Origin of the sequence: Stenotrophomonas sp. NA06056 (assembly GCF_013364355.1) — a bacterium.
GTDB lineage: Bacteria > Pseudomonadota > Gammaproteobacteria > Xanthomonadales > Xanthomonadaceae > Stenotrophomonas.
In genome coordinates, this window is record NZ_CP054931.1 from 2680048 (window position 1) to 2790916 (window position 110869).

The 110869-nt window shown below is 65.9% G+C and carries 111 protein-coding genes, 9 tRNA genes and 1 riboswitch (2 of these 121 running past the window's edge); of the genes, 47 read left to right on the forward strand and 73 right to left on the reverse strand.

The annotated features are described in order from the left end of the window. The 3 genes from HUT07_RS11950 to HUT07_RS11960 form a co-directional block, all read right to left on the reverse strand. Positions 1–468, reverse strand: partial view of a nucleotide sugar dehydrogenase gene (locus HUT07_RS11950; protein ID WP_176021118.1) — the 5' portion only. It extends 819 nt beyond the left edge of the window; the window shows 468 of its 1287 coding nt (coding positions 1–468); it begins with the start codon at positions 466–468; its stop codon lies off the left edge, out of view. A 111-nt stretch (positions 469–579) separates the two neighbouring features. Beyond that, positions 580–1032 (reverse strand): BLUF domain-containing protein, encoded by a 453-nt coding sequence (locus HUT07_RS11955; protein ID WP_254898851.1) that lies wholly within the window; start codon positions 1030–1032, stop codon positions 580–582. Between the two features lie 58 nt (positions 1033–1090). Continuing rightward, the gene (locus tag HUT07_RS11960) at positions 1091–2074 is read right to left on the reverse strand and encodes a TraB/GumN family protein (RefSeq protein ID WP_176021119.1); all 984 of its coding nucleotides are present in this window, start codon (positions 2072–2074) and stop codon (positions 1091–1093) included. Between the two features lie 152 nt (positions 2075–2226). Between HUT07_RS11960 and HUT07_RS11965 the strand changes: the two genes are divergently transcribed. Beyond that, positions 2227–2313: transfer RNA gene (locus HUT07_RS11965), tRNA-Leu, on the forward strand. A 52-nt stretch (positions 2314–2365) separates the two neighbouring features. Continuing rightward, the gene (locus HUT07_RS11970) at positions 2366–2857 is read left to right on the forward strand and encodes a hypothetical protein (protein WP_176021120.1); all 492 of its coding nucleotides are present in this window, start codon (positions 2366–2368) and stop codon (positions 2855–2857) included. 9 nt (positions 2858–2866) lie between these two features. Here the strand turns inward: HUT07_RS11970 and hemN are convergent, their stop codons facing one another. Then, positions 2867–4276, reverse strand: coding sequence for an oxygen-independent coproporphyrinogen III oxidase (gene hemN / locus HUT07_RS11975; RefSeq protein ID WP_176022541.1), 1410 nt, complete (start codon positions 4274–4276; stop codon positions 2867–2869). A gap of 44 nt (positions 4277–4320) precedes the next feature. Further along, positions 4321–4761 (reverse strand): group III truncated hemoglobin, encoded by a 441-nt coding sequence (locus HUT07_RS11980; protein ID WP_176021121.1) that lies wholly within the window; start codon positions 4759–4761, stop codon positions 4321–4323. 181 nt (positions 4762–4942) lie between these two features. On the opposite strand from HUT07_RS11980, the gene HUT07_RS11985 reads away from it, so the two are divergent. Both HUT07_RS11985 and HUT07_RS11990 read left to right on the forward strand, forming a co-directional pair. Beyond that, positions 4943–5227, forward strand: a complete 285-nt coding sequence (locus tag HUT07_RS11985) for a hypothetical protein (protein ID WP_176021122.1) — start codon at positions 4943–4945, stop codon at positions 5225–5227. After that, complete coding sequence (locus HUT07_RS11990; RefSeq protein WP_176021123.1) at positions 5224–6273, forward strand: 4Fe-4S dicluster domain-containing protein; 1050 nt, start codon at positions 5224–5226, stop codon at positions 6271–6273. The genes HUT07_RS11985 and HUT07_RS11990 overlap by 4 nt, the downstream gene beginning before the upstream one ends. Before the next feature lies 1 nt (position 6274). On the opposite strand, the gene HUT07_RS11995 is transcribed toward HUT07_RS11990, so the two are convergent. Together HUT07_RS11995 and HUT07_RS20460 are read right to left on the reverse strand one after the other, a co-directional pair. Further along, positions 6275–6511 (reverse strand): hypothetical protein, encoded by a 237-nt coding sequence (locus tag HUT07_RS11995; protein ID WP_025875165.1) that lies wholly within the window; start codon positions 6509–6511, stop codon positions 6275–6277. A gap of 351 nt (positions 6512–6862) precedes the next feature. Continuing rightward, positions 6863–7072, reverse strand: coding sequence for a Cro/CI family transcriptional regulator (locus HUT07_RS20460; RefSeq protein WP_254898852.1), 210 nt, complete (start codon positions 7070–7072; stop codon positions 6863–6865). A 78-nt stretch (positions 7073–7150) separates the two neighbouring features. Here HUT07_RS20460 and HUT07_RS12000 point away from each other — a divergent pair, with 78 nt between their 5' ends. Together HUT07_RS12000 and crcB are read left to right on the forward strand one after the other, a co-directional pair. After that, positions 7151–7591, forward strand: coding sequence for a helix-turn-helix domain-containing protein (locus HUT07_RS12000; protein WP_223880016.1), 441 nt, complete (start codon positions 7151–7153; stop codon positions 7589–7591). 22 nt (positions 7592–7613) lie between these two features. Continuing rightward, a riboswitch (Fluoride riboswitch) is annotated at positions 7614–7677 on the forward strand. A gap of 81 nt (positions 7678–7758) precedes the next feature. Further along, positions 7759–8151, forward strand: a complete 393-nt coding sequence (gene crcB / locus HUT07_RS12005) for a fluoride efflux transporter CrcB (RefSeq protein WP_176021124.1) — start codon at positions 7759–7761, stop codon at positions 8149–8151. 3 nt (positions 8152–8154) lie between these two features. Here the strand turns inward: crcB and HUT07_RS12010 are convergent, their stop codons facing one another. Beyond that, entirely contained in the window at positions 8155–8988 is an 834-nt protein-coding gene (locus tag HUT07_RS12010) for an AraC family transcriptional regulator (protein ID WP_176021125.1), read from the reverse strand. On the opposite strand from HUT07_RS12010, the gene HUT07_RS12015 reads away from it, so the two are divergent. Beyond that, entirely contained in the window at positions 8945–9616 is a 672-nt protein-coding gene (locus HUT07_RS12015; protein ID WP_254898853.1) for a DUF6265 family protein, read from the forward strand. The genes HUT07_RS12010 and HUT07_RS12015 overlap by 44 nt on opposite strands. Positions 9617–9651: 35 nt before the next feature. Next, positions 9652–10737 carry a hypothetical protein gene (locus HUT07_RS12020; protein WP_176021126.1) on the forward strand — a complete coding sequence of 362 codons (1086 nt, stop codon included), beginning with the start codon at positions 9652–9654 and terminating at the stop codon, positions 10735–10737. A gap of 13 nt (positions 10738–10750) precedes the next feature. Here the strand turns inward: HUT07_RS12020 and HUT07_RS12025 are convergent, their stop codons facing one another. Both HUT07_RS12025 and HUT07_RS12030 read right to left on the reverse strand, forming a co-directional pair. Then, the gene (locus HUT07_RS12025; RefSeq protein WP_176021127.1) at positions 10751–11020 is read right to left on the reverse strand and encodes a hypothetical protein; all 270 of its coding nucleotides are present in this window, start codon (positions 11018–11020) and stop codon (positions 10751–10753) included. Positions 11021–11154: 134 nt separating this feature from the next. Continuing rightward, on the reverse strand, positions 11155–11793 hold the full coding sequence (locus tag HUT07_RS12030; RefSeq protein ID WP_254898854.1) for a helix-turn-helix domain-containing protein: 639 nt from the start codon (positions 11791–11793) through the stop codon (positions 11155–11157). 243 nt (positions 11794–12036) lie between these two features. On the opposite strand from HUT07_RS12030, the gene HUT07_RS12035 reads away from it, so the two are divergent. Then, positions 12037–12606, forward strand: a complete 570-nt coding sequence (locus HUT07_RS12035) for a flavin reductase (protein ID WP_176021129.1) — start codon at positions 12037–12039, stop codon at positions 12604–12606. Between the two features lie 9 nt (positions 12607–12615). Here HUT07_RS12035 and HUT07_RS12040 read toward each other — a convergent pair whose 3' ends face one another. The 5 genes from HUT07_RS12040 to HUT07_RS12060 all read right to left on the reverse strand — a co-directional run bounded on the left by HUT07_RS12040 (position 12616) and on the right by HUT07_RS12060 (position 15233). Further along, complete coding sequence (locus HUT07_RS12040) at positions 12616–13161, reverse strand: DUF4124 domain-containing protein (RefSeq protein WP_254898855.1); 546 nt, start codon at positions 13159–13161, stop codon at positions 12616–12618. Between the two features lie 90 nt (positions 13162–13251). Continuing rightward, complete coding sequence (locus HUT07_RS12045) at positions 13252–13812, reverse strand: DUF998 domain-containing protein (protein ID WP_176021130.1); 561 nt, start codon at positions 13810–13812, stop codon at positions 13252–13254. Positions 13813–14787: 975 nt separating this feature from the next. Beyond that, positions 14788–14861 (reverse strand) — tRNA-Cys (locus HUT07_RS12050). A gap of 66 nt (positions 14862–14927) precedes the next feature. Further along, positions 14928–15003: transfer RNA gene (locus tag HUT07_RS12055), tRNA-Gly, on the reverse strand. 154 nt (positions 15004–15157) lie between these two features. Continuing rightward, positions 15158–15233 (reverse strand) — tRNA-Gly (locus HUT07_RS12060). 143 nt (positions 15234–15376) lie between these two features. Between HUT07_RS12060 and HUT07_RS12065 the strand changes: the two genes are divergently transcribed. Then, positions 15377–15763, forward strand: a complete 387-nt coding sequence (locus HUT07_RS12065; protein WP_176021131.1) for a hypothetical protein — start codon at positions 15377–15379, stop codon at positions 15761–15763. A 14-nt stretch (positions 15764–15777) separates the two neighbouring features. On the opposite strand, the gene HUT07_RS12070 is transcribed toward HUT07_RS12065, so the two are convergent. From HUT07_RS12070 to HUT07_RS12085, 4 genes are read right to left on the reverse strand one after another with little or no spacing between them, the layout of a single operon-like run. Further along, a complete protein-coding gene (locus HUT07_RS12070; RefSeq protein WP_176021132.1) occupies positions 15778–16689 on the reverse strand; it encodes an HlyD family efflux transporter periplasmic adaptor subunit in 912 nt (303 codons plus the stop codon). Further along, complete coding sequence (locus tag HUT07_RS12075; RefSeq protein WP_176021133.1) at positions 16686–17414, reverse strand: ABC transporter ATP-binding protein; 729 nt, start codon at positions 17412–17414, stop codon at positions 16686–16688. The genes HUT07_RS12070 and HUT07_RS12075 overlap by 4 nt, the downstream gene beginning before the upstream one ends. A gap of 10 nt (positions 17415–17424) precedes the next feature. Further along, entirely contained in the window at positions 17425–18564 is a 1140-nt protein-coding gene (locus tag HUT07_RS12080) for an ABC transporter permease (protein ID WP_176021134.1), read from the reverse strand. Beyond that, the gene (locus HUT07_RS12085) at positions 18561–19970 is read right to left on the reverse strand and encodes a TolC family protein (protein ID WP_254898856.1); all 1410 of its coding nucleotides are present in this window, start codon (positions 19968–19970) and stop codon (positions 18561–18563) included. Before HUT07_RS12085 ends, HUT07_RS12080 begins: the two co-directional genes overlap by 4 nt. Before the next feature lie 85 nt (positions 19971–20055). Here HUT07_RS12085 and HUT07_RS20465 point away from each other — a divergent pair, with 85 nt between their 5' ends. Then, complete coding sequence (locus HUT07_RS20465) at positions 20056–20565, forward strand: hypothetical protein (protein WP_254898857.1); 510 nt, start codon at positions 20056–20058, stop codon at positions 20563–20565. Positions 20566–20632: 67 nt separating this feature from the next. Here the strand turns inward: HUT07_RS20465 and HUT07_RS12095 are convergent. From HUT07_RS12095 to HUT07_RS12165, 15 genes are all read right to left on the reverse strand, one after another. After that, positions 20633–20708 (reverse strand) — tRNA-Gly (locus HUT07_RS12095). Positions 20709–20813: 105 nt separating this feature from the next. Next, on the reverse strand, positions 20814–21920 hold the full coding sequence (locus tag HUT07_RS12100) for an NAD(P)/FAD-dependent oxidoreductase (protein WP_176021135.1): 1107 nt from the start codon (positions 21918–21920) through the stop codon (positions 20814–20816). Positions 21921–22057: 137 nt separating this feature from the next. Next, positions 22058–22133: transfer RNA gene (locus HUT07_RS12105), tRNA-Gly, on the reverse strand. 229 nt (positions 22134–22362) lie between these two features. Continuing rightward, complete coding sequence (pgsA, locus tag HUT07_RS12110) at positions 22363–22992, reverse strand: CDP-diacylglycerol--glycerol-3-phosphate 3-phosphatidyltransferase (protein ID WP_176021136.1); 630 nt, start codon at positions 22990–22992, stop codon at positions 22363–22365. A gap of 15 nt (positions 22993–23007) precedes the next feature. Then, the gene (uvrC, locus tag HUT07_RS12115) at positions 23008–24852 is read right to left on the reverse strand and encodes an excinuclease ABC subunit UvrC (protein WP_176021137.1); all 1845 of its coding nucleotides are present in this window, start codon (positions 24850–24852) and stop codon (positions 23008–23010) included. Beyond that, positions 24849–26261, reverse strand: coding sequence for a hypothetical protein (locus HUT07_RS12120; RefSeq protein WP_176021138.1), 1413 nt, complete (start codon positions 26259–26261; stop codon positions 24849–24851). Before HUT07_RS12120 ends, uvrC begins: the two co-directional genes overlap by 4 nt. Next, entirely contained in the window at positions 26258–26746 is a 489-nt protein-coding gene (locus tag HUT07_RS12125; RefSeq protein ID WP_176021139.1) for a low molecular weight protein-tyrosine-phosphatase, read from the reverse strand. The genes HUT07_RS12120 and HUT07_RS12125 overlap by 4 nt, the downstream gene beginning before the upstream one ends. Continuing rightward, the gene (gene kdsB / locus HUT07_RS12130; RefSeq protein WP_176021140.1) at positions 26743–27516 is read right to left on the reverse strand and encodes a 3-deoxy-manno-octulosonate cytidylyltransferase; all 774 of its coding nucleotides are present in this window, start codon (positions 27514–27516) and stop codon (positions 26743–26745) included. Before kdsB ends, HUT07_RS12125 begins: the two co-directional genes overlap by 4 nt. A gap of 75 nt (positions 27517–27591) precedes the next feature. Further along, a complete protein-coding gene (gene lpxK, locus HUT07_RS12135; RefSeq protein ID WP_176021141.1) occupies positions 27592–28611 on the reverse strand; it encodes a tetraacyldisaccharide 4'-kinase in 1020 nt (339 codons plus the stop codon). Beyond that, positions 28611–30359 (reverse strand): lipid A export permease/ATP-binding protein MsbA, encoded by a 1749-nt coding sequence (gene msbA / locus HUT07_RS12140; RefSeq protein WP_176021142.1) that lies wholly within the window; start codon positions 30357–30359, stop codon positions 28611–28613. The genes lpxK and msbA overlap by 1 nt, the downstream gene beginning before the upstream one ends. Next, entirely contained in the window at positions 30356–30778 is a 423-nt protein-coding gene (locus HUT07_RS12145; RefSeq protein WP_025875217.1) for a biopolymer transporter ExbD, read from the reverse strand. Before HUT07_RS12145 ends, msbA begins: the two co-directional genes overlap by 4 nt. Before the next feature lie 2 nt (positions 30779–30780). Next, on the reverse strand, positions 30781–31443 hold the full coding sequence (locus HUT07_RS12150) for a MotA/TolQ/ExbB proton channel family protein (RefSeq protein ID WP_176021143.1): 663 nt from the start codon (positions 31441–31443) through the stop codon (positions 30781–30783). A gap of 3 nt (positions 31444–31446) precedes the next feature. Further along, complete coding sequence (locus HUT07_RS12155) at positions 31447–33855, reverse strand: DNA internalization-related competence protein ComEC/Rec2 (RefSeq protein WP_176021144.1); 2409 nt, start codon at positions 33853–33855, stop codon at positions 31447–31449. A 70-nt stretch (positions 33856–33925) separates the two neighbouring features. Beyond that, positions 33926–35269, reverse strand: coding sequence for a HAMP domain-containing sensor histidine kinase (locus HUT07_RS12160; protein ID WP_089240065.1), 1344 nt, complete (start codon positions 35267–35269; stop codon positions 33926–33928). A gap of 1 nt (position 35270) precedes the next feature. Continuing rightward, positions 35271–35942: a response regulator transcription factor gene (locus HUT07_RS12165; protein WP_176021145.1), complete on the reverse strand. Its 672-nt coding sequence runs from the start codon at positions 35940–35942 to the stop codon at positions 35271–35273. 143 nt (positions 35943–36085) lie between these two features. Here HUT07_RS12165 and HUT07_RS12170 point away from each other — a divergent pair, with 143 nt between their 5' ends. Both HUT07_RS12170 and HUT07_RS12175 read left to right on the forward strand, forming a co-directional pair. After that, positions 36086–36853, forward strand: coding sequence for a MipA/OmpV family protein (locus HUT07_RS12170; RefSeq protein WP_176021146.1), 768 nt, complete (start codon positions 36086–36088; stop codon positions 36851–36853). Positions 36854–36892: 39 nt separating this feature from the next. Further along, positions 36893–37180, forward strand: coding sequence for a hypothetical protein (locus HUT07_RS12175; RefSeq protein WP_176021147.1), 288 nt, complete (start codon positions 36893–36895; stop codon positions 37178–37180). Between the two features lie 8 nt (positions 37181–37188). Here HUT07_RS12175 and HUT07_RS12180 read toward each other — a convergent pair whose 3' ends face one another. Then, positions 37189–37329, reverse strand: a complete 141-nt coding sequence (locus HUT07_RS12180; protein ID WP_165780968.1) for a hypothetical protein — start codon at positions 37327–37329, stop codon at positions 37189–37191. A 107-nt stretch (positions 37330–37436) separates the two neighbouring features. Between HUT07_RS12180 and HUT07_RS12185 the strand changes: the two genes are divergently transcribed. The 5 genes from HUT07_RS12185 (at position 37437) to HUT07_RS12205 (ending at position 39290) form a co-directional block, all read left to right on the forward strand. Next, entirely contained in the window at positions 37437–38006 is a 570-nt protein-coding gene (locus HUT07_RS12185) for a TlpA disulfide reductase family protein (RefSeq protein ID WP_176021148.1), read from the forward strand. Between the two features lie 11 nt (positions 38007–38017). Continuing rightward, the gene (locus HUT07_RS12190) at positions 38018–38212 is read left to right on the forward strand and encodes a hypothetical protein (protein WP_025875233.1); all 195 of its coding nucleotides are present in this window, start codon (positions 38018–38020) and stop codon (positions 38210–38212) included. Between the two features lie 65 nt (positions 38213–38277). Next, positions 38278–38469, forward strand: coding sequence for a hypothetical protein (locus HUT07_RS12195; protein ID WP_032975717.1), 192 nt, complete (start codon positions 38278–38280; stop codon positions 38467–38469). Between the two features lie 31 nt (positions 38470–38500). After that, positions 38501–38695, forward strand: coding sequence for a hypothetical protein (locus tag HUT07_RS12200; RefSeq protein WP_176021149.1), 195 nt, complete (start codon positions 38501–38503; stop codon positions 38693–38695). Positions 38696–38957: 262 nt separating this feature from the next. Continuing rightward, positions 38958–39290, forward strand: coding sequence for a hypothetical protein (locus tag HUT07_RS12205; RefSeq protein WP_176021150.1), 333 nt, complete (start codon positions 38958–38960; stop codon positions 39288–39290). A 112-nt stretch (positions 39291–39402) separates the two neighbouring features. On the opposite strand, the gene HUT07_RS12210 is transcribed toward HUT07_RS12205, so the two are convergent. From HUT07_RS12210 to uvrB, 3 genes are all read right to left on the reverse strand, one after another. Further along, positions 39403–39477, reverse strand: a tRNA-Val gene (locus tag HUT07_RS12210). Between the two features lie 97 nt (positions 39478–39574). Further along, positions 39575–39649 (reverse strand) — tRNA-Val (locus tag HUT07_RS12215). Between the two features lie 107 nt (positions 39650–39756). After that, positions 39757–41781 carry an excinuclease ABC subunit UvrB gene (gene uvrB, locus HUT07_RS12220; RefSeq protein WP_176021151.1) on the reverse strand — a complete coding sequence of 675 codons (2025 nt, stop codon included), beginning with the start codon at positions 41779–41781 and terminating at the stop codon, positions 39757–39759. 150 nt (positions 41782–41931) lie between these two features. Here uvrB and HUT07_RS12225 point away from each other — a divergent pair, with 150 nt between their 5' ends. Beyond that, a complete protein-coding gene (locus HUT07_RS12225; protein WP_176021152.1) occupies positions 41932–42465 on the forward strand; it encodes a GspH/FimT family protein in 534 nt (177 codons plus the stop codon). A 64-nt stretch (positions 42466–42529) separates the two neighbouring features. Here HUT07_RS12225 and HUT07_RS12230 read toward each other — a convergent pair. From HUT07_RS12230 to grxD, 11 genes are all read right to left on the reverse strand, one after another. Then, a tRNA-Asn gene (locus tag HUT07_RS12230) sits at positions 42530–42603 on the reverse strand. A gap of 56 nt (positions 42604–42659) precedes the next feature. Next, complete coding sequence (locus HUT07_RS12235) at positions 42660–43100, reverse strand: type IV pilin protein (RefSeq protein WP_303246012.1); 441 nt, start codon at positions 43098–43100, stop codon at positions 42660–42662. Then, on the reverse strand, positions 43097–46822 hold the full coding sequence (locus HUT07_RS12240; RefSeq protein ID WP_176021154.1) for a PilC/PilY family type IV pilus protein: 3726 nt from the start codon (positions 46820–46822) through the stop codon (positions 43097–43099). The genes HUT07_RS12235 and HUT07_RS12240 overlap by 4 nt, the downstream gene beginning before the upstream one ends. Before the next feature lie 10 nt (positions 46823–46832). Continuing rightward, positions 46833–47366, reverse strand: coding sequence for a PilX N-terminal domain-containing pilus assembly protein (locus tag HUT07_RS12245; protein ID WP_176021155.1), 534 nt, complete (start codon positions 47364–47366; stop codon positions 46833–46835). A gap of 2 nt (positions 47367–47368) precedes the next feature. Continuing rightward, positions 47369–48520, reverse strand: a complete 1152-nt coding sequence (locus tag HUT07_RS12250; RefSeq protein WP_176021156.1) for a PilW family protein — start codon at positions 48518–48520, stop codon at positions 47369–47371. Next, positions 48517–48996, reverse strand: a complete 480-nt coding sequence (pilV, locus tag HUT07_RS12255) for a type IV pilus modification protein PilV (RefSeq protein WP_176021157.1) — start codon at positions 48994–48996, stop codon at positions 48517–48519. Before pilV ends, HUT07_RS12250 begins: the two co-directional genes overlap by 4 nt. After that, positions 48993–49523, reverse strand: a complete 531-nt coding sequence (locus HUT07_RS12260) for a GspH/FimT family pseudopilin (protein ID WP_176021158.1) — start codon at positions 49521–49523, stop codon at positions 48993–48995. The genes pilV and HUT07_RS12260 overlap by 4 nt, the downstream gene beginning before the upstream one ends. A gap of 173 nt (positions 49524–49696) precedes the next feature. Continuing rightward, positions 49697–51085 (reverse strand): nucleotide 5'-monophosphate nucleosidase PpnN, encoded by a 1389-nt coding sequence (gene ppnN, locus HUT07_RS12265; protein WP_176021159.1) that lies wholly within the window; start codon positions 51083–51085, stop codon positions 49697–49699. A 255-nt stretch (positions 51086–51340) separates the two neighbouring features. After that, positions 51341–54535: a carboxypeptidase regulatory-like domain-containing protein gene (locus tag HUT07_RS12270; protein WP_176021160.1), complete on the reverse strand. Its 3195-nt coding sequence runs from the start codon at positions 54533–54535 to the stop codon at positions 51341–51343. 225 nt (positions 54536–54760) lie between these two features. After that, positions 54761–55558: an SDR family NAD(P)-dependent oxidoreductase gene (locus HUT07_RS12275; protein WP_176021161.1), complete on the reverse strand. Its 798-nt coding sequence runs from the start codon at positions 55556–55558 to the stop codon at positions 54761–54763. Next, positions 55555–55875 (reverse strand): Grx4 family monothiol glutaredoxin, encoded by a 321-nt coding sequence (gene grxD / locus HUT07_RS12280; RefSeq protein WP_176021162.1) that lies wholly within the window; start codon positions 55873–55875, stop codon positions 55555–55557. The genes HUT07_RS12275 and grxD overlap by 4 nt, the downstream gene beginning before the upstream one ends. 119 nt (positions 55876–55994) lie before the next feature. On the opposite strand from grxD, the gene HUT07_RS12285 reads away from it, so the two are divergent. Then, the gene (locus tag HUT07_RS12285; protein WP_176021163.1) at positions 55995–56573 is read left to right on the forward strand and encodes a Fe-Mn family superoxide dismutase; all 579 of its coding nucleotides are present in this window, start codon (positions 55995–55997) and stop codon (positions 56571–56573) included. A 176-nt stretch (positions 56574–56749) separates the two neighbouring features. Here HUT07_RS12285 and HUT07_RS12290 read toward each other — a convergent pair whose 3' ends face one another. After that, complete coding sequence (locus HUT07_RS12290; protein ID WP_176021164.1) at positions 56750–57898, reverse strand: 5-(carboxyamino)imidazole ribonucleotide synthase; 1149 nt, start codon at positions 57896–57898, stop codon at positions 56750–56752. Continuing rightward, complete coding sequence (gene purE / locus HUT07_RS12295; protein ID WP_176021165.1) at positions 57895–58398, reverse strand: 5-(carboxyamino)imidazole ribonucleotide mutase; 504 nt, start codon at positions 58396–58398, stop codon at positions 57895–57897. The genes HUT07_RS12290 and purE overlap by 4 nt, the downstream gene beginning before the upstream one ends. A gap of 58 nt (positions 58399–58456) precedes the next feature. On the opposite strand from purE, the gene HUT07_RS12300 reads away from it, so the two are divergent. From HUT07_RS12300 to HUT07_RS12315, 4 genes are all read left to right on the forward strand, one after another. Beyond that, positions 58457–58726 carry a Trm112 family protein gene (locus tag HUT07_RS12300; protein WP_176021166.1) on the forward strand — a complete coding sequence of 90 codons (270 nt, stop codon included), beginning with the start codon at positions 58457–58459 and terminating at the stop codon, positions 58724–58726. Beyond that, positions 58723–59574 carry a carboxylating nicotinate-nucleotide diphosphorylase gene (nadC, locus tag HUT07_RS12305; RefSeq protein WP_176021167.1) on the forward strand — a complete coding sequence of 284 codons (852 nt, stop codon included), beginning with the start codon at positions 58723–58725 and terminating at the stop codon, positions 59572–59574. The genes HUT07_RS12300 and nadC overlap by 4 nt, the downstream gene beginning before the upstream one ends. 225 nt (positions 59575–59799) lie before the next feature. Further along, complete coding sequence (locus HUT07_RS12310) at positions 59800–60759, forward strand: DUF2272 domain-containing protein (protein WP_176021168.1); 960 nt, start codon at positions 59800–59802, stop codon at positions 60757–60759. Between the two features lie 69 nt (positions 60760–60828). Continuing rightward, positions 60829–61179 carry a DUF3301 domain-containing protein gene (locus HUT07_RS12315; protein WP_176021169.1) on the forward strand — a complete coding sequence of 117 codons (351 nt, stop codon included), beginning with the start codon at positions 60829–60831 and terminating at the stop codon, positions 61177–61179. 83 nt (positions 61180–61262) lie between these two features. On the opposite strand, the gene HUT07_RS12320 is transcribed toward HUT07_RS12315, so the two are convergent. The 7 genes from HUT07_RS12320 to HUT07_RS12350 all read right to left on the reverse strand — a co-directional run bounded on the left by HUT07_RS12320 (position 61263) and on the right by HUT07_RS12350 (position 67334). Further along, positions 61263–61718, reverse strand: coding sequence for a ClpXP protease specificity-enhancing factor (locus HUT07_RS12320; protein ID WP_176021170.1), 456 nt, complete (start codon positions 61716–61718; stop codon positions 61263–61265). An 84-nt stretch (positions 61719–61802) separates the two neighbouring features. Continuing rightward, positions 61803–62438 carry a glutathione S-transferase N-terminal domain-containing protein gene (locus HUT07_RS12325; protein ID WP_176021171.1) on the reverse strand — a complete coding sequence of 212 codons (636 nt, stop codon included), beginning with the start codon at positions 62436–62438 and terminating at the stop codon, positions 61803–61805. A 134-nt stretch (positions 62439–62572) separates the two neighbouring features. Beyond that, the gene (locus HUT07_RS12330; protein WP_176021172.1) at positions 62573–63322 is read right to left on the reverse strand and encodes a cytochrome c1; all 750 of its coding nucleotides are present in this window, start codon (positions 63320–63322) and stop codon (positions 62573–62575) included. Then, positions 63315–64574, reverse strand: coding sequence for a cytochrome bc complex cytochrome b subunit (locus HUT07_RS12335; RefSeq protein WP_176021173.1), 1260 nt, complete (start codon positions 64572–64574; stop codon positions 63315–63317). The genes HUT07_RS12330 and HUT07_RS12335 overlap by 8 nt, the downstream gene beginning before the upstream one ends. Beyond that, complete coding sequence (petA, locus tag HUT07_RS12340) at positions 64574–65194, reverse strand: ubiquinol-cytochrome c reductase iron-sulfur subunit (RefSeq protein WP_100464517.1); 621 nt, start codon at positions 65192–65194, stop codon at positions 64574–64576. The genes HUT07_RS12335 and petA overlap by 1 nt, the downstream gene beginning before the upstream one ends. Positions 65195–65389: 195 nt before the next feature. Further along, a complete protein-coding gene (locus HUT07_RS12345; RefSeq protein WP_176021174.1) occupies positions 65390–66319 on the reverse strand; it encodes a lytic transglycosylase domain-containing protein in 930 nt (309 codons plus the stop codon). A 46-nt stretch (positions 66320–66365) separates the two neighbouring features. Continuing rightward, a complete protein-coding gene (locus HUT07_RS12350; RefSeq protein ID WP_176021175.1) occupies positions 66366–67334 on the reverse strand; it encodes a WYL domain-containing protein in 969 nt (322 codons plus the stop codon). Positions 67335–67414: 80 nt separating this feature from the next. Here HUT07_RS12350 and HUT07_RS12355 point away from each other — a divergent pair, with 80 nt between their 5' ends. Beyond that, positions 67415–68035, forward strand: coding sequence for a glutathione S-transferase (locus HUT07_RS12355; protein ID WP_176021176.1), 621 nt, complete (start codon positions 67415–67417; stop codon positions 68033–68035). 169 nt (positions 68036–68204) lie between these two features. Continuing rightward, positions 68205–69623 carry a tRNA (N6-isopentenyl adenosine(37)-C2)-methylthiotransferase MiaB gene (gene miaB, locus HUT07_RS12360; protein ID WP_176021177.1) on the forward strand — a complete coding sequence of 473 codons (1419 nt, stop codon included), beginning with the start codon at positions 68205–68207 and terminating at the stop codon, positions 69621–69623. Between the two features lie 92 nt (positions 69624–69715). Here the strand turns inward: miaB and HUT07_RS12365 are convergent, their stop codons facing one another. Genes HUT07_RS12365 through HUT07_RS12375 form a run of 3 tightly spaced genes read right to left on the reverse strand, consistent with a single transcriptional unit; the run spans position 69716 to position 72725 of the window. Beyond that, positions 69716–70828, reverse strand: coding sequence for an ABC transporter permease (locus HUT07_RS12365; RefSeq protein ID WP_176021178.1), 1113 nt, complete (start codon positions 70826–70828; stop codon positions 69716–69718). Next, a complete protein-coding gene (locus HUT07_RS12370) occupies positions 70825–71748 on the reverse strand; it encodes an ABC transporter ATP-binding protein (RefSeq protein ID WP_176021179.1) in 924 nt (307 codons plus the stop codon). Before HUT07_RS12370 ends, HUT07_RS12365 begins: the two co-directional genes overlap by 4 nt. A gap of 20 nt (positions 71749–71768) precedes the next feature. Beyond that, positions 71769–72725 carry an HlyD family efflux transporter periplasmic adaptor subunit gene (locus HUT07_RS12375; protein WP_176021180.1) on the reverse strand — a complete coding sequence of 319 codons (957 nt, stop codon included), beginning with the start codon at positions 72723–72725 and terminating at the stop codon, positions 71769–71771. A gap of 364 nt (positions 72726–73089) precedes the next feature. Here HUT07_RS12375 and HUT07_RS12380 point away from each other — a divergent pair, with 364 nt between their 5' ends. From HUT07_RS12380 to HUT07_RS12415, 8 genes are all read left to right on the forward strand, one after another. After that, entirely contained in the window at positions 73090–74073 is a 984-nt protein-coding gene (locus tag HUT07_RS12380) for a PhoH family protein (RefSeq protein WP_176021181.1), read from the forward strand. 38 nt (positions 74074–74111) lie between these two features. Then, on the forward strand, positions 74112–74978 hold the full coding sequence (locus HUT07_RS12385; RefSeq protein ID WP_254898858.1) for a hypothetical protein: 867 nt from the start codon (positions 74112–74114) through the stop codon (positions 74976–74978). Positions 74979–75034: 56 nt separating this feature from the next. Next, entirely contained in the window at positions 75035–75520 is a 486-nt protein-coding gene (ybeY, locus tag HUT07_RS12390) for an rRNA maturation RNase YbeY (protein WP_176021182.1), read from the forward strand. Positions 75521–75561: 41 nt separating this feature from the next. Further along, the gene (locus HUT07_RS12395; protein WP_176021183.1) at positions 75562–76170 is read left to right on the forward strand and encodes a hypothetical protein; all 609 of its coding nucleotides are present in this window, start codon (positions 75562–75564) and stop codon (positions 76168–76170) included. A gap of 79 nt (positions 76171–76249) precedes the next feature. Further along, entirely contained in the window at positions 76250–76804 is a 555-nt protein-coding gene (locus tag HUT07_RS12400; protein ID WP_176021184.1) for a hypothetical protein, read from the forward strand. 64 nt (positions 76805–76868) lie between these two features. After that, entirely contained in the window at positions 76869–77750 is an 882-nt protein-coding gene (locus tag HUT07_RS12405; protein ID WP_176021185.1) for a transporter associated domain-containing protein, read from the forward strand. Further along, complete coding sequence (locus tag HUT07_RS12410) at positions 77747–78988, forward strand: DUF4105 domain-containing protein (protein WP_176021186.1); 1242 nt, start codon at positions 77747–77749, stop codon at positions 78986–78988. The genes HUT07_RS12405 and HUT07_RS12410 overlap by 4 nt, the downstream gene beginning before the upstream one ends. A gap of 6 nt (positions 78989–78994) precedes the next feature. Beyond that, positions 78995–80029, forward strand: coding sequence for a magnesium and cobalt transport protein CorA (locus HUT07_RS12415; RefSeq protein WP_176021187.1), 1035 nt, complete (start codon positions 78995–78997; stop codon positions 80027–80029). 145 nt (positions 80030–80174) lie between these two features. Here the strand turns inward: HUT07_RS12415 and HUT07_RS12420 are convergent, their stop codons facing one another. From HUT07_RS12420 to potA, 4 genes are all read right to left on the reverse strand, one after another. After that, positions 80175–81539, reverse strand: coding sequence for an NAD-dependent succinate-semialdehyde dehydrogenase (locus HUT07_RS12420; protein ID WP_176021188.1), 1365 nt, complete (start codon positions 81537–81539; stop codon positions 80175–80177). Positions 81540–81603: 64 nt separating this feature from the next. Beyond that, complete coding sequence (locus tag HUT07_RS12425) at positions 81604–82446, reverse strand: ABC transporter permease subunit (RefSeq protein WP_176021189.1); 843 nt, start codon at positions 82444–82446, stop codon at positions 81604–81606. Then, on the reverse strand, positions 82443–83375 hold the full coding sequence (locus HUT07_RS12430) for an ABC transporter permease subunit (RefSeq protein ID WP_176021190.1): 933 nt from the start codon (positions 83373–83375) through the stop codon (positions 82443–82445). Before HUT07_RS12430 ends, HUT07_RS12425 begins: the two co-directional genes overlap by 4 nt. Then, a complete protein-coding gene (potA, locus tag HUT07_RS12435; RefSeq protein WP_089239975.1) occupies positions 83372–84508 on the reverse strand; it encodes a polyamine ABC transporter ATP-binding protein in 1137 nt (378 codons plus the stop codon). Before potA ends, HUT07_RS12430 begins: the two co-directional genes overlap by 4 nt. A gap of 271 nt (positions 84509–84779) precedes the next feature. On the opposite strand from potA, the gene HUT07_RS12440 reads away from it, so the two are divergent. Beyond that, entirely contained in the window at positions 84780–86183 is a 1404-nt protein-coding gene (locus tag HUT07_RS12440; RefSeq protein WP_176022547.1) for an NAD(P)/FAD-dependent oxidoreductase, read from the forward strand. Between the two features lie 38 nt (positions 86184–86221). Here HUT07_RS12440 and HUT07_RS12445 read toward each other — a convergent pair whose 3' ends face one another. From HUT07_RS12445 to HUT07_RS12455, 3 genes are all read right to left on the reverse strand, one after another. Next, positions 86222–87331: a polyamine ABC transporter substrate-binding protein gene (locus HUT07_RS12445; RefSeq protein ID WP_176021191.1), complete on the reverse strand. Its 1110-nt coding sequence runs from the start codon at positions 87329–87331 to the stop codon at positions 86222–86224. 100 nt (positions 87332–87431) lie between these two features. After that, the gene (locus HUT07_RS12450) at positions 87432–88826 is read right to left on the reverse strand and encodes a glutamine synthetase family protein (protein ID WP_025875326.1); all 1395 of its coding nucleotides are present in this window, start codon (positions 88824–88826) and stop codon (positions 87432–87434) included. After that, positions 88823–89584: a gamma-glutamyl-gamma-aminobutyrate hydrolase family protein gene (locus HUT07_RS12455; RefSeq protein WP_176021192.1), complete on the reverse strand. Its 762-nt coding sequence runs from the start codon at positions 89582–89584 to the stop codon at positions 88823–88825. Before HUT07_RS12455 ends, HUT07_RS12450 begins: the two co-directional genes overlap by 4 nt. A gap of 218 nt (positions 89585–89802) precedes the next feature. Here HUT07_RS12455 and HUT07_RS12460 point away from each other — a divergent pair, with 218 nt between their 5' ends. Both HUT07_RS12460 and HUT07_RS12465 read left to right on the forward strand, forming a co-directional pair. Continuing rightward, positions 89803–91023, forward strand: coding sequence for an FAD-binding oxidoreductase (locus tag HUT07_RS12460; RefSeq protein WP_254898934.1), 1221 nt, complete (start codon positions 89803–89805; stop codon positions 91021–91023). 213 nt (positions 91024–91236) lie between these two features. Then, the gene (locus HUT07_RS12465) at positions 91237–92847 is read left to right on the forward strand and encodes an MASE1 domain-containing protein (RefSeq protein ID WP_254898859.1); all 1611 of its coding nucleotides are present in this window, start codon (positions 91237–91239) and stop codon (positions 92845–92847) included. 114 nt (positions 92848–92961) lie between these two features. Here the strand turns inward: HUT07_RS12465 and HUT07_RS12470 are convergent, their stop codons facing one another. After that, positions 92962–93348, reverse strand: a complete 387-nt coding sequence (locus HUT07_RS12470) for a hypothetical protein (protein ID WP_254898860.1) — start codon at positions 93346–93348, stop codon at positions 92962–92964. Positions 93349–93550: 202 nt separating this feature from the next. Between HUT07_RS12470 and HUT07_RS12475 the strand changes: the two genes are divergently transcribed. Both HUT07_RS12475 and HUT07_RS12480 read left to right on the forward strand, forming a co-directional pair. Next, a complete protein-coding gene (locus tag HUT07_RS12475; RefSeq protein ID WP_176022548.1) occupies positions 93551–94894 on the forward strand; it encodes a diguanylate cyclase in 1344 nt (447 codons plus the stop codon). Positions 94895–94979: 85 nt separating this feature from the next. Continuing rightward, positions 94980–95441: a bacteriohemerythrin gene (locus HUT07_RS12480; RefSeq protein ID WP_176021196.1), complete on the forward strand. Its 462-nt coding sequence runs from the start codon at positions 94980–94982 to the stop codon at positions 95439–95441. Here HUT07_RS12480 and HUT07_RS12485 read toward each other — a convergent pair whose 3' ends face one another. Continuing rightward, entirely contained in the window at positions 95442–96722 is a 1281-nt protein-coding gene (locus tag HUT07_RS12485) for an MFS transporter (RefSeq protein ID WP_140226534.1), read from the reverse strand. Between the two features lie 147 nt (positions 96723–96869). Here HUT07_RS12485 and HUT07_RS12490 point away from each other — a divergent pair, with 147 nt between their 5' ends. After that, positions 96870–97511, forward strand: coding sequence for a hypothetical protein (locus HUT07_RS12490; RefSeq protein ID WP_176021197.1), 642 nt, complete (start codon positions 96870–96872; stop codon positions 97509–97511). A gap of 91 nt (positions 97512–97602) precedes the next feature. Here HUT07_RS12490 and HUT07_RS12495 read toward each other — a convergent pair whose 3' ends face one another. Continuing rightward, entirely contained in the window at positions 97603–99099 is a 1497-nt protein-coding gene (locus tag HUT07_RS12495) for an aldehyde dehydrogenase (protein WP_176021198.1), read from the reverse strand. A gap of 202 nt (positions 99100–99301) precedes the next feature. On the opposite strand from HUT07_RS12495, the gene HUT07_RS12500 reads away from it, so the two are divergent. The 7 genes from HUT07_RS12500 (at position 99302) to HUT07_RS12530 (ending at position 108100) form a co-directional block, all read left to right on the forward strand. Continuing rightward, complete coding sequence (locus tag HUT07_RS12500; protein ID WP_176021199.1) at positions 99302–100654, forward strand: aspartate aminotransferase family protein; 1353 nt, start codon at positions 99302–99304, stop codon at positions 100652–100654. 63 nt (positions 100655–100717) lie between these two features. Beyond that, positions 100718–101602: a plasmid replication/partition related protein gene (locus HUT07_RS12505; protein WP_176021200.1), complete on the forward strand. Its 885-nt coding sequence runs from the start codon at positions 100718–100720 to the stop codon at positions 101600–101602. A gap of 118 nt (positions 101603–101720) precedes the next feature. Next, a complete protein-coding gene (locus HUT07_RS12510; protein WP_176021201.1) occupies positions 101721–103007 on the forward strand; it encodes a DUF445 family protein in 1287 nt (428 codons plus the stop codon). Between the two features lie 488 nt (positions 103008–103495). Continuing rightward, a complete protein-coding gene (locus HUT07_RS12515; RefSeq protein WP_176021202.1) occupies positions 103496–105724 on the forward strand; it encodes a TonB-dependent siderophore receptor in 2229 nt (742 codons plus the stop codon). A gap of 107 nt (positions 105725–105831) precedes the next feature. Further along, on the forward strand, positions 105832–106152 hold the full coding sequence (locus HUT07_RS12520) for a DUF3649 domain-containing protein (protein ID WP_176021203.1): 321 nt from the start codon (positions 105832–105834) through the stop codon (positions 106150–106152). Continuing rightward, positions 106149–107774 (forward strand): PepSY-associated TM helix domain-containing protein, encoded by a 1626-nt coding sequence (locus HUT07_RS12525; protein WP_176021204.1) that lies wholly within the window; start codon positions 106149–106151, stop codon positions 107772–107774. Before HUT07_RS12520 ends, HUT07_RS12525 begins: the two co-directional genes overlap by 4 nt. Next, the gene (locus tag HUT07_RS12530; protein ID WP_176021205.1) at positions 107771–108100 is read left to right on the forward strand and encodes a DUF3325 domain-containing protein; all 330 of its coding nucleotides are present in this window, start codon (positions 107771–107773) and stop codon (positions 108098–108100) included. Before HUT07_RS12525 ends, HUT07_RS12530 begins: the two co-directional genes overlap by 4 nt. 164 nt (positions 108101–108264) lie before the next feature. On the opposite strand, the gene rlmKL is transcribed toward HUT07_RS12530, so the two are convergent. After that, the gene (gene rlmKL / locus HUT07_RS12535; RefSeq protein ID WP_176021206.1) at positions 108265–110403 is read right to left on the reverse strand and encodes a bifunctional 23S rRNA (guanine(2069)-N(7))-methyltransferase RlmK/23S rRNA (guanine(2445)-N(2))-methyltransferase RlmL; all 2139 of its coding nucleotides are present in this window, start codon (positions 110401–110403) and stop codon (positions 108265–108267) included. Between the two features lie 144 nt (positions 110404–110547). Continuing rightward, positions 110548–110869: the 3' portion of a hypothetical protein gene (locus tag HUT07_RS12540; protein WP_176021207.1), read on the reverse strand. Its footprint extends 206 nt past the window's final position; only the last 322 of its 528 coding nucleotides appear in the window; its start codon lies beyond the right edge, outside the window; the stop codon is at positions 110548–110550.

The window sequence follows — 110869 nt, forward strand, 5'->3', positions numbered from 1 at the left end:
ACTGTAGCCGCAGTAGAAATCCTCGTTGAAGCGCAGCCCCGAGCCCTGCTCCAGCAGCGGCACGCAGACTTCTTCGGTGGTGCCCGGGTAGACGGTGGATTCATAGATCACCAGGTCGCCGGCGCGAAGATGGCTGGCGATCAGTCGCGTCGCCGAGCGCAATGGCTCCAGATCGGGTTGCTCGTAGGCATCGATCGGCGTGGGCACAGTGACGATGTAGACGTTGCAGGCGTCGAGCTGCGCAGGGTCACTGCTGTAGTGCAGCAGCGAAGCGCGGGCCAGTTCGTCCGGTTCCATCTCCAGCGTGTGGTCCTGCCCACTGGCCAGTTCGGCGATGCGTGCGGCATCGATGTCGTACCCCAGGGTGGGCAGCTGCCGGCCGAAGGCCACCGCCAACGGCAGCCCGACGTACCCCAGGCCGATGATGGCCGGAGACGGCGTCCGGGCTGCGCCGATCGGCGCACTCATGCGCGGCGTCCGGCAGCTGGCGACGGTGTCCACTGGGTCATGCGAGGGTCCGGGTGCAGGCAAACATGCCGACAAGGTTAACCGCGGTGGCGGCGCCAGACCACGCCCGGATCAGGATCCCAGGCTGACGGCGGCGGGCTCGAGCTCGCCGTGCCCCCCTGTCCAGGCCCGCAGCAACAGGCAGAAGCCGTGGTCCAGATGATTCTGCTCCAGGCTGAAACCGTGCCACGGGGCCGCCACGATGCTGGCCAGCGTCGCCGCATCCACATGACGGTTGGCCATTGTCCAGCGCGGGAACCAGCGGGCCGGTATCGGGCCGGCGGCAAGCTGGGTGACGCTGCCGTGGCGCCGCGCGTTGCTGATGCGTGCCTGCACCGAGGCCAGTCCATCGCGCGGACCTTCGATGTACTGCAGGAAGCGGCTGCCATCGAACATCAGCACCCCGGTCACTCCGGCCATCCGGTTGAACGCGGTCGCATCGGCCAGCAATGCATCGAGCTCGGGCACGTCCAGTCCCGCCCTGGCCGTGCTGACATAGGCGTACGCATGCAACGGCATGTCCATCACTCCCCTCCTGAGTGCAGAGGAATATGACAGGAAGCACGAGGACTTCAAGCGTTGGCTATTCCGGCGGCGCCTCGACCTGGTAGCCGCGCTGCACCAACGCATCAAGATAGCCTTCGCCCAGCAGCAGGCTGACCGGCACCGTCGCAAAGGTGCCGGCGTGACGGGCCAACGCCGCATCGACGCCCTGCAGCCAACGCATGCGCACCTGCTGCGGCATGTTGCTCCAGCCACGTCGGCGCACGAAATCCGAGTCCTGCAGCAGTTCGCGGCAGGTCTGCGTCATCGCCGAACCCGACAACCGCCGCAGTGCAGCGATGTCGCCCAGCGCCCAGGCATTGGCCCGCTCACGCAACACCGGCGCCTGGAATTCCACGGTGTCGAGCGTGCGTTCGAAGCATGCACGGTCATCGACTTCGGTCGCCTGCAGCTCCTTCAACGTGCCACGGATGTCGTCGACCTTCAGCTTCACCTGCACATCCTCAGGCTTCAGGTCGCGGGCCTTGTAGGCGCGCCCGAGCGCTTCCGTCACCTGCTTGCCATCGCGCAGGCCGTTGCGCTTGAGGAACGCCTGGTACAAGCGACCGGACGCCACCAGCGGACGGTCCCTTTCTACGCCACGATCATTGCCCAGGTAGGTCTGCTTCAGCCCCAGCCAACGCGTGTATGTTGCAGCCGGCAGGATCTGATCCAGCGTGCGCCCCTGCGGATCGCGCGCCGTCTTCAATGCCAGCGGCAGCAGGGTCAGCCCCTTGAACACACCGATCCTGGCATCGAGGCTGAAGCCCGGATCGCCCAGCACATGGTCGACACCGGCAATGGTCCGTTCGACGTCGTCGGAGCGCCATTGCACGCCGCTCGGCAGCGGCGAGACCGTTCCGAGAATCCACAGCACATGCCCCTGCGGAGCGGTCACCTTCCAGAGCCCCGGACCGGGCTGTTCCCCGGTCACCTGCACCGTGGCCATGTCGACCACCGGGCCAGTGGCCGCGGGTGTCTGCTGCGCGGTAGCCGTGCCGATCGCCAGCATCAGCCCCAGCACGGCACTGCATCCGATCCATCGCCTGCCACGTGCACGCATATCGCCATTTCCGGAAACGTTGGCGGACTGTACCCAGCCCCGCGCCCGACTGCGTAAAAGCAGCGTTAGCCGGCGGCAGCGGCAGCGATTCCGTTACAATCGGCGCGCTGCAGGCCCGGATGGCGAAACTGGTAGACGCATCGGACTTAAAATCCGCCGGGGGCAACCCCATGCCGGTTCGATTCCGGCTCCGGGCACCAAGCAGAGCGGGCACTTCGCCCCGGCCGACAACGATGCACAAGGAGATTGCGGATGAAGTCGACTGTTCTGAACCGCGCCATTCTGGCCGCAATACTGGGACTGGCCTGCGCATCCGCCTTCGCGCAGTCGTCCTCCAAGCGCAATGGGCCCTCCAGCAGCAGTAGCCGCCCTGATGCCATCGGTGAGACCCACACCACCTACAGTGATGGCAGCTCCTCGACCTCGCACACGAACGCTCTCGGCCGCACCCGCACCACCTACAGCGATGGCAGGTACTCGACCTCGCGTACCAACGCCATCGGGGAAACCGAGACCACCTACAGCGACGGCAGCTCCTCCATCTCGCACACGAATGCCTTCGGCCGCAACCGTACTACCTACAGCGACGGCAGCTATTCGACCTCGCGCACGGACGCCCTCGGCGAAACCCGGACTACCTACAGCGACGGCAGCTACTCGACCTCGCGCAAGGACGGCCTCGGCCGAACCCACACCACAACCAGCGGCGGCATGGCTGCTCGTCGCAACGCCGGCAAGCGCTGAAGCCTGCGCTCAGATCGCCCGCGAGTAGCGAGGCTGCTCCTGGGCGGTACGCAGATAGGGATCGAAACACATCGCCAGCAGGCGCAGCAACGGCCGCCCCGGCTCGCTGGTGCGCACCACCCCATCACGGTACTCGGCCAGGCCATCCTGCTGCAGGCGCTGCACGGCCTGCAGGTCTTCGGCGAAGTAGGCCTCGAAGTCGATGCCATGGCGCTGCCCAAGTGACGCTCCATCCACTTCACCCTGGCACATCAACTGCTGGATCAGCTCGGCGCGCAGCTCGTCATCGGCACTGAGCGCGACGCCACGCCAGACCGGCAGCTGTCCCTGGTCCACCGCGTTTTCCCACGACGGCAGGTCACGCGGGTTCTGGCTGTAGGTGGCACCGATGTGGCTGATCGCACTGACGCCGAGACCAAGCAGATCGGTGTCGGCATGGGTGGTATAGCCCATGAAATTGCGATGCAGCTGACCGGCGCGCTGGGCACGCGACAGATCCTCTTCCGGCAATGCGAAGTGATCCATGCCGATGTACTGGTAGCCGGCTGCGGACAGGCGCTCCACCGCCAGGCCCAGCAGCGCCAGCTTGTCCTCCGGCGAAGGCATCCGGCTTTCGTCGATCTGCCGCTGCGCACGGAACAGGTGTGGCAGGTGCGCATAGCCGTACACCGCCAGTCGATCCGGGCGCAGCGCCAGCACCAGTTCCAGGGTGCGGCCGAAGCCCTCCAGGCTCTGCCCGGGCAGGCCGTAGATCAGGTCGACGTTGACCGAACGCATGCCGCTGTCGCGGCACGCGCGCAGGATATCCAGCGTCTGCCGGACACCCTGTACGCGGTTGATGGACTCCTGCACCTGCGGGTCGAAATCCTGCACGCCCAGGCTGGCGCGGTTGAAGCCAAGCCGGGCCAGCATCGCTACGTCGCTGGTGTCGATGAAACGCGGGTCCAGTTCGATGGAAAAATCACGCTGCGACGAATCGCTGAAATCGAAGCGGCGGCGCAGCCCCTCGACCAGCGCGGTCATCGCATCGGCATCCAGGAAGTTCGGCGTACCACCGCCAAGATGCAGCTGGATCACTTCACGGCCGTCGGCGAACTGCGGCGCCAGCAGATCCGCCTCGGCCAGCACGCGTGACACATAGCTGTGGCCACGCCCGCGGTCGCGGGTGATCACCCGGTTGCAGCCACAGTAGAAGCAGGGGCTGGAGCAGAACGGCACATGGACGTACAGCGACAACGCACGCGCCAGCGGGTTGCTGTCGGCGATCGCCTGGCGCAGCGCCGGTGCATCGAAGCCGTCATGGAAGTGCGGCGCGGTGGGATAGGAGGTGTAACGCGGGCCGGGCCGGTCATGCCGGCGCAGCAGATCGGGATCGAAGGTCCAGGCCAGGCCACCGGCGGCGGGAGAGAACGTGTCCATGGCGCCAGCATCGCGCCAGTCCAGGCGCTGCGCCTTGACCCAGATCAATCCTTGGTGCGGACACCCAGCACCGGCAGCATGACCTGCGGCCAGCGCAGCATCTGGTAGCGCCGCCAGAAGGTTTCGGCGATGCGGGCGGCCACATCGTCGGCCAGCGCCTGCATCGGCGGGTTGTTGCATTCGGCCGTGGTGATGTGGAACAGCACCAGCCAGCGGTCGAACAGATCCTTTTCCAGGTCGATCGCCATGTGCTTGGACATCGGCGACCCCTTGAAGCGGCGGGTACCGCGCAGCATCGCCGACCAGAAATCGACGAGCTGGGCCAGGTGTTCCGGCCAATCGTGCACATGGCGTTCGAACACCGGTCCCAGACGTTCCTCGTCACGCACGCGCGCGTAGAAATCGTGAACCAGCCGGGTCACTTCCTCCTCGCTGCACAGCTCGGGCGACGCAATGGGAGGGACAGTCGTGGGCGTTGCGTTCATCAAGCCACCAAATGCGGATCGGCAGTGTGCCGCATGCCACCACGACCGCTGTTGATCCAGATCAATGTCAGCGCACGGGGGCGCACCTAGGCTGGCACGCTTGCAGGAAGCATGCCCTGCGGATGCTGCGCCAACCACGGCGAAGTATACGCGCCGCCCTCTTCTTACGACCCGAACCCGCATGAACACTCCGTTTTCCAGCCGCCAGCGGCGAATCCAACAGTGGGGCGCAGTGCTGTGGCCCAGCTTCATCGCCGCCGGCCTGGCCTGCGTGGTGTTCTTCGCCTTCGTCGATCCCGTGCGGCTGCAGGCGATCAGTTTCCCGGGCACAGCCATCAGCCGTGAACTGGGCTACACCGCAGGCTTTTTCATGTTCTGGGCGGTCACCGCACTTTCCAGCGCGGTGACCGGTTATCTGCTGCGGCCGATGCCCGACGATGAGGACGAGGAGCTGCCGCTGGGATGAGTATCTCCGCCTCCCCGCCGCCCCGCCCATGGCGGTGGCGCCGCGCCCTGGGCGTTGCGCTGCTGGTCCTGTTCCATGCGTTGCCGTGGCTGCAATGGAATGGCCGACAGGCCCTGCTGCTGGACCTCAACGCGCGTCGCTTCGACCTGTTCGCGTGGACCCTGTGGCCGGATGACATCGGCGTGCTGCTGGGACTGCTGGCGGTGATGGCGGTGAGCCTGGCCCTGCTCACCCATCTGGCCGGCCGCGTATGGTGTGGACATGCCTGCCCGCAGACACTGTGGACACGGGCCTTCGATGGAATCGCGCAGGCACTGGCCCGCGTTCTGCCCGCCAAGGTGGCACGGCCGGTCACCCACGTGGTCTGGTTGCTGTTGTCGCTGTGGACCGGAATCACGTTCGTAGGACTGTTCAGCCCGATCCGCGATCTGGTCGCCGGAGCGTTCGATGGGCGCTGGAGCGGCTGGGAAACGTTCTGGGTGCTGTTCTATGCCGGCGCCACCTGGGGCAATGCCGGGTTCCTGCGCGAGCAGGTGTGCCGATCGCTCTGTCCATTCGCGCGCATGCAGCCGTTGCTGACCGACCCGCACACCCCGCGCATGTTGTATGACCCCCGCCGCGGCGAACCGCGTGGCGTCCGCCCACCCTCGTTGGGCGGTGTGCTTGGACGCGGCCGCGGCCTGCTCGACCCCACCACTGCGCAGGACTACGTTTTCCGTGCCGCGCATCCGCTGCTGGCCGGACCGATGCCCACCTTCAGTGCGGATCGGCTGGGCGACTGCATCGATTGCATGGCCTGCGTGCGCGCCTGCCCGATGCAGCTGGACATCCGCCATGGCCCACAGGCCGACTGCCTGGCCTGCGGTGCCTGTCTGGAAGCGTGCACCCAACAGCAGCATCGGGCCGGCTTCGGGCCCGGCCTGGTGCGCTATAGCAGCCCGCAGGTGATGGCAGGCCAACCGCGCCGGTGGTGGCGCCCCCGCACCACGGCCCTGGCATCAATGCTGCTGGCACTGTTGGTCTGTGGCGCCTGGCGCCTGTTCTGAGTCAGCCCGGGTCGCCCGGGCGCGGCGGTACCAGCTGGGCGCGACGAACGATGCCCAGTTGTTCGATGATCAGCGCCATTTCATTGGTGACATCGGTGCGCCCGGTTCCCTGCGGAACCAGACGATCAAGCACCTGCTGATAGGTATCCCAGAACGCCGGACCGCATCCGTGTTTGTGGTAACTGGCTTCCAGTTCGCGGCGTACCCGTTCAGCCAAGCCATGCATGCCGTATTCCATACGACCTCCGTTGGACTTGTTCTGCATCGTTGACGGTCGACCGATTCACTTGCGAGCTACTGAAAGACTCCCGGCCTTCACAACCGGTTGATGCCAATTAGTCATAGATTTCACGACACGTCAATTACAGCGCGCGACTTTTGCGATTGAAATTATTAATCGTTCATGAAAGGCCGCAACGACAGGGGTCGGGAATCCCCGTGCCGATACCGACACTGCTCGTCCACGAACCAGGGTACCCATCACAGATCCGGCTATTGCGGCTGGCACGTTCATCGATTCTGCCCATTTTGCTAAGCATACTTAGCAAACTGATCGGAGCGCTCTGTCTGCGACAATCCGCGACGCATCTCACGTTGTTTCATCGTTCGCGTCCTGATCCATCGGGAACAAGGCGGGGTACCGCTGCTGCAGGATGTAACGCCTCAGCGGCGGGATGGGGAAGCCTCTGGGCCATTGCGAGACAGCGGATCTGCTGATTCCAAACAATCTGGCGAGCTCTGCGTCGGTGGAAAAGCCCAACCGCGTACGGACCTGACGCTTGCTCCAGAATTCGTCCATTTTCGATCCCGTTCATCATCAAACTTATTCTTGCGCCAAGGCCTCTTTCGATTCCACGCGTTAAGCTGGCTTGCATAGATGAATACTCTTGGACAACGACTCGCGGTCGCCATGAAGGACGCCGGGCATGCACGCCCGGCCGACCTGGCGCGTGCCGCCGAAACGACGACGGCAACGGTCAGCAACTGGCTCAACGACCACGTCAAAGCCAACCACGTGAAAGCCGAACAGCTGTTCCGCATCGCCGATGCGGTGAAGCTGGACCCTCGGGAGTTGCTGTTCGGCCCCCTGGGACGGGGTGTTGGCGAGCGCGGCACGGCCTACATGCACATGCCCAGCGAAGCCCATCTGGATGTCTGGCAAGCGGCCTATGAGCTGGTCGCCCACATCCTGGCCGAGCGTGGCCTGGAGGTCGGCTACCGGCGCGAGGCCACGCTGGGGCTGATGGCCCATGACCTGCTGATGGAAGGCGTCAGCCGCGGCAAGGTCGCACGCGTGGTGATGACGGCGCTGCCCTGACCCATCGTAGGCTGGTAGCATGGCAGTCGATGGGGATGGGGCTCCCCCGATAACCGCCTGAGATGGCTGATGGCTCCTGCTGCGACGAACCCGGCGTTCGTCGATGGCAGGTCCTGCCCGCCATTGCGTACGCCGTCGAACCTGCGAACACGCACTCGAGGCAAGCAATGCAGACGTTGAACAACTATGTACTGGTATTCCTGGGTGGCGGTGTCGGCGCCTGCCTGCGCCATGCCTGCAACCTGATCGGCACCCGCCTCGCCGCTGGCAGCTCCTGGCCCTGGTCGACGTTCCTGGTCAACATCAGCGGCGCCTTGCTGATGGGCGTGGTGGTGGAGGCATTTGCCCTGCGCAACGGCGCGTCGCCGCAACTGCGCCTGCTGCTGGCCACCGGCATTCTTGGCGGCTACACCACATTCTCCACCTTCTCGCTGGAAACCGGCCTGTTGCTGCAGCGGGGCCAGCACGGCCTGGCCGCACTGTACGCAGGCGGCTCTGTCGCCCTTGGCCTGGCCGGTCTGTTCGCCGGCATGAAGCTGACCCGGCTCGCGCTGGGGTGACACTCAGGCGGCAGCAACGCGGGCCTGTTCCCGCCACTGCCGTGGCGACTGCCCGGTGTGCGCCTTGAACGCCCGCGACAACGCCGCCTCGCTGCCATAACCAACCTCGTCGGCGATGCGTTTCAACGGTCGGCCCTGGCGCAGTGCCTGCTGCGCCAGACCTACTCGCCACCCCTGCAGATAATGTCCGGGCGTGGTGCCCATGGCCTCACGGAAACTGGCGGCGAACACGCTGCGCGACATGCCTGCGACATCAGCCAGATCTTCCAGCGTCCAGGCCTGGGCAGGCGCTTCATGCATCGCCACCAGCGCCAACCGCAGGCGTGGATGGCCCAGCCCGGCGAACAGGCCGCCGCGCATCTCGCCGCCCTCCATCAACTGTCGCAACACCTGGATCATCACCACCTCGAATAGACGGTTGACCATCACCGTGCGCCCGCAGCGTTGCTCGAATGCTTCCTCGAACAGCAGCTCCAAGGCGGCATCGCCGCCGTACAGATCAGCCAATGGCAGGCAGATGAAGTCGGGCAGCGCTGCACTGATCGGGTTGAGCCTGCCCCCCTCGAAATGGAGATTGGCACAGGCCATGTCCGCACCATGCTGCGGATCGGTGTGGAAGCGGTGCGGCAGCGGGCGCGGGTACAGCAGCAGGCTGGGAACCTCGACCTGCACCGTCTGCGCCCCATGACTGACCTGCAACGGGCCGCTCCGCACCAGATGCAGCTGGCCGGCCTCGCCCTCTCCTTCGAGGCTGTTGATGCCACACAGCGCACCGGCATGGAACACCGAGGCGGTGACCGCGAAGCGTTCAAGCAGGATGGCGAGACGATCGGCCATGACGGGACTCCAGATCAAGCGGACAGGTGCAGATGCGCCAGATCGTATCGAATTCAGTGCTGCCGCGCACGGCACTGGCCGCAGTGCCGGGGCGGCGCTATACAAGCGGCACATCCTGCGCATGGAGGCTGCAATGTCGATCCGTCCCGCCCTGAGTCTGCTGCCGCTGCTATGCGTCGCGGCCAGCACACACGCTGCCGGGCCGCCTCAACCGATCGAGCACCTGGCCTGGCTGACCGGTTGCTGGCAGCTCGACGGGCAACCTGCTGGCGCCGGCGAACAGTGGTCGAGTCTGGCCGGTGGAACGATGCTGGGCAGCAGCCGCAGCCTGCGTGACGGACGTACCGTCGGATTTGAGTTCATGCAGTTGCGGCAGCACGACGATGGTCGCCTGGTGTTCACGGCCCTGCCCTCTGGCCGTGACGCTACCGACTTCACCACCACGCACATCGATGGCAACGAAGCCGTGTTTGAAAATCCCCGCAATGATTTTCCACAGCGGATCAGCTACCGCCGCATTGACGACCAGCACCTCCATGCACGCATTTCGATCGCGCGCGACAACCCTTCCCAGGCGACGGATTTTCCGATGCATCGCATTCCCTGTGGTGTGACGACGGCCAAGTGATGAAGCCAATGCCAACCACAACGACCGCCACGTCAATGCTGCGAGCATTCCAGGGGCTGGCACTGGCGGCCGCGCTGCTGCTACCGCATGTTGCGCTGCCTGCTGTGCCCCGTCCCACACCGTACACAACCAGCGGTGAACTGCAGGGTGCACGCTGGCGCTTGGACGTACCCGTCAGCTGGAACGGTGAACTGGTGATGCTTGCCCACGGCTATGAACCGGTAGGCGTTCCGCGGCCTTCACCGATGCCGGCCAACGACAGCACCGCCGGCCTGCTTGCAGCAGGCTACGCCGTCGCGCAGAGCGCCTATGCCAGCCAAGGCTGGGCGGTGGCGGATGCGATCGACGACATGGAACGCCTGCGCGTGCACGCCCTGTCCGAGCTGAAGGACGTGCGTCGCACCTGGATCCTTGGCTTTTCGATGGGCGGCGCGGTGGCCATCGCCACCCTCGAACGCCTGCCGCAGCATTACAACGGTGGCGTATCGCTGTGCGGCGCCAACCTGCCCGGCGAACAGTTGGCCAACGATCTGCTGACCACACTGGTGGCGTTCGACTATTTCTTCCCCGCAGCCGAGGGATTGCCCCAGCAGGGCCTGGCCTCGGCAGAAGCTGCAGCACTACCGCAGATGACGCTCTATCAAGGCGTCGCTGCTGCGCTCCAGGCCCAGCCGGCGGTCGCCGCGCAACTGGCCACTCGGCTGCAGGTAAGCACCGATGCACTGCCGGGCACGATCAGCCTGCACGCGATGATCCTGCACGAACTGGCCACGCGCGCCGGCGGCATGCCCGTCGGCAACCTTGCGACGGTCTATCGTGGATTCGGCGATGACGATGCATTCAACGCGGGTGTGCGACGGCACGCAGCGGTTCCACTGGCACAGCGATATGTGCGCGGGAAGCTGGCGTTGACCGGCGTGGTCAATCGACCGCTGGTGATCCAGTTCAACAACGATGACCCAAGCATCGTGCCGCGCATGCAGTCGGTGTACCCACAACTGGCAGAGCACGCAGGCGCGACGCCATCGCCGCACGTATTGCCGAGGGTCGGCGAAGGCCACTGCAGCTTTACGGATTCACAGGTGGTCGAGGCGTTGAAGGCAGCAGCGGCTGCCCGCTGAGTACTCGGCCGCATCAGTGGCCGAGCGTACCCATGGTGAAGGTATAGCCGGAGCGCATGAGGAACTCGCGCATGCGCAGCTCGGCGCGGCGGGGAGACGGAAGATCCGGCGGGCCATACAGCGCATAGACCACGCCAGCGCCCTCGATGCGTTCCCGGCGCACATCACATTGACGGCTCTCCGAGGCGAGGACCCAGCCGTCCTTCAGTTGATCGGGGCCGATGGACTGCCCGTTCTTCAGCCGGAATGTAAGCCAGCGCACATCTGCGGTGGATCTGCTCATTGCCCGCCAGCTGCATCGTGCATGCAGCCCCTCATGTCCTTGCCTGCCATTGCTGCTCCCGAAGACCAGGACTCCGACCATACCCCGTCGCCATGTCGTGGCCGGCTGAGACTGACAGGAGCGCATGGCGGGTCTCAGGCGCCTACATCGAACAACCTGCGGAAGGCCGCCTGCCCGGCCGGCGTGATCCCAAGGTCGCGCCGGCCTTCAAGGCGACGCAGCCAGCGGTTCTGCAGGAAACTCTCCAGCAGCGCTTCGCCGACCATGCCGGCCATATGCGGACGGCGCTCGGTACAGTCCAGGCACCCTCGGCAGTAGCGCTCTGGCGTCACCCGCGGCGATCGCTCGATCAGCGCTGCCAGCGGCTCGCCCACGGCGCGCAGGACGTCGGCGCCATGAGCCGTCATCTGCCAATGGTCTGCGGCCGCGACTATCGCTCCGATGGCAAGCAGATGATCGGAGATGGCAACGGCGTATTCACCAGCCAGATGCCGATAGCACGTGCGCGCCCGACGGAAGCCGGCATCGACCCGAACGGTGCGTGGCGAGAGCGGTGGCCGTTGATCGCTGAAACGCAGGATGCCTTCCAGCATGTCAGCGACCTCGCTCGAAGCGAGCCGGTGATAACGGTGCCGTCCCTGTACCGCCACGGCCAGGATGCCGCCGTCCAGCAACCTCCGCAGATGAGTGCTTGCGGTCTGCGGCGAGATGCCAGCAACGCCAGCCAGTTCGGATGCCGTGTGGGCGCAGCCGTCCATCAACGCCACCAGCATGGCCGCGCGTGCGTGGTCACCGACCAATGTGCCGACAGTGATGAAAGCGCGGGAGGTCTGGACCATGACCGCATTGTGGCATGCCACCCGCCATGCATTGTTCGACCTGGATCGAAGCTTCCGCGCTCTTGCACAGAGCACAGTGACCGCCCGCAACCCATGAGTTCAGGCATGCCATCGAACGACACTCAACGCCGCTGCATCACCCCTTCCGTCCTCTACCCGGGAACGCCTGTGGTGCTGATGACCACGCTGAATGAAGACGGCAGTGCGAACATCAGTCCGCTTTCTTCGTTCTGGGCGCTGGCCGACCGCGTGGTGCTCGGCATCGGCGAACAGGGCCAGGGCTGCAGCAATCTTCTGGCACGTGGCGAATGCGTGCTGAACTTCGCCGATGCCACGCAGGCGGCACAGGTTGAAGCCATCGCCCGTGCCACCGCGCGCAGCCCCGTGCCCGATTCGAAACGTGATATGGGTTACGTGCATGTGCGTGACAAATTCGCACTGGGCGGCTTCAGCCGCGTCGACTCGGTGCGGGTTGCACCGCCGGCGATCGCCGAATGCCCGCTGCAGGTGGAGGTCGCGCTGCTTGCCTCGCATCGACCCAGCGGAACACCGGATCAGGGTTTCATGATCATAGAGGGACAGATCTGCCGGGTGCATGCACACGAGGCGATCACCGTTGCAGGTACCCAGCACATCGACGTGCAGCGCTGGGCACCGCTGATCTACTTGTTCCGTCACTATGTGGGCATCACCACGCCGGTGGCACGCAACTTCCGTGCTGACACCCCTTCGCAGCTACCTGCATGACACCTGCGATCAGGAAGAAGACGCTGGCGCGTTCGAGTACTTCTCGTGCACCTCTTTTTCGCGTTCACGGCGCGCGCTCGAACAGCGCTCGCGGGCCGTCGACATCTGGCTATCGGCCGAGGTGCGCTCCAAGCTCAACGACTGTTGCAGGCTGGAGATCTGCGCACGGATGCCGGATTCGCTGGTGGCGCCGGCCAGATTGCTGCCGGCAGCAGCCAGTTGCCGGTTCAGATCGGCCACTTGTTGATTGACCGCCTGGCTGCGCGATTCGAATGGGCCATAGATGCGCGACTGTTCGCTCTGCAGGCAGTTGCGCTCGGCAATGCCGGCGTCATTCATTTCGGCAGTGCGGTAGACCGCGGTGCGGTTGGTAAGCTCGCCAACCGATTGCGATGCCGCGCGATTGGAACGCAGCTTCATCGGCTCCGCGCCCGCGGTACAGGCGTTCTGCGAGTAGACGGTCTCACCGGACGCACCCTTGCACTTGTAGACCTGCGCCGACGCCAGCGGCGCGACCAGCAGCAGCGCCAGCGCGATGCCAGGTTTCATGTTCATGCCAGACCTCCTGTCCGGGGCCCTTCGGCCCGTTTGGCCATACGCTACGACTGATCGTGCGTCCGGGCAAATGCCCTCACGCCCGGCAAATCAGCGCCGGAATGAACGCAGCTCCAGCGCCGCCAGGGTGTACCAGCCGAACGCGGGTAGCAGCGCAAGGCGCTGGGTGAGGCCGCGATAGGGCTCCGGATCGAAGCCGGACATCATCAGCCACAGATAAGCCATGCCCAGCAGCGAGCTGGCGCGCGCAAACCATGCCACGCGCGTTGACGCCTGTGGGCCCAGCTCTGCGAGGAACGGCAGCGGGGTCAGGATCGAGAAGATGCCGATGCCATAGAGGCCATGCAGCGGGCTGCCCGTGGTGAAGACGCCATTGCTGACCATGGACACCCCGAACAGGCTGGAGGTGAGCACAGTGAGCGCGAAACGGCGGCCGTGGGCGAGCAACGCGAGGCTGAAGAGGATGATGGCCAAGCCACTGACCATCGGGCCGACCTGCACCGCCTTGGCCGGCAGCCCCGGCATCAGGCCCAGCTCGCTGAGGTGCTGCGAGAGCGGGTGGTAACCGGGCACGCTGAATGCAAAGGCGATCAGGGCCAGCATGGCACCGAGGGGGAGGTACACGGCCTGCTGGATCGCCAGGTTTCGCACTGCGGCCACCACTGCTGAAGAGAAGTGCGGCGAAGTTAGCAGCCGCCCTCGCCGGGTCGCATGTGCATTTTGGTACAGCCTGCCGGTGCCGGATTTCGCGCAAAGAAAAAGCCCTGCCGCAGCCGGCGACGTCGATGACGCCGAAGTCCCGAAGGACGGCGTTGAGCGTCAAGCGAAGATCAGGAGACACCAATGCCTTGATTAAGTTGGAGCGACTAGTCTTCTTCGCTGTGCTGGCCTCAACAAGCGGGGGCAGTGATCGAACCCAGACCTGCAGTTGCTCGGCGATAGGTCGCTGCCGATTCCCCGTACTGCGTGCTAATGTCCAACGCCACTAAACAGGGACGGGTCATGAAGAAGCGTGTTGCTTGCTTGGCGCTGTTGGGAACGTTGATGGGCTGTTCGACTACTGCGGTCGAGTCGGGTCGGGAACATCCAATCCCCGCGGAGCGCGTTTTCCTTCCGAATCTCCTGGAGCCGAGTGCTGAGCGATCCGCGCAGATCGTCGTAACAAGGGATCAGGGTGTGAAAGGATCCGCCTGCGCGTACCTGCTTTTCTTGGACAACGCGAAGGTGATATCAATCAGGTCCAGCGAGAGCGCAACGTTGCACGTCACTCCGGGCGGCCACTTCTTGCGATTGGAGACGACTGGCGGGTTTTGCGGGTCCAGCGCTACTTCTCAGAACGTAGTCATTGGGGCGGGTGAGCGGCAGGCGTATCGAGCGATTCAGCCGGCCTCTGGTGAGGCACACCTTTCTCGATCCGAGTGATGGCCGTCACTTCCCCAGGAAGGACGCCGCAAACACGGCGTTCTTCTCGCAGAAATCTTCAAGTCACACGTATTTTTCAACGCGGGTTCGCCACCCGACAACCGCTGGCAGACCAATGATTTCAGGCCCGAATCAGGGATTCGACACAAGGTTGCCGAACGCCAGGCAAAGAAAAAGCCCTGACCGAGGTCAGGGCTTTTCAATTGGAGGCCTCAAGCGGAATCGAACCGCTGTAAACGGATTTGCAATCCGGTGCATAGCCACTCTGCCATGAGGCCAACGTACTGCGATCAGGAACGACGCCCCTGATATGACAAAACCCCGCGATGGGGCCTGTCCGAACATGGAGCGGGAAACGAGACTCGAACTCGCGACCTCAACCTTGGCAAGGTTGCGCTCTACCAACTGAGCTATTCCCGCATAAGCCGTCATGATACCGGAAGCCCGGGACACACACCAGCCATTTCACAACAGTTTTCACTTTTCTGACTGCGCGCAAAGCCTTGTGGCTCAACGTGCCCCGCCTTGCCGCGGCGGGAGAAAAACAAGGCCCCAACCGGGGCCCTGTGCAATCTGGAGCGGGAAACGAGACTCGAACTCGCGACCTCAACCTTGGCAAGGTTGCGCTCTACCAACTGAGCTATTCCCGCAGATTCTCCGACCTGCGTCGAAGGAGCGCTATTGTGTCCAAATTCCTTCACGCCGTCAACAGCCCACTTATCCGATGAACCCGCCTACGAGACCACACTACGTCCACCTGTTCTGGATCCTTGTCGCCCTCACCTGGCTGGCGGTGATCGCCGCCTTGGTCAATGCGGGCTTCACGCCGGACTACTGGATGTTGCGGCACTTCGATGGCGGAACACTGCCCTACCCAACCCACAGCGTTGTCGTATTCGCGCTGTTGAGCACGGTCGAGCTGGTGATCGCTGCGCTGATAGTGCGCCCCTGGAGGTTTGATCGCTTGTGGCTGCGACTGTTGCTCGCCTTCGCGCTGCTGCTGGCGTGGACCTTCCCGTGGCTGGCCTCAGCCATGCACCAGCCGCCCGTGCAGGGAATGCACCTGCTATGGTTGCTGCTCCTGGATGTGGGACTGCTGTTGGCGTTGTGCGTGGTGTCACTGGTCACTGCGTGGCGGGCATTGGCCAGAAGGAAACAAACAGGCCGCGCGCTCCCATAGAGAGAGCCGCGCGGTTACTTCCGGAACTCCACCCGCACGTGCTGGCCGACGCGCGCCTTTGCCGCACTCTCGAACTCCAGCACGCACTCCACCACCCTGGCCACGCCACGCCCTGCGTCTTCGGGCAATCGCGCCGCCGCGAACACCGGGCTGATGCGGACCACACGTGCCGCCGGCAGCGCCTTGCCCTCGGCACCATCGCTGTCGATCACCACCGTCGCACGCATGCCAACCTGCACGGCATCGACATAGGCCGCGCCCAGTTCGGCGCGCACCTGCAACGGTCGAGCCGGAAGCAATGACATCGCTGGCTTTCCAGCCTGCACGAACGCCCCCACGCCGGGCACCTGGCCAACCACGGTGCCGGCATCCGGCGCGGTCAGCGACATCTGCCGCAGCTTGAGTCTGGCGTGCTCCAACTTGTGCTGGGCCATCTCGACCTGCGCTCCGGCCACATCGACATCGGCGCGAACCCCAGCCAATTGCTGCCTGGCTGCGTCGGCCTGCTGATTGGAAGAGACGCCTTCACTGGCGCCGGCAGCCAGCCGGGCGGCATTGCGCTCCAACTCCCGCAGTTGCACCTGGCTGCCCTTCAGCCGGTCGGTGGCGAGCGCGAGATCGGCGTTGGCCATGCCCACTTCCTGTTCAAGCAGTGCGCCATCCAGGGTGAGCAGGACATCGCCCTTGCGGACCACCGCCCCTTCCTTCACCGGCGCGGTGCTGACCGGGCCATCCATCGATGGCACCAGTGCGATCAGCCCGCCCTCCACATCGATGATGCCGCGGGCGACGGCCACCTTGTCTGCACTGGTGGACGTGGACGCGGCCGGCTGTGCGGGTACGGGTGCATCCCTGCTGCAGGCACCCAGCAGCAATGCCGCGCCCAAGGAGATGCTGAGGGAAAACAACGGCGGCATTCTGGTCATCGGCTGGGCTCTACGGTTTCGTTCTGGCGGCGGTCATCGCGGACCGTGCCGTCTTCCATGGCGATCACCCGATCCGCATGGCGGATCAGGCGTGGATCGTGGCTTACACACAGCACGGTGGCCTGATGCGCGCGTGCATAGCGGTGCAGGATGTCGATCACTCGCTGGCCGTTCTCGGCGTCAAGTGCGCTGGTGGGCTCATCGGCAAAGATCAGCGTGGGTGACTTGGCGAACGCACGGGCAACTGCCACGCGCTGCTTCTCACCGCCGGACAACTGCGCCGGCCGCATGTGGCTGCGATGCGAGAGGCCGACCTCTTCCAGCGCTTGTCGTGCCAACGGTTCGCTGTCGCGGTTGCGCATGCCGCGATAGCCCAACGGCAGCTGCACCTGCTCCAGCGCGGTCAGCGCCGGGAACAGATTGAAGCCCTGGAACACGAAGCCGACGTGATGCAGGCGGAAGCGCTCCACCTCGCTGCGGGTCATGTGGCTGACGTCCTGGCCAAGCGCATGCACGCGACCGCCGTCGGGCGTGGAGAGCCCGGACATCAGCGACAGCAGCGTGCTCTTGCCGCAGCCGGAGGGGCCCGACACCAGGGTCAGTTCGCCAGGGTAGATGTCCAGCGAAAGGCCACGCAGCACGGGAACGTGCACATCGCCGGACAGGAAGCCTTTGTGCAGCGCGTCGGCACGCAGGGTCGGGGCCATGAGGGAGGTGTTCGTCATCGGTCGTCCCTCAACGCAACAGCAACGATGGATCGGAGCGGACAACGCTGCGCACTGCCATGATGCTCGACAGCATGGCCATCACCGCGACCAGCGCCACGCAGCCAAGGACCACTATCGGCGTCAGCTGCACCGGCACGCGCTGGGTCTGTGCGGCCAGCAGCACCACCGTGCTGAAGGCTGCGGCCAGCAGCATGCCGACGCCGCCGATCAGCACGGCCTGTTCGAACACCACCCGTGCCAGCGCATAGCGGCCTGCACCGAGCGCATTGAGGGTGGCGTACTCGCGCACGGAACCGGCCACCACCGCCGCGAACGACTGGTTGGTGATCACCGCGCCGACGAAGCAGACGATGACCGCCATGAACAGCACCGCGATGCCGGCACCGGTGTCGAACAGCCAGTACTGCTGCGAGCGGCTGGCGAACTCCGGTGCTGTCCAGAATTCAACGGACGCGGGGTGGCCTGTGGATGCGCTGAGCCGATCACGCACACGACCGGCCAGCTCCGGTGATCGCGTGCCCGCGACGAAATAGGTACTGCCTTCATGCGGGTCGGTTCCGGCAATGGCACGCGCAGTGTCCAGTGACGCCAGAACATTTACACCGCCGAGACCGCGCAGGCCGGGTTGCGCGGCAACCACGCGCACAGCCTTGCCGTTGATCCAGGCAAGGTTGCTGCGCAGATCGACGCCCAGCGTATCCAGGTCCGCGCTGTCGACGATCACCACACCGGGTTCGCGCAACTGCGCACGCAGCCCAGGCGGCAGGATGCGCGAGAACATCATCGCGTCGTCCGCGGTGGAGATACCGGACAGATACACCGACACATTGCCGGTACCCGGGCCGTTGGAGCGCCACTCGCCGTCGACCCATTCGTAGGGCTCGACGCGGGTGACATCCGGGTCCATGCGCAGCCGGCTTTCGACATCCGCGCTGACCGCATGGCCGTAGTTCACGCTCTGCGTTCCAGCAAAACCAGCCCATACATCGGCGCTGGACGCCTTCACGTAAATCGCAGCGGTGCCGAAGATGCCCAGCACCAGTGCTGCCTGCACGATCAGCAGCACACCGGCAAAACACATTGCCAGCACCACCGGCAGGAACCGGCGCCACTCGTAAACAAGGGTTTTGCGGGCAAGCGCGATCATTGCGCCTCGCCTTCCGGTTCGACCGGCAAGGGTGCGCCACCCACTGCGCGGTACAGGGATGCGAAGGCGAGCACGCGCGCGCCCTGCGCGCCAATCAGATCGGCGTGCGCGGACAGCGCCGCACGCTGGCTATCCAGCCCGTCGAACTCACTGGAGAGGCCAAGCTGCACCTGCCGTGCCTGTCGTGCGACCTGCTGCCGGGTCGCTTCGTCTGCCACCTGCAGCGAGCGGATGCTGCTGTCCTGGCGAGCCAGGCTGCCCAGTGCGCCTTCCACTTCAGCCACGCCCTGCAGTACGGCCTGGCGGTAGCCCAGCAACGCCGCATCCAGTTGCTTGTTGTCGGACTGGTAGCGCGCGCGCCGCTGGCCCCAATCCCACAGGGGAATGTCGATGTAGGGACCGATCGACGGGCTGGAATCGGAATTGGAGCGAGCGTTCTGGGTGAGGTTGTAGGCGTACAGGATGGAACCGCCCAGACTCAGTCTCGGGAACATCGCCGCGCGAGCACTGCCCTTCTCGGCGGTGGCCTGCAGTACATCGGCCTCGGCCAGCAGGATCTGCGGGCGATGGCGCAGCAGATCGGCGGGCACCTCCCGCAGGGTGAAGGCGCTCAACTGCGGCGGCGTGCGGTAGGCATTCCAGGCCGGATCCGGACCCTCGCGCCCCAGCAGCAGCGCCAGCGCACGCGCGGCGTTGCCTGCGCTTTCATCCGCCTGTGCAATGGCAGCGCGTGTGGCCGCCTGCCGAGCACGCAGGCGATCCAGTTCGCCAGGCTCGTCTAGATGCAGGCGCTGCCGCACCAGGGCCAACTGTTCGCCGCGCGCATCAACGGCCAGTTGTTTTCCCAGCAGATCTGCCTGTGCCTGCGCGACGGAGAGATCCAGGTAGCTGCGCACCACATCAGCGATGACCGCCACCTGCGCCGCACCGCGCAGCGCTTCGGCATTTCCGTTGGCCGCCTGCGCGCCCAGACGGGCACTTTCCGCTGCGCCAAACAGGCCAAGATCCCAGATCGCTTCGACGCCTGCATGGAAGTAGGTGTCGACCGCAGCAGCGTCCTGCACCTGCTTGGCGCTGGCCGTTATCTCCGGACGGAAACGCGCATCGGAGGTGCCGGATACCAGGCGTACCGCCTGCAGCCGCAGGGTGGCCTGCTGCAGGTCCAGATTGCCGGCGATCGCCTCGTCCACCAAGGCGTTCAGGCGCGCATCGGCCAGCACCTTCCACCACTGCCGCGCATCAACCGCCACGCCCTGTGCAGGGGCGGGCTGGCTCCAGACCGCTGGCGTGCGGTCGGGCAGGTCCGGAACGGGCACCGACATGCAGCCGACCAGCATCATGCTGGCCAGCAGCACGCCTGCTCCCAGCACGATGCGGGGCAGCGCGGCACGCCGTCGAACGGACATCACAGGGGAAGTGAAGCGATTGGCCACCCGCCCACCTTCGTGGAGAGAGAAGCCGAGGAGGCTACGCCGCGATTGTGGAGTGGACATGGAGAATCAGTCGGAGCTGCGTTACAGCACGTATGGGGTGCATGCATTGCGAACCCTCGGCCTTTCCGCAGCCTTTCATGGGCGCCGCCAAGCTGAACGCTGGACTGTCGGCAGGCGCTGCGGCACATTGGCCGACACACCCCACCGGCAGGCAGTACGTTTGAAATCCAGCCCTCGCCGCATGCTCGGCATCTTCATGGCCCTGCTCGTTGTCGGCACGATGGCGATCTGCCTGGCCACGCAACTGGCGTCCAACGCGGCCATGCTGCTGATGGACAGAAGCAACTTCATTCCCGCGCAGTCGTCGATCTTTTTCTTCGAACCCTCCGTGATCAACGACGGCTCGTCGAACTACTGGCTGTATGGCCAGGACCGGACCTACTACTACCACTTCACCTACCAGGCAGACGCGCCGTATCTGTACATCCCGCGGAACAACACCTGCGTCGACTTCGACCGTACGGACGTGCGGACCTGGTGCAGCGCAAGCCGGGGCCTCCCGCGCTAGCAGGCTGCACCTCCAGAGCGGCGCGCAAACGAAAAACGCCCCCTTTCGGGAGCGTTCTTCTTGAATCTGGAGCGGGAAACGAGACTCGAACTCGCGACCTCAACCTTGGCAAGGTTGCGCTCTACCAACTGAGCTATTCCCGCAGATTCCGTTCGACCTGCGTCGAAGGAGCGCTATTGTGTCGGGATTGCTGCACGGCGTCAACAGGATTCTGCAGCCCTGTCACAGGCCAGCGTTCAGCTTCCGGATCACACCCTCATACCCCGTCGGTGGAAATAGATTTGTTCGGCCAGCCGGCGCACCGGGCCGGTACGCAGCAGCGCGTCGACCGGCCAGTCCCGCTGCAGGTGGTCCATGGCCCAGCGCAGTACGCGCTTGCGTTGAAACGTGGGCGCCGACTGCCGTGCCACCTGCTCAGCTGCGGGCCCCTTGCCGCGCCGATGCAGCCCGATCGCATCACCGACCGCCCAGCCGTGCCGCCATGATGAGTGGATGCCGCCGGCCGACAATGGCGAGACGACACCCGCTGCATCACCGGTAAGGATCACGCCCGGCGCGGTGATCGGGCCATCCGGCAACCCGCAGGGCACCAGCCCCGCACGGGTGCCGGCAACCTCGGCCGAGCGCGGAAGGCCCACCACGTCGCGCACATGTTCAAGGAACCCTTCGATATCCGGCGGGCGGGGGCGTGCGGAATCGTGGCGCTGCGCCAGCCCCACCTGCACACCGGTGGGATTCTGCGCGGCCCAGCCGATGTAACCGGGTGCGAAGCGGCGGCTGACAAAGCAGTGCAAGGCGTCGCCTTCCGGCAACTGCACGCCGGCAAACTCGCGCTCGACGCCATACAGGTTGTCGCGCACCTGGCCCAGGCCGGTGCGCTGCGCGACTCGCGAACGGGCACCATCAGCGCCGACCAGATAGCGCGTGCGCCCTACCCCTTCGACCTGCCATGCATCGCCGTCGCGGCAGGCGCCGGTGAACGACTGCCGCAACCTCAGGTCCACGCCACTTACACGCAGTTCGCTGGCCAGCCAACGCATCAGGTTCGGCGTATCGGTGGTGAGGAAGTAGTAGCCCGGTGCGGCCAGCAACACGTTGCGCAGGTTTGGCGCGTACAGGCGCACGCGCGCGATGCGTTGCACCAGGTGTTCTGGCATTCGCCTCAGCCAGGTCTGTTCCATCGCCTCCTTCACCACGATGCCGGTGGTATGCAGCCGCTCGCCGGGGTCGGCCTTGCGTTCAAGCACGCAGACACGCAGGCCGTACTGGGCGGCGGCGAGTGCGCAGGCGGCACCGGCAAAACTGGCGCCAACAATGACCAGATCGTAGTCGTTGACGGTGGGAGTGAGAGGCATCGCGGCATCACCGTTGAAGAAGGAGATGCAGCATCGAAACGTCACGTGGTGAGGCGATGGGGTGGCGGTGAAGTGAGTATGAAGCGCGCTGGACGCAAACGAGAAACGCCCCCTTGCGGGAGCGTTTTTCTTGAATCTGGAGCGGGAAACGAGACTCGAACTCGCGACCTCAACCTTGGCAAGGTTGCGCTCTACCAACTGAGCTATTCCCGCTTGGGAGGCGAAATTTTACCTATTCTGGAAATGGCGTCAAGCGGTTTTTTAGGGGTCTGCGAGGCGCCTTGCACCGCGTATCCACGCATGGCGTGGATCTACTCCACGCCCCCACAAATCGGTAGATCCGCGCGTGGATGGACGCTTCAGTAGATCCACGCCATGCGTGGATGGAGACGTCCCCGGTGTCAGAACCCCTACCTGCGGAAAGGGATCCGCCCCGCCATCCTCAGCCGTTGCCCAGCTTCTTCTGCCGCGAACGCTCGCGCGCGGCGCGCTCGTCGTCACGCAGGCTGGGCCAGGCGGCGTGCAGGTACTGCAGGCCCGACCACAGGGTCAGCACTGCGGCAATGGCCAGGGTCCAGTCACCGATATGGAATACCGGCGGGCCCATCCAGATGTCGTCCACCGGCACATTCGGCGCCACCGAATACAACAGGCACAGCAGCGCGACCATCTGTGCGGTGGTCTTGACCTTGCCGATCATCGCCACACGCACCTTGGCGCGCTGGCCGAGTTCGGCCATCCACTCGCGCAGCGCCGACACTGCAATCTCGCGGCCAACGATCACCGCCGCCCAGAACGCCATCCACGGCGTCGGATGCCCCTGCACGATCAGGAACAGCGCCACCGCCACCATCAGCTTGTCCGCGACCGGGTCGAGGAAGGCACCGAACGCCGACTCCAGGCCGTAACGACGGGCGATCCAGCCATCAAGCCAGTCCGTGATCGCAGCCAGGCCGAAGATTGCCGCCGATGCGAAGTTGGTCCAGGTGTAGGGCAGGTAGAACACCAGCACCAGCACCGGGATCATCACGATCCGCAACAGGGTCAGCCAGGTGGGGAGGGTCAACGTCATGCTGCTTTGTTCTCTTTACTCGGCCGGATCCGGCGTGGCCAACCCGTGCAGGTTAGCGTAGATGCGTGCCGCGAGGGCGTCATTGATGCCTTCAACCTTGGCGATTTCAGCTTCACCGGCCGCTTTCAGGCCGACCAGACCGCCGAAATGCTTCAACAGGCTGGCACGTCGGCGCGGACCGATGCCGGCGATGTCTTCCAGCTTGCTGGTCATGCGGGCCTTCTGCCGCCGCCCGCGATGGCCGGTGATGGCAAAGCGATGCGCTTCATCGCGCACCTGCTGGATGAACTGCAGGGCGGGATTGGCCGCACCCGGGCGCTGTTCGCGACCATCGGGCATCACCAGGGCTTCATGGCCGGCGCGACGTTCCGCACCTTTGGCTACGCCCACCAGCAGCACACCGTCCACCCCCAGGTCCGCCAGCGCCGCCTGCGCCTGTGCCAGTTGCCCGGCACCACCGTCGATCAGCAGCACGTCCGGCAACACGCCCTGCTCTTCCACCGCGCGGCGGAAGCGGCGGTCGATGGCCTGGCGCATCGCGGCGTAATCATCACCCGGCTCGATGCCGCTGATGTTGAAACGGCGGTACTGCGCGCGCACCGGGCCTGCGGCATCGAACACCACGCAGGAGGCCACGGTGGCTTCGCCCATGGTGTGGCTGATGTCGAAGCACTCCACCCGCTTCACCGGTTCGGCCAGCCCCAGCATGACCCGCAACGCTTCGCTGCGCGCGTGCTGCGCGGTGCGGCTGTTGATCTCGGTCGCCAGGGTCAACTGCGCGTTGCGGCTGGCCAGCTCCAGGTAGCCGGCGCGCTCGCCACGGACGTTCCATTTCAACTGCACCTTGCGCTCGGCCGAGGCCGACAGCGCCGAACCAATCAAGTCGGCATCGGGAATTTCGCGGTCGAGCAGGATCTCGCGCGGCGGCTCGAATTCGATGTAGTACTGCGAAACAAAGGCGGCCAGTACTTCATCCGCGCTTTCCTCGCCGTTGGTGCGCGGAAAGAATGGACGGGTGCCCAGGTTGCGGCCGTCACGGAAGGCCAGCAGCATCACGCAGGCCTGCGAACCCTGCATGGCCACCGCCAGCACGTCCAGGTCGGCAGCACGGCCGTCCACGTACTGGCGGGTCTGCATGCTGCGCAACGAGGTGATCAGATCGCGCAGACGGGCGGCCTGCTCGAATTCCAGCGCTTCGCTGGCAGTCTGCATCTGCTCGCCCAGCTCCCGGGTCAGTTCATCGCTCTTGCCTTCCAGGAACATCGCCGCGCGGCGCACCGACTCGGCGTAGTCCGCGGCCGGCACCAGTTCCACGCACGGCGCGCTGCAGCGCCCGATCTGATACTGCAGGCAGGGCCGCGAGCGGTTGCGGAACACGCTGTCCTCGCAGCTGCGCAGCTTGAACAGCTTGTGCATCAGGTTCAGCGTTTCGCGCACCGCGGTAACGCCGGGATACGGACCGAAGTAGCGACCTGGAATCGCACGCGGTCCGCGATGCAGGGCGATGCGCGGCCAGTCCTCGCGGGTCAGCAGCACATGCGGGTAGGTCTTGTCGTCGCGCAGGGACACGTTGTAGCGCGGCGACAATGACTTGATCAGCTGGTTTTCCAGCAGCAGCGCTTCGGCTTCCGAGCGCGTCACGGTCACGTCCATGCGCACGATCTGCGAGAGCATCGACATGATGCGCGCGTTCTTCGGACTGCCGTTGAAATAGCTGCCCACGCGGTTGCGCAGCGCGCGGGCCTTGCCGACGTACAGCAGCGTGTCATCGGCGGCGTACATGCGGTACACGCCCGGGGCGGTACTCAGCTGGGCCGCGAATGCCTTGCCATCGAAGGGTGGGACGGGAACAACAGTCATTCGCTGATCGGCACTTCGCTGAGCACGCCGCTGTCAGGGTCCAGGCGCAGTACGGTGTGGGAATCCGTTTCGGCAATCCATACGGCACCAGCACCGACGGCCAGCCCGGCCGGGCCGTGCAGGCGCCGCGGCAAGGGCTGGGTGGTCAGTTCGCCGCCCCCCAGACGCAACGTGCGCAGGCGGCCATTGCCGGTATCGGCGATCCACAACAACGGGGTATCCGGGCTCAATGCGATCGCCTGCGGGAACTGCAGGCTGGCCTGCGCGCGCGGGCCATCGTCTTCACCGAAGCGCCAGGTGCCCTGCCCGACCAGGGTCTGCACCAGATCACCGCGCAACTGCAGCGAACGGATCGATGAACCCAGCGCGTCGGCTACGTACAGCACCTGCTGGACCACAGCCACGGCGGCGGGCTGGGCGAACGCGGCCACGTGACCGCTGCCGTCGCGCTCGTCGATGGCACCGCTGCCGGCGCGCCACTGCAGACTGCGTTGGCCGAGGTGATAGCTCCAGATGCGGTTGTCGCCGGCCATGGCGATGTGCAGCTGGTTCTCGGCGATGGCCAGGCCAACCGGATGATCCAGCGATACCTGCCGTGGCTGCGCCACCGGCCCCTCCTCGGGAGCGCCCGGACGTCCGTTGCCGCACAGGGTATCGACCACGCCGGTCAGCAGGTTGATGCGGCGCACGGCATGGTTGCCGGTATCGGCCACGTACAGCGACTCGCGCTCCAGTGCCAGCGCCTGCGGCCTGTGGAAGGCGGCCTCGGCGAGGTTGCCGTCCATGAAGTCGGCGGTACCCAGGCCGAACTGACGCAGCACCCGGCCGCCATGACTGCATTCCAGAATACGGTGGCGCCCACTGTCTGCGATGTACAGCCGTTCCTGGTTCACCGCCAGGCCCATCGGGAATCGCAGCGCCTGGCGCGGCTCGGGGTGCAGTTCACTGCCACCGCGCGAAGGGGCTGACGGCGCCCCCTCGCAGAGGGCATTCAAGGCCCTCTCCAGCTCGCCCGGCGCGCCCTGGCCAATCAAGCGCTGCTGTTCGCGGCCCTGCGCGTCCAGCAGCACCATGGTCGGCCAAGCGGTGATGCCGAAGCGGCGCCAGCCATCCCAATCGGCATCAAGCAGCACCGGCATGGTCAGGCCTTGGCGGCGCAGCAGTTTCAACGCAGCACCGGCATCACGCTCGAAATCGAAGCGTGGCACCTGCAGCACGAGGGGTTGCAGCTTGCCAGGGTGGCGTGACAGCCATTGGCTGAACTCGGCCAACCGTTGCGCGCTCCACACAGAAGCGGCGTTGAGGAACAACAGCGCGACCGGCCTGCCACGCAGTTCGGTCAGGGTGCAGGGCGCGGCATTGAGCCACGCGGCGAACTCGGGCAGGTCCGGGACGGGCTGGATGTTCATGGCCCGATTATGCCGGAGTCGGCGTGATGCAACAGGCGTGCCACGGTACGTTCGGCAGCAGCGTCCACCAGCGACCAGACCTGTTCGAAATGATCGCTGCCACCGGTATAGGGATCGGGAATGGCGCGTTCACCCTGCCCGCCCGACCATGGCAGGTACAGCGCCAAGCGCTCGCGCTGGGCGGCGGTGGCAAGGCGTGCGGCATCACGCAGGTTGGCTTCGTCGGCGCACAGGATCCAGTCGAAGGCATCGAAGTCCTGCGGCTGCAGTTGTCGCGCGCGCAAGCCCCCCAGGTCCACGCCATGCCTGGCCGCGCACGCAATGGCGCGCCGGTCGGGTGGCTGGCCCACATGCCAGTCGCCGGTACCGGCCGAATCGACCTGCACCCGCCCGGCCAGCGCCGAGGCCTCCAGACGGGCGCGCAGCGCACCTTCGGCCATCGGCGAGCGGCAGATGTTGCCGAGGCAGACGACCAGCAGCTTCATCGCGTCGCCATCGCCTGCAGCAGCGTTTCGGCGCGCTGCAGGTCTTCAGGGGTGTCGATGCCCGGCGGGAAAGGTTCGGGCGAGATCGCCACGGCGATCGGGTAGCCCGCCTCCAGCACACGCAGCTGCTCCAGCGATTCCATTTGTTCCAGCATGCCCGGCGGCATCGCGGCGAACTGCTGCAGGAAGCCTGCACGGTAGCCGTAGATGCCGATGTGACGCAGCCACCGGTGGCCCTCGGGCAGGGCTTCGCGGCTGCGGGCAAAGCCATCGCGATGCCAGGCGATCGGCGCACGGCTGAAGTACATGGCCTCGTTGCGTACGTTACGTACCAGCTTGACCACGTTGGGGTCGAACAGCGTGTGTGCGTCCTCGACCGGCGTGGCCAGGGTCGACATCGGCGCGCTACCCTCCACCAGTGCCGCAGCCACGGCGCGGATGCCGGCGGCCGGTGCGAACGGCTCATCGCCCTGCAGGTTGACCACGACGGTGTCGTCCGCCCAGCCGGCGATGCGCGCGCATTCTGCCAAGCGATCGGTACCGGAGGCATGCGAAGCCGCGGTCATCGCCACCTTCACCTCCTCCAGGCCATTCAGCGCGTCGGCAATGCGCGGGTCGTCAGTCGCGACCCAGACCTCACCCGCGCCGGCCTGCAGCGCGCGGCGGGCCACATGCAGCACCATGGGCTCTCCACCCAGCAGGCGCAGCGGCTTGCCCGGCAGCCGCGAAGCGGCATAGCGGGCCGGGATGGCAACAACGAAGTCGGTCATGCGGGCGGTACTCGGCAGGCGCGATACAGCAGGAATGCGGCCGGCGGCGTGCATTTGCAAGCGCCGCACGGCCCCTCAGTTCGGTCGCAGCTTTTCCAGGCGATCGGTCAACGCGATCCAGAAAGCAGCAGGCATCTCGGCACGCAGCGGCACGGCGTAGTGCCAGTCGTTACCGAATGCGCGGCACTTCACGGCATCCTTTTCGGTCATCAGCACCGGCAACTGGCTGCCAAAGGACAGATCCTGCGGCTGGTAGGCGTGATGGTCGGCGAAGGCATGCGGTACCACGCCAATCGCACGCGCGCGCAGCATGTCGAAGAAGCGTTGTGGATGGGCGATGCCGGCCACGGCATGCACGCGCTGGCCCGCGAAGTAAGAGAGTGGACGCGCCCGGCCACCGGCCAGAGGCTGTGCGCTGTCGATGTGCAGGGCCATCGGCCATTGGCCGAAGCCGCAGGCCTGGGCAGCCGTCGCTTCATCCGCCTGGCCAAGGTTGACCACACGGAAATCGCATTCGGCAGCACGGCTGACCGGCTCGCGCAGCGGGCCAGCTGGAATCATGCGGCCATTGCCATAGCGACGCTGGGCATCGACCACCTCGATCTCGATGTCACGCGCCAGCCGGTAGTGCTGCAGGCCGTCATCGCAGACGATCACGTCGCAACCGGCGGCGATCAGCGCCTTGCCCGCCGCCACGCGATCACTGTCCACACGCACCGGCACGCCGGTTTTCCAGGCGATCAGCACCGGCTCGTCGCCACCAAGGGCGGTCGGCGTATCGGCCTCCACCCAACGTGCCTTGTCCGCGTCTTCGCGGCCATAGCCGCGACTGGCCACACCGGGCTTCCAACCGGCGGCCCGCAGGCGCTCGACCAGGGCGATGGTCAGCGGTGTCTTGCCGGTGCCGCCAGCGGTGATGTTGCCGACCACGATGACTGGCACCGCCAGCGCATGGCGCTTGCGCCAGCCACGCCGATACAGGCGACGGCGCAGCGCGGTGACGCCCGCGTACAGCGGTGCCAGCAACCGCATCGGCCACGGAACCGGGCTGCCGTCATACCAGTACGGCGGGGTCTGGGTACCTTTGCCCGCCATCAGTCCTGCCTTTCGCGGAACTGCATGTTGTGCAGGTGCTGGTACAGGCCACCCATCGACAGCAGTTCCTGGTGGGTACCGCGTTCAACGATGCGGCCGTGGTCCATCACCAGCACCTGGTCGGCATGCTCGATGGTCGACAGGCGGTGCGCGATCACCAGCGTGGTGCGCTCAGGCATCAGCCGCTGCAGCGCATCCTGCACCAGGCGCTCGGATTCGTTGTCCAACGCCGCAGTGGCCTCGTCCAGGATCAGGATCGGCGCATCGCGCAGGATCGCGCGGGCGATCGCCAGGCGCTGGCGCTGGCCACCGGACAGCAGCGCGCCGTTCTCACCCACCGGCGTCTGCAGCTGCTGCGGCATGCGTGCGATGAACTCCCAGGCGTTGGCCGCTTCGGCCGCCGCGCGGATCTGCTCGTCGGTTGCATCCATGCCGTAGGCGATGTTGGCGGCGATGGTGTCGTCGAACAGCATCACCTTCTGGCCGACGATGGCCACCTGCCTGCGCAGATCGGCCAGCGGGTAGTCGTCCAGGGCAACGCCGTCGAGCAGGATGCGGCCACCGTTGGGTTCATAGAAGCGCGGCACCAGCCGGATCAGGCTGGTCTTGCCGCTGCCGGAACGACCGACGATGGCGGTGACCGTACCCGGCCTGGCAACGAAACTGATGTCGTCCAGGGCGATGCCACTGTCTTCACGGTAACGCAGCATGACGTGCTCGAAGGCCAGTTCGCCGCGCACGCGTTGCACCGTGTGCTTGCCGTCGTCACGCTCGACCGGCATGTCGATGATGCTGAACAGGCGCTCGGCAGCGGCCACGCCGCGCGAGATCGAGGTCTGCACGCTGGTCAGACGGCGCAGCGACGGAATGATGGCCATCATCGAGGTCATCAGGCCCATGAACTGGCCCGCATTGAGCTTGCCGGCCAGCGCCTCGCGGGTGGACACCCACACGATCACCGCCAACGCCAGCGCCGCCAGGAACTGGACCACGCTGGAGGCGGCCGCGCGGGTCACTTCCACCTTCATGTTCAGCGCCAGCATGCGGTTGGCCAGGCGCGAGTAGCGTGAGATCTCGTGCTGCTGGGTGCCGTGCACCTTCACTTCCTGCTGCGCGGCCAGCGACTGCTCGGCGGTCTGCGCCATGGTGCCCATACCGTCCTGGATGCCGCGGCTGATCCGGCGGTAGCGCTTGCCCACGTAGGACACGATGCCACCGATCAGCGGCACCACCAGCAGCATCGCCAGGGTGACCTTGACACTCATCTGCAGCATCACCGCCAGCATGGCGATGATGGTCAGGGTATCGGCCACCACCGTCTTGAGCGCGTCGGCGCTGGCCTGGGTGACCTGTTCGGTATCGAAGTTCAGGCGGCTGACCATCACCGGCGTCGCTTCGGCATCGAAGTGCGAGGACGGCAGGTGCAGGTACTTCTGCAGCACCTGTTCGCGCAGGTCGCGGACCACGCTGCGGCCGGTCTTGGCCAGCGTGTAGTCGCTGACCCAGGTCGCCACGCTGCGCATCAGGAACAGGCCGAGGATGGTCAGCGGCAGGATCACCGCCATGCGCGGCTCAGGGTTGACGAAACCCCGGTTGACCAGCGGCTCCATCAGCTTGGTGAAGTGATAGCCGGCCAGGGCTTCGACCACCATCGCGATGACCGCGCCAACCATGAACACCCAGTAGGTGCGGGTATAGCCCAGCAGACGTTTGTAGATTGGCCACACTGGCGCGTGTTGGGAACTCATGGACGCACCTCTGGCGCTGTTGCAATGGCGATACGACGGAAGCCGAGCTGCCCCAGCGCATCCTGCGCGGTGACTACGGCCTGGTAGGGAGTGCGGGCGTCGGCACGCAGCAGCACGGTCTGTTCGCGGTCGCTGCCGGCAACGGCGGCGATCGTCTGCTTGACCGACTCGACGTCGCTGCGCAGCACTTCCTGATCGTTGACGAAATAGCGACCGTCAGCGTTGATCAGCACGCTGAGCGAGCGCGGCGGCTCGTTGGTCTGCTGCTGGCTGGCGGTCGGCAGCTGCACCTGCAGCGTCGAACGCGCATCGAAGGTGGTGGTGACCACGAAGAAGATGATCAGCACCAGGATGACGTCGATCAACGGCACCAGATCGATATGCGGCTCATCCTGGGACCGGTCGTTACCGATACGCACGATCAGGCCTTCGCCGCAGCGGCGGAGGGGGCGCGCGCGGCGGGGGCCGGCGTCATCACCCCGGGGCGGCCATCCAGCGTATCCAGCAATGCACTGGCTTCCTGCTCCATCTCCACCACGTAACCGTGGATGCGGCCCTTGAAGAAGCGGTGGAACATCAGCGCCGGGATCGCCACGATCATGCCGGTGGCGGTGCACACCAGTGCCTTGCCGATACCACCGGCAAGCTGGTTCACGTCACCCACCCCATGGTCGAGGATGCCCAGGAACATCTGGATCATGCCGACCACGGTGCCGAGCAGGCCCAGCAACGGGCCGGCCGAGGCGATGGTGCCCAGCGCGTTGAGGAAACGCTCCATGCGGTGCACCAGGTGGCGACCGGTGTCTTCGATGCGCTCGCGGATCTGGTCACGCGGGCGGTTGCGCGCCTCCAGTGCGGCGGCCAACAGGGCGCCCAACGGGGAGTTGGCACGCAGGGTCTGCAGGTGCGCTGGGTCGAGCTTGCCGCGCGCGGCCCAGTTGCGCACTTCCTGGCCCAGGCCAGGCGGCAGCACCTCGTTACGCCGCAGGGACCAGAAACGCTCCAGGACGATCGCCAAAGCCAGTACGCCCAACAGCAGCAGCGGCACCATCGGCCAGCCACCGGCCTTGACCAGTTCCCACACGTTTCAACCCTCCGGCCCAACGGCCGCTTGTTCGATCGGCGATAGGATAGCAGCCGACCGTGCCCGCCCAGCGGCATCCCACCACCGGGCTGCGTGGATACGCTGTTCACGCAGCTGCAGGCCTTGTGCGCCAAGCCATACGCGGATCGCCCCGGACTCGGCGGTGGACAGCACTTCGGCGCCGGCCGCCTGCCAGCGCTGCACCACGTCACGCTTCGGGTGTCCAAAGCGGTTCTGGTGCCCGGCCGAGACCAGCGCCAACCGTGGCGCCACCGCCTTCACCCAGCCCGGGGTGGAGCTGCCTCCACTACCGTGATGGGGCACCAGCACCACGTCTGCACGCAGCGCATCGGCAGCACCCGCCAACAGCACCTGCTCGCCTGGCCGGCCGATGTCGCCAGGAAGCAGCACCACCCCGTGGGCCCCAGCAACCCGCAGCACGCAACTGGTCTCGTTGTCGACGCCTTTCGCAGGCGCTGCTGGGACAGCGGGCGGATGCAGCACCTGGAAATCGACCCCGTCCCATTGCCAGCGCAGTCCCTGCTGGCAGGTTCCGGCGCTGGCGATCGCACTGCCCTCGGGAGCCAGTACGTCCAGATCCGGCAGCTGTCGACGCAAGGCGGCGAGGTTGCCGCTGTGGTCCAGGTGGTCGTGACTGATCATCACGCGCGCCGGCGGCGCCTGTCCCAACGCCCGCATCGTCGGCAGCAGCACCCGCTCCTCGCCGCCGCTGCCCGCCGGCGGGCCAACGTCGTACCAGAGTGCGTGACGGGCGGTCCGCAACAGCACCGCGGCGCCCTGGCCGACATCGTGCACCACCAGCTCCAATTCTCCCTGCTGCGGCGCCGAGCGTGCCGGCCACAGCAACGGCAGGCACAGCAATGATCCGGCAAGCACCGCACCCGCACCACGCGGCAACAACCACCAGAACACCCCCAGCAACGCCGCCGGCAACGCCCAGGCGGGCCCCTGCGCCAGCCACCACATCGCCTGCGGGTGCTCGGCCAACGGCTGCATCAGCTGCCAACTGGCATCGAACACCCAGGCTGCCACACGCCAGGGCCACTGCCCTGCCCCGCTGTGCAGGGCCTCCAGAGCGGTTCCCAGCAGCGCCAGCGGCACTACCAGCAGGCTCCACAGTGGAATGACCGGCAGGTTCACCAGCGGCCCCAGTCGTGCGGTGCCGCCAAACAGCGCCACTGCCAGCGGCAGCAGAGTGACGCTGGCCACTCCCTGTCCTGCCAGAGCGCCGCGCAGCATTGCGGCCAATCCCTTCGGGCGCCCCTGCGGCAGGCACCACAACAACCACAGGACGCCGCCAAAACTGAGCCAGAAGCCTGCGGACAGCACCGACAGCGGGGCCGGCAGCACCATCGCCAGCGCAGCCAGTGCCAGGCCCTGTGCCACCGTCACCGGACGGCGGACGACACGTGCCAGGGCGACCACCGCGATCATCAACGCAGTGCGCACGGTCGGCAGCTCACTGCCCGCGACAACGGCATACCCGGCCGCTGCCACCGCCGCCGCACAGGCCGCCGCCTGCGGTCGTGGCCAGAACCCGGCAAGCCGCGGCCAGGATCGCCAGAAAGCAGAACACAGCAACGCTGCGAAGCCCGCCACCAGACCGACATGAAAGCCGGAAATGGCGATCAGGTGGGTCAGGCCCAGCGCGCGCAGCTGCGCCCAGTCGATATCGGACAGGCCACGCGTATCGCCCAGCGCCAAGGCCTGGATGAACCGCGCCGAGGGGTGCGCGATCTGCGTGGCAATGGCCGCACTGGTGCGCTCGCGCCAAGCGGGCAGTCCATGCGCGGGACGCAGCTGCCGCGTGGTGCTGGTATCACGCACGTTGCCACTCGCTGCCAGCCCGTGCAGCAGCGCGTGCCGTTCGCCATCGAAGCCCCCCGGATTGATGCGCGAGCGTGGCGGCCGCACGCGCAGCGACAACTGCCAGTCTGCGCCGGCGTGCAGGCGATGTCTCTGCTCAGCCCCGGCGTCGACCGGACCACCCCGGGGCGCATGCCAGAACACCTGCAGCCGCTTTCCACGCAGCATCGGCGTCGCATCGGACGCATCGACCCGGAACTCGAACCGGGTGTATCCAGACGCTTGCTTCGGGAGGTCGACGACCTGCCCCCGGACGAGCACATCCTGGGCAGCCGCACCGGCCGGCAGTTGCGCCTGCAGTGCCCAATGCCCCTGGCAGGACGTCCAGGCCAGGCCGAGCAGCAGCGCAGCCGCCGCACGTCCGCGCCAGCGAAGTACCCAGCCCAACGCGGCCGCGGCGGCCGCCAGTGCTGACAGCCACAGCGGCGGCAACACCGGCAACAGCACACAGGCAAGCGCGCCGGTAACCAGAGCGGCAGCACACGCGGGGCCCAGCAACGGCGACAACGTCCGATCGGCAGCCATCCATACAGCGTGCCGAAGTACAGCCTCACGCAACCATCAGGCAACGCCTTGTGGTTCTGTCAGCGCCCCACTAGCGACGGACGCTGCCGCGGTGGAAGTTGACCCGGAAACTGGCGCCCCCTCCGACCGCCTCGCCCACGCTCACCGTGCCACCGTGGTGCTGCACGATCTCCTTGACCAGGTGCAGGCCCAGGCCGCTGCCGCTGCCAGCAGCGCGCAAGCGATGGAATGGCTCGAAGATCGCCTCGCGGTCACCGACCGGCACGCCGGCGCCCTGGTCGCTGACTTCCAACAGGCCCTGCCGGTCCAAGCGCACGCAGATGGTGCCGCGCCCTCCACCATGGACAATGGCGTTGTGCACCAGGTTGGCGATCACCCGGCCCAGGGCCAGGCCATCACCATGGATCCAGACCGGCGTCTCCGGTGCATCCACCTCGAAGCCGTAGCCGGCGCCGACAACCAGCGGAGCGAGGTCGGCGGCCGCTTCGCGCACGACATGCGCCAGGTCCAGGCGCTGCAATGCGGCGATGTTCCTGTCCAGGCGCTGCAGGTCGAGCAGGTGTTCGGCGACGTTGCCAAGGCGGGCGACATCGGTCAGCAACTGTGATTTCAGCTCACCCTGCGGCAACTGCGACAGACGCGCCTGTACCACCGCAATCGGCACCCGCAGCTCGTGCGCGGCGTCGGCCAGGAACTTGTCGCGAGCTGCGTAGCCCTGCTGCACCTTGTCGATCGCATCGTTGAACGCTTCGACCAGAGGCGCCACCTCGGTCGACACCAGCTGTGCGTCCAGGCGCGCACCGGGTTGGCCGATATCCAGTTCCTTGGCCTGCTGCGCGGACCGGCGCACGCCACGCATGGCGCGATGGATCACCGTCGGCATCACCAGCAGCGTGACCACGATCAATGGCAGGAAGAACCACAGGCCGATCAACCGCAGCACCATCAACGCGCCATCCAGCAGGCCACCCTTCGGCGCTCCGCCCACCATCACCGTGATGCGGCGACCGTCTTCATTGCGGATCATGACCCGGGCCACGTCCAGGTACGGCGGTACCAGCGAACCCAGTTCGGTGGCGCCCAGTGTCGGCAGACGGGCCAGCAGCGGAGCATGGATGGCAGGCAGGGTGCCGCGCTGCAACCACGCACCACGATCATCCACCGCGGCAAACCACAGGTTGCCACCGGCACGTGCGTCGAGCTTCTGCCAGCGTGCTTCATCCAGCACCAGCCGGCCGCCTTCGCTGTGCACGGCGTTGGCGGCGCTCTCGGCCATGAACATGTCCATGCCCCAGGTGTCCTTGTCGCCCCAGGTCAGGATCAGCGCGACAACGGCGAACAACACCGTGAAGGCCTGCGCCAGGAACAGCCGCCAGGCCAGGCCCAGGGTGATCGAACGGATCGGTCGTGCCATCTCAGGCCTCCGCCAGCAAGTAACCGACGCCACGGATCACGTGGATCTCCACGCCCGCCCCGGCCTGCTGCAGCGCCTTGCGCAGCTTGGAGATATGCGCATCAAGCGCATTTGACTGGATCTCATCATCGAACCCGTACACCGCCGCTTCCAGTGCACTGCGGGTTACGGTGCGACCCTGCCGCATCGCCAGCGCCTGCAGCACCAGCACCTGCCGCCGCGGCAGTGCGACCGGTTGTCCATCCACCTGCGCCTGCAGCGATTCGAAATCAAACTCCAGCCGGCCCAAGCGCAAGCGAGGGGTCACCATGGCCGACGGTCGACGCGATACGGCGCGGATGCGCGCCATCAGTTCTTCGATCGCCACCGGCTTGACCAGGTAGTCGTCAGCACCGACATCCAGCCCTTCCACTTTGTCCAACAGCCCGCCTTTTGCGGTGAGCATGATCACCGCAAGGTTCGGTCGCAGGGCGCGGGCAGTCGCCACGAAGCCCACGCCATCGCCGTCTGGCAGCTGCCGATCAAGCAGCATCAGCTGGTGTACCGGCTCGCGAAGGGCGAGCGCCGCTTCGGCCAGGCTGCCGACCACGTCGGCGACCACACCCTGGCGCTCAAGCCCGGACTGCAGGGCTCGCGAGAGATCGGGATCATCTTCGACCAGGAGAATGCGCATCGGGGGCTCGGCAACCGGAAACGGTGCCGATCATAGTGCCTTCGGCGTGGAAGTGGCGCCGATAGAGCAGATTGCGCCTGCGCAATGTTCCGACAATGTTGTGCGCGCAGCATGCATCGCCACCCCTGCAATGCACCACATCGATGACCTCATTGTCCCCCGCCCTGCTGCGCCCCCTGCTGTGCACCGTCGCCCTCTCCACGCCGCTGCTGGCAACCGCGCAGGAGCAGGCCCCGGGCGTGCAGGCCGGTATCACCGTCGGTGCGACCACCGGCGCCTACGCGCACTATGACGACAAGCCGCTGGTACTGCCGGCGTTGTCCTGGCAGGGCAAGCGTTTCTTCGCCAGCCCCGGATCGCTGGGCATGAACCTCTACAAGGCCGATGGCCTGCGTCTGTCGGCGGTGGCGACGCCCTACACGCTGCGCTTCAAAACCGACGACGTGAACGATCCGCAGCTGCGCCGCCTGCACAGCCGGCAGATGTCTGCGATGGTCGGCATCAATGCCGACTACAACGCGGACTGGGGTGCACTGGCGGCCAGCGTAAAGCGCGAAGTGAGCGGTCACGGTGGTGGTGTTGAATCAAGCCTGCATTACAGCTACCCGATCCAGGCCGGTCGCTTCACCTGGGTGCCGCGCGTGGGCGTGGTGCATTCCAGCGCCCGCCTGCTCGACTACTACTACGGCATCAGCGATGAGGAAGCCCTGCGTTCAGGGCTGGCAGCCTACAAACCCGGCAGTGCCACTTCGCCGAGCCTGCAGATCGCAGTCAGCACACCGTTGGGTACGAAATGGCGCGCGACCGGGATCGTCGCCAACCAGTGGTTCGGTGATGCCGTCGAGGACAGCCCGATGGCACGACGCAGCAGCCAGACATCCGCTTTCATCTCGCTGATGCGCACGTTCTGACCGAACCCGCATCCGCCCCACGGAAAACAAGGATTCCGCATGGCCGCCGCCTCCCCTACCGCCGATGCCCACGCGATCCTGCGCGCGCCGGACCTGGACAGCGCCGAGCGCGCCTACCTGGGCCTGCTGCCGGACATGGACCATGTGGATGCGCTGACCCGACGTGCACTTGGGCTGTCGCGCGCTGCCGATGCGGCGCGCGGATATGCGCTGTCGATGACCCTGGTGGGACTGCGCCTGCAGGAACTTGAGATGGGCGAGGCGTGCGCGGCCGAACAGCGGCAGGCAACGCTGCGCAGCCTGCGGCAGGCCTTCACCGCTGCCTGAGCACTGCGTCAGCGGAAGGTTGTCCAGGCCAGGACCGCAGACAAAAGTGCGACCCACACCACCGCTTTGAAGGTGCCTTCCAGCATGTTGCCGCCGAACAGCAGATCGATGATCGGGTTCGGCCGTGAAACGGGAGCATGGTCACTCATGGTGGCGTCCTGTGGTTTGGGAACTGCGTCACCGATGATACAAAAGCTTGACAATCCTGTTGTCATTTCCGGTATGGTCGATGCAACGCGGCGTTCAAGGATGATCGATGCTCAAGCGTGCACTGTTTCCCGTAGTCGCCCTGCTGTTGGCCGCACTGGTCATCATGCTCTCCTGGCAGAACCGCCAGTTGCGACAGGTCAACGAACAGATGGCGGCCCAGCTGCAGCAGACCCAGCTGGATGCGCACGGTCTTGCAACCGGCACCCGACCTGAACTGTTGACGCTGCGGACGACGCAGCAGGCCCATGTCGATATCGGCGGCGCACGCGCCGTTCCGCAGATCCTCTACTTCTTCTCTACCGCATGCCGCTACTGCCTGGCCTCGGTGCCACAACTGCAGCAGATCGCGGCGGCGCGTGGCAGCGCCGAGCTGGTGGGCGTCGGCCTGCCACCGTATGACCAGCTTGCCGAGTACGCCGGCAAGCACGCGCTGGCGTTTCCGATCGCCATCGACGATCAGGGCGAAGTCTCCAAGCGCTACCGCGCCACGCTGACACCGATGCTGATGGTGCTCGCCGCAGATGGCAGCGTCGCCTACAAGCATGTCGGCCAGCTCGACACAGAGACGGTACAGGCCGTCGCCAAGGCAATGAATCCGGGAAGCCACACCAACTGAAGGAGATACACATGATCGGGAAGAAAACGCTGTTCTCGTCCGTCGCCGGTATCGTCATCGTTGCTGCAATGTCATTCGGTGCAGCACAGGCCTTCGCCACCCCGGTGAAGACCGGCTTTGCACCGGGTTGCGTGGACACCCCCGGATGCATGTTCGGCGGCAACGGCCGCGCCGGCGGCACGCGCATCTGCTGCGTCGCCAACTGATTCCGCTTCGACACCGCCCCGCATGCGGTGACTTCATGTTCCATCGCCACTGCAAGGAGATACACATGATCGGAAAGAAGAAACTGTTCTCGTCCATCGCCGGCATCGTCGTGGTCGCCGCCATGTCATTCGGTGCCGCGCAGGCCTTCGCTACTCCAGTGAAGACCGGCTTTGCGCCGGGCTGCAAGGAACATCCCAGCTGCCCCTACGGCAATGCCGGCTCCCACGGCCTGCTGGTCTGCTGCGATCCCATGTGATCCACCTCGACGCTCTGCAAAGGAGATTCAGATGATCGGAAAGAAGAAGCTGTTCTCATCCATTGCCGGCATCGTGGTAGTTGCCGCCATGTCGTTCGGTGCCGCGCAGGCCTTCGCCACGCCGGCCAAGGCCGGGTTCGCCCCGGGCTGCGAATACACCCCGGGCTGCCCGTACGGCGGTTCAGGGCATTGGTCCGGCCCTCGCATCTGCTGCGATCCGCTCTGAGCCCGACTGAAAGTTCCAGCCAAGTCGTGACCTGAGCCCAGGCTTCCCGGCCAACGCGGTCACTTCCGGGCAAACGGGCCGGACTACCTTCACCGGTAGTCCGGCCTTTTTCATGGCCGTGCTCTGCAGCCACCACTGATCCGCCCCGGATTCATCCTTGCTGGCTCCCGTTGGCACGCGCTTTTCCAGCCTTCGTCGCATACCGGTTTCACGCCGCAGGCCACGGTGCAACGCTGGACTCCCTTCTCCGGAGCACCGTGCCATGCCGATGCTTGCCTTGCTGCTGTTGATGGCCGGCCTATGCAACCGCGACGCCGGCACCGGACACGATTCGCTGCGATTGCAGATCCGGCAGGCCGAGGCCCAACGCGTCGCCCGCGAGCCCGGTGCACATGGGCAGACGGGCCACCAGAGCGTGCAGATTCTGCGCCTGAGCGCGGATCGCGTGCTGCAGGTGGCCTATGGTCGCGTGCACGGTGGAGCACCAGGGGAGCAGCATGGGCAAGCGCACAGCCGAAGCCTCATGCAACTGTGGCAGCGCGTGGATGGCCACTGGCAGCTGCAGCGTAGCGCCAGTGTCGAACAACGCGGTTGACGGCGGCAGCCACAGGCCCAACTGAAACGCGCGCAGACCGCAGGCACAAAAAAACCGGCCCAGGGCCGGCTTTCATCGTGTCCACCGTTATTCCGGCAATGCCGGGAACCGGTGGTGGGCGGTACAGGGTTCGAACCTGTGACCCCTACCATGTCAAGGTAGTGCTCTACCGCTGAGCTAACCGCCCAAAAATTCCGTGCAGCCCGCAGGCTGGTGCTTTTACGTAAAAACCCGGCGCCAAGGCCGGGCTTTTCATCCCCACGAAAGCCCTCTGGAGGACTTCGTGGTGGGCGGTACAGGGTTCGAACCTGTGACCCCTACCATGTCAAGGTAGTGCTCTACCGCTGAGCTAACCGCCCGTTTGTTGCGTCTGCAGCGCCGCGATTGCGTCGGTGCAGGCCGCGTATATTACGGACGCCGACCGACAAGCGCAATACTTTTGTGAAGAAAAGCCGCTTTACCGTGTTCAGCCGAGGCTGGCTTCCTTCAGCTGCCTGATCTGGTCGCGCACCCGGGCGGCATCCTCGAACTCCAGGTCCTTGGCATGCTGGTACATCTGCTGCTCCAAGGCCTTGAGGCGAGCGGCCAGCTGCGCCGGACTGAGCGAACGGTAGTCGGCCGCATCCTCGGCCACGCCGGAACGGCCTTTGCCCTTGCCCTTGCGGGCCTCCTTCTCGGCGGCATCCGAGCGCGCGCCCTCCAGCACGTCGACAATCGGCCGCAGGACCGAACGCGGCGTGATGCCGTGCTCCTGGTTGTACTCGACCTGCTTGCTGCGTCGGCGATCGGTTTCATCGATCGCCGCCTGCATCGAACGAGTGATCTTGTCCGCATACAGAATGGCCTTGCCGCGCACGTTGCGGGCCGCACGGCCGATGGTCTGGATCAGCGAACCGGTCGAACGCAGGAAGCCTTCCTTGTCCGCATCCAGGATCGCCACCAACGACACCTCGGGCATGTCCAGCCCCTCGCGCAGCAGGTTGATGCCGACCAGCACATCGAACTTGCCCAGACGCAGGTCGCGGATGATCTCCACGCGCTCGACGGTATCGATGTCCGAGTGCAGATAGCGCACGCGGATGCCGTGCTCGGTCAGGTACTCGGTCAGGTTCTCGGCCATGCGCTTGGTCAGGGTGGTGACCAGCACGCGATCACCGGCCTTGATCCGCTCGTTGGCCTCGCTCATCAGGTCATCGACCTGGGTACCGACCGGGCGGATCTCCACCACCGGATCGATCAGGCCGGTCGGGCGCACCACCAGCTCGGCGATGTCTTCGCCGGCCTCACGGAACTCGTAAGGACCCGGCGTCGCCGACACGTAGATGCTGCGCGGGCAGCGCGCTTCCCATTCCTCGAAGCGCAGCGGACGGTTGTCCAGCGCCGACGGCAGGCGGAAGCCGAACTCGACCAGGGTTTCCTTGCGCGAACGGTCGCCCTTGAACATGGCACCGATCTGCGGAATGGTCACGTGCGATTCGTCGATCACCAGCAGCGCATCGGCCGGCAGGTAATCGAACAGGGTCGGCGGCGGCTCGCCGGCATTCTTGCCGGTCAGGTGCCGCGAGTAGTTTTCGATGCCGTTGCAGAAGCCCACTTCGGCCATCATTTCCAGGTCGAACTGGGTACGCTGGGCCAGGCGCTGCGCCTCGACCAGCTTATTCTGCGCGTACAACTGCTCCAACCGCTCCTTCAGCTCGACCTTGATGGTCTCCACCGCTGCCAGCACCCGTTCACGCGTGGTCGCATAGTGGGTCTTCGGGTACACCGTGAAGCGCTGCAGGTTGCGCATCGTCTCGCCGGTCAGCGGATCAAACATGGTGATCTTCTCGACCTCACCATCGAACAGCTCGATGCGCAGGGCCTCGCTGTCCGATTCTGCCGGGAACACGTCGATCACTTCGCCACGCACGCGGAAGGTACCGCGCTGCAGCTCGTACTCGTTGCGCGTGTACTGCAGCTGGGTCAGGTGATTGATCAGGTCGCGCTGGTCGATGCGTTCGCCCTTGGACAGGATCAGGCGCAGCGACAGATAGTCTTCCGGTGCGCCCAGGCCGTAGATGGCCGACACGGTGGCCACCACGATCGCATCCGGTCGCGACAGCAGGGTCTTGGTCGCGGCCAGCCGCATCTGCTCGATGTGCTCGTTGATCGAACTGTCCTTCTCGATGAAGGTGTCCGACGACGGCACGTAGGCTTCCGGCTGGTAGTAGTCGTAATAGCTGACGAAGTACTCCACCGCGTTGTGCGGGAAGAATGCCTTGAACTCACCGTACAGCTGAGCCGCCAGGGTCTTGTTCGGCGCCATGATCAGCGTGGGTTTCTGGATCTGCTGGATGACGTTGGCGATGGTGTAGGTCTTGCCCGAGCCGGTCACGCCCAGCAGGGTCTGCTTGGCGACGCCGGCTTCGAAATTGCTGGTCAGCTTGGCGATGGCGCTGGGCTGGTCTCCCGCCGGCGAATACGGCGAGACAAGTTGAAAACTGTCGCTCATGGTGTTGCCAGGTCTCGGGGAAGGTGAGTATACGGGGCGTCCGGTGACGGTCGGCTGAGGGGAAGCCTGCCTCAAAGATGGGGGTCAGGCTGATGGTGGCAACCCGGTATCGAAGTCCAGGTTGGGACCTCCACCGCTGGAGCGCATTCCATGCCTTTCCCACCCCGCTACCGCCGGCATCCTCTGGGTGTCACCGTTGTCGAGCTCGCCGCCGTCATGGCGTTGCTGGCGATACTGCTCGCCCTGGGATTGCCGGTGCTGCTGGAGCCTCTGGAGCGCAGCAGGGCGGACACAACCCGGCTGCGCCTGGTATCGGTGTTCAACTCCGCCCGCGCCATGGCCATCACCCATCGCCGCGTAGTCACCGTATGTCCCAGCATCGATGGAACCGGCTGCGATGCCGACTGGGCCAGTGGCTGGCTGATCCAGGCGGACCGCTCAGCCGGGCCGGACGAAGCGGTGGGACCGCGCCAGTTCCTGGCTGGAACGAGATCGCCGCGGATACGCGCCAGCAGCACTCAAAGCCGCAGATACCTGCGATTCCAGGGCGACGGCCGCAGTGGTGGCAGCACGCTGACTGTAAGGATCTGCGTCGGAGCGCAGCTGCACAGCGAGGTGATCGTCAACAACGTCGGCCGCACACGCTCGGTCCGTCAACGAACGCCCGCCCCTTGCCCCTTCTGAGCGGTGGCGGCGCAGACGCAGAAAAGCAAAAGCCGCGATTTCTCGCGGCTTCTGCAGGATCTTGCGCCCGAAGTTGGACTCGAACCAACGACCCCCTGATTAACAGTCAAGTGCTCTAACCGGCTGAGCTATTCGGGCGGGGAGGCGCATTTTAGATGCTCATCCGCGACGATGCAAGCCTCTTCTGCAACCACTCACCAGCAGGTCAGGCTGCTGGAGTTGGCCGGGGTCTTCACGCCCGCCTGGTTGAGGGTCAGCGTGCCGCACTTGTCCTTGGCCTGGTTGCCCTGCGGCACTGCCGTGATGGTGTAGGCCGTGGCGGTCGGCACGATGGTGACCGCGTACATCGTGGTCCCGCCTTCGCGCGGCGAATTGATCTTGGTGCTGCTGGTCTCGCCGAAGGTGAACGAGGCGTAGCTGTTGTTCAGCGTGTGATGACGTTCGGCGCGCTGCGCGTACTCCACCATTTCCGCCTTTGCCGCTGCACGACGCGACTTGCGCACGTGATCGGTGTAGTTGGGATAGGCGACAGCGGCGAGGATGCCGACGACGATGACCACGATCATCAGTTCGATCAGGGTGAAGCCCTGGGCGGCCGACCGCAGCGAGCGAGGGGAAAGAGAAGGTCTGCTCACTGGATCTGTCTCCACGATTGGCGACCGCATGGATAAGGAACGTAGAGCGTTTCATCGCCCTTGTTGATCGGCTGCACGCAGGCCGGGGTCGGCGGCGCCGGCGGATTCTCGCTCCCCGGCACACCCGGCACCATGTTCGGCGGCGTGTCCCGTGACAACGCACCGGCCTTGATGTCGCGCACGACACCGCCACTGCCGCTGGTCGAGTTGATCTTCAGCGCCGCTGTGCCGGACGCCACCGGCGTGCCGTCAGGCGAATTGATCGTCGCACGACCCAGTGCACCGCTACCGGTCAATGCCTGCAGGCCGAACAGCCAGTTGTTGCCCGACGAGGCGCAGCCGGTACTTCCCACCATCGGCACGTAGGTCGGCATGTAGACGATGCCGTTGGACAGCGTCGGGTTGCCGACGAAACGCTCGCCGGTCGGCAGATCGATGTACCAGCCGCGCGCATTGGCAGGTGGCGTCCCCTGCGACAGCATGCGCTGATCACCGGTAGTGCTCACTGCACCAGAGGTCAGGCTGGCACGGGTAAGCGTGCCGGTCACGGGGCCATTCACCGTGTCATTGACGGCGTACAGGCTCTGCAGCGAGGTATCGGTCGGATCACCAACGAAAGAGAAGCTGCCACTGCCGAAGTACAGCATCACGCCGCCGGTGGCGCCATTGCCTGCAGTGATGCCGCCGGTGATCGGCTGGCGCAGTGTCCGCCCGCCTTCCGTGTAGGAGCGCGTGGTGAACAGCGGCGTGGTCAGGCTGGTGGAGGTATCGCGCAGGTCGAATTTCCAGACTGCACCCTTCTGGTCGGTGCCGTACACGGTATCGGAATACCCGTCACGACGACGTTCGTTCTGCTTGCTGCCGCCCCAGCGGTCAACCACCACGATGCTGCCCAGACCATTGTTGCCAGCCGGTGCGGCCGCCTCCACCGCTTCGATCATGGTCACCCGCGGCGTACCGGTGCCGATGTCGACCATGAACAGCACCGCCTTCTGGTTGGCACTGTTGAAGCCATTGCCGAAGATCGCCTTCCACACCGGCGCACCATTCTCGAGCACCGGCACGATCACCGGCTTGCCCAGCACGTGGCCGATGTTCTTGCGCACGGCCTCCGGCAGGTTGCTGTCCAGATCGCTGATTTCCCACAGCTTGTTGCCGGCGCCGAAAGCGGTTCCCGCCGTGACATCAAGCGCGAATACGCTGCGTCCACCGGCGCCGGCTGCACCGACCAGGGTGGTATGCCAGCTACGGCCGTAGTAGCTGTCACCCACCGATATCTGGCCATCAACGTAGTAGCGATGATCGAACTTCTGATCATTCAGATCGGTCGCGTTGTAGGGGAACAGCAGGTTGCCCATGTGCCCCAGCGCGGTGGCCGGGATATAGGCGAAGTCCTCGCTGCCACCACCGCCAAGAACTTCGCCCTTGGCGTTGATGCCGCCGTTGAAGGCATGCAGCATGCCATCGTTGGCACCCACGTAGACCATGTACTTGGCTGACCTGGCCTTGCCATCCAGGTACAGGCCGTAGCTGGTGCCCAGGTCGCCGCTGAAGCGCCGGTAGCCGTAGTCGTCGATCGGCGCGCTGACCACCGGGCTGGAGGTGACGATGTCACCCAGCCGCGTGGTGCGATCACGCAGCTTGCCGCCACTGCGTTTTTCGCCCGCGGTGTCGCCCAGCAGATAGTTCACGGCTGAGGCGGCATCTGCCCCCAGTTTCTCCAGTTCGGCCTTGTTGCAGCGGGACATGCCTGGATACAGCGTAGCGGGCTTGGTGCACAGGTCGTCCAGGGTGACATTCGAACCGCTGAACTTGCTGGTGGCGCCGTTCTTGGTGAAATACACCGAACGCGCCGTCGCTGCCGGCAGCTGTGCACTGGCTTCCCATATCGGGGTGGAGATCACGGTGCGTGTCTTCTGGTCGACCGACAGCGTGCTGGCGGTCAGCCGGCTGAACCAGTCGGTACCTTCATTGGCGATCTCATAGCTGGGCGCCACCGAGATCGAGCCGGCACCAATGCGCGCACCACTGGAACCAACACCACCAGACGGCGAGGCGCCACTGGTCACCGCCGACAGCACACGGCGCATCGCCGTTGTGATTTCCTCCGGCGTACGCGCGTTGATGTATTCGCCACGGGTGTTGACCGCCGCATGCCAGATGTCATCGACGGTGCTGCGGTTGTCGTCCTGGCTGGCCGGCCAGTTCGAGTAGATCGAGGCGTCGGTGTAGGCGTCCTGCTTCAGGTCGGGGTTGAACAGGTTGCCACGCGCGCCCAGGGTGACGCCGTAGAAATTCAGGTGCAGATTGGTCTGGCAGTCCAGGCGCTTGTCCGGGTTGCCAGCCTTGCACGCGTTCACCACCGGCACCTGGCCAGCCAGCAGGTCCGCGCGCAGCGGCGGTTGCCCGGATTGGTTGTTGTAGTACTGGCTGACGATGTCGGCCATGGTGTTGAAGTTGCCGTCGCTGAACGGAATGCCCATGGTGCCGTCGGCGTTTCCGGCGGTGGTCGGTCCGCCCTGGTTGCTGAAGCCGTCGGTGAACAGCATCACCGCGTTCTTCTGGCAGGCGAGCTGGACCGGCGCGGTCGAATCAGTCCGGGTGAACTGCAGGGCCGCCGCATTGACGGCGAAGCGGTTGGGCGTACCGCCACTGGCGGTGAGCGCGATCATGTCCGTGTACAGCGCGGCCTTGTCGTTGGGCACCGCCATGTCACGCATCGCCAGGCGCTTGTTGTTGTCGGTGCCACTGTTGTAGCTGCCGTACTGGTTGATACGGAAGTAACCCACGCGAAGATTGTTGACGTCGGCCAGGGAGCGCGTCATGCCAGCGATCATCGCGCGATTGCGGTTTCCGTAATAGGAATACCAGTTTGCGAAATTCTGCAGTGCCGCGGTATTGCTCGACTTGATCGTATATTTCCACAGCGCGCAGCCGCTGCCGCAGGCATCGTTCACCTTTGTGCGAGCGACACTCGAATAGGCATTCGCCGTGCCGTCCAGCTGCGGATAGGGATCGTTGTTGGAGGACCAGGGCGTGAAGAACGTTGCCGGCCAGTACTGCATGTAGACCGTTGCCGCGCCATTGTTCCAGGTGTAGTCGTAGTTGAGGTTGTAGTTGCTGTTGCCATACCGGAACGGCGTATTGGCGGGAATCACCATGCCGTTCTGCATGCGGAAGCTGTTGTTGGCGTTGGTGGTGTAGTAATTCCCCGCCAGCGCCACAGTGTCGGTGTTGCGCGGGTCGATCTTCGTCGCCGCCTGTGCTGCGTTGGGATACGGCGCGCCGGTACCATCGACCCACGGCCCGTAGTTCACCGCCGGGTTGAAGTAGGTCGGGTTGTACGCGGAAGACCGCGCGAAGCCCAGCGAATCAAGCGGAGGGATCCCGTAATAGTTGTTGATACGGGCGCCCGGCAGGACGTAGAAGTAATCGCAGCTGCCCGAGGTGTTGATGTTGCCGTTGCGGTCGAAGAAGCTCTGCCGGCTGGTATCCCAGCAGCCTTCGCCATCCTGGCCCGGGAACTGGGTCTGGAAGGTCATCGAGCCGGAATCATCCACCGCCATGATGAAGGCAGGCGGCGTCTGCACCTGGTTGTTGAGCGGCGCCTGTGCCAGCACGCCCTGCGCCTGCGCGGCGGTCAGGTTGTAGGCGACCACTGCCAGACCGGCGACCACGACCGCCGAACCGGCAGCCATCCATTGGGTTCTACGCGTAGCCATCGCCGCGTCCTCAGAGCTTGAAAATGGTATCGACCACCGACGACGAGGTCGGATTGGTCGGATCATCGGCGGCGAAGGCCGTGATCTGGTAGGTGCCAGTCGCCTGGTCGTCAGGCTGTCCTTCATCGATGGCATTACCACCGGGGCCACCACACTTGTCGATGCGACGCACGTTGACGCTGGGCACCGACGCAACCGTCTGCTTCTGCGCCCACGCAATCGCATCGAACTGGTCTTCGCAGTCGTAGCTGATCGAACTGGAGCTGATGAGGCTGCCCTTCGGCAGATCCTTGCGGTCCAGGATCGCTTCGGCGGCGCGCTCGGCGTTGCGGACCACCGCCTCGGAATTCTGGAAGGATCGATTGGCGGCGCGATAGTTGGAGGCCATCTTTTCCTGCATGCCTGCCACCTGCATGCCGGCAATGCCGATCAGCGCAAGCAGCAACAGCATGATCAGGGCCACGTACAGCACCACGCCACGCTGCCGCTGCGGCAACTGCGGCGGGCGGCGGCTTGGGCGGCGCACGGTCGGGATAGGGCGCATGGTCAGTTTCCGAACAGTCGGTTGCGCAAGGCGATGCTCACTTCATACGAAGTGCGGTAGCGCCCGTCAGTGACACCGTCCTGGTCGTAGGTCATCCCCAGCACGCCGAGCTTGGCGGCGGCATCCTTCGGTTTGGACGCCGATGCCGAGGATGGGCTGCGGGCGATCAGCCCCACCTGCACCTGGCCAACGCGCCGCCATTGGTTGGCGCCGGCCGCGTTGGCCTGGGTCGTCACCACCGAGGCCGTGTTGAGCGTGGTGATGTTGCCCACCGGTGGCGTCGCCGTGGTGATGTTGGTGGTGGTATCCAGGCCGAACAGCACCTGCATGTTCTCGATGCCTTCCACCAGTTCTTCGTTGATGGCGTAGGCGCCGGCCGAATTGGCCCGCGCACGGCGCAGGCCAGGCCCGCTGGCACCGTTGCCGATGTAGTAGACCAGCGATTCGGCGCGATAGACCATCGTCGGTTCCGGCTGTGGCGCATAGCGCGACAGGTCCACGCCGGTGGCGGTGATGGTGCCGGCGCTGGTTGTGCCGCCGAAGAAGTCCACCGACTCGCAGTTGGCCACGCCGAACAGCGTCGGTGCCGCCACGCCGCCGCCGGTCAGGCGCTGCCAGCGGGTTGCGTCCACGGTCAGTTTCGATCCGGCCACACCGAGTACCGGCACACCTTCCGGCGCGAGGAAACGCAGGACAAGGATGTCGCTGCCCGGCATGGGTGCCGGATTGAGGTTGGCGATTGAGCTGGGCAGACCCGTGGGCACGTTGCCCTTGCCCACCGCCAGCGTTGCCGCCGGGCCGGTACCGGGTGCTTCATAGCCCTGCACCGCCACGCTGAAGTCCAGCGGACTGCCGCTGCCGGTGGTCGCGCCCAGGTTGTAGTGCGGCTCACCCAGCCCCAGCGTCATGTGGGCCTGGTCATTGACGCAACCGGTGTGGCCCGCCATGCGGATGTCGCGCTCGAGGAAGTCGAGTGCGAAGCGACCATTCTCCTGCGCGCGCGCCACGCCCTCCGACAGCCGTGACGCCGCCTGCGAGGCAATGAATATCTGGATGACGCCCAGCATCAGCAACAGGCCGATGACCATGGACACCATCAACTCGATCAGCGACAGCCCTGCCTGCCGGAACCGGGAGGAGTACGGGAGACTCATAGCTGGGTCTCCAGGGCGAAGGTGGTCGGCGTATCCGGGTTCTTGGCGTTCCAGCGCTCATCGGCCCAGGTGATCGCCACGGTGGCCACACCGTTGTTGACGGTGACCGTAGCGGCGGCGTTGTCGCCCAGCGCCTTGACCACCTTGCACTGCCAGGCGGCCACGTTCTGCGCGATGGTGACCGCAGCGACCGGACGGCCGCAGACGCCGGTGGCGCTCTTGCTGCCGGCGGAGAAGGTGGCGGTGGAATACCACGCGGCCTGGTAGCGGTTGCTGCGCATCTGCTCGGTCAGGTCGTACGCCAGGTTGGTCGCCTGGGTGCGGTAGTTGGAGCTCTGCACGTAGCGCACGTTCATGGTCTGCAGCAGGGCGAAGCCCAGCAGGCCGAAGGCCAGCACGACCATCGCGATCAGCACCTCCAGCAGGCTGAAGCCGCCCTGTTGGCGCGGGGCGTGGAATGAGGTGCGATGTTTCATGGGCAGGGTCCCTTGGTGCTGCTGGCCTGGCCGGAGGCGTTGATGGTGATCGTCCTCATCAAGGGGTCCTTGCCGCACTGCACCGGTCGCAACGTGATGGTCTGGTCACCCGCGGCGCGACGTCGGCCGCGGGCATCGAAAGCGATCAGTGCCTGCGGACCCGTCGCGACCATGCCGGGGTTGATCGGGTTGAAGCGCAGCACGGTTTCACCACTGTCGAACTGGCCGTTGCCGGAGCTTGCACTGTTGGTGGAGGCGTCACTGAAAGCCAGCATTCCGGCCGACCAGTTGCCGTCGCAGCTGGTTCCATTGCTGCTGCCACAGACACCACCGCCCTGGTTGTTGCGCACCGCATCGCTTCGCGCCAGGTTGACCAGCCCGATCAGCTCGTTGTGACCTGCGGCAACCCGGTTGGAGCGGATGAGGCCCTGGAAGGCAGGAAAGGCCGTAGTCACCAGGATTGCCAGTACGGCAATGGTGACCACCAACTCGACCAGCGTGAAGCCATTGGACCGGCGCGATGACATTGGACGCTCCCCAGCGTGTTGGTGGCCACGATGGCGCACCGGCCTGCCGCCGGCAAGCGGCGGCAGGATGAACGGTCAGATCCGGGCGACGGGCGTCAAAGCCTTGACGTGCCGCTCTCCCCTGGCCGGCCCGGCGCAGCCCCCGCCGCGCCGCCCAGCCACCCTCGCCTGGCTTACGCCAGCACCTGGTAGCAGGGCTGGTACTCGCCGGAGATCTTCATCCGGCGCTGCTCGACAAAGGCGCGCAGCAGTTCGTCCAGGGCCTGCATCATGTCGGTGTCGCCATGGATCTGGAACGGTCCGAACTCCTCGATGCGGCGCATACCGTCTTCCTTCACGTTGCCGGCGACGATGCCCGAGAACGCCCGGCGCAGGTCAGCCGCCAGCGCATGCGGCGCACGCCCGTGATGCAGGTCCAGTGCAGCCATCGCCTCGTGGGTCGGCACGAACGGCTGCTGGTATTCCCACGGAATCTCGATGGACCAGTTGAAGAAGAACGAATCCTTCTGCGCCAGGCGATGCTCGCGCACGCGCTTGATGCCGGCCGACATCTTCTTGGCCACCGCCACCGGATCGCCGATGACGATTTCGTAGCGCTCTGCCGCAGCGTCGCCCAGGGTCAGGCGGATGAAGCGGTCGATCTGCTCGAAGTACGGCGCGGCAACGGTCGGGCCAGTCAGGATCAGCGGGAACGGCAGATCCTTGTTCTCCTCGCGCAGCAGGATGCCGAGCAGGTACAGGATCTCCTCGGCGGTACCCACGCCCCCGGCGAACACGATGATGCCGTGGCCGATGCGGACGAAGGCCTCAAGGCGCTTCTCGATGTCCGGCATGATCACCAGGTGGTTGACGATCGGATTCGGCGACTCGGCGGCGATGATGCCCGGCTCGGTCAGGCCGATGTAGCGCGTGACCGTGCGGCGCTGCTTGGCATGGGCGATGGTGGCGCCCTTCATGGGCCCCTTCATCGCACCCGGCCCGCAGCCGGTGCAGATGTCCAGGCCGCGCAGGCCCAGCTCGTAACCGACCTGCTTGGTGTACAGGTATTCGTCGCGCGAGATCGAGTGGCCGCCCCAGCAGACCACCAGGTTCGGGTCACCCGGGTTGAGGATGCGCGCGTTGCGCAGCAACCCGAACACCGCGTTGGTGATGCCCTCGGACGACTCCAGCTCGGCCGCGTAGGCCGGGCCCATCTCGATGGCCATGTACGCGAGGTCGCGGACCACCGCGAACAGCAGTTCGGCCACGCCGCGGATGATTTCGCCATCGACGAACGCCATCGCCGGCGCATTGGCCAGGTCGATGCGCACGCCGCGATCCTGCTGCGCCACCTGGATGTCGAAGTCGGGATACAGATCGCGCGCCGCGCGCGGATCATCGGAAGCACTGCCACTGGTCAGCACGGCCAGCGCGCAGCGGCGCAGCAGCTCATGCATGCCACCACCGGAGGCATCGCGCAGGCGCGCAACCTCGGCCCGCGACAGCACATCCAGCCCACCACGCGGGTAGATCCGCGCGTCCTGCACCGGCAGCGTCCGCGCTGCCTTTTCGTTCGTCGTCATATCCACTTTTTCTGCTTCCTTTAAGGTGTCCGACTGTACTGCCGCCCCCTTAAAAAGCAAAACGGCCGGGAAGCCCGACCGTTGGATAGGTGCGTCCCGCGTTCGCCGCTCCGGGACCGCTTCGGCGGCATCTGCGCCGCGCACGTGTCTGGATCCTACGCCGATGCAGGCACCCCCGCAAGGACTTTCGCCTGAACGGGAAACGGCCGGGTTTCCCCGGCCGTTTCCGTGCACAGCTGCTGCTACGTCAGTTCATCAGAACTGGTAGCGGAAGCCCAGCTGCAGCGACCACTGCGAGACACCGACGTCGAAGCCATCGGCGTCGGCGTTGGCCACGGTCGGGGTATCCGCACCGCGGTAGTTGTACACGTACTTGCCCTGGTACATGCCCTGCAGGGTGGCAACGCGGCTGTCGGCGAAGAAGCCGTAGTCGTAGATGTTGCCCCAGTCCTTGTTGATCATGTTGCCGACGTTCTGGATATCCAGCCAGATCTCCGACTTGTGACCCTTCATGAAGCCCGGCAGCTGCTGGCTGATGCGGATGTCGAAGGTGTTGATCCAGCCGCTGCGGAAGCCGTTGGCCGGCGTCGAGCTGCCTGCGTACTTGGCGAGGTCCGGATTGGCGGCCAGCCAGGTGAAGAAGTCCTTCTCCATCTGCGCGTTGGCGGTGAACTGGCCATTGGCAGCCAGGGTACCGAACAGCACGTCGCCCGGGCCCTTCGGCACGTAGAACAGGTCGTTGGCCGAACGGCCGTCGCCATTGGCGTCGTTGGCGTACACGTAGCTGTACGGACGACCGCTGCGGCCTTCGTACACCAGACCGATCTTGGTCTCGTAGTCACCGAAGAACTTGTGCTTCCAGTTCAGCGCGCCCGACAGGCGGTCGCGGATCTGGTAGCGCGAGGTGTTCTCGACCGGGCTGTTGGCGTCGAAGGCGTACTGGTAGTTCCAACCCGAGCTGGCGGTGGAGCTGGTCAGCGAGCCGACTTCGGTGGCATCGGTATAGGTGTAGCCGATGTTCCAGGACCAGTCGCTGGTGTCGCTCCACGGCTTGGACAGCGACGCGGTGAACTGCGAGGTGCGGCCCTTGTCGGTGTTGTTGATCAGGTAGACGTTGTTGTAAGCGGTATTGCGCTGCACGCGCGCGTCACCGTTGGCCCACGCACCGACCTTGTTCTGCGCGTAGTACATGTCACGACCGTCCGGACCCTGGTACTGCACCGGACCCAGATTCAGGTTCTGGTAGAACAGGCCGTCCTTGACCTTGGTGACCAGCAGTTCGGCCGAAGCCACGATGCCGTACCACGGGGTTTCATGGTCAAAGGCCAGGTTGGCCTTGTAGATCGACGGCAGCTTGAAGTCGTTGCCGACGAAGTTGACGTTCTGCTGGGTCGAGCCCGGGCCGGTCGGTACCGGCTGGCTGTCCTTGTCACCGTTGAACTTCAGACCAGCGTTGTAGGCGTTGGAGCGCAGGCTGTAGACGGTGGTGTTGAAGCCGGTCGCCGAGTAGCTGTTGCTCAGCCACACCTGCGGGGAATCACCCTGGAACAGGCCGACGCCGCCGCGCAGCTGGGTCGGGCGCTCGGTGTCGAAGGTGTAGTTGAAGCCGAAGCGCGGCTGCACCAGGAACTTGCTTTCGAAGACCTTGCTGTTGTTGTAGCCGAAGAAGCTCGACGCAGCAGCGTTGTAGGTCGGGTTCGGGCTGGTGTCCGGACGGTCGGCACGCAGGCCCAGGGTCAGGGTCAGGTTGCTGTTGACGTACCAGGTGTCCTGCACGAACAGCGCCAGGTTGCTGTACTTGTAGTCAGCAGCAATCGAACCCGGGGTACGCTCCGGGGCGTAGTCGTAGGTGCTCCAGCGGCCGGCAGCGAAATTGTCCAGACCGTAGAAGGTGTAGGCACCCCACGAGTTGGCACCGTAGTAGTTGTAGATGTCGTTGGTGTCGTACGAAGCACCGAACTTGACGTCGTGGTTACCCAGGGTCAGGGTGCCTGCACCGTAGTAGTTCCACGCCTTGGTCTTCAGGATGTTGTCCTGCGAGTTGACTTCGGTACCGAGGTACAGCGAATCACCCGACGGCGCAGCCGTGGTGCCATCGAAATAGATGCGCACGCTCGGAGCGTTGGTGTTGACCGCACGGATCGCCGAGAACTCGCGGTAGGAGGCCTTGAACTCGGTCGAGAAATTGTCGGTCCAGTCGCTGAACAGCTGGGCGACGTAGCTCTCGTTGGTCTTGTTGTGCTGGTACCAGTACGAGTTCAGCGATGCCGAGCTCGTGGTCATGCCGTTGATGCGCAGCTTGCTCTGGTCGATCTTGCTGTAACGGATGTTGGCACGGTGGTTGTCGCTGATGTTCCAGTCCAGCTTCAGCGCATACTCTTCCATGCTGGTGTCGCCGTTGCTTTCGATGCCACCGGCATCGATGCCGTAGCCCTGCGCGATCTGCTGCGCACGGGTCACGTCAGCCAGGTTGAACTGGCCATTGGCCTTGCCCAGCGGAGTGGTCGACAGGTCGGCACCCGGGGCAGCCTGCTCGAACTTCTCGTAGTTGGCGAAGAAGAACAGCTTGTCCTTGAGGATCGGACCACCCACGGTCATGCCGTAGGTCTTTTCCTTGGTGAAACCATTGAACGGCTGGCCTTCCGGGTTGTCACCGAACCAGTCGCCGTCACGGTAGGTGCCGTACACCGAACCGTGGAATTCATTGGTACCCGACTTGGTCACCGCGTTGACGGTGGCGCCGGCGGCAGCAGCGATGCTGACGTCGTAGTTGGACAGGTTGATGTCCAGCGCTTCGATGGCTTCCATCGCGACCGGCTGGCGGCGGGTCGGCATGTTGTTGCCTTCCAGGCCGAAGGTGTCGCTGGCCGAGACGCCGTCGATGCTGATCGAGTTGAAACGCGGGTTCTGGCCGCCGGCCGAGATCGAGCCCGAAGCACGATCGATGAAGGTCACGCGCGGATCCAGGCGCATCAGATCCTGGATGTTGCCGCCGATGGACGGCGCAACTTCGATCTGCTGCTGGCTGATGTTGGTGCCCGAACCCATCTTGGTGGCGCTGAACACTTCCGAGCCGCCGCCGACAGCGGTGACCTGCACGGTGTCCAGGTTGGTCGCGGCGAGGTCGCCGGCCAGGGTGGCGTTGATGGTGCCGGTCTGGTTCACGCCCAGGTAGACGCCATCTTCGGTCTTGGTGCCTTCACCGGGCTTGGTGATGGTGATCGAGTACGGACCACCCACGCGCAGGCCGCGTGCGTTGTAACGACCCGCCGCATCGGTGGTCGCACGCGAAACGGTGCCCGACTCGGTGTGGGTGATGGTGACTTCAGCACCGGCGACGGGCTGGCCGGCGCGGGACACGACCTGGCCGCCGACACCGGCAGAGGTGCTCTGGGCGAAGGCGGGAGCGGCGGCGAGCGCAGCCACGAGACCAAGGGTGAGCTTGGACATCCGGAATGGGTGAGTCATTGTTCGGTAGCCTCGATGCGAGTTGGCGATGGCGGAAAAAAGCGCATCCGAGCAGCCTTGCGGGCGGCTGTTCGGACATTTATCTGGGGTTCCCTACCGTGAACGGCAGCTGCCGCAACGGTTAACACTAGATTAACACGCTACGCTTTCAATGTGACGGTTGTGCGACAAACGGCACCAGATCGCAACGCTATCGTGACGGGATCTTCATTCCGCCTTACGAACGCCTTCATCTCGCGATGGCGGCCTGCCCGCATCGAGCACCTGCCCCCGCCACGCCTGTCCAGCGGCGGACAACAGGGTTACGGCCGCTGCAGCGGCGGCCTCCGGGCCACGTGCGGCCGGGTCCTGATCGATCGAATAGGCCCGCGCCCGCAGGGCGGTACGCAAGGGGCCGGGGTAGAGACCACTTACCCGCACCGGGCTGCGGGCCAGCTCGTCATGCAGGCTGCCGATCAACCCGCGCAGGCCATGCTGGGCGGCGCCATAGCCGCCCCAATACGCCTGCCCCACCCGCTCAGGGGCATCCACAGTGAACACCAGCGCTGCGTCCTCACGCTGACGCAGCAACGGCAGGCAGGCCTGGGCCAGCCAGGCTGGCGCGGTCAGGGTGACGTGCACGGCGCGGGCGAAACTGGCCGGGTCGGCCAGCTCGAACGGGGTCAAGCCGGGAAAGTGCGCTGCGCAGACCAGCAGGCCATCGAGGCGTCCCAGTTCCTGCGCCACGGCCTGGGCCAGCTCGGCATAGTCGTCAGGACCGGCACCTTCCAGGTCCAACGGATACAACAACGGTTCCGGCCCGACCGCCTGCACCTGGGCATAGACCCGATCCAACCGGCGTGGCTTGCGCCCCAGCAGGACCACGGTCGCCCCCGCTTCCGCGGCTGCAACAGCGGCAGCGCTGCCCAGCCCACCACCGGCACCGGCAACGAGCACCACGCGATCCTGCAACGGGCGGCCATCGAGCGCCCCGTCTGCCGGTGACGTCGATGGCCAGGCGCTCATCCCTGCGCAGCCTCTTCGACGATGCGCTTGAGCTCGCCGGCTTCGAACAGTTCCATGATGATGTCGCAGCCGCCGATCAACTCACCGTTGATGAACAGCTGCGGGAAAGTGGGCAGATTGGAGAAGCGCGGCAGGTTGGCGCGGATCTCCGGCTCTTCGAGCACATTGACCGTGCGCAGCGCAACGGCGCCCGCGGCCATCAAGGCCTGCACGGCACGGCTGGAATAGCCGCACATGGGGTACTGCGGGGTGCCCTTCATGAACAGCACGAGCGGGTAACGATCCACCTCGGCCTGGATTTGCTGCATTACCGCCACACCTCACTCCTTGCTTCGCCGGACAAACCTACCGTGATGGTCGGCTAGACTGCCCACGGTAGCCCCCATTGTAAGCCGATGGTACCGGCTGCCGCCGCCCCCTGGCCACGAACCTGTCCATGCCCGTCGAATTGCCCGCCCTGCCCTACCTGCCCTCGTCCCTGCAGCCGCACCTGTCTGCACAGACCGTAGAACTGCATCACGGCCGCCACCATCGCACCTACGTCGAGGCGGTCAATGCCGCCATCATCGGCACCGAATGGGAAGAAGCCACGCTGGAGGACATCGTCCGCCACGCCCAGGGCGCGCTGTTTGACGACGCCGCCCAAGCCTGGAACCACGGTTTCTACTGGCAATGCCTGCGCCCGCGCGGCGGTGGCGAGCCGCAGGGCCGTCTGGGCGAGCTGGTCAAGCGCCAGTTCGGCGACGGCCAACGCCTTCGCGAAGAGTTCAATCGAACCGCGCTTGGCCTGTTCGGCTCCGGCTGGGTGTGGCTGGTACAGCACCCGGGTGGGCAGCTCGGCCTGCAGGCCACGCGCAATGCCGGCACCCCGCTGACCGGCGAAAGCACGCCGCTGCTGTGCTGCGACATCTGGGAGCACGCGTACTACACCGACTACCAGAATGATCGTGCGCGTTATCTGGAAGCGTTCTGGCAACTGGTGAACTGGGAGTTCGCCGAGAGCCAGCTGCGCTGATACGGACGGGCATCCGCCGGGCATGGCCTGGCGCTACCGGCACCACACCACGTTGTGGTAGATGCCCACCTTGGGCACCGCTCTGGTAGCTGCCCACCTTGGTGGGCATTGCCGGCCAACGGCCGGCACCGCAGGGATCAGCGGCGTCCGCGTGCCGGTGGCCGGCACGCCTTCGCTCAGCCGTTGCGCAGCGCGTGCACCGCTGGAGCTACCTGGGCCTGGCGGTCCAGCTCCAGCCCAACCTGCACCAGCGCATCGGCCAGTGCACCGGCATCATCATCGCGCAGGGTGGCGTGACCGACCTTGCGGCCGTCACGCGACTCCTTGCCATAGTCGTGCCAATGGCCGCTGGCCTGCTGCAGCACCGGCGTCGGGTCAGGCATCGCCCCCAGCCAGTTCAGCATGCAGGCGTGGCCCAGCATGCGGGTACTGCCCAGCGGCAGGCCGAGTACCGCTCGCAGGTGGTTCTCGAACTGCGAGGTTTCGCTGCCTTCGATGGTCCAGTGACCGGAGTTGTGCACACGCGGCGCCATCTCGTTGGCCAGCAGCTCACCGTCGCGGCAGAACAGCTCCAGTGCGAACACACCCACATACTGCAGGTGCTCGGCAACACGGCGGGCATAGCCAATCGCCGCTTCGTGCTCGGCAGCGGACAGCATTGCTGGTGCCACGCTGGCCGACAGCACACCGTCGACATGCCAGTTGCCGGTGACCGGCCAGGCCTGGAAGCTGCCATCGCGGCCGCGCACGGCCACCACGCTGACTTCGCGCTGGAAGGCGACGAAGCCCTCGAGGATCAGGCCGGTGCGCTCAACCTGTGCACCCAGCGCCTGCCATGCCGCGTCGATATCCGCTTCGCTGCGCAGGCGGAACTGGCCCTTGCCGTCGTAACCGAGGCGGCGGGTCTTGAGGATGCACGGCAGGCCGAACTCGGCGGCCTTGGCAGCCAGCTCGTCGCGGCTGCGGATATCGGCGAAGGCCGGCAGCGGAATATCCAACTGCTGGAACAGGGTCTTCTCGCTCAAGCGGTCCTGGGCCACCGCCAGCGCGGACGGCGGCGGATAGACCGGCACGCGCTCGGCCAGCCATTGCGCGCTGTCGGCCGGCACGTTCTCGAAATCGAAGGTGACCACATCGACCTTGGCGGCGAAATCCGCCAGTGCCTGGCGATCATCGAAGGCACCGACGGTAAGCGGCGCCAGCGGGCCGCTGCAGGCGTCGGCCGCCGGATCGTACAGTTCGAAGCGCAGTCCCAGCGGCGCACCAGCCAGGACCATCATGCGGGCGAGCTGGCCGCCGCCGAGGATGCCGACGGTCAGGCTCATTGGCGCGGATCGTCGTGGGCCATCACGTCTTCGGTCTGACGTGCGCGGAAGCTGTCCAGCGCCTGGCCGATGGCCGGCTGGTCGCTGGCCAGCATCGCGGCGGCGAACAGCGCGGCATTGGACGCGCCGGCATTGCCGATGGCGAAGGTGGCGACCGGAATGCCCGCTGGCATCTGCACGATCGACAGCAGCGAATCCATGCCGTTGAGGGCCTTGGACTGCACCGGCACGCCCAGCACCGGCACCGCGGTCTTGGCCGCGATCATGCCCGGCAGATGCGCGGCACCGCCGGCGCCGGCAATGATCGCGCGCAACCCGCGCGGGCCCGCTTCTTCTGCATAGCTGAACAACACGTCCGGAGTACGGTGGGCGGAGACCACCTTCACTTCGAACGGGACACCCAGAGCTTCAAGCTTCTGGGCAGCGTGCTGCATGGTTTCCCAGTCGGAGCGGGAACCCATGACGATGCCGACAAGCGGCGCGATCGGGTTGGGGGTCATTGGCCGTCACCTGCCTTAAAGACGTATTCTAGCCATCTTCCACGCAAGACGAAGAACCATGGATCGCAAGCTGCTCGACCTGCTGGTGTCGCCCGACACCCGCCAGCCCCTGTCCCTGCTGGATGGCAAGGGCCTGGAAGCCCTCAACCGGGCGATCACCGCCGGCACCGTCAACCGTGCCGATGGCAACCCGCTGGCGCAGCCGCTGCGCGAAGCCCTGGTCACCCGCGACCGCAAGCAGGTCTTCCGCGTCGACGACGGCATTCCGGTACTGCTGGCCGAAGAAGCCATCCCGACCGCACAGATCGCCGACTTCCCGGCCGCATGAACGCGCTGCCGACGCCGGATCCAGCGGTCGTCGCGGCTGATGTCGCCCGCGCGTTGGCAGAGGACCTGGGCAGCGGTGACGTCACCGCCGCCCTGCTGCCCGACCAGCCCGACAGCGCCTATCTGCTGTGCAAGCAGGATGCGGTGATCGCGGGCCGTCCGTGGTTCGATGCCACCCACCGCGCGCTTGATCCGGATGTGCGGATCGAATGGCGAGTCACCGAGGGCGACACTGTCAGCGCCGGCACCGTGCTGGCCCTGCTGCATGGGCGCAGCCGCAGCCTGGTCAGCGCCGAGCGCACGTCGTTGAACTTCCTGCAGACACTGTCCGGTACCGCCACCACCACCGCTCGTTACGTAGCTGCGGTGGAAGGCACAGGCACGCGCATCCTCGATACCCGCAAGACCCTGCCCGGCCTGCGCCTGGCGCAGAAGTACGCGGTGCGTTGCGGCGGCGGCGACAACCACCGCTTCGGCCTGTACGACACGGTGATGCTGAAAGAGAACCACATCCGCGCAGCCGGCTCCCTGGCTGCCGCCGTGTCGGCGGCCCGCCAGCAATGGCCACAACTGCCGCTGGTGGTCGAGGTTGAGGACCTGGACCAGTTGCGGCAGGCACTGCAGGCCGGCTGCGAACGCATCCTGCTGGACGACTTCAGCCCTGAACTGCGGCGCGAAGCGGTGCGCATCACCGAAGGCCGCATCCCACTGGAAGTGTCCGGCAGCGTCGGCCTCGGCGGCCTGCGCTCGATCGCCGAAGACGGCGTGGACTGCATTTCCATCGGCGGCCTGACCAAGCACGTGCAGGCCATTGATCTGTCGCTGAAGCTGGGACCGCCGCCGGGTTGATGCCGGGCAGCCCCTGTCGGAACCGCTTCGCTCGCCGGGCATGGCCCGGCGCTACCCGGTAGAGCCGAGCCGACGCTCGGCTGCTTTCCGATACGCGGCAAGGCCCGAGCCGCGCTTCGCGCGATGAGCCGAGCATAGGCGCGGCCGTACACAATCCGGGCGCCTTCACGACTCGGCCACGCCCGCCTCTGCGACGCTGCACCCATCCCCCCACAGGAGCCGCGCATGCGCCGGATGCTCTTGCCCGCCTGCCTGCTGCTGGCCGCGATGCCGCTTTCGGCTGCTGCCGTCGAAGCCTGCGATGTACCCCCGCGCTTCGGCCTGAGCCCCTTGGCGGTTGCCATCCGCAACACGGCATGCAACGAGCACCGCCTCTGGTTCCGACCCTTCATCGACCGTGACGGTCGCGCCGCCAGCCTCAGTGTCACCGAAGCCGAAGGCGATCATCTTGCCGACAACGGTCTGATTGCCTGGCATCGGGTCACCAGCTACTGGCGCGAGAGCGGCACGCTGAATGCCTTGGGCAGCCAGCCCGGCGCCAGCAGCTGCCTGGCACCACTGGGGACGCGCTACACCGACAGCGATTGCCGTGCGTTCCTGATCGACAATCCGTGGTCAGCCGCCTTCATTTCCTGGGTGATGGTGCGTGCCGGTGTACCCGGCTTCAATACGTCCCCACGCCATATCGACTACATCCGCGCCGCCTACCAGGCGGGACCTTCGGGCGTGCCCTATCGCCTGGTGGACCCGGCCACTGCGAAACCGGCACCGGGTGACCTGCTGTGCTTCCTGCGCGACCGCAGCAGCACACTCAGCTACAGCGGATTGGTGCAGGCCCTGGGCAACGGCTCGGTCGGGCACTGGAAGTCGCATTGCGAAGTAGTGGTAGCAGCCAACCTCGGTGGCGACCAGACGCTGTACCTGGTGGGCGGCAACGTCATGAATACAGTGGCGATGCGCCTGTTGCCGCTGGATCGCACCGGCATGATCCAGCTGCCGCCGCCGCGCGAGCGCGATACCACCGGCATCGACCCGACCTGCACACCAGGGCGCGAGGACGAATGCAGCTTCAACCGCCAGGATTGGGCCGCATTGCTGCAGTTGAATGCCACTGCGCCGCGGGTTGCACCGGCCACACCGGCACTGGTACCGCAGCCGGCAACAGAGCCCGGCAGCGATCGCTGAGCACGTGCTGCTTGATCCTGTCGCCCTTCGTCGCCATCTTTGACGGATCGACACCTGACGGCTGAAGCCATGCCCACCCTGCTGTTCCTGCTGATTGCCGGCGGGATCGTCTACTTCTTCTGGAACGCAGCGCGTTCGGCCGCCGAACGTGCCATCGAACTGGGCCGCAATGCCTGCCGTGCCGCCGATGTGCAGTGGCTGGACCAGGCGGTGCATGCCACGGGTCTACGCCTGTCGCGCGGGGAAGATGGCCGGCTCGGTTTCGAGCGCACCTTCAAGTTCGAGTATTCCTACGACGGCATCGATCGCCATGTCGGACGCATGGTGCTGCGCGGCGACCAGCTGATTTCCTTCACCGGCCCGGGCGCGGCGCGGATCAGCCAGATCCGTGCGGACAACGAAGACGCCGAGGATGTGTGAGCAGAAGCATCCACGCATGGCGTGGATCTACTGGACATCACGCCGGTAGATCCACGCCATGCGTGGATGAAAAGCAGCGGAAGTTACTTGACCACGCGCAGGGTCGGACGACCTTTCGGCGGCGGACCGGCAGGCGGCGTATCGTCCGGCGGTGTCTGCTCATCGTCATGCAGCAGCTCGTCACTGGTCGGCGCCGGCTCACCACCGGGAATGTCATCGGGCAGCGCCATGCCCTGCCCGGTCTCGCGGGCATACACCGCCAGCACGGCGCTGATCGGCACCTGCACCGGGTAGCTGGTGCCGGAGAAGCGCGCCGAGAAGCTCACCGACTCGTTGTCGATCACCAGCCGCACCACCGCGCGCTCGGCGATGTTGAGCACCACCCGGCCATCCTTGACGGCCGAAGGCGGAACCTGCACGCCGGGAACGCCGGCGTCGACCAGGATGTGCGGAGTCAGCTGGTTGTCATTGATCCATTCCACCAGTGCCCGCAACAGGTACGGGCGGTGGCTGGTCATGTGGAAGAAGTCTTCGGTCATGCGTGAAGTGTAGCGCCCGACGCCCCTGCCGGGGCGGATCGTCTGCACGCCAGTCGGCGCGCAGACGGGAAAGCGGATGCCGGATCAGCCCGGCAGATCGCGCAGTTTCTTTTCCTGCTCGGTCAGGCTGCGGACGAAACCGGGGTGGCGGAAAATCCGGTTGCCGTAGTCCTCGATCGCCTTGCTGTCCTTCGGCAACGGCACATCCAGCGATTGCAGGCGCCAGATGATGGGCGCCATCGCGCAGTCGGCCAGGCTCATTTCCGGGTTGAGGAAGAATTTGCTGGCCTTGAACAACGGCAGCGAAGCGGTCAACAGTTCCTTCAAACGCTTGCGCCCGGCCTCGGCCTGGGTCTTGTTGCCGAGCTGGATCGCCTGCACCTGCGGCACCCAGTCGTGCTCGATACGCAGCATGGCCAAGCGGATACGCGCGCGCGACAGCGGATCAACCGGCATCAGCGGCGGGTGCGGATAGCGCTCGTCCAGATACTCGCTGACCACCGACGCGGCATACAACACCAGCTCGCGCTCGACCAGGGTTGGCACGGAATGGTACGGATTGAGATCGATCAGATCTTCCGGCGGGTTCTGTGGATCGACCGGAACGAAGTCGAAACTCACGCCCTTGGCCGCCAGCACCAGGCGCACACGATGGCACAGTACATCGTCGTTCGAGGAAAACAGCGTCAGTGTATTGCGCATGCGTACGCTCGCCGCCATCAAAGGCTCTCCTGCGACAGGAGACCGCCTGCCGCATCGGCGCCGCCAGCACCGTGCCGGCGGTCGACTCCTCCCCGAGTGTGCAACCGACCATCACAAAAGCCAATAGGCCCGATGCGATGGCCGACTCTGGATCAGTGCACGTCCTTCCAGTATTCCTTCTTCAACAGGTACACCAGGAAGGTCAGCAGCGCCAGGAACAGGATCACCCAGACACCGAGCTGCTGCCGCTTCAGCGCGGCCGGTTCGCCGGCGTATTCGAGGAAATTGGTGATGTCACGCACGGCCTGGTCGTACTGCCCCGCATCGACCGAGCCCGGACTGTCGATGCGCAGGCCCGTCACCGGCGGATCCATGCCCGGCGCTTCGGCCTTGCCATGCACCGCGTGCTGCAGGCCCTGCATCTCCCACAACGGATTGGGCATGGAGGCGTTGGCGAACAGCGCATTGTTCCAGCCCAGCGGGCGGCTGCTGTCCAGGTAGAACGACTTCAGGTAGGTATAGATCCAGTCGCTGCCGCGCACCCGGGAAATCAGGCTCAGGTCCGGCGGCATCTTGCCGAACCACTTCTCGGCCTGCTCCTTGGGCATTGCCACAGGCACCGGGTCGCCGATCGCCGAGCCGGTGAAGTTGAGGTTGTTCATCACCTCTTCCTCGCTCAGCCCCAGGTCCTCGCCCATCCGCGAGTAGCGCAGATACTTCAGGGCGTGGCAACCGCTGCAGTAGTTCATGTACAGCTGGGCGCCGCGCTGCAGCGACGCCCGGTCACCCAGGTCGTTGCCGGCCTGCAGGAGCTTGGTGCCGCCCTCGGCGGCCATGGCCGGGGTACTGCCCAGCATCAGGGCGGCCGCCAGGGCCAACCGGACCATCCAGCGCTCAGTCATGCGTGGTCACCCTTTCCGGTACCGGCTTGGTCTTGTCCAGCCTTGTCCATATCGGCATGGTGATGAAGAAGGCGAAGTACAGGAAGGTCAGCACCCGCCCGACATAGGTCTCGTGCGCATCGGTACCCGGGCCGGAGCCGATCACGCCGAGCCAGACGAAGCACACCGCAAACACGCCCAGCAGCACCTTCGAAAGCACGCCGCGGTAGCGGTAGGACTTGACCCGCGCGCGGTCCAGCCACGGCACCAGGAACAGAATGGCGATGGCCGAGAACATCACGATCACGCCGCCGAGCTTGTTCGGCACCACCCGCAACATCGCGTAGTACGGCGTGTAGTACCAGACCGGCTTGATGTGCTCGGGAGTGACCAGTCGGTTGGCTTCGGTGAAGTTGTCGTGTTCCAGGAACAGGCCACCGAAGGCCGGTGCGAAGAAGATGATGAAGGCCGCGATGATCAGCAGGAAGCCCGCACCGACACCATCCTTGAGGGTGTAGTACGGATGGAACGGAATGCCGTCGGTGGGCGCGTTCGGTGACCAGCGGTTGCCCTTCGGCCCCTTCTTGATCTCCACACCATCGGGGTTGTTCGATCCCACTTCATGCAGCGCGCCCAGGTGCAGCACCACCAGCAGCAGCAGTACCAGCGGCAGCGCGATCACGTGCAGTGCGAAGAACCGGTTGAGCGTGGCGTCGCTGGGCAGGTAATCGCCCATGATCCATTCGGTCAGGCCGTTGCCGATGACCGGAATGGCGCCGAACAGCGAGATGATCACCTTCGCGCCCCAGAACGACATCTGGCCCCACGGCAGCACGTAGCCCATGAAGGCCTCTGCCATCAGCACCAGGTAGATCAGCATGCCGAGGATCCACACCAGCTCGCGCGGCTTCTGGTAACTGCCGTACAGCAGGCCGCGGAACATGTGCAGGTAGACCACGATGAAGAACAGCGAGGCCCCGGTGGAGTGCATGTAGCGGATCAGCCAGCCCCACTCCACGTCCCGCATGATGTATTCGATGGAACCAAACGCCTCGGCGGCGTTGGTCTTGTAATGCATCGTCAGGAAGATGCCGGTGACGATCTGGTTGACCAGCACCAGCAGCGCCAGCGAACCGAAGTAGTACCAGATGTTGAAGTTCTTCGGCGCGTAGTACTCGCTGACATGCTTGCGGTAGATCGGCATCAATCCCGGCGCGCGGGCATTGACCCAGTCGGCCACGCCGGTGGCGGTACGGCTGAGGATGTTGGACATCAGGCAGCCCCCTGCGGATCGACACCGATGATGATGGTGTTGTCGTCCTGGTAGTGGTGCGCGGGCACCTTCAGGTTGATGGGTGCGGGCACGTCCTTGAAGACGCGGCCGGACATGTCGAAGCGCGACTTGTGGCAGGGGCAGAAATAGCCGCCCTTCCATTGTGGGTCGTAGGGCTCGGGGCGGATTTCACCCACCATTTCCGGCGAGCAGCCCAGGTGCGTGCAGAGACCGACCAGCACCGAGATATCGGGCTTGATCGAGCGCAGCTCCGGGTTCTGCTTGAGCACGTACTCCGGCTGCTGGTCCTTCTCGCCGGACTCGGGGTCCTTCAAGCGGCCATCCAGCCCATGCAGCGCATCAAGGATCGCCTTGGAGCGTTTGACGATCCAGATCGGCTGTCCGCGCCATTCCACGATCAGGCGTTGGCCTTCCTGCAGGGCGCTGATGTCGGCCACCACCGGTGCGCCGGCAAGCTTGGCGCGGGCACTGGGGTTCCAGGACTTGATGAAAGGAACTGCGGTGAATCCGACGCCGACGGCGCCAACCACGGCTGTGGTGGCAGTAAGAAAACGCCGACGTCCGGTGTTGACTGGATCGTGTACCCCATCGTTGGCCATCCGGCACTCCGATATTGATTAGGTAGCTTTAAGGCTGCCAGCGGTTCCGGTGGGGGCCAGAGCCGCATTGAATCTCGGTCGAGTGTAGCGGAACCGTCGCGCGCCACACAACGCATTGCAACAACTCTTTCAAAGGCGTGCCGACTAACAGTCGGCACCTACCCGTTCAAGGGTGTGCCGACCAACGGTCGACACCTACTGGTGGGTCAGGGCGGTGCGGTAGCGCTCGGCCAGCTGGCCGACCCTTCGCACGTAATACTGGGTCTCGCTGTAGGGTGGCACGCCTCCATGGCGATCGACCGCGCCTTCGCCTGCGTTGTAACCGGCCGCAGCCAGAGTCAGATCACCTTTGAAACGCTTCAACAACCACGCCAGATACTGCACGCCGCCACGGATGTTCTGCCCGGCGTCGTAGGAGTCGCTGACGCCGAAACGTGCGGCGGTGGGCGGCATCAGCTGCATCAGGCCCTGCGCACCGGCACGGCTGAGCGCGGTCGGGTTGTACGCCGACTCGGCATGGATGATCGCACGCACCACCGCTTCTTCCACGCCGAATTCGCGTGCGGCCGACGTGATCTCGCTCTGGAACGCCGTGGTGTTCAGGCGCACGCTGCCGAAATCGACGCGCGGATTGACCCCGCAGGCGTAGCAGCGCTCCATGAAACTGTAGCGGATGGTACGCACCGGGCCGAGATTGGCGACCTGGGTCGGACGTGCGCTGGTGTAGTGGCGCACCCCGTCCTGCATGTACGAATAGACCTGGCCGCTGACCATCTTGCCGCCGCGTGGACTGGCCGGCGTGGATGCGGCTGCGGGCGCCGGGGTCGGTGCGACAGCGGGGCTGGTGGCGCTGGCGGCAACCGCGACAGGGTTGCGCTCGGTGCTGGCCACCACTGCAGCAGGTACTGGCGTTGGTGCCGGTAATGCCGTGGCGACTGGAGCGCGCACCGCCCGGCCCGCACTGCGGGTATAGCTGATGGTGCTGCACTGGGCACCTGCCACCCGCTTGCTGACGTAGCTGGTGACCCCATCGGCGCCAAGGCACTTGTACAGGGTGCCGGCGCTGGCCGGCGCAGCGGTCAGCGCAGCGATGATGATCGCCGTTGTCCCCAGTCTCCCCTTCATGGCCGCGAGTGTCCCAGCTTCGCTGCGGCTTGCCAAGGGCGCCGGCTCAGACCGTGACGGCGGGCACGGCCAGAACCTGACTGAGCCCGGCCAGACGCTGGGACAGCTCCTCGCGCAGTTCGGTCGGCGTGGTCCACAGCGCCAGTGGCAGACGGTCCAGGCTGAGGATCTGCGCCAGCATCATGCCGCGGCTTTCCGCACCCATCCGCAACAGGCAATGGTCTGGCCCGTCGGCCTCGAGCACGCCGCACCACGGCGGAATGCGTCCGGCCAGCTCGGCTTCGCTGCCGGCCAGGCGCAGGATGGCCTGCAGCGCGAACGGCGCCTGGCTGACCGCCTGTCGCACCATCACATCCGGCGGCGCCGGGGTTCGCCGGTGCAGGCCAGGCTCGGGCAGATGCCGCACCGCCCCCATCCGGTCCACGCGCAACGTGCGCCAGTCCTGCCGCCCCAGGTCCCAGGCCAGCAGATACCAGCGCCGCCCGTAGTTCACCAGATGCTGGGCCTCGACTTCCCGTTGCGTCACCGCGTCCTGTGCGCTGCGGTATTCGAAAGCCAGCCGTGCGGCCTGCCGGCAGTGCTGGGCCAGCCGTCCGAGCAGTCGCGCATCGGTGGATGGCAGGTCGGACAAGGTCGCGGTGGCGGCATGCACTTCACCGGCCTGCTGGCGGCGACGCGCCGGCACCAGCGGATCGAGCTTGGACAGCAGGCCCCGCGCGGTGTCGTCGATGCCGGAGACCGTGGCCGAGGCCGCACGCAGGGCGATCGCCAGTGTGGTGGCCTCTTCCTCGTCCAGCAGCATCGGCAGCACCGGCGCGCCCGCACCCAGCCGGTAGCCCCCGCCTACCCCGGCCGAGGCCTGCACCGGATATCCCAGCTCGCGCAGACGTTCGACATCGCGGCGGATGCTGCGCCGGTCCACGCCCATGCGCTCGGCCAGTTCAGCGCCAGACCAGTGACGGCGGGCCTGCAGCAGCGAGATCAGGCGAAGCAGGCGATGGGCGGTATGGCGCATGACGGATCGCGGACAGAAGTCGTCCGCAATTGTGCCTCAGCATGGGCCCCACTTCACCACCACCTGCAAGGAGCAATGCCATGACGTCACGCCAGATCACCCTGTACCACGCCGCCCGTTCACGCTCGAGCGGCGCAGTCGCCCTGCTTGAAGCACTGGGCGCCGACTACCGCATGCAGGTGCTGGACCTGAAGGCCGGCGCCAACCTGGCGCCGGCCTACCTGGCGATCAATCCGATGGGCAAGGTGCCGGCCATCGTGCACAACGGCGCCCTGGTGACCGAGCAGGTGGCGATCTACCTGTATCTGGCCGACCTGTACCCGGAAGCCGGGCTGGCGCCGCCGATCGGTGACGCCCTGCGCGGCCCCTACCTGCGCTGGATGGCCTTCTATGGCGCCTGCTTCGAACCGGCAATGATCGACAAGGCCATGCACCGCGACCCGCCGCCGCATGCGATGTCGCCCTACAACGACGCCGACACGGTGCTGCAGGTGATCGAAGCGCAGCTGGCGCAGGGGCCGTACCTGCTGGGTGAGGTGATGAGCGCGGCCGACGTGCTGTGGGGCAATGCGTTGGCATGGACCAGTGCGTTCGGCCTGGTGCAGCCAGCCCCGGCGACGGCTGCCTACATTGAACGGATGAGCGCGATGACCGCTTTCGACCGTTCGCGTCAGATCGATGCGGAGCTGGTCGCGGCGTAAGGGCTCCCGCCGGGCACGGCCCAGCGTTACCAAACGGGGCGGGATGCGGGTAGCGCGGGGCCATGCCCCGCGAGCGCGCAGCGCAGCGCCAGTGGCGTTGCGCAGGGCGAGCGCGGCGGGATGCGGGTAGAATCGCCCCCTTTCCCGCCACCCGAATGGATTAAGCGCCATGACCGGGACGCCAGACGTCTTTCCGCCCGCCGCCCAGGGCGGCACCCCGCTCGTTGCCCTGCCCTCTGGTCCGCGCAAGCCCGACCAGGTGAAGGGCAAGCTGTACATCAAGACCCACGGTTGCCAGATGAACGAGTACGACTCGGCCAAGATGGCCGACGTGCTCGCCGCCAGCGATGGCCTGGAACTGACCGATCGCCCGGAGGACGCCGACGTCATCCTGGTCAACACCTGCTCGATCCGCGAAAAGGCGCAGGAGAAGGTGTTCAGCCAGCTGGGCATCTGGAAGAGCCTGAAGAACCAGGGCCGCGAGGTCATCATCGGCGTGGGCGGTTGCGTGGCGTCACAGGAAGGCGAGGCGATCATCAAGCGTGCGCCGTTCGTCGACCTGGTGTTCGGCCCGCAGACGCTGCATCGCCTGCCAGAGCTGATCCGCGCCCGGCGCGAACAGCAGCGCCCGCAGGTGGACATCAGCTTCCCGGAGATCGAGAAATTCGATCGCATGCCCGAGCCGCGTGCCGATGGCGCGTCCGCGTTCGTGTCGATCATGGAAGGCTGTTCCAAGTACTGCTCGTTCTGCGTGGTGCCCTACACCCGCGGCACCGAAGTCAGCCGCCCGTTCGAGGACGTGGTGGTGGAAGTGGCGCAGCTCGCGACGCAAGGCGTGCGCGAAATCAACCTGCTCGGCCAGAACGTCAACGCCTACCGCGGCCCCTATGGCGATGGCGAATTCGCCGATCTCGGCCTGCTGATCCGCACCATCGCAGAGATCGATGGTGTTGGCCGCATCCGCTTCACCACCTCGCACCCGCTGGAGTTCAGCGATTCGTTGATCGATGCGTTCCGCGACGTGCCGCAGCTGGCCAACTTCCTGCACCTGCCGGTGCAGGCGGGCAGCGACCGCGTGCTGTCGGCGATGAAGCGCGGCTACACCGCACTGGAATTCAAGTCGAAGATCCGCAAGCTGCGCGCGGTGCGCCCGGACATCTCGATCAGCTCCGACTTCATCGTCGGTTTCCCCGGCGAGACCGATGCGGATTTCGAGAAGACCATGAAGCTGATCGAGGACATTGGCTTCGACCACAGCTTCTCCTTCATCTATTCGCGTCGACCGGGCACCCCGGCGGCGGACCTGGAAGACACGATCAGCGATGCGGAAAAACATGCACGCCTGTCGCGCCTGCAGGAACGCATCAACGCACATGCCGCAAGCATCTCCGAGAAGATGGTCGGCAGCGTGCAGACCGTGCTGGTGGAAGGCCCCTCACGCAAGAACCCGAACGAACTGACCGGCAAGACCGAGAACATGCGTTCGGTGAACTTCCCGGCGCATCCGCGCCTGATCGGCCAGTTCGTGGACGTGGTGATCACTGAGGCACTGACCAATTCGCTGCGCGGCCGCGTGGTAGCGGAGTAAGGTGTGCCGACCAACGGTCGGCACCCACCGCAATTGATGCCGGGCAGCGGCCGGCACCTACCGTGTGGATGCCGACCGTTGGTCGGCATTCCTCAATCCAGGCGTTTGCGGAAACGCAGGATCGCCAGGGTCATCATCGCCACGATGAATACCAGCAGTGCCAGTGCGTCCGGCCACAGCTCCCACAGCGACGCACCACGCAGCATGATGCCGCGCACCAGGCGCAGGAAATGAGTCAGCGGCAGTACTTCTGCCAGCCACTGCACCGGCCTGGGCATGCCGGCGAACGGGAACATGAAGCCCGACAGCAGGATCGAAGGCAGGAACAGGAACAGGGTCATCTGCATGGCCTGGAACTGCGAACGCGCACGCGTCGAAATCAACAGGCCCAGCGCCAGGTTGGCCAGTACCAGCAACACGGCCGCCAGATACACATCGACCAGGCTGCCGCGGATCGGCACTTCGAACAACCAGGTTCCCAGCAGCAGTACCAGGGTGGTCTGCAGCAGACCGATCGCCGCGTAGGGCAGCACCTTGCCGACCATCAGTTCGCTGCGTGATACCGGCGTGGCGATCAACAGCTCCATGTTGCCGCGTTCGCGTTCGCGCACCACTGCCACGGCAGTGAACATCACCAGGGTCATGGTCAGGATCACCCCGATCAGGCCGGGTACGATGTTCACCGCTGAGCGCCGCTGGGGGTTGTAGAAGCTGATGACACTCACCGGCCCGCTGGCGATGCTGCCTTCGCGCAACGGCCGCGTGTTGCTGGTCGGGCCCGTGTCCAGCGGCACCTGCGCCAGCTGGATCGCCGCGCTCTGCACCACCGTGTCGCTGCCGTCGACCAGCACCTGCACGGCTTCGCGGCCTTCGTAGCGGCGTCGTTCGAAGTCGGCGGGAATCACGATGCCCACGCTGACCCTGCCCCGTCGCAGCGCCTCCATCAGTTGATCGGGCGTATAGGCCTGCGCGCGCGGCGTGATCACGCCGGTGGCGACCATGTCCTGCACCAGCGCGCGCGACGCCGCACTGCTGGCCTGATCGGCGATACCGGCATCCAGATGCCGGAGGTTGAGGTTGATCGCATAGCCGAACAACAGCAACTGCATCACCGGAATGCCGACGATCATCGCCAGGGTGATGCGGTCACGGCGTAGTTGCCGCAACTCTTTGAGCATGATCGCCCACAGCCGTCGCACGCTCATGCGGCCGGCTCCCGACCACGGCCACGGGTGGCGGCAACGAACACGTCTTCCAGGTTGGGCGCCACCGGTTCGATCCTCGCCTGCGGATCGGCAGCGGCGAGTGTTTGGGCCAGCACGCTGGCATCGGCTGCGCCCTCGCTGCACAGCACGCGCAGCTCGGTGCCGATCTGGGCCACGCTGAGCACGCCCGGCAACGCCGCCAGCGCGCGGCTGGCCTGCCGGGGCTGCGTGGCGGTGACCTTCAGGGTGCGGCCCTGCAGCTGCGCGCACAGCTCAGCCGGGGTGCCATCGGCCACCAGGGCACCGCGATCAAGGATCGCCAGCCGGTGGCAACGTTCGGCCTCGTCCATGTAGTGGGTGGACACCAGCACCGTGGTGCCGGCATCGGCGAGTTCGAACAGCGCCTCCCAGAAATCGCGACGCGACTCAGGATCGACCGCACTGGTCGGCTCATCCAGGAACAGCAGTTCCGGCGCATGGATCACCGCACCAGCCAGTGCCAGCCGCTGCTTCTGCCCGCCACTGAGGGTGCCGGCCAACTGCACCTGGCGGTCCTGCAGACGGTACTGCTGCAGCAGCGCATCGACCCGTTGCCGCGCCTGCACGCTCGGTAGATCCTGGATGGCGGCCAGGAATTCCAGGTTCTCCCGCACCGACAGGTCTTCGTACAACGAAAAGCGCTGGGTCATGTAGCCGATGCGACGGCGCAGCGCTTCGGCCTGCGCCGGAATCGCCAGGCCCAGCACGTCGATCTCGCCTGCGCTCGGCTCCAGCAGCCCGCACAGCATGCGGATGGTGGTTGACTTGCCCGAGCCGTTCGGGCCGAGGAAGCCATACACCTGCCCACGCGGCACCTGCAGATCGACGTTGTCCACTGCCAGCAGATCGCCGAAGCGGCGGCTCAGGCCCTGCGCGCGCACGGCGATGTCATCGACGGGATTCAGAAGCGCACCTGCACCGGCAGCCCGGCGGGCAGTGCCTGCATGTCGGCACTGTCATCGATCTCGATCTCGGCCAGATAGCTCAGCCGCGAGACGTCATCACCGGTCAATGCGTAGTACGGCGTAAAGGAAGGCTCGCTGCGGATCGACCGCACGTGCCCCTTCAACACAGTGCCTGCACCGTCCAGCTGCACCTGCGCTCCCTGTCCCACCTTCACCTGCAGGCGCAAGGGCTGCGGCAGATACACGCGCGCATACGGCCGTTGGCCCACCAGCATCACCACCAACGGCGCACCGATCGGTGCCTGGTCGCCCTGCCGGTAGGGCAACGCATCGACCACGCCGTCGCGCGGCGCGCGAAGTTGCAGCTTCTGCAGGTTGACGGCCTGCACCACCTCCTGTGCCTGCGTCGCCCGGGAGGCGGCCTCGCCTTGAGCAATGTCCTCACGACGGTTGCCGCGCTGCAGCTCCAGCCACGCCTGTTCGGCAGCGCGCACGCTGGCCACCGCGTTGTCGGCGGCCGCGCGGGCCCGGTCCAGGTCGGCGGCAGCCACCAGCCGCTCACGGGCCAGTGGTTGCACCCGGCGGTAGTACGCGGTGGCTTCCGCCGCCTGCGCGCGCAGCGCCGTGAGCTGTGCCTGCGCCTGGGCGATCTGCTCCGCACGCGGGCCTACCTGCAGCTCCTCGAGTTGTGCCTGCGCGCGGGCCGTTTCGGCCTGGGCGGCATCGAGCTGGGCTTCGCCGCGAACGGGGTCCAGGCGCATCAGCAGCGCGCCCGCCTTGACGGCCTGCCCCTCACCCACCTCAACGGCATTGATCACTTCGGCTGCCGGTGCGGGCACGCTGATCCGGTCCCACTCAAGCGTACCCAGTGCCGTCGGCGGCGCTTCGCCGCAGCCCACCAGCAGGCAGCTGCCCACCAGCCCCATCCTGCGCATCCACGTGCCGACGGTCATGCGCCACCTCCTCCGATGGCGCCACCGTGCCACGCCCCCTGTGTACCCGCAATGATCCAGATCAGGACTGATCAATAATTGACCATCCGCTGGCAACGCCACTGCCGCAAGGCTCGCTGCCACCTATCCACAGGTTGGCGGCAACACCGTCCACACGGCATGTGGAGAACCCTGCAGGCACTGGCACAATTTTCACCACGACATCATCTTCCTTGTGGCACAAGCGCTGCGAAGGACTATCCACAGCTTTCTTCGGCGCCGGTCCACACCCGGTGTGGAGAACTGTCGCCCCGCCGTCTTGCGCGCTACCCTTGTGTTCCCTGACGCCATCGCGGTGGACGGCGACCCCGCCCCACCCCAAGCAATGAAAAGCATCGAGCATCGAGACTTCACCCTGTCGCCGGAAGACAATGCGCAGCTGGCCAACCTGTGCGGCCCGTTCGACGGACACCTTCGCCAGATCGAACTGAAGCTTGGCGTGGAAATCGCCAACCGCGGCTTCGTGTTCCGCATCAGCGGGCCAGCCGAGGCCAGCGCCGAGGCGCAGAAGCTGATCGAGGCGCTGTATGAGGAAGCCGCCGAGACCACCTTCGACAACCACGCCATCCACCTGCGCCTGAACGCGGCGAACATCGAGCAGATCGCCGATCGTTCCTACGAAGCGCAGGACGTGGCGATCAAGGTCAAGCGCGGAACCGTGCGCGGGCGAGGTTCCAACCAGGGCCGCTACCTGCACCAGATCGTCAGCCACGACATCAACTTCGGCATCGGCCCGGCCGGTACCGGCAAGACGTTCCTGGCCGTGGCCAGCGCGGTGGAAGCACTGAATGAATCGCGGGTGCAGCGCCTGATCCTGGTCCGTCCGGCGGTCGAGGCCGGCGAGAAGCTGGGCTTCCTGCCCGGCGACCTGAGCCAGAAGGTCGACCCGTACCTGCGACCGCTGTACGACGCCCTGTATGAAATGCTGGGCGTGGAAAAAGTGCTCAAGCTGCTTGAAAAGAACGTCATCGAGATCGCGCCGCTGGCCTACATGCGAGGCCGCACGCTCAACGATGCGTTCGTGATCCTCGACGAAGCGCAGAACACCACCATCGAACAGATGAAGATGTTCCTGACCCGCCTGGGCTTCGGCTCCACCGCCGTGGTCACTGGCGATCTGACCCAGACCGATCTGCCCAAGCACGTGAAGTCCGGCCTGCGAGATGCGATCGACGTACTGCGCGATGTAGAGGGCGTCAGCTTCACCTTCTTCGAGGCCCGCGACGTGGTCCGTCATCCGTTGGTGGCACGTATCGTCAGCGCCTACGACCGCCGCGACCTGCACCAGATCCAACCCGGAGCGGAATGACACTACACTCCGGACTCCTGTGCACATAAGGACGTGTCATGGTTCGCCCGGGTCTGTTGCTGTCGTTGTGCCTGCTGGCCTTCGGGCCGGCCCCTGCACTCGCCTCTCCGCCGCCGGCCGCCGAAGCGCGGGCGTACGTTGAATCCAGTTATGTGAGTGCTCCGTACCAGGTGGAGGATTTCACGCTGGTGCGCAGCAGCTACAACCCGGACGACCGGTTGGCGGGGGCCGGATTCAGTTACCGCAGTCGCCTGCACCCAGAGGTGACGATCAGCGTTTTCGTGTATCCGGCGGGCCGGTTGGAACCGCAGGTTGCCGTGGACGGCGGCATGCAGGCCCTGCAGGCGGACCTCAGGCAAGCGGTTGCGTCCGGCATCTATGCGCAGCTGCAGGAGCTGGGACGGGAGCCCTTCCCGCTGTCGCCCGAAGCAGTGCCAGCGAAGGGTGCCAACGACATCGACTCGGCGGTGGTGCTGGCCAATGCCAAGGCCGAACAGGTCCGCGGCGAGAAACTGCGGCTGAGCCTGCTGCAGGTGTCCCGCAACCAGCCGCTGCATTCCAATGGCTATCTGTTCTACAAGCAGCTGCATTTCTTCAAGCTTCGCATCTCGGCCAACCAGTCCGACCTTCCGCGCGAAGCGTTCGACGTCCTCGCTGACCGCGCCACGCGCAGCCTGATCCCGGCGCTGGAAGTAGCCAACGTTGGCAGCTGCGCAAGCACCACCCTGTATGTGGACCCCGACGCGGCGCCGGAGCAGGGTGCCATCCAGTTGGCCAGGCAGTTGACCCTGCACAACGGCTACAACTGCCACGCATCGGCCGGGAAGGCCGATATCCAGGCACGTGCGGCCAAGGCCTCGGTGATCGAAATTGCCTACGAAGCCGACGACTGGAAGTCGCAGTGAACGGCGACACGCGCGATACTGTGACTTCCTGTTCGATCTGAAATGCCGGTATTGCCATGACCAAGGGTCCCGTCCGCCTCGATGTAGCCGTCAGCTACGCCCTGCCCCGTGCCGGGCTGCCCTCGGCCGTGAGTTTCCGCAAGTGGGTCGCCGCCGCACTGAAGGGCCGCATCCGCGAAGCCGACCTGGCCATCCGCGTAGTCGATGCCAAGGAAGGCCAATCCCTGAACCGCCATTACCGCGGCAAGGACTACGCCACCAACGTCCTCAGCTTCCCGGCGGACGTGCCGGAAGGCCTGCCCAAGGGCGTGAAGTTCCCGCTGCTGGGTGACCTGGTGATCTGCGCACCGGTGGTGGCGCGTGAAGCCGACGAGCAGAGCAAGGTGCTCAATGCCCACTACGCGCATCTGACCGTACACGGCGTGCTGCACCTTCTCGGCTGGGACCACGAGGACGACAAGGAAGCCGAGGCGATGGAACAGCTGGAACGCGAGATCCTGGCCGAGCTCGGCATCGACGACCCGTACGCGGGCGAGCGCTGACACCGGCCCCGACCCATGCACTCACGGAAGAGGGGCGCAGCATGACCCTGCCCGCACTTCTGCTTGCAGCACTACTGCAGTCCGGGGCGGGCCTGATGTCCGATCCTGGTCAACCTTCTCCGTTTCCCGCCAGCGACAGTGAGGCCGACATCGCCGCAAAGGTCGCCGAACTACAAGCGTTCTTCGGCAGCAGCGAGCAGGACACCCGCCACACCGTCGCCACCGCCCAGCAACGGGCGCTGATCGAGCGCCTGGAATCCCGGTACGCGGCGCGGCTGGCGGGCATCTGGGTGAACAACGATCCGGGCTGGCACATCGTGGTGCGACTGACCGGTGATGCACCGGTGGCAGATGAAGTACATGGCGGCGCAGACGGCCCGCAGCACGTGCACTTCCGTACCGGCGCTGCCCTGACCGAGGCGGAGATGCTGCATCGCATGCAGGCGCAACGCGCCTGGATCCACAGTCAGATCCCTCAGGTTGAGGGCCTGGGGCTGGACGTCAGAACCGGCGAACTGGTGTTGGACGTCAAAGAGGAAAAACCGGCACGGGCAGCGGTGAGCAATGCACGCGATCACCTGGAAGTGCAACTGGGCTACCCGGTCCGGATCAACTGGGTGCCGGCCTCCAGCCAGCGATTCCCCCCCTGACCCGCCAGGTCTGCTCGCTGCCCGTGTGCATCGTCGTTACCATGCACGGCTTCCCTCCTGCCGACGGGGTGCTCCCGCCATGTCACCGCTGCGTCTCCTGCCCATGCTCCTGGTCGTCGCCCCAGCCGCTTCCGCTGCGCCGCTGGACCTGCCTGCACTGATCGAGTGCCGCCAGGGCGTGACTGAACACGCCGCACTGGCCCCCCTGCTGGCCGACCCGCTGAAAGCCGTGGCCCACGGACTGCAGCCGCTGCCGCAGGGCAACCAGTTCATGAGCGAGTACCGCCTGGCCAGCCCGATCACCGTGTTCGGCCAGCAGACCGAGCGCGTGGCCGTGGCCGGCGCCAGCATCATGGCCGTGCTCGACCAGGCCGACCCGAGGCCGCTGGCCAGGCAGCTGGCCCTGGAGACCGGCTACGACCAGGACGGAAAGTTCATGGCCGGGCGCGAGCTGGTCAGCCGCGATGTGACCGACCCGAAGACCGGGGAGGCACAGATCGAATCGATCATCCTCAGCGTATCCACCGTCGCCACCCACCCGGGCAAGACCCTGGCCGGCTGCACCTACAGCCTGGACCTGCCGGCCGAGGACGAAGGCCCGGCCGCCGCCGCCCCGGCTGGCGAGGGTCACTGACAGGCCCCCACATCCTGCTAGACTGGAGCCATCGCCCGGCCTGCCGGGTGCCTTTTTTCCAGAGATGTCAGAAGACGACAGTAGTAGCTCCTTCGTGGAGCACAGTGAAAAGAAGCGCGGCTGGCTTGAACGCCTGACGTCCGCTTTTTCCGGCGAACCCCACACCCGCGACGAGCTGGTCGCTGTCCTGCACACCGCGCAGGAAGAGGGTCTGATCGCCGCCGATACCCTGAAGATGATGGAAGGCGCCATTTCGGTAGCCGAGCTGACCGTGGGCGACGTGATGATCTCGCGTTCGCAGATGGTCTCGCTGCCGGTCGAAGCGCCCTTCCTGGACCTGATGAAGCAGGTGGTCGAATCCGGCCATTCGCGCTTCCCGGTGCATGGCGAGAACAAGGACGACATCCTCGGCGTGTTGCTGGCCAAGGACCTGCTGCGCGGCGTGGTGGCCGACAACGGTCCAGGCAACGTGCGTGAACTGCTGCGCCCGGCGGTGCTGATTCCGGAGGCGAAGAAGCTCAACGTGCTGCTGAAGGAATTCCGCCTGTCGCGCAACCACATGGCGATCGTGGTGGACGAGTACGGTGGTGTCGCCGGCCTGGTCACCATCGAAGACGTCCTGGAGCAGATCGTCGGCGACATCGACGACGAGCACGATGAAGCTGAAGACCCTTCCGCACAGATCGCCATACAGGCAGACGGCCAGTACGTGGTCGATGCGCTGACGCCGATCGGCGACTTCAACGAGCGCTTCGGTGCCAGCTTCTCCGACGAGGATTACGACACCATCGGCGGCCTGGTGACCGAAGCCGTCGGCCATCTGCCGGAAGTCGGCGATGAACTGGCACTGGACCGCTTCACCTTCCGCGTGGCCCGCGCCGATGCGCGCCGGGTCCAGGCCTTCCATGTGACGGTGCTGGCACCGGACGCGCAGGACGACGCTTGAAGCACCGTGGCCTGATCCTGATCCTGTGGCTGGCGGTATGCCTGCTGGCCACGGCCCTGCCACTGGCTGCGTTCGCGCAGGCGCCGCCGCCGGCCGCTTCGACGGCCAGCGATGCCCCAGCCCCGCGTGTCGGCGTGGTCACCATGCAGCCGGGCACCGTGTTCTTCGAGCGCTTCGGCCACGATGCCATCGTCGTGCTGGACCCGTTGAGCGGCGAGGCGATCTCGTACAACTTCGGCTACTTCGATCCGTCCGAACAGGATTTCATCGGCCGCTTCGTGCGTGGCGACATGATGTATTACCTGGTGGCCCTGCCGCTGCAGCAGGACCTGTCGTACTACGATGAGACCGGCCGCGGCGCCAGCGTACAGTGGCTGGATATCACCCCTGACCAGGCGCGCTCGCTGGCCGCCGACCTGGCCGAGCGGGCCAAGCCGGAAAACGCGCGCTACCACTACGATTACTACACCGCCAACTGCGCGACGATGGTGCGCGACACGCTGGACAAGGCACTGGGCGGCGGCCTGCATTCACAGCTGTCGGGCCGTTCGCGCGGCAACACCTATCGCAGCGAGTCGGTACGGCTGGCGTCTCCGGCCCCGTGGATGTGGCTGGGCTTCGATATCGGCCTGGGTCCGTTTGCCGACCAGCCGCTGTCGCGCTGGCAGGAAGCCTTCGTGCCGATGCGCCTGGCCGATGCCCTGCGGCAAGCCCGCAACAGTGATGGTCGTCCGCTGGTGCAGTCCGAGCAGGAACTGCTGCCGCACCGCATCGACCCCGAGCCGAAGGAATTCGCGCGCCGCTGGTGGCCGTGGCTGCTGTGTGGCCTGGTGATTGCGGCGGGCGTGCTGGCACTGCGCAACCGTCCGCGCCTGCTGGCCGGCCTGGCCTTGCCGCTGTGGCTGCTGTGCACGATCGCCGGCGGCCTGCTGGTGTTCCTGTGGGGCTTCAGCACGCACTATGCCGCCTGGGCCAACCGCAACCTGCTGCTGCTCTCGCCGCTGTGCCTGCTGCTGGTGCCGGGGGCGATCAGCCTGTTGCGGCGGCGCGTGCCCGGCCGCATGTTCAGGATCGTGCTGTGGCTGGTGGCGGTACAGGCCGTGGCCGCGCTGGTGCTGCACTGGCTGAGCCTGCAGGCGCAGTACAACGTGCAGTGGATCGTGCTGCTGCTGCCGGTCCACGCTGCGCTGGCGTGGGTGCTGGGGCGCCGTCCTCACTTGTCGGAAACGCAGCACTGACGCACGATGGCGGGCATGTCATTGCCCGCCCCACTGCCCGCCCCTGCTGCCGCATCCGCCGCAGCCAATCCCACCTGCGTCATCAACTGCGTCCACTACGATGACGACGGCAAACGCCACGACATCAGCCTGGATGCCATCAGTGATGTCATTGCCAGCAACAACGGCTTCGTCTGGGTCGGCCTGTACGACCCGAATGAAGATGTCCTGCTGAAGCTGCAGGAAGAGTTCTGCCTGCACGACCTGGCGGTCGAGGATGCGCGCAACGCGCACCAGCGCCCCAAGGTGGAGGCCTACGGCAACTCGTTGTTCGTGGTGGTGACCACCGCACAGATGGTCGACGAGCGCATCCAGTACGGCGAAACCCATGCCTTCCTCGGCCCGCGGTTCCTGGTGACCGTGCGCCATGGCGCCTCGCTGTCGTACGCGCCGGTGCGCGCACGCGTGGAGCGCGAACCGCAACTGCTGAAGATGGGACCGTCGTACTGCCTGTACGCCGTGGCCGATTTCGTGGTGGACAATTACCTGCCCATCACCAACCGCTTCCGCGACACCCTGGAACTGCTGGAGAAGGACATCTTCGCCGACAGCTACAAGCGCAGTACCGTGGTGCGCCTGTATGAGCTCAAGCGCGAGTTGAACAAGATGCGGATGGCGGTGGCGCCACTGCAGGATGTGCTGGCGCAGCTGCGCCGCTACCAAGGCGAACTGTTCCCGGATGAAGTGAAGCTGTACATCCGCGATGTACACGACCATGCGGTACGCATCAGCGATGTGATCGACACCCTGCGCGAGATGCTGGGCACGGCCCTGAGCGTGAACCTGTCACTGGTGACCCTGGCCCAGGGTGAGACGGTGAAGCGGCTGGGTGCATGGGCTGCGCTGCTGGCCGCGCCGACCTTGATCACCAGCTGGTATGGCATGAATTTCAGCCACATGCCGGAATTGAACCAGCCGTGGGCCTACCCGCTGATGATCGTCGGCGTCGGCGGCATCTGCGTGGGACTGTACCGGCTGTTCAAGCGGGTGAAGTGGTTGTAATAAAGGCGTATCGACCAACGGTCGATACCCACCAGACCGGTAGGCCACGACCGTTGGTCGTGGCGCATTGGGTCGATACCCACCAGACCGGTAGGCCACGACGGTCGACCCCTAGCGTACCTGTCGTGGCGCATTGGACGATCCATCAAGCCACGTAGATGGTCTTGATGTTCATGAACTCATGGATGCCGTGGTCGGCCAGTTCACGGCCAAAGCCTGATTCCTTGCTGCCACCGAACGGCAACCGCGCATCGCTCTTGACGATGGCGTTGACGAAGGCCGCGCCGCATTCCATGCGCTGGGCGAAGGACTCACCGCGCACCGGGTCACGCGTCCACACGCTGCCGCCCAGGCCGAAGCGGGTATCGTTGGCCACGCGCAGCGCCTCCGCTTCATCCTTGACCCGGATGACGGCGGCTACCGGCCCGAACAGTTCTTCGTCATAGGCCGGCATGCCCGGCCCCACCTTGTCGAGCACGCTGGCCGGATAGCCGGCGTGGCTGCCAGCAACCGGTTCACCGCCGATCAGCACGCGTGCGCCTTTGGCGACGCTGGCCTGCACCTGTTTGTGCAGTTCGTCGCGCAGGTCGGCACGGGCCATCGGCGCCAGCGTGGTGTCGCGCTCGTTCGGGTCGCCGTACTGGCGCTCGGCTGCGGCCTCGACAAAACGCCGGGTGAACTCATCGGCCACTGCATCCACCACGATGAACCGCTTGGCGGCGATGCAGGTCTGGCCACTGTTGTCGAAGCGCGACTTCACTGCAGCGGCCACCGCCTTGTCCAGGTCGGCATCATCGAGCACCACGAAGGCGTCGCTGCCGCCCAGCTCCATCACCGACTTCTTCAACTGGCTGCCGGCGTTGGACGCGATCGAGCGCCCTGCCCGCTCGCTGCCGGTCAGGGTCACGGCTTTCACCCGTGCATCGCGCAGCACATCGGCGGCCTGGTCGTTGTCGATGTGCAGCACATCGAAAACACCCTCGGGCAGGCCACCGTCACCGCACACGGCGAGGATCAGGTCGGCGCACTGCGGCACGTTGCTGGCGTGCTTGAGCAGCGCCACGTTGCCGGCCATGAACGCAGGGGCGAGGAAGCGGAACACCTGCCAGATCGGGAAGTTCCATGGCATCACCGCGAACACGCAGCCGATCGGCTCATAGCGCACGTAGCTGCGCTGCGCCTCGGTATCGATCAGTTGCGGCTTCAGGTAGTCGGCGGCGTGATCGGCATAGAACTCGCAGGTGCCCGCGCATTTCTCGACTTCAGCCAACGCCTCGACCTTCAGCTTGCCCATTTCGCTGGTCATGGCCTGCTGCAGGTCGTCGCGGCGCGCACGCAGCTGGCCAGCGATCTGCTTGAGGATCGCCCCACGTTCCTGCAACGAGCGCTCGGCCCAGCGCGGGAAGGCTTCGGCTGCCGCCTGCAGGCGCTGCTCGATGGCAGCGGCGTCCATCAGTTCATGGCGGTAGGTCACCTGGCCGGTGGCCGGGTTGATGATCTCGACGGTCATCGGGGGGTCTCCATCAGGGTGACCCCCATTGTGCGCCGGCCGCCGTGAGCCGGATGTTGCCGGCTCAGCCGTTGTCCTGGCGTGCCAGCTGCAGGTCGCGCTGGCGTCGTTTCTCGGCGCGCGCATTGATGTACCAGCCAATCACCGCGGCGATCGACACGGCCGACACCAGCAGCGTGGCCAGCGCATTGATCTTCGGGCTGATACCCATGCGCACCGACGCGAACACCTTCATCGGCAGCGTGGTCGAGCCAGGCGTGGCGACGAAGCTGGCCACCACCACGTCGTCCAGCGACAGGGTGAACGCCAGCAGCCAACCGGCCACCAGTGCCGGCGCGATGATCGGCAGGGTGATGCGGCCAAACACGGTCAACCGGCTCGCGCCGAGATCCATCGCGGCTTCTTCCAGCGACAGGTCCATCTCCTGCAGGCGCGATGACACCACCACGGTGACGAAGCACAGGGTGAAGGTGACGTGGGCGATCCAGATGGTGGCCAGGCCACGCGCCGGGAAGCCGGGAATCGCGCCCATCGAGGCCAGCAGTGCCATCAACGAGAAGCCGAGGATCACGTCCGGCATCACCAGCGGCGCGGTCACCAGCGCACCGAAGAACGGCTTGCCGCGGAAGCGCTTGAAGCGGGTCATCACCATCGCCGCCAGGGTGCCGAGCACGGTGGCGGTACAGGCGGTCCAGAACGCGACCACCAGGCTGGTCCACATCGCATCCATCAGTGCGCGGTCGGCAAACAGGTCGCTGTAGGCGCGGGTGGAGAAGCCGGCCCAGACCATGGCCAACCGCGAGCTGTTGAACGAATAGAACATCAACAGCAGGATCGGCAGGTACAGGAAGGCGAAGCCGAGCAGCAGCACGCCCAGCCCCAGGCCCTTGGCAGCACGCGGGCTCATGCCTGCTTCCCTTCCAGCAGACGCTGCTGGGATCGGTTGAACAGCAGGATCGGCACCAGCAGCAGCAGGATCATCGCCACTGCCATCGCCGAGGCCCCCGGCCAGTTGCGGTTGTTGAAGAACTCGTTCCACAACTGGCGGCCAACCATCAGCGTTTCCGAGCCACCGAGCATTTCCGGGATCACGAATTCGCCGATCGCCGGAATCATCACCAACATGCAGCCGGCGATGATGCCCGCCTTCGACAGCGGCAGGGTGATGCGCAGGAACGCCTGCCACGGCCTGGCGCCAAGATCGTAGGCCGCTTCCAGCAGGCGGTGGTCATGCTTGACCAGGTTGGCGTACAGCGGCAGCACCATGAACGGCAGATAGCAGTACACAATGCCGATGTAGGCCGCAGTCGGGGTGTCGATCAGCTGCAGTTTCGGCAGGCCCATCGACGTCATCAGCGATTGCAGGCCGGTGAACTGCAGGAACTGGTCGAGCAGGCCGTTGCGGTCCAGGATGGCCTTCCAGGCATAGACGCGGATCAGGAACGAGGTCCACGACGGCAGCACCACCAGCATCATCGCCACATTGCGCGCGGCCGGCGACAGGCGGGCGATGGCATAGGCCATCGGGTAGCCGATCAGCAGGGTGAGGAAGGTGGAAATGGCCGCGATCTTGATCGAACTCAGGAACGCCTGGGCATAGATCGAATCACGGAACAGTGCCAGGTAGTTCTCCAGGTTCAACTTCAGCGAGAACGCGCCATCGACGTACTGCAGCAGCCAGGTGTACGGCGGCGAGCCGACCCGGCTGTGCGAGAAGCTGATCATCAGCACGATCAGGAACGGCACAGCAAAGAACAGCAGCAGCCACAGGTACGGAATGCCGATGACCGTGGCACGCGTGCCCGGCAACCAGCGCTTCAGGCCAGCCGTGCTCATGAGGTCAGCACCACGCCGTCGTTGTCGCGCCAGTGCACCCACACCTCGTCACCCCAGGTCAGGCCGTCGCTGGCCCAGCGCTGCGAGTTGGCGAAGTTGGCCAGCACCTTGGCACCGCTGGGCAGGCGCACGTGGTAGACCGAATGGCTGCCGAAGTAGGCGATGTCCTCGATCACGCCCTGCGCCTTGTTGGTGTGCCCTTCCGGCTCGTCCTTGCCGATCATCACCTTCTCCGGGCGCAGCGCGAACGCGACCGGCTGCCCTTCATAGCAGGTGATGCCGTGGGCGATGTAGACCGGCGCCGGGAACAACGGCGAGCGCACGGTCACGTATTCGGGCAGGTCCTCGTCGATCACCCCGTCGAACAGGTTGACCGAACCGATGAACTCGGCGACGAAGCGGTTTGCCGGCTGCTCGTAGACCTCGTCGGGCTTGCCGACCTGCTGGATCCAGCCAGCGTCCATCACCGCGATGCGCGTGGCCATGGTCATCGCTTCTTCCTGGTCGTGGGTGACCATCACGCAGGTCACGCCCGAGGATTCGATGATGCTGACCAGTTCCAGCTGCATCTGCGAGCGCAGCTTCTTGTCCAGCGCGCCCATCGGTTCGTCCAGCAGCAACAGCTTGGGCCCCTTGGCCAGGGACCGCGCCAGCGCCACGCGCTGCTGCTGGCCGCCGGACAGCTGGTGCGGCTTGCGCTTGCCCAGGTGGCCCATCTGCACCAGGTCAAGCATCTCGCCGACACGCTTGCCGATGGCCTCGCGGCCGAGCCCGTCCTGCTTCAGGCCGAACGCGATGTTCTGCTCCACGGTCATGTGCGGGAACAGGGCGTAGGACTGGAACATCATGTTGACCGGCCGCTGGTACGGCGGCAGCGCGTCCATCCGCTGGCCATCGACGGTGATGCTGCCCTTGGTGGGCGTCTCGAAGCCACCGAGGCAGCGCAGCAGGGTCGATTTGCCGCTGCCCGAGCCGCCCAGCAGGGCGAATATCTCGCCCTTGCGGACGTCCAGGTTGACGTCGTCGACGGCGACGAAGCCATCGAATTCCTTGCGCAGATCACGAATGGAGAGATAGCCGGGCACACCCGTCGCTTCGACGACGGCGGCTTCCGGCTGGGCTTCAACGGGCATGGGGGCTCCGGGAGCGGGCGGTGGACAGCGGCCGCCATTCTAGCGGCCGGGGGCCGAAGGGGATATGACGGCGACGGGCGGCATTGGCGGCGACCGGCCCCGAGCCCGGATCAGGTGTCGGATTCCGCCCGCAAATGGCGCGCCTGTGCCCACGGCGCGCCTCCCTGCCCCGCCTCTGGCGGCCGTCTCTGCCAAGTGCCACGGTGGCGCCCGCAATCTGCAACATTTTTCAGAACGGGAAGCGTTGATCGCCCACCGTCTCCCCGGCGCAATCTGCTGGACCGAAGCCCGCCATGGACGAACACGCGTGATACCCCCAGCTGACTGCTTCCCTCCCGCTCCTGCCGAACACCTGGGGCCGCCAGCCCATGGGCTGGACCTGGTCATCATCGGCGCCGGCCAGGCAGGGCTTTCACTCAGCGCAGCCCTGCAGGAGGCCAGCGTCGACCATCGCGTGCTGGAAGCCGAAACCGTGGGCGCCAGCTGGCGGCGACGCTGGGATTCCTTCCAGACCAATACCGCCAACGCGACGATGGCCCTGCATGGCTACGCCTATGCCGGCGCTGACCCGGAGGGATTCATGGCCGCACCGGAAGTGATCCGGCGGCTGCGCGACTACGCCGGCGAGCGGTCATTGCCGATCGATGAGGGGTGTGCGGCGCTCAGGGTCACGCGCGAAGCCCGCGGCTACACCATCGAAACCCACCAGGGGGCGATCAACGCACGCGCGGTGGTGGTTGCCACCGGTGAATACCGCCGCCCCCGGATGCCAAGGGTTCCGTTTGCGCCGCGACCGGAGCTGGCGGTGCTGCACTCCGGGAACTACCGCAATGCCCAACAGCTTGTCGACGGCGCGGTGCTGGTCATCGGCGGCGGCCAGTCCGGCGCGCAGATCGCCCAGGACCTGCGCAGCAGCGGGCGCCGCGTGTACTGGTCGTTGGCCGAGCGTCATTCGCATACGCGCCGGCTGCGTGGCAAGGACTCGATGACCTGGTGGGACATGGCCGGGCGTATCCATCAGCACGTGAGTGAATCGGCCGGGGTACTGGCCGGAGAGCCCGATGCGCTGCGCAAGGCCAGGACCGCAGAATTCCCCCTGATTTCCGGCAAGGGCGCCACGGGCAGGGGCAGCTCGATCAGCCTGCTGGCGATGCACCGCGAAGGCATCACCCTGCTGGGCCGGCTGCACAGCGTCGTCGAGGGCCTCGCCCGTTTCGCCGATGTCCGCCCGCAGCTGCGCACCGCGATCGAAGCGACGCGGGCCGAGTACGCCTATCTCGATTCACTGGCCAGCGCTTACTACGCAACCCGGCCAGAACCGCGCACGGACGACGCCCGCTACATTCCCGAGGAGGTGTACCTGCACTGGGAGCCCGCCCCTTCGCCACGCGAACTGGATCTGCAGGCGGCAGGCATCCATTCGGTGGTGCTGGCCACCGGATTCGTCGCCGAATGGCCATGGTTGGATGTGGCCGGCGTGCTCGACGAACACGGCTACCCGCTCGGCGAGTTCGGTGTCTCCCCGCAACCCGGGCTGTTCTTCATCGGCATGCACAACCTGCAGCGGATGAGCTCGTCGTTCCTGTGCAATGGCGGTCGCGATGCGCGCGACCTGTTGCCCGCCATCCTGCATCACCTTGGCCGGAGCGGCAGTACCGGCTCCGACGCAGGGTAAGGCAGCGGCCGGGCATGGCCCGGCGCTACCGGGGCCGCTCAGCGGCCGGTCTTCACCTCGGTCCACAGCCGGGTGTAGAGCTTGTCGGTCTCCGGCGTGTTGATCGAATAGGTGAACATCTTCGCGGCCACGTCGGCTGGCGGGTAGATGGTCGGGTCGGTGCGGATCGCCTCGTCCACCAGCGGGGTGGCGGTCGGTACCGGGTTGCCGTAGTGGATGAAGTTGGTGTTGGCCGCAGCTACCTTCGGTTCCAGCAGGTAGTTGATGAACGCGTAGGCCGCCTCCGGGTGCTTGGCATCCTTCGGGATGGCCAGCATGTCAAACCACTGCGGCGCACCTTCCTTGGGAATCGAGTAGGCCACGTGCACACCATTGCTGGCCTCGGCCGCACGGTCACGGGCCTGGATGATGTCGCCCGACCAGCCCACCACCAGGCAGGTACCGCCGTTGGCCAACGACCCCACGTACTGCGAGGAGTGGAAGTTCTGCACGTACGGGCGGATCGACTTCAGCAGCTCGGCCGCCTTCTGCAGGTCGGCCGGATCGCCGCTGTGCGGGTCCAGGCCGAGGTAGTGCAGCGCGATCGGAATCATGTCCGCCGGCGTGTCCAGGATGGTCACGCCGCAATCCTTCATCTTGCTGATGTTCTCCGGCTTGAACACCAGGTCCCAGCTGTTGGCGATGTCGGCGCTGCCACCGAAACGCTCCTTCAGCATGTCCACGTTGTAGCCGATGCCGGTGGTGCCGATCATGTACGGCACACCGTACTGGTTGCCCGGATCCTGGGTGGCGATGCGCTTCATCACTGCCGGGTCGAGGTTGGCAAGGTTGGGGATCTTCGACTTGTCCAGCGGCAGGAACACACCGGCCTGGATCTGCCGGCCGAAGAAGTTCAGCGTTGGCACCACCACGTCGTAGCCGCTGTTGCCGGCCAGCAGCTTGGTCTCGACCATCTCGTCACTGTCAAACACATCGTAGGTGACCTTGATCCCGCTCTGCTTCTCGAAGTTCGGGATGGTGTCTTCGGCGATGTAGTCGCTGTAGTTGTAGACGTTCAGGACCTGGCTGTCCTGTCCGCCGCCGTTGCCGCCGCTACAGGCGGAAAGCATGGCAGAGGCCAGGCCGAGCGTGAGGATACGCAGCTTCATCGGGTGCTCCAGAATGCGGAAAAATGCGGAAAGGGGGCCGGCCTGGCCGGCGACGGGTGCCAGCCTACCCCCCGGCGACGGATTTTTCTATTCGCGGCCTTCACACGTTCAGCAGCAGGAACTCCCGTTCCCACGAACTGATCACGCGGAAGAAGGTCTCGTATTCCTTGCGCTTGACCGAGGTGTAGGCACGGCAGAAGCGCTCGCCGAGCAGCGCCTGCAGCTCGCTGCACTGCTCCAGCCCGTCCAGCGCCTCACCCAGCGAACGTGGCAGGTCGTAGCCCAGCTCCTTGGCACTGCCGGTCACCGGTGCATCCGGCGCCAGGCGCTCGCGGATGCCGAGCAGGCCACAGGCCAGGGTCGCCGCCATCGCCAGGTACGGGTTGGCATCGGAACCGGCGAAGCGGCTTTCCACCCGCATGTTCTCCGGCGTGTCCAGCGGTACCCGCAGCCCGCAGGTGCGGTTGTCGAAGCCCCAGTGCACGTTGCTCGGCGAGACTTCGCCAAACACCAGGCGCCGGTAGGAATTCACGTTCGGCGCGAAAAAGGCCATGGCCATCGGCACGTACTTCTGCAGGCCGGCCAGATAGTGGGCAAACAACGGGCTGAAATCCTCACCGCCGTGCTCGCCGGTGAACACGTTCTGGCCATCGCTGATGCGCAGCAGGCTCTGGTGGATGTGCATCGCACTGCCCGGCTCGTTCTCCATCGGCTTGGCCAGGAACGTGGCATACACCCCGTGGCGCATCGCCGACTCGCGCATGGTGCGCTTGAACAGGAATACCTGGTCGGCCAGGTCCATCGCATTGGCGTGGGTAAAGTTGACCTCCAGCTGCGCCGCGCCGGATTCATGGATCAGCGTATCCACGTCCAGCTTCATCGCATCGCAGTAGTCGTACATCAGGTCGAGGATCGGGTCGAACTCGTTGACCGCGTCGATCGAGTACGACTGCCGCGCCGTTTCCGGGCGCCCCGAGCGGCCTGCCGGGGGCAGCAGCGGGAAATCCGGATCGGTGTTCTTCTGCACCAGGAAGAACTCCAGCTCGGGCGCAACCACCGGTCGCAGGCCGAGCTCGGTATAGGCATCCAGCACCCGCCGCAGCACGTTGCGCGGCGCCAGTTCGTGCGGCTCGCCGTTCTTGGTGTAGCAGTCGTGGATGACCTGCGCGGTCGGGTCGGTCGCCCACGGCACCATGCGCACGGTGTCCGGGTCGGGGCGCAGGATCATGTCCGAGTCCGACGGTGAGGTCAGGTCGTAGTAGTCGTCCGGGAATTCGCCGGTGACCGTGGTCGCGAAGATGCCCTCCGGCAGGCGCGTGCCGTAATCGTGCGAGAACTTGTCGGCCGGGATGATCTTGCCGCGCGCATTGCCGGTGATGTCCGGAACCAGACATTCGACCTCGGTGATGCGCCGCTCCTTCAGCCAGCGCAGCAGGCTGCTTTCCTGCGGGGGCGGGGGCGTGGCCGTCTTGCGCGGGCGCGTTCGCGAACTCATGGGGATTCCAGTCGATTCTGTTGGTGCTGCCGGCAAGCTTGGCCGAATGCACGGAAAATAGCGTGATAGAACGGCGTCTGCATGACACGCCACTCCGGGTGCCACTGTACGCCGAGCACGAATCGATGGCGCTGGCTGCGTGCTGCCTCAACCAGGCCATCATCGGCCCGGGCCTCGATCTGCAGGCCTTCAGCCAACCGCGCGATGCCCTGCCCGTGTACCGAGTTGACCTGTACCCGAACGTCGGCAGACCACTGTGCCAGCCAACCGCCATCGGCCAGAGTGATCGCATGGGCCGGCCCGTACTGGACCTCCACCGGCGCCTGTGGATCTTCGCGATGGTCGCCCAGGCCAGGCACCGCATGCACCTGCGGATGAAGCGTGCCGCCGAGTGCCACATTCAATTCCTGGAAACCGCGGCAGATCGCCAGCACCGGCAGATCCATCGCCAGCGCGTCGTGCAACAGCGCGAACGCCGTGGCATCGCGGGCCGGGTCGTGCGGGTTGCCCTGCCAGGAACGGCCGCCCTCGTAGTGCTGCGGCTCGATGTTGCTGATCGCCCCCGTGAGCAGCAGGCCATCCAGGCCCTGCAACCAATCCCGTACGGGCAGAGGCGGCTGCAGACTCGGCAGCACCAGCGGCGTTGCCTCGGCAGCGTCAACCAAGGCACGCACATATTTTTCCCCGGCCACCGCGAAACGATGATGGCCGAGCACGGTGCTGTCGGTGGGCAGGCCCACCCAGGGCAGGCGACGCATGGGGAAACTCCTTGGCGTGCAATCACGTTACCCGCCCGGCACCGGCAACAGCAAGCTGCTGCCGTCACACCACAGGCGCTCCGCTTGGGCCAGACTAGCGGTGTGAAGCCCGACCGCCCTGCCCCGCTGCGACGCCCTTTCCTGCATCTGCGAGGCCGCCGGTGAGTGCCGCCTTCCCGCCGAGCTGGTACGCCAGCAGCCTTCCCGAACCGCCCACGTTGCCGCCGCTGCGCGGTGAACTGCATGCCGATGTAGCGGTGCTGGGCGCCGGCTATACCGGCCTCACCGCCGCGCTGGAACTGGCCCTGCGCGGCCAGCGCGTGGTGGTACTGGAAGCGCAGCGGATCGGCTGGGGTGCCTCAGGCCGCAACGGCGGCCAGGCACTGGTCGGCTACGGCTGTGAAGTCGACGAACTGGAACGCCAGCTCGGCCGCGATGACGCACGCCATCTGTTCGACTGGTCGCGCGACGCCGTACAGACCATGCGCGCACGTATCGACCGGCATGGCATTGATTGCCATTGGGTCGAGGGCCATGCCAGCGTTGCCATCCGTGCACGCCACGAGCAGGTGCTGCGCGCCAACTGCGAGCACCTGCAGCAGCACTACGACTACCCGATGCAGTGGTGGCCGCGCGATACCCTGCGTAAGCAGCTGGACAGCCCGCGTTACCGCGCAGCGATGTTCGACCCGCTCAGCGCGCACCTGCATCCGCTGGCCTATGCACGCGGGCTGGCCGATGCCGCACGCGCGGCCGGCGTGGTCATCCACGAAGCATCGCCGGTAACACGCATTCAACGTGGCACACCTGCGGCGCTGCATACCGACCACGGCAGCGTGCGCGCGCCGCAGCTGGTGGTGGCCGGCAACGCCCTGCTGCAGGGACTGGTGCCTGAGCTGGAACGGCGCATCATGCCGGTGGGCACCTATATCGGTGCCAGCGCGCCGTTGGGTGCCGAGCGCGCCCGCGCCCTGATCGGCAACAACATGGCGGTCTCCGACACGGCTTGGGCACTGGACTACTTCCGGCTCAGCCATGACCACCGCCTGTTGTTCGGCGGCCGTGCCAGCTACTCCGCGCTGCCGCCGCCGGGCCTGCACCGGGTGATGCAGCGGCGCATGCACCAGGTGTTCCCGCAGTTGGCCGACATCCCGCTGCAGCAGGTCTGGGGCGGTTATGTGGATATCACCCGCAACCGCGCCCCGCACTGGGGCAGGTTGGATGGAAATCTGTACTTCGCTCAGGGTTTCTCTGGCCATGGCGTTGCGGCAGCTGGTCTGGCCGGTGAGGTCATCGCCGCGGCCATCGCCGGCCAGAGCGAGCGCCTGGAGGTGTTCCAACGCCTGCAGCATGCGCCCTTCCCCGGTGGACGCCTGCTGCGCATGCCACTGCTGGTGGCGGCCATGTCCTGGTACAAGCTGCGCGATGCGCTGTGGTGAAAGCGTGATCTGACACACGGATGTTCCGAAGCGCCGGCGGTTTCTGGCCCTTCTCAATGTGTGAAGATCATTCACGCAGTAGGGCGTGACGGAATTCTCATTTGATCGGCAGATCGCATCGGCAATTGCATTATCCAATTCATGCCGATACCGTCCCTCAGAACCGGGTCCCGCGGCGAATGGATGCTGACAGGGAACGTACTCGAGGGAGAAGTGCGATTGAACTGGTGGAATGAAGGCCTGCAGTTGAAGTTGCGTATCCGCCCGGCAGGGCTGGTCCTTGCACTGCTGTATGCCATTGCATGCTGGGCGTCGCGCCAGTTGTCGCTCGACCAGTTCTATCTGCCCGCCGGCGTCCGCGTCGCTGCAGTGCTGCTGCTCCCCCCCCGGTGGTGGCCGTATCTGCTGTTGGGTGAATACGCCTACTTTGCGCAGATGCGCGTGCCAATGATCGGGAAGTATGGGCTGGCCTGGATCGTGCTCGGTTCGGCACTGCTGATGCCTGCCGTGATGCTGATCGTGCATCTGCACCGGAAGATGATGGCGACCACGAAGAATGCGTGGCTGATTTCAGTCGCGGCGGCTTCGGCGCTGGTGGTCACCGCGCTCAATCTGATGCTGGCTCACCTTCTGTGGCCGACACCACCGGAGATGCCGGTGCTTGCCAGCATCGCACGCCTGGTCGTTGGCGACTTCATCGGCATTCTGACCCTGGCGCCGCTCGCGTTGCTGTGGACACGGCGGACCGGCAACGCCCGGTGGACATCAGGCTTTGCCCCGCCCGCACTCGCTGCCCTTACGGTGATGGCGATGATTGGTCTCTATGCCGCGCAGCTGCCCCTGGATGAAGTCAACGCCAAGACGTCGATGCAGCTGCTGATGGCGCTGCCGGTGGTCGTGCTTACCTGCCTGTACGGCTGGCGGGGTGCGGCGATCGGCGTGCCGTCGCTCAACCTGATCATTGGCCTGACCACACCCAGCCCCTATACGGGTGCGTTCGATCCAGCCGCCTTCGCGACCCAGCAGATCATGGCGGTCACCGGCGCGGCACTGCTGGTGCTTGGGTCGCGCATCACCCACTACTACCATCGCTCGCGTTTGGGAGAAGTGGGTGAAAGAGATGCCCTCAAGCATGCGCGCAATTCACTGGTGGCAAGCGAGCTTGATCTCCGTGAGCGCGCGCGGCACCTGAGGAAGCTGGGGGACGGCATCGATACCTCGCTCAGCGAGGTGGTGAACTGGCTCAATGCACAGGGCCATCCCACGATAGCGAACAGTCTCCTGCACATGGCTTCGGTCCATTCACGACAGTTCCGGGAACAGACCAGCATGGTCTACCCCGCAGCGCTGGAACATCTTGGACTCTACGTCGCCCTGCAGGCCGGGGGCGTACGCGAAACCTGGGAACTGAGCCATCGGGTGATGCGCCCCCGCCTGCTCGGTGATCCCTGCCAGCTCAGTGTCGGCCTGCAGCTGGCCGCCTATCGCGCCCTCACCGATGCCGTTTCACTGTTGCTCAACAGTGAATCAGGCCAGATCCGTATCCGCGTGCGTTGCGGCCAGGCAGGTGGACGCCGCGGCATCCTGATGACCGTCGCGCTGCTGGATTCATACCGCAGCCTGTCGCCGTCCACGGTCACCGCCACGGTCGAGCGCTTGGCTGGCCGGACGATTGCCTACGGCGGGACAGTGCAGTGCCGTCGGAACCGGATACGGATGGCGATGGTGGAAACAGGTGATTCCGCTGCCCTCGGCATGGCATCGTTCAACGCCATGGATCACGTGGCGGCCTTCGGGCAGGGAAGCTCGCAGACCCAGGCCTGACGGCCTGGTATCCGCCAAAAGGCCTGCCCTGCCGTACACCGTGCTTCGGCCACGCCCATCGCGGCAAACGCAGCGGCGCGGGAGATCCCGACGCCGCCGCGCACTTCACCCTCTTTACGGCGTTTCAACTGCCCAGATGACGTCGCCGCCACTGCGATAACGCACCAGCGAGAAATCACCGCCGCTGTAGATCTGCGAACGGCTGGCCCCTGCCGGTATCTGGATCTGCTGCTGGGGCAGCGAAACCCGGGCCGCATTGTTGCCTGCCGGCAACACCCAATAGGTACCGCCGGCATTGCCGATGATCAGCTGCACGTTTCCGAGCAGATCATTCACCTGCAGATAGGTGATGCCGTCACGCTGGAATCCATACAGCTGCCAGCTGGGGTCCTGGCTGAGATTGATCGCGGCGGGGCTTGCCTGCCCCAATCCAGCCGTAGCCAACGGCTTTCCATGAAAATCCGACGGACCGCCCGCGATTGCCGGGGCAGCGGCAAGCATCAGGAATCCAGTAGCCGCACCAATACATGAAAATCGCACATTGACCTCCTGGTCGAAGTTAACGTCGGGAACCTCCAGCAGATACTAACCGCTTCCCATCCAATCAATGGGCCAGGCAACGGGAATGGACGTTTTCGTCCTAAAGTTACGCCCGAAACCGCCGCTATCCGTGCCAAGACTTTCCCACATGAGCCACCGCATCATGCCCGTCCTGTCGCAGGCCGCTCTGGATGGCGACCTGACCGATCCCCTGCCTCAGCGGATCCTGCTGGTGGAAAACTCGCGCGCGTTCACCGGCATGCTGCGCGAGGCAATCGAGCAACGCCTGGAGCTGCCGGTGGTGGTGGCCAGCTCGCTGGCGGAGGCCGACCGCCTGCTCAGCGCCGAGGACGGCTGGTTCCTGGTGCTGACCGGGCTGGTACTGGCCGATGGCGACCGCGACGCGGTGGTCGAGTTCTTCCTCAAGCGCAACCTGCCTACCGTGGTGGTCAGCGGCGTGTACGACGAGGACCTGCGCAAGCGCGTGCTGCAGCAGCAGATCATCGACTACGTGCTGAAGAACACCCCCGGCAGCATCGACTACCTGGTGTGGCTGGTGCAGCGCCTGGAACGCAACCGGCGCATCGCCGCGCTGGTGGTGGACGACTCGCCGTCCGCGCGCGGCTATGCCGCCGCCCTGCTGCGCATGTATGGCCACGAGGTGTACGAAGCAGCTGATGGCACTGAAGGCCTGGCGGCGATCGAAGCACATCCGGCGATCCGCTTGGCCGTGGTCGACCAGGAAATGCCGGGCATGCAGGGCGTGGAGTTCACCCGCCGGCTGCGCACCCTGCGCTCGCGCGACAAGGTGGCGGTAATCGGCATCTCCGGCAATACCGATGCGTCGCTGATCCCGCGCTTCCTGAAGAACGGTGCCAATGATTTCCTGCGCAAACCCTTCTCGCGCGAAGAGTTCTTCTGCCGGGTCTCGCAGAACGTCGACCAACTGGAGCTGATCGGCACGCTGCAGGACCTGGCTACCCGCGATTTCCTCACCGGCCTGCCCAACCGCCGCTGCTTCCTGGAACAGAGCCAGCGCCAGTTGCCGCAGCTGCAACTGCACGGTCAATGCGTGGCGGTGGCGATGATCGACATCGACCATTTCAAGCACATCAACGACACCCACGGCCACGAAGCCGGCGACGATGCGCTGCGGGCGGTCGCCCGTGCCGTCGGTGACCACGCGCGCAGCCAGGACCTGATCGCACGTTTCGGCGGCGAGGAGTTCTGCCTGCTGGTGCCGGACATGGAACAGGACGAGGCCCTGCTCTATTTCGAGGAGCTGCGCCAGCGCATCGCTGCACTGGAAGTGGACATCGGCAGCGCCACCCTGCGCATGACGGTCAGCATCGGCCTGTGCTGCCTGCGTCCGCAGCGCGATGCGCTGCACCGGCTGATCTCCGAGGCCGATCGCCAGCTGTACCTGGCCAAGGCCGGTGGCCGCAACCGGGTCAGCTGCACCACGGTGGCCAGCCCGCTGCGCCCACGGGAGGCTGCGCTGTCATGACGGGAATGCCTTGATCCAGATCAACGCCGCCTGCGGGCAGCGCCTCTACAGTCGGCCCCGACATCAGCATGAAGGGGAGCCGGGGATGGCACTACTGGTCTGGCAGGACGATCTGAACATCGGCATCGATGTGATCGATCAGCAACACCGCCGCATCATCGAGATGCTCAACCACCTGCACGTGGCCCAGGCCAGCCTGCAGCGTGCCGCGGTGGGTGAAGTGATCGACGAGGTGGTGGACTACACCATGTCCCACTTCGCGTTCGAAGAAGAGCTGATGGAGGAAGCGGGCTATCCGTTCTGTGCCGCGCACAAGCGCGTGCATGAGGTCTTCATCAAACGGGTATCGGAGTACCGCATGCGCTTCCAGGCCGGCGAAGACATCAGCGACGAGCTGCGTACCATGCTCTCACGCTGGTTGTTCAACCACATCCGTGGCGACGACCAGGCCTATGCCGAACAGGTCAAGCAGCACTTGAACCAGTTTGCGCGCGAGCACCAGAGCGGCGGTTGGCTGGGCCGCACGCTCAAGCGTTTCTTCGGCTGATCAGCGCTGCCGGCGCTGCAACGCCAGCAGCGCGCACAGGGTGATCACCGCGGTCAGGCACAGGTAGTAGCCGACCGCGACCAGCCCGTAGCGCTCGGCCAGCCAGGTGGCCAGGTACGGCGCGGGGGCAGCACCAAGAATGCCCGCCAGGTTGAACGACAGCGAGGCTCCGGTGTAGCGCACCTCCACCGGGTAGATCTCGGCCAGGAAGGTACCGCAGGGACCGTAGGTCAGCCCCATCAGGAACAGGCCCAGGCACAGGAACGTCAGTACCAGCCATGGGCTGCCGGGCTGGAACAGCGGTGCGAACAGCACGCCGAAGCCGATGATCAGCAGACTGGCGATGGCCATCGTGCGGCGCGTGCCCCAGCGGTCACCGTAGCGTGCCGACAGCGGAATGCCGGCGGCGAAGAACAGCATCGCCACCATCTGCATCAGCAGGAACTGTTCGCGGCTGTAGCCAAGCACGGCGGTGCCGTGGCCGAGGCTGAACACCGTCATCAGGTAGAACAGCACGAAGGTGGCGAACGCCCCCAGCGTACCCAGCAGCATCGGCAGCGGATGGTCGCGCAGCACCGTCCACATCGGCAGGCGAACCGGCGCCTTGCGCTCCAGCGCGCGCTTGAAATCCGGCGTCTCGTGGATGTTCAGGCGCACCCACAGGCCCAGCCCGACCAGCAACGCGCTGGCCACGAACGGAATGCGCCAGCCCCACTGCAGGAAATCGTCCTGGCCCAGGCAGCGACCGAGCAACAGGAAGATACCCGCCGACAGCAGGAAGCCGATCGGCGCGCCGAGCTGGGGGAACATGCCGTACCAGGCGCGCTTGCCCGGCGGTGCGTTCTCGGTGGCCAGCAGCACCGCCCCACCCCATTCCCCGCCCAGCCCCAGGCCCTGGCCGAAGCGGCACAGGGCCAGCAGCGCAGGGGCCCACAGGCCGATCTGCGCATGGGTGGGCAACAAGCCAATGGCGACCGTGGACAGGCCCATGGTCAGCAGCGCGGCCACCAGGGTGGCCTTGCGGCCGATGCGGTCACCGAAGTGGCCGAACACCGCCGAGCCGACCGGGCGCGCAATGAAGGCCACCGCGAAGGTCGCCAGCGACTGCAGCAATGCAGCCTGGTCGCTGCTTTCCGGGAAGAACAGGTGAGGGAACACCAGCACCGCCGCCGTGGCGTAGATGTAGAAATCGAAGAACTCGATGGTGGTGCCGATCAGGCTGGCCAGCAGGACACGGCGGGGAGAATTCACGGGTGGCGCAGCAGCGGTGATCGTCGACATCGGCAAGGCGGGTAACGGCGGATCGACCGATTCTGCCACGCGGTGGGTGCCACACGGGGCGATGGTTTCAGCCGACACCGATGCCAACGAAATTTTTCCGGCCGTCCGCTAGCCTGCGCCACCGGTCCTTGCACGGATGCTTCGCCGATGACTGCCGTTGCGCTGCCGTGGTCTGATTCCCCGAAGCTGCCGCGCTTGGCGGCCTGGTTGGTGGTGCTGCTGGTGCATGGCGTGCTGGCGCTGTGGCTGATGGGCAGCGGCCGGATCGAACTGCGTAGCGACGACGGACCACGGATTTCGTTGCGCTGGCTGCCACCGGAACAGCCGCGGCTGATGCCCCAACAGCCCGCCATGCCCTCAACGCCGATGACGCGTCCGGCCGCATCGGTGATGCCCCGCCCTGCCCCTGCTGTACAGGCAGATACCGCCCTGCCTGCCGTGGATGAGCCGACTGCTGCGGCGCCACTGATCCTGGGTCTGCCTGCGGGCAGTATCGACGGTGGTGACGGCATCAGCGCCGCAGGTGTCGCTCCCCGCTTGATCGGTCGCCGCGAGGTGCATCCCGCGTTCGCGCCGCGCCGCAACTACTTCCGCATCCGCCGGCAGATGACCCCGGAGCAGATCGTGCACGGTGTGGCCCAGTTGCTGGGGTTGTGGCCCCCCGGATATATCGTCGACCCGTGCGAGCTCGGCAAGCAGGACATGGATTATTTCCAGAATGCCGTCGATGAAGCCGACCGGGATCTGCTGCGTGCGGCGGTGCTGCAGGTGAGCGCACGCTGCCGGTAGCCGCCACACTGTTGTAGAGCCGAGCCCATGCTCGGCTGCGTTTGGCGAAGAGCAGCCGAGCATGGGCTCGGCTCTACAGAAGAGCGCGTCGCTACAGCTGGATCCAGGTGGCCTTCATCTCGCTGTACTTGTCGAAGGCATGCAGCGATTTGTCGCGGCCGTTGCCTGACTGCTTGTAGCCACCAAACGGGGCGGTCATGTCACCACCATCCCAGCCGTTCACCCATACGCTGCCCGCTCGCAGCTGGCGCGCCACGCGATGGGCGCGACCGAGATCCCGCGTCCACAGGCCAGCGGCCAGCCCGTAGCGGCTGTCGTTGGCCAGGCGCACGGCCTCGGCCTCGTCGTCGAAACCAAGCACCGCCAGCACCGGGCCGAACACTTCCTCGCGGGCCAGCGCCTGCTCCGGCCGCACCTGGTCGAACACGGTCGGCTGCACATAGCAACCGCCCGCCTCCACCTCGGCACGCTGGCCACCCAGCAGCAGGCGCGCACCATCGGCTTCGGCGCGGGCAATGTCGGCCAATACCTTGTCCACATGCGCGGCATCGACCAAAGCCCCCATAGGTGCATCCGCCTCCAGCGGATGGCGGGGCTGCATGCGCTGGCCGTAGGCGATCACCTGGTGCACGAAGTCATCGCGGATCGAACGCTGCACCAGCAACCGCGAACCGGCCGTGCAGACCTCACCCTGGTTGAAGAAGATGCCCTGCGCTACGCCCTTGGCCGCCGCATCCAGATCCGGCGCATCGGCGAACACCACGTGCGGGCTCTTGCCACCGCATTCCAGCCAGACCCGTTTGAGGTTGGAACGACCGGCGTACTCCAGCAGCTTCGCGCCGGTCGCGGTCGAGCCGGTGAAGGCCAGCACGTCCACGTCCATGTGCAGGGCCAGCGGCTCGCCCACGCGTGAACCGTGACCGGGCAGCACGTTCAGTACGCCCTCCGGCAATCCCGCTTCGGCCGCCAATGCGGCCAGCCGCAGCGCACTCAGCGGCGAGCGCTCGGAGGGTTTGAGCACCACCGAATTTCCCATCGCCAATGCCGGCGCGATCTTCCAGCAGGCCATCAGCAGCGGAAAATTCCACGGCACGATGGCCGCAACCACGCCTGCGGCCTCGCGCGTGACCAGACCCAGCTCGTGCGGGCCGGTGGGCGCGATTTCGCCGTACAGCTTGTCCACCGCTTCGGCGGTCCAGGTCAGGCAGCGCACCACGCCGGGCAGGTCGATGCGTCGCGCATCGCGGATCGGCTTGCCCATGTCCAGCGTTTCCAGCAGGGCCAACTCGTCGGCGTGCGTCTCCACCAGCGCGGCCAGTGCCAACAGCACGCGCTTGCGATGGGCAGGGCTGGCCTGCGACCAGTGGCCTGCCTCGAACGCGCGGCGCGCCGAGGCCACCGCACGCTCCACGTCCTGCGCATCACAGTCGGACACGGCGCCCAGTACGCGTCCGTCGATCGGGCTGATGCAATCAAAGCGCGCGCCGCTGGCGGCCTCCACGTAGCGGCCATCGATGAACGCTTGTCCGGGAATCGCCACACGGCGGGACAGTGCCTGCCAGTGGCTGCGGTCGGGGAAGTGGGTCATGGGTCGCTCCAGCAATCAACGATCCTTGTTTATACCGGCGCGGCCGCGACCCCACGGTGATCGACCGGGCTGCGCGCTCGCCGGGCATGGCCCGGCGCTACCACAAGGTCGAGGCCCGAACGGTCGCGCCGGGCCATGCCTGCCGACAGATCCGTGACGCGGCTGCGCTAGAGTCGCAACCATCGGACCCGACGGAGCCGGCATGAAAACCCCTGCAAGCGACCTGCACGACCTGGCCACCCAGCGCCCCGACTCACTGGATGCGTACTGGATGCCGTTCACTGCCAACCGCCAGTACAAGGGCGCGCCGCGCATGCTGGTGCGTGCCGAGGGCATGCACTACGAGGACGTGGATGGGCGCGCCATCCTCGACGGCACCGCTGGCCTGTGGTGCTGCAATGCAGGGCACGCGCGCCGTCGCATCGTCGACGCGATCGCCGAGCAGGCCGCAACGCTCGATTACTCGCCCGCCTTCCAGATGGGTTCACCGCCGGCCTTCGCCCTGGCGCAGCGACTGGCGGCGCTGGCCCCGGCCGGGCTGAACCATGTGTTCTTCACCAGCTCGGGCTCGGAGGCAGTGGATTCGGCGATGAAGATCGTGCTGGCCCATCACCGCCTGCGTGGCGAAGGCCAGCGCACGCGGTTCATCAGCCGCGAGAAGGCCTACCACGGGGTCGGCTTCGGCGGCATGGCACTGGGTGGACTGCCCAACAACCGCCGCCAGTTCGGTCTGCAACTCGGCGGCGTGGACTACCTGCGGCACACGCTGGACCTGTCACGCAATGCCTTCAGCAAGGGCCTGCCACGCCAGGGTGCCGAGCTGGCCGACGATCTGGAACGGCTGATCGCCCTGCACGACCCATCCACCATTGCCGCTGTGTTCGTCGAACCCATCGCTGGCTCGGCCGGCGTGATCCTGCCGGCACCAGGATATCTGCAGCGCCTGCGCGAGATCTGCGACCAGCATGGCATCCTGCTGGTATTCGATGAAGTCATCACCGGCTTCGGCCGTGTCGGCATGGCGTTTGCCGCACAGCGTTTCGGGGTCACCCCGGACCTGCTGACCTTCGCCAAGGGCGCCAGCAACGGCGCGGTGCCACTGGGCGGCGTGCTGGTGGGCGACAGCGTGCATGCCAGCTTCATGCAGGGTCCGCCACAGGCCATCGAGCTGTTCCATGGCTATACCTATTCGGGCCACCCCTTGGCCTGCGCGGCGGCGCTGGCCACGCTGGACGTCTACGCCGAAGAACGCCTGTTCGAGCGCGCAATCGAGCTGGGCGAGTACTGGCAGGAGCGGTTGCATGCCCTGCAGGGGCTGCCGAACGTGATCGACATCCGCAACTTCGGCCTGGTCGGCGCGGTGGAGCTGGCGCCGCGCAAGGATGCCCCCGGCAGCCGTGGCTACGAAGTGTTCCGCCGCTGCTTCCACGACGGGCGCCTGCTGGTGCGCTGCACCGGCGACATCATCGCGCTGTCACCGCCGCTGATCGTGGACAAGGCACAGATCGACCAGATCACCGGCACCTTGGGCGAGATGATCCGGGCCACCGCCTGAGCCCGGAGCGGTGGTGGCGAGCGGGTACAATGGGCGGTTCCGCTCCTGCCCGTTGCCGTGCCCATGAACATCGTCGTCAAAGAAGAACTCAAGGCCTACATCGACCCGCTCACCGCGGACGAACACGAGGCGCTGGAGCGCAGCATCCTCGCCGAAGGCTGCCGCGATGCGCTGGTGCTGTGGGGCGAGGTGCTGGTGGATGGACACAACCGCTTCGGCATCTGCCAGAAGCATGACCTGCCGTTCAACACCGTGCAGAACACCCGCTTCCAGAGCATGGAAGACGTGCACCTGTGGATGATCGAGCAGCACCTGGGACGGCGCAGCGTCTCCGATTTCCAGCGCGGGGTACTGGCCCTGCGCAAGCGCGACATCCTGTCCGCCCGCAAGCAGGTCGAGCAGGCGCAGCTGCAGCGTGAGAGCGATGGCACCGCCGAGCCTGCCGACGAGGCCGGCGAGGACAGCCCGCCGTGGGAACCGGCGCCGAAGATCAGCCGTGCCGAACTGGCCCGCGAAGCCAAGCTGAGCACCAGCCAGGTCGGCATGATCGAGCGCATCCACGCCCAGGCCGCGGCCGAGGTGGTGGAAGCGGTGAAGGCCGGCATGATCTCGATCAGCGCCGCCGCTGCCGTGGCCGACCTGCCGGAAGAAGAGCAGCGCGCGGCTGCCGCTGGCGGCAAGGATGAACTGAAGCAGGCTGCAAAGCGTGTGCGTGAGTCCAAGCGCAAGCCGCGTGCGCCGAAGCCGGAAACGGAGTCGGCGGAAATGGACTTCGAAGAAGCCAACGAGGATGAGATCGCCAGCCGTGATGCCGAAGTGCTGGCTGCGCTGGAGCAGCTGGGCGAGGATGCCCCGGCCCTGCGTCGCCGCGTGGTGAACCTGACCCGCGAGAACGATACCCTGCGCGCGCAGCTGGCCCATCTGCGCAAGCAGCTGGAAGCGCTCTGAACCCTGTGGTAGTGCCGGCCGCTGGCCGGCATCTGCAACCCACCCGCAACGTTCACGAGGTTGCCGGCCAGCGGCCGGCACTACCGGTCACTCACCGCCCTGCGGGTAGACTTCGGGCATGACGTCTGCCATCGATCCGCGTCGCGCTCAGCTGCGGCGCCTGAAAGCCCTCGCCCTTGGCCTGTTGCTGCTGATGCTGGGCGGCTTCGCGGTCAGCCATTGGCAGGGTGAGCGCGGCATCTGGGCCTGGGTCTCGGCCTTCTGCGAGGCTGCCGCCGTCGGCGCACTCGCGGACTGGTTCGCGGTGGTCGCCCTGTTCCGGCGACCGATGGGCCTGCCGATTCCGCATACGGCGATCATTCCGCGCAGCAAGGAACGCATCGGCGACAGCCTGGCCCTGTTCGTGCGCGACCAGTTCCTGGAACCGGCGGTGCTGCTGGCCAAGCTGCAGGTATTCGACCCGGCCAGCCGCCTTGGGAGCTGGCTGGCCGATCCCGCACGTTCACGGATGCTGGCCGACATGGCCCGTGGCTGGGCGCTGCAGGCGCTGGATTTCTTCGATGAAGCCGCGGTGCGGCGGCAGCTGCACAGCTTCGTGGTGCAACAGTTGCGGCAGTGGAACGCCGCGGCCACTGCCGGCGAACTGCTGGCCCTGCTGACCGCCGATGGCCGCCACCAGCGGGTGCTGGATGAAGGCCTGCAGCGCTTGGGGCGCTGGCTGGAACAGCCGGAAGTGAAGGAACGCGCTTCGCAACTGATCGTGCGCTACATCCAGCGCGAATGGCCAACGCTGTCGAGCACGGTGAACTGGATCAAGCCGATCGATGAGATCGGCGACAACCTTGCAGAACGCCTGGCCCGGGCGGTGCTGGAAGAGCTGCAGCAGGTGCTCGCCGAGCCGCAGCATCCGCTGCGCCAGGATTACGAACAGTGGCTGGGCAACTACGTGCAGCGCCTGCGCGAAGACCCGGCACTGGCCGAGCGCATCGAGCAGCTCAAGCAGGAAATGATCAACCACCCTGCTCTGCAGGAGTACGTGCAGGGCCTGTGGGCGCGCATCCAGGCCAGCCTGCGCGGCGATCTGCAGCGCGAGGATTCGGCACTGGTCGGTCACCTGCAGCGCAGCCTGGCGTCACTGGGTGACAGCCTGCAATCGGACCCGGCGTTGCGCGAGGCATTGAACCAGCACCTGCTGGAAGGCGCGCAGCGCCTCACCGGGCGCCTGCGCGAGGGCGTCACCACCCACATCGCGCAGACCGTGAAGAGCTGGGACGAGCGCCACCTGGTCGAGCAGCTGGAACTGAGCGTGGGTCGCGACCTGCAGTTCATCCGCTTCAACGGCACCCTGGTGGGCGGGTTGATCGGCCTGCTGCTGCATGCAGCGACGGTTCTGTTCCGTTTCTGAGGTGGGTTCGCGGCCGGGCTGCGCCCGGCACCCGCAGAGGCCGGAGCCAAAACCACAGCCACAGCGGGTTTCCTGCGGGGTGGCGGGGAGCTGTGGCTTTGCGGGGCCGCCGTGAACCCGTCCCTGGGGGCTTGGTCGCCGCATCCATGCGGCTCACACCCCGCAAAACCACAGCGCCCCGCCTTCGACAGTGTCCCTCGATCCCGCTGTATCCACGCCATGCGTGGAAGACCGAGGCTGTCACGCTTGCTTAACGAAATGCGAATGCCTATCATTTACTGATCGGTTGTACGCTTAGCCAAGCGGGGCACGGAAGCACGCGCCCACCCGCCCCTTCGCCCGTGTACATCCCCCGACCACTGGGTCGCCCGCAACGCGCGGGTGACGCACCGTCGATGGGAATCACGCTGGGCGACGTGCGCGGAGCGCATGGCTGCCATGGGTGCGTTTGCCATCGCCTGTTTTTTGTCCTGCATGGAATCGCACCGATGGCTTCGTCCCTGATCACTCCCCGCCCAACCCTGCTGGCCCTGGCCGTGACCGCACTGTTGATCGCACCGTTGGCACACGCTGAGGAAGGTTCTGCCGCCCCCTCCGCGCGCACCCTGGACACCGTTCAGGTCACTGCCGATGGCGATATCGCCGACAGCTACACGGTCAAGCGCGCCAGCACCGCGACCAAGCTCGGCCTGTCGCTGCGCCATACCCCGCAGTCGATGACCGTGGTGACCCGGCAACGGCTGGACGACATGGGCCTGTTCTCGCTGTCCGACGTGATGGGCCAGGTCACCGGCGTGGCGGTGTCGGTCACTGACAGCGAACGCATCAACTACGTCTCGCGCGGGTACAACATCACCAATTTCCAGGTCGATGGCATGCTCAACACCTTCGGTGGCTACATCAAGACCAACACCGACAGCGTGATCTACGACCGCATCGAAGTAGTGCGTGGTGCCACCGGCCTGACCACCGGTGCAGGTGATCCTTCCGGCACCATCAACTTCGTCCGCAAGCGCCCCACCGATACGTTCCAGATGAGCGCCAACCTCACGCTCGGCCGCTGGGGCAACCAGCGCCTGGAAGCCGACCTCGGCGGCCCCATCGCCCTGGATGGCCGCATCCGCGCCCGCGTGGTCGCCGCCAAGCAGCAGAGTGATTCGTTCCGCGATGTCTACAAGCTGGACAAGGATGTCTTCTACGGCATCGTCCAGGCCGACATCACCGACACCACCCTGCTGGAAGCCGGCTATGAGTACCAGTCGCCGCGCACCACCGGCGTGACCTGGGGCGTGGTGCCGTACTGGGGCGCCGATGGCAAGCCGGCCAACCTGCCACGCTCGACCAACCTGTCGGCGCGCTGGAGCAGCTGGCCGATCGTCGAGAAGAGCGCGTTCGCCCGCCTCGAACAGCAGCTGGGCCAGGGCTGGGCCGCGAAGTTCGCCTACACCCGCTCCAAGCGCGAGACCGACGGCGCGGTCTGGTACGGTGCGTCCGGTTACCCGCGTGCCGATGGCAGCGGCATCTCTGCCTTCGTCGGCAGCTTCGGTGAAAACGGCGACATGCAGGTGTTCGACTTCAACGTCGGTGGTCCGTTCCAGCTGTTTGGCCGTGAACACGAACTGGTGTTCGGCTTCGGCCAGTCGGTGCGCAAGGGCGAAGTGCCTGCGAGTGAAACCGCCGCCTATCCTGCCAACTACGAGCGCGTGCCGGACTGGCGCAGCTGGAACGGCGACGTGGCACCGCTGCAGGTCACCCGCCTGGGCTATCTCGCCTCGGAAGACGAACTGCGCCAGCGTGCCGCCTACCTGGCCGCGCGCCTGCAGCTTGCCGAGCCGCTGACCGCCGTGCTCGGCGCCCGCTACGGCAGCTGGGAAACACGCAGCTGGACCTACACCCACGACGACGCCGGCCGCCTGACCGGCACCGCTCGCGGCGGCTACAAGCCGGATGACTCACTCACCCCGTACGCCGGTTTCATCTACGACTTCAACCGTTACTTCAGCGGCTACGTCAGCTACACCGACATCTTCCAGCCGCAGAACTACCGCGACAAGGCCAACAACTACCTCGAACCGGTGGTCGGCGACATGTGGGAAGCGGGGGTCAAGGCCGAGTTCTTCGATGGCCTGCTCAACACCTCGGTCGCGGTGTTCAAGGGCGAGAAGGACAACGTCGCCGAACTGGACGATTCGGTTCCGGAAAACTCGCTGCCCGGTGGCATCAGTGCTTACCGCTCCACCGGCAAGGGCAACAAGGTGAAGGGCTGGGAAATCGAAGCGCAGGGCAGCCTGGGCGAGCACTGGAACCTGTCGACCGGGTTCACCCACACCGTCAGCCGCAATGCGCTGGGCGTGCGCCAGAACACCACCGTTCCGGTCGACCTGTTCCGCCTCAACGCCAGCTGGCGTCCGGGTGGCGCCGAAGGCCGCTTCTGGATCGGTGGCGGCGCGACCTGGCAGAGCGGCATCTGGAGCCTGAGCAACAAGCCGCGCGAAGACTTCCTGGTCAGCGGCAAGCGCGACCGCGTGGCAATCGAGCAGGGCGACATCTACCTGCTCAACCTGTCGGCCGGCTATCGCTTCAACGAGAACTTCACCGCCCAGGTGAACGTGAACAACCTGCTGGACAAGAAGTACTACAACCGCGTCGGTTTCTACGACGGCGTGTACTGGGGCGAACCGCGCAACGTGATGATGACGCTGCGCTGGAAGCTCTGACGATCTGATGGATGGCGCCGGTTCTGCGACCGGCTCCGGGCCACGGATGGCCACCCCCGGCGCGCTTCGGTGCGCCGGTCCTCTTTCATTCAACCTGCAGGACCGCCGTGGACCGCTCGCCCGCAACCGCCAGCCCCCGCCTCAGCACCTTCTTCGCCAACCCGCGATGGGGCGTGCTGTCCCGATCGCTGGCCGCCATCTTCGGCGGCTACGCGCTTGCCTCGATGACCACCGTGTTCTGCGCGTTGGCGCTGCCGGGTGCGCGCGGCCAGACCGTGCTGACCGGCATGCTGCTGGCGATCCTGGTCGCCGCCTGCGCCGCGCTGTGGGCGTTCGCCACGCGCAGCGCGCTACGTGCCTGGGTCGGCATTCTCGTCCCCACCCTGCTGATGGCCGGTGCGTCGCGCCTGCTGGGAGCGTGGGCATGAAGAATGGATTCCGCCAATCCATGGCCTGGCTGCACACCTGGACCGGCCTGCTGGTCGGCTGGTTGCTGCTGTTGATCTTCATGGCCGGCACCGCCAGCTACTACCGCGAGGAAATCAGCCGCTGGATGCGCCCGGAACTGCCGCGCAGCACCGTCAGCACCGACGAAGCAGCGCAGCGCGCGGCCGACTACCTGCTGAGCAACGCGCCCCAGGCCGAGAGCTGGTTTGTCACCCTGCCGCAGCCGCGCAATCCGGCCATGCAGATGTTCTGGCGGTTGCCAGAAGCACTGGCCGACCCGAGCAAGGGACGCCGCGGCGCCTTTGGTGATGCCACCCTGGACCCCAACACCGGCACCGAGCTGAAGGCCCGCGAGACCCGTGGCGGCGACTTCTTCTATCGCCTGCATTTCGACCTGCACTACATCCCGGTGCTGTGGGCCCGTTACCTTGTGGGCTTCTGCGCGATGTTCATGCTGGTGGCGATCATCACCGGCGTGATCACCCACAAGAAGATCTTCAAGGATTTCTTCACGTTCCGGAAGGACAAGGGCCTGCGTTCGTGGCTGGACTTCCACAACGTCAGCGCGGTGATGGCCCTGCCCTACCACGCGATGATCACCTACACCGGCATCGTCACGTTGATGATCATGTATCTGCCGTGGGGTGTGAACGCGGCCTACGGTACCGACCAGGATGCCTTCTACGCAGAGGCCTTTGGTGGCCTGCCCGAAGTCACCGCACCGGCCGAAGGCAAGGCCGCCCCGCTGCCACTGCGGCAACTGCTGGACAGTGCCCGCACGCATTGGCACGGGACCGAGGTCGCTGGTTTCAGCGTTGCCAATCCCGGTGCTGCCAATGCGGTGATCGACATCCGTCAGCGCGACGGCAAGCGCTTGTCCATCGATACGCCCGCGCTGCGCTATGACATGGTCACTGGCGTGCTGCTGCAGGAAACCCCGCCTTCCGGTGGCGCCACCGCCACCCGGGGCGTGCTGTATGGCCTGCACCTGGCACGCTTCGCCGACTGGGGCGTGCGCGCCCTGTTCTTCCTGTCCGGCCTGACCGGCTGCCTGATGGTGGCCAGCGGCGTGGTGCTGTGGGCGGTGAAGGAGCGGCCGAAGCATGCAAAGAGCGGCCGCACCGGCTTCGGCCTGCGCCTGGTGGATGCACTGAACATCGGCGCCGTGGCCGGCCTGCCGATCGCCTTTGCCGCCTATTTCTGGGGTAACCGGCTGCTGCCGCTGGGCCTGGCCGAACGGTCCACCGCCGAGGCAAACGTGTTCTTCTACGCGTGGGGCGCCTCGTTGCTGGCCGCCTTCATCTGGCCCAAGCGGATGATGTGGGCGTGGCAGCTGTACCTCGGCGCAGCGGCGTTCGCGCTGATCCCGGTAGTGAACGCGCTGACCACCCATGCACATCTGGGCGTGACCCTGTTCAATGGTGACTGGACGTTGGCCGGCTTCGATCTGTCGATGATCGCCTTCGGCGCGATGCTGGCGATGTGTGGCTGGCGCATGCAGCGCTGGACACCGCCGCTGAGCGCTGCCGAGAAGAAGAAGCGCGCGGCGGCCGCAGCGACCAAGGCACCGGTTGATACAGTGGAAGCGGAGGCCAGCGCATGATGCCGCTGGTACTGGGGTTGTCGTTCGCAGCGTTCACCGCGCTGTCGCTGGCGATGGAAAAGCACCAGCAGGAACTGCACGGCAAAGCTGCGGCATCGCCGGTACGGCGCATGCAATGGAGGGTGCTGGGCTGGGTGCTGCTGACGGTGGCGTTCGCACTGTGCGTGCTCGACTACGGCTGGGCAATAGGCCCAGTGCTGTGGCTCGGCGCGCTCACGCTGGGGGGAATCGTGCTGGCGTTTGCACTGTACCCGTACCGGCCGAAGTGGATCGCACCGCTGGCGGTTGGATTGCCGGTGATCGGGTTGGTGGTGGCGTTGCTGTAAGCCTTACGGTGGACTGCATCCACGCATGGCGTGGATCTACTGCGGATCGCCATCCGCGCGTGGCATGGATCTTCCCGGGAGGGTAGTGCCGGCCGCTGGCCGGCAACCCCATGAAGCTCCGTCGGAGTCTCCGTAGTTGCCGGCCAGCGGCCGGCACTACCGGTTCACGCCAGGCGCTTCAGCTCCCACGCACGATGGATGCGTGCATTACGCTCGAAATCCGGGCCGATGGTGCTGGCGCTGATCTCGCGGCACTGGGCGAACTCGGCGATGGCGTTCTCTTCCAGCTTGAAGCGGCGGAAGTTGTTGGAGAAGTACAGCACGCCACCCGGTGCCAGCCGCGCGACGGCCGCACGCAGCATCTTCACCTGTTCGCGTTGCACGTCGAAGTCCTCGGCGCGGGCCGAGTTGGAGAACGTCGGCGGGTCGCAGAAGATCACGTCGTACTGGCCGCGATCGCCTTCCAGCCATGCCATCGCATCGGCCTGCACCAGCAGGTGCTGGTTGCCGCCCTGCCCGTTCAAGGCCAGGTTGTCGTAGCACCACTGCAGGTAGGTGGCCGACAGGTCGACGCTGGTGGTGCTGGCCGCACCAGCCACCGCCGCCTGCACACTGGCCACGCCGGTGTAGCAGAACAGGTTGAGGAAGCGCTTGCCGCGCGCCTGCTCGGCCATCAGGCGGCGCAGCGGGCGATGGTCGAGGAACAAGCCGGTGTCCAGATAGTCAAACAGGTTCACCTGCAGCAGCGCGTTGTTCTCGCGCACCACGAGGAACTCATCGCGCTGCTCGAAACGGCCGTACTTGCTGCCGCCCTTGCCGCGCTCGCGCGACTTCATCGACACCTGTTCCGGCGGCACGCCGAACACTTCGCGCGCAGCGGCCAGCAGTTCATTGCGGCGGCGACGCACGTCGTTCTCGGGAATCGCGGCCGGTGCGGCGTATTCCTGCACATGCAGGAAGGTGCGGCGCTGGCCGCCGTCTTCCTCGTACACGTCGATGGCCGCTGCATATTCCGGCAGGTCGGCATCGTAGGCGCGGAAACAGGTGATGCCTTCGCGCGCGCGCCAGTTCTTGAACTTCTTCAGGTTCTTGCGCAGGCGGTTGGCCACCATCTGCGCGCCTTCGCTCAGCTCGCGCACCTGCGCCGGATCGCGACCCGGCACCGCGATCGGATCGCAGACGATCAGTGCACATTCCAGCGCGCCATTGAACATCTGGTACTTCTTGCCCGCACGCAGGCCGGTGGCGAAGGCCAGTTCGTCGTTGCCGCACAGCAGGCTGGCGCGCCACTGCGGCACCGCCTTCTGCAGGGCATTGCCGAGCTTGCGGTACAGCGCCGGATCGGCGGCCAGGCGCTCGTCATACGGCGGGTTGCAGACCACCGCACCGATCTCCTGTTCCGGCGCGGCCAGGTCGGCCACGTCGGCGCGGGTGAAACGGATCGCGTGGGCGACGCCCGCCACTTCCGCGTTCTCGCGCGCGGCCTGGATCGCCACCGGGTCGATGTCGCTACCGTGGATGACCGGCTTCAGCGCGGCCAAGCCAGCGGCCTCGCGGTCGCGCGCTTCGCTCTGGATGGTTTTCCAGGCCGCCTTGTCGAAGCCCAGCCAGCGGCTCGGCGGCAGGCTGCCATGGCGCATCAGGCCGGGAGCGACGTCGGCGGCCATCAGCGCGCCTTCGATCAGCAGCGTGCCGCTGCCGCACATCGGGTCCAGCAGGCCACCACCGGCAGCATGCAGGCGCGGCCACTGCGCGCGCAGCAGCAGCGCGGCGGCCAGGTTTTCCTTCAGCGGCGCCTCGTGGGCGGCACCGCGCCAGCCACGGCGGTGCAGCGGGCCACCACCCAGGTCGATCGACAGCGAGGCACGGCCCTTGCGCAGCGACAGGTTGACGCGCACGTCCGGCAGATCGGTATTGACCGAGGGGCGCTCGAGCCCCTCATCACGCATGCGGTCGACGATGGCGTCCTTGATCCGCTGTGCCGCGAAGCGCGCGTGGGTAATCTTGTCACCGGACACATGCGCGTCCACCGCCAGGGTCATTTCCGGCTTGATGTGCTCGTGCCACGGCAGCGCGCGGACGCCGTCGTACAGGGCCTGCTCGTCCGGGCACTCGAACTCGTCGATCGGCCACAGCACGCGGCTGGCCAGCCGCGACCACATGACGATCCGCAGCGCCTGCTCCAGTTCGCCATCGGCATTGACGCCAGCGATGGTGGCAGTGGCCTTTTCCAGGCCCAGGGCCGACAGCTCATCGGCAAGCAGGTATTCCAGGCCCTTGGCGCAGGAGACAAAAAATTTCACGGGATCGATTCGCAGGTGGTCAGGCACGGCAAGGAGCCGGGCCATTCGGAAGGGAGGGCCGTGGACACGGCCGGCAGCCCCGCGCCGGGGGCGGCGGGGGTGCCATTGTAGTCAATGCGGGCGGGCGCGCCGTGCGCCCGGGCTTCACAGCTGCCGCAGCAGGCGCTCGAAGGCCTGCGCGGAGGCCTCCACGTGATGCTCCAGGCGATGGCCATCGTCCACCAGCAGCAGCTGCGCCGAGCGCGCCTGCGCCCAGGCGATGACTCCGGCGGCCGGCACCACCTCGTCATGCCAGGCCTGCACCACCGTGATCGGCACCGGGGCGGCGTCCAGCGCCGGCATCGGGCCCATGGTGGTGGGCGGCACCATCAGGAACAGGCCGGCCACTGGCACCTGCAGCGAGGCAATGGCGGAGATGTAGGCGCCCAGGCTGGAGCCGGCCAGCACCACCGGCCCCTGCGCAGCG

Bases quoted from the DNA above. Each gene is read 5' to 3' on its own strand.
- HUT07_RS12185 (WP_176021148.1), top strand. From the start codon at position 37,437: ATGCTCAAGCGTGCACTGTTTCCCGTAGTCGCCCTGCTGTTGGCCGCA.
- HUT07_RS12260 (WP_176021158.1), bottom strand. From the start codon at position 49,523: ATGTCATCGCGCCGGTCCAATGGCTTCACGCTGGTCGAGTTGGTGGTC.
- HUT07_RS12155 (WP_176021144.1), bottom strand. From the start codon at position 33,855: ATGGCTGCCGATCGGACGTTGTCGCCGTTGCTGGGCCCCGCGTGTGCT.
- HUT07_RS11995 (WP_025875165.1), bottom strand. From the start codon at position 6,511: ATGGAATACGGCATGCATGGCTTGGCTGAACGGGTACGCCGCGAACTG.
- HUT07_RS12190 (WP_025875233.1), top strand. From the start codon at position 38,018: ATGATCGGGAAGAAAACGCTGTTCTCGTCCGTCGCCGGTATCGTCATC.
- HUT07_RS12430 (WP_176021190.1), bottom strand. From the start codon at position 83,375: ATGAGCACGGCTGGCCTGAAGCGCTGGTTGCCGGGCACGCGTGCCACG.
- hemN (WP_176022541.1), bottom strand. From the start codon at position 4,276: ATGGACACGTTCTCTCCCGCCGCCGGTGGCCTGGCCTGGACCTTCGAT.
- HUT07_RS12180 (WP_165780968.1), bottom strand. From the start codon at position 37,329: ATGAGTGACCATGCTCCCGTTTCACGGCCGAACCCGATCATCGATCTG.
- HUT07_RS12345 (WP_176021174.1), bottom strand. From the start codon at position 66,319: ATGAAGGGGAGACTGGGGACAACGGCGATCATCATCGCTGCGCTGACC.
- HUT07_RS12205 (WP_176021150.1), top strand. From the start codon at position 38,958: ATGCCGATGCTTGCCTTGCTGCTGTTGATGGCCGGCCTATGCAACCGC.
- HUT07_RS12275 (WP_176021161.1), bottom strand. From the start codon at position 55,558: ATGAGCGCCTGGCCATCGACGTCACCGGCAGACGGGGCGCTCGATGGC.
- msbA (WP_176021142.1), bottom strand. From the start codon at position 30,359: ATGAGTTCCCAACACGCGCCAGTGTGGCCAATCTACAAACGTCTGCTG.
- HUT07_RS12000 (WP_223880016.1), top strand. From the start codon at position 7,151: ATGAATACTCTTGGACAACGACTCGCGGTCGCCATGAAGGACGCCGGG.
- HUT07_RS12085 (WP_254898856.1), bottom strand. From the start codon at position 19,970: ATGTCCGTTCGACGGCGTGCCGCGCTGCCCCGCATCGTGCTGGGAGCA.
- HUT07_RS12245 (WP_176021155.1), bottom strand. From the start codon at position 47,366: ATGCGCCCTATCCCGACCGTGCGCCGCCCAAGCCGCCGCCCGCCGCAG.
- HUT07_RS12125 (WP_176021139.1), bottom strand. From the start codon at position 26,746: ATGAAGCTGCTGGTCGTCTGCCTCGGCAACATCTGCCGCTCGCCGATG.
- HUT07_RS12100 (WP_176021135.1), bottom strand. From the start codon at position 21,920: ATGCCTCTCACTCCCACCGTCAACGACTACGATCTGGTCATTGTTGGC.
- HUT07_RS12495 (WP_176021198.1), bottom strand. From the start codon at position 99,099: ATGACCCACTTCCCCGACCGCAGCCACTGGCAGGCACTGTCCCGCCGT.
- HUT07_RS12385 (WP_254898858.1), top strand. From the start codon at position 74,112: ATGGTTCGCCCGGGTCTGTTGCTGTCGTTGTGCCTGCTGGCCTTCGGG.
- purE (WP_176021165.1), bottom strand. From the start codon at position 58,398: ATGACCCCCAACCCGATCGCGCCGCTTGTCGGCATCGTCATGGGTTCC.
- HUT07_RS12300 (WP_176021166.1), top strand. From the start codon at position 58,457: ATGGATCGCAAGCTGCTCGACCTGCTGGTGTCGCCCGACACCCGCCAG.
- HUT07_RS12080 (WP_176021134.1), bottom strand. From the start codon at position 18,564: ATGATCGCGCTTGCCCGCAAAACCCTTGTTTACGAGTGGCGCCGGTTC.
- HUT07_RS12400 (WP_176021184.1), top strand. From the start codon at position 76,250: ATGTCACCGCTGCGTCTCCTGCCCATGCTCCTGGTCGTCGCCCCAGCC.
- HUT07_RS20460 (WP_254898852.1), bottom strand. From the start codon at position 7,072: ATGGACGAATTCTGGAGCAAGCGTCAGGTCCGTACGCGGTTGGGCTTT.
- HUT07_RS12525 (WP_176021204.1), top strand. From the start codon at position 106,149: ATGAAGAATGGATTCCGCCAATCCATGGCCTGGCTGCACACCTGGACC.
- HUT07_RS12165 (WP_176021145.1), bottom strand. From the start codon at position 35,942: ATGCGCATTCTCCTGGTCGAAGATGATCCCGATCTCTCGCGAGCCCTG.
- HUT07_RS12450 (WP_025875326.1), bottom strand. From the start codon at position 88,826: ATGAGTTCGCGAACGCGCCCGCGCAAGACGGCCACGCCCCCGCCCCCG.
- HUT07_RS12455 (WP_176021192.1), bottom strand. From the start codon at position 89,584: ATGCGTCGCCTGCCCTGGGTGGGCCTGCCCACCGACAGCACCGTGCTC.
- HUT07_RS12025 (WP_176021127.1), bottom strand. From the start codon at position 11,020: ATGAGCAGATCCACCGCAGATGTGCGCTGGCTTACATTCCGGCTGAAG.
- HUT07_RS12325 (WP_176021171.1), bottom strand. From the start codon at position 62,438: ATGGCGGCGAGCGTACGCATGCGCAATACACTGACGCTGTTTTCCTCG.
- HUT07_RS12285 (WP_176021163.1), top strand. From the start codon at position 55,995: ATGCCCGTCGAATTGCCCGCCCTGCCCTACCTGCCCTCGTCCCTGCAG.
- HUT07_RS11970 (WP_176021120.1), top strand. From the start codon at position 2,366: ATGAAGTCGACTGTTCTGAACCGCGCCATTCTGGCCGCAATACTGGGA.
- HUT07_RS11980 (WP_176021121.1), bottom strand. From the start codon at position 4,761: ATGAACGCAACGCCCACGACTGTCCCTCCCATTGCGTCGCCCGAGCTG.
- HUT07_RS12250 (WP_176021156.1), bottom strand. From the start codon at position 48,520: ATGAGTCTCCCGTACTCCTCCCGGTTCCGGCAGGCAGGGCTGTCGCTG.
- HUT07_RS12030 (WP_254898854.1), bottom strand. From the start codon at position 11,793: ATGCTGGTGGCGTTGATGGACGGCTGCGCCCACACGGCATCCGAACTG.
- petA (WP_100464517.1), bottom strand. From the start codon at position 65,194: ATGGCCAACGATGGGGTACACGATCCAGTCAACACCGGACGTCGGCGT.
- HUT07_RS12075 (WP_176021133.1), bottom strand. From the start codon at position 17,414: ATGACGAACACCTCCCTCATGGCCCCGACCCTGCGTGCCGACGCGCTG.
- uvrB (WP_176021151.1), bottom strand. From the start codon at position 41,781: ATGAGCGACAGTTTTCAACTTGTCTCGCCGTATTCGCCGGCGGGAGAC.
- pilV (WP_176021157.1), bottom strand. From the start codon at position 48,996: ATGAAACATCGCACCTCATTCCACGCCCCGCGCCAACAGGGCGGCTTC.
- HUT07_RS12330 (WP_176021172.1), bottom strand. From the start codon at position 63,322: ATGACTGAGCGCTGGATGGTCCGGTTGGCCCTGGCGGCCGCCCTGATG.
- HUT07_RS12515 (WP_176021202.1), top strand. From the start codon at position 103,496: ATGGCTTCGTCCCTGATCACTCCCCGCCCAACCCTGCTGGCCCTGGCC.
- HUT07_RS12380 (WP_176021181.1), top strand. From the start codon at position 73,090: ATGAAAAGCATCGAGCATCGAGACTTCACCCTGTCGCCGGAAGACAAT.
- HUT07_RS12420 (WP_176021188.1), bottom strand. From the start codon at position 81,539: ATGACCGTCGAGATCATCAACCCGGCCACCGGCCAGGTGACCTACCGC.
- HUT07_RS12365 (WP_176021178.1), bottom strand. From the start codon at position 70,828: ATGAGCGTGCGACGGCTGTGGGCGATCATGCTCAAAGAGTTGCGGCAA.
- HUT07_RS12475 (WP_176022548.1), top strand. From the start codon at position 93,551: ATGCCCGTCCTGTCGCAGGCCGCTCTGGATGGCGACCTGACCGATCCC.
- HUT07_RS12020 (WP_176021126.1), top strand. From the start codon at position 9,652: ATGCTGCGAGCATTCCAGGGGCTGGCACTGGCGGCCGCGCTGCTGCTA.
- ppnN (WP_176021159.1), bottom strand. From the start codon at position 51,085: ATGACGACGAACGAAAAGGCAGCGCGGACGCTGCCGGTGCAGGACGCG.
- HUT07_RS12335 (WP_176021173.1), bottom strand. From the start codon at position 64,574: ATGTCCAACATCCTCAGCCGTACCGCCACCGGCGTGGCCGACTGGGTC.
- miaB (WP_176021177.1), top strand. From the start codon at position 68,205: ATGACCGGGACGCCAGACGTCTTTCCGCCCGCCGCCCAGGGCGGCACC.
- HUT07_RS11985 (WP_176021122.1), top strand. From the start codon at position 4,943: ATGAACACTCCGTTTTCCAGCCGCCAGCGGCGAATCCAACAGTGGGGC.
- HUT07_RS12425 (WP_176021189.1), bottom strand. From the start codon at position 82,446: ATGAGCCCGCGTGCTGCCAAGGGCCTGGGGCTGGGCGTGCTGCTGCTC.
- HUT07_RS12445 (WP_176021191.1), bottom strand. From the start codon at position 87,331: ATGAAGCTGCGTATCCTCACGCTCGGCCTGGCCTCTGCCATGCTTTCC.
- HUT07_RS12225 (WP_176021152.1), top strand. From the start codon at position 41,932: ATGCCTTTCCCACCCCGCTACCGCCGGCATCCTCTGGGTGTCACCGTT.
- HUT07_RS12480 (WP_176021196.1), top strand. From the start codon at position 94,980: ATGGCACTACTGGTCTGGCAGGACGATCTGAACATCGGCATCGATGTG.
- HUT07_RS12120 (WP_176021138.1), bottom strand. From the start codon at position 26,261: ATGAACATCCAGCCCGTCCCGGACCTGCCCGAGTTCGCCGCGTGGCTC.
- HUT07_RS12040 (WP_254898855.1), bottom strand. From the start codon at position 13,161: ATGAACATGAAACCTGGCATCGCGCTGGCGCTGCTGCTGGTCGCGCCG.
- HUT07_RS12350 (WP_176021175.1), bottom strand. From the start codon at position 67,334: ATGCGCCATACCGCCCATCGCCTGCTTCGCCTGATCTCGCTGCTGCAG.
- HUT07_RS11990 (WP_176021123.1), top strand. From the start codon at position 5,224: ATGAGTATCTCCGCCTCCCCGCCGCCCCGCCCATGGCGGTGGCGCCGC.
- nadC (WP_176021167.1), top strand. From the start codon at position 58,723: ATGAACGCGCTGCCGACGCCGGATCCAGCGGTCGTCGCGGCTGATGTC.
- HUT07_RS12170 (WP_176021146.1), top strand. From the start codon at position 36,086: ATGACCTCATTGTCCCCCGCCCTGCTGCGCCCCCTGCTGTGCACCGTC.
- HUT07_RS12355 (WP_176021176.1), top strand. From the start codon at position 67,415: ATGACGTCACGCCAGATCACCCTGTACCACGCCGCCCGTTCACGCTCG.
- HUT07_RS12470 (WP_254898860.1), bottom strand. From the start codon at position 93,348: ATGCTTGCCGCTGCCCCGGCAATCGCGGGCGGTCCGTCGGATTTTCAT.
- HUT07_RS12375 (WP_176021180.1), bottom strand. From the start codon at position 72,725: ATGACCGTCGGCACGTGGATGCGCAGGATGGGGCTGGTGGGCAGCTGC.
- HUT07_RS12270 (WP_176021160.1), bottom strand. From the start codon at position 54,535: ATGTCCAAGCTCACCCTTGGTCTCGTGGCTGCGCTCGCCGCCGCTCCC.
- crcB (WP_176021124.1), top strand. From the start codon at position 7,759: ATGCAGACGTTGAACAACTATGTACTGGTATTCCTGGGTGGCGGTGTC.
- HUT07_RS12310 (WP_176021168.1), top strand. From the start codon at position 59,800: ATGCGCCGGATGCTCTTGCCCGCCTGCCTGCTGCTGGCCGCGATGCCG.
- HUT07_RS12395 (WP_176021183.1), top strand. From the start codon at position 75,562: ATGACCCTGCCCGCACTTCTGCTTGCAGCACTACTGCAGTCCGGGGCG.
- HUT07_RS12485 (WP_140226534.1), bottom strand. From the start codon at position 96,722: ATGTCGACGATCACCGCTGCTGCGCCACCCGTGAATTCTCCCCGCCGT.
- kdsB (WP_176021140.1), bottom strand. From the start codon at position 27,516: ATGACCGACTTCGTTGTTGCCATCCCGGCCCGCTATGCCGCTTCGCGG.
- HUT07_RS12415 (WP_176021187.1), top strand. From the start codon at position 78,995: ATGGCGGGCATGTCATTGCCCGCCCCACTGCCCGCCCCTGCTGCCGCA.
- HUT07_RS12035 (WP_176021129.1), top strand. From the start codon at position 12,037: ATGACCACGCTGAATGAAGACGGCAGTGCGAACATCAGTCCGCTTTCT.
- potA (WP_089239975.1), bottom strand. From the start codon at position 84,508: ATGCCCGTTGAAGCCCAGCCGGAAGCCGCCGTCGTCGAAGCGACGGGT.
- HUT07_RS12500 (WP_176021199.1), top strand. From the start codon at position 99,302: ATGAAAACCCCTGCAAGCGACCTGCACGACCTGGCCACCCAGCGCCCC.
- HUT07_RS12070 (WP_176021132.1), bottom strand. From the start codon at position 16,689: ATGACCAGAATGCCGCCGTTGTTTTCCCTCAGCATCTCCTTGGGCGCG.
- HUT07_RS11955 (WP_254898851.1), bottom strand. From the start codon at position 1,032: ATGGACATGCCGTTGCATGCGTACGCCTATGTCAGCACGGCCAGGGCG.
- ybeY (WP_176021182.1), top strand. From the start codon at position 75,035: ATGACCAAGGGTCCCGTCCGCCTCGATGTAGCCGTCAGCTACGCCCTG.
- HUT07_RS12510 (WP_176021201.1), top strand. From the start codon at position 101,721: ATGACGTCTGCCATCGATCCGCGTCGCGCTCAGCTGCGGCGCCTGAAA.
- HUT07_RS12315 (WP_176021169.1), top strand. From the start codon at position 60,829: ATGCCCACCCTGCTGTTCCTGCTGATTGCCGGCGGGATCGTCTACTTC.
- HUT07_RS12320 (WP_176021170.1), bottom strand. From the start codon at position 61,718: ATGACCGAAGACTTCTTCCACATGACCAGCCACCGCCCGTACCTGTTG.
- HUT07_RS12175 (WP_176021147.1), top strand. From the start codon at position 36,893: ATGGCCGCCGCCTCCCCTACCGCCGATGCCCACGCGATCCTGCGCGCG.
- HUT07_RS12505 (WP_176021200.1), top strand. From the start codon at position 100,718: ATGAACATCGTCGTCAAAGAAGAACTCAAGGCCTACATCGACCCGCTC.
- HUT07_RS12405 (WP_176021185.1), top strand. From the start codon at position 76,869: ATGTCAGAAGACGACAGTAGTAGCTCCTTCGTGGAGCACAGTGAAAAG.
- HUT07_RS12195 (WP_032975717.1), top strand. From the start codon at position 38,278: ATGATCGGAAAGAAGAAACTGTTCTCGTCCATCGCCGGCATCGTCGTG.
- lpxK (WP_176021141.1), bottom strand. From the start codon at position 28,611: ATGGCGGGCAAAGGTACCCAGACCCCGCCGTACTGGTATGACGGCAGC.
- HUT07_RS12160 (WP_089240065.1), bottom strand. From the start codon at position 35,269: ATGGCACGACCGATCCGTTCGATCACCCTGGGCCTGGCCTGGCGGCTG.
- pgsA (WP_176021136.1), bottom strand. From the start codon at position 22,992: ATGACGTTGACCCTCCCCACCTGGCTGACCCTGTTGCGGATCGTGATG.
- HUT07_RS20465 (WP_254898857.1), top strand. From the start codon at position 20,056: ATGGAGAATCAGTCGGAGCTGCGTTACAGCACGTATGGGGTGCATGCA.
- HUT07_RS12530 (WP_176021205.1), top strand. From the start codon at position 107,771: ATGATGCCGCTGGTACTGGGGTTGTCGTTCGCAGCGTTCACCGCGCTG.
- HUT07_RS12010 (WP_176021125.1), bottom strand. From the start codon at position 8,988: ATGGCCGATCGTCTCGCCATCCTGCTTGAACGCTTCGCGGTCACCGCC.
- uvrC (WP_176021137.1), bottom strand. From the start codon at position 24,852: ATGACTGTTGTTCCCGTCCCACCCTTCGATGGCAAGGCATTCGCGGCC.
- HUT07_RS12240 (WP_176021154.1), bottom strand. From the start codon at position 46,822: ATGGCTACGCGTAGAACCCAATGGATGGCTGCCGGTTCGGCGGTCGTG.
- HUT07_RS12290 (WP_176021164.1), bottom strand. From the start codon at position 57,898: ATGAGCCTGACCGTCGGCATCCTCGGCGGCGGCCAGCTCGCCCGCATG.
- HUT07_RS12490 (WP_176021197.1), top strand. From the start codon at position 96,870: ATGACTGCCGTTGCGCTGCCGTGGTCTGATTCCCCGAAGCTGCCGCGC.
- HUT07_RS12200 (WP_176021149.1), top strand. From the start codon at position 38,501: ATGATCGGAAAGAAGAAGCTGTTCTCATCCATTGCCGGCATCGTGGTA.